The organism is Pseudoalteromonas sp. SG45-3 (genome assembly GCF_014164075.1).
GTDB classification, from domain to species: Bacteria; Pseudomonadota; Gammaproteobacteria; order Enterobacterales; family Alteromonadaceae; genus Pseudoalteromonas; species Pseudoalteromonas distincta.
In genome coordinates this window covers 1-115,343 of the sequence record NZ_JACJEN010000015.1, presented here as the reverse complement: position 1 = coordinate 115,343, position 115,343 = coordinate 1, and the positions used below count along the sequence as shown (strand labels likewise).

Genomic DNA, 115,343 nt, shown 5'->3' with positions numbered 1-115,343 from the left:
TATTTGTCTACGTGCCATATCGAATTTAGCCTGATTCTGGTATCTTTCTATAATCACTTTATTGTACATAAGATCAAGGTAAAACAGTGCAAAAAACCGTAGAGATTTACACCGACGGCTCATGTTTAGGTAATCCAGGCCCCGGCGGTTATGGTATTTTTATGATTTATAACGGCCACGAAAAAGAAATGAGCCAAGGTTATAAACTCACAACAAATAACCGAATGGAAATGCTCGCGGCTATTGTAGCCCTAGAATCACTCACTCGAGAATGCGATGTAAACCTAACAACCGATAGCCAATATGTTAAGCAAGGCATTGAATCGTGGATCACTAACTGGAAAAAACGTGGCTGGTTAACATCAGCTAAAAAGCCGGTTAAAAACGTCGATTTATGGAAACGCTTAGATAAAGCCTGTAGCGAGCACAATGTAACTTGGAAGTGGGTTAAAGGGCATAGCGGCAATAAATACAACGAAATAGTTGACGATTTAGCGCGCGATGCCGCTGGCAGTAAAGATTTACTAGAAGATGTAGGCTACCAGCCTTAAATTTATTCTAAGCTAGTTGTTATACCAATTTTATTAAAAACATGTTCATTCTATCGCATTAAATAACTCACTAACTGCGTTAAAAATTATTCATATAAAACAACTATATGTCACAATTTTCGCCTTGTTAATGTGCTATTTTCTTAGCGCTATGATAGATCACTTATTTAATGCAATTGGTATTATTTTTTTGCTCGCACGATTTAAAGTGTTGCTTTGACGTTTGTCTAAGCCCTGCCCCTTTTACTGGTGCAAACTGCGGCCTAGCATGCCACTTAGGTTTTATCGGCGTAAGTGGCGCAACTCTTTTTCGTGCCACCAGCATATAAACACTGCCCATTGGTTTTAAATACTGTTTTGCAAAAGTCCGCCAAAACTCAAATCTTGATAACCTGTTACCTCTTGCCAGTGATGAATAAATAAAACGTTCGTCACTTACAATTTCAAAACCCAATAAATTTAGCCAATCTTTAACCCTCGCAGGGGTAAAAAAGCGCCCCGTCCATGGTAACTTCTGACCACTAAAAGGCAGCATTTGTGCAAGCCCACACAAACTAAACGGATTAAAACCAGTCACTAGTATATAACCGCCCGGAATAAGCGTGCGATGTGCTTCTCGTAAAATGTGATGTGGGTCTGAATGATACTCTAAGCAGTGGCTTAGTATACAAGCATCAATACTGTGCTCGTAAAATGGCAATTCATCTATGTCAGCAACTACCCCAGTGTAAGGCCCAGGCTCTGCAACACACACTTGGTGTTTAATCGTACTTATACTTGTGTTTAATTCGCCACTTAAATTACCCAACTTAAGCATATGATAGCCAAACATACGCGGAAGCCATTGCTCCATTTTACGTTCAATATCTGTGCGTAAATAATCCCCATGAGGAAACTGCTGCCACGACAGTGGTTTGGGTCCTTCTTGAAAACTAAGGGCTGGTTTCATTTTTTGAGCTCGTTATACTATGCGATAAGTGTCACTTTATAGAGCAATTTACCATGGTGCAAGTCAAAGCAATTAAAGCCTTTTCTGATAATTACATTTGGTGTTTAACTACCGATAACAGTAACCAAGCATGGGTAGTCGATCCAGGCCAAGCACATCCCGTATTAACGTACTTAGCTGAGCACAAACTAACGCTTGGTGGCATTTTAATTACGCATCATCACTACGACCACACTGATGGCGTAGCTGAATTAGTTGACGCCTATCCAGATATATCGGTTTATGGCCCTGCAAATAGTCCATTTAAAGGCGTCACTCACGCACTCACTGATGGACAAAGCATCAGTGTGCTTAATATTAACTTTACTATTTTAGCAACTCCTGGGCACACGCTTGATCATATTTGTTACACAAATGATGAACTTGCTTTTACAGGCGATACATTATTTAGCGGCGGATGTGGGCGCTTATTTGAAGGCACGCCAGAGCAAATGTGGAAATCTTTTAATAAACTAAGAGAGCTGCCTGCAAGCTGTGTTGTTTATTGCACGCACGAATACACGCAAGCTAATCTTGCCTTTGCCGAAGCAGTTGAACCACGCAATCCAGAACTCCTTGAGTACAGTAAAAAAGTAGATGAATTACGCAGTAATAATCAAATTTCTCTACCGACCTCTATTGGACAGGAGCTAAAAATAAATCCATTTATGCGTAGCGATTTGCCAACCATTATAGAGTTAGTGCCAGAGAAATTTATCTCGGTTACAAAAAACAATGAACCTTGGGGAAACTTTGCGAGTCTGAGACAGTTCAAAGACAATTTTTAATGCAAAAACTAATACTTTAATATTTATTTCATTAGAATCATCAACTTAAGATATAGTGATGATTCTATTTCTGCGTTTTAAAAAGTCATTAAGTGGCAATGTTAACTCATAACAGGTAGTATTCGCCGAGTTTTTTACCCGATGTATTGGTATTTATGAATAAATCTCCCCTATTAGTAGCCTTGGCGTTAGCGCTAAGTGGTTGTCAAACTGTGACAACATTAGAGTCAGACTCTCAAGTTGCCACGCAAGCAAACCAACAACTCGAAGGCGCAAGTCCTAACGACATTAACAATGCATTGATGGTAAACGCGCAATATCAGCAAGTTGACTCTGATGAGCAAGAAGCGCCCGTGTTTGATGATGTGTGGGAGCGAATTCGCTACCAACTTTCTATCGAAATACCGCAAAACCGCCCTGTTGTTACTGAACGTAACTATTACGCTCGCCACCAAGCCTATTTAGATCGTATTTCTAAACGTGCAGAACCTTACTTACACTTTATCGTTGAAGAAGTAGAAAAGCGCGAAATGCCAATCGAAATTGCACTACTGCCTATTGTAGAAAGCGCATTTGACCCATTTGGTTATTCTAATCGCAGCGCATCGGGCATTTGGCAGTTTATGCCTGCAACCGGTGAGCGATTCGATTTAAAACAAAACTGGTGGTACGACGGTCGTCGCGACATAGTGCAATCGACTCGCGCAGCACTTGACTACTTGTCGTATTTACATAAAACACTTGAAGGCGATTGGCTAAATGCGATTGCTGCTTACAACTCAGGTGAAGGGCGTTTAATGCGCGCGATTAAAAAGAATCGTAAAAAGCATTTACCTACCGATTTTTGGTCTCTTGATTTACCTAGCGAAACAACAGCCTACGTACCAAAGTTATTAGCACTTGCCGATTTATTAAAACGCTCAGATGATTTTAATGTTACATGGCAACCAGTAATTAATGCACAAGTGGTTGAAGTGGTTGATGTTGGCTCGCAAATAGATTTAGCACTTGCTGCTGATATGGCTGATATGACGCTTACTGAGCTATACAGATTAAACCCTGGTTTTAACCGCTGGGCAACTGATCCTAATGGCCCACATTCTTTATTACTGCCAGTAGATAAAGCAGAGCAATTTAGCCAAAAACTAGCAAACACTGATGTTAAAAACAGATTACGCTGGCAACGTTATATTGTGGCTCGAGGCGACAGCTTATCAGTAATTGCCAAAAAGTTTACAACGAGCTCAAGTGCAATCCGATCGCTTAATAAACTCAAATCAAATACGATTAAAGTAGGCCAAGAATTATTAGTCCCGCTTACTGATGGCGCTATAAATAGCGAACATTTACCAAAGCAGATGCGCTTAGCTGCTAATAAAGCAACTCGCACAAAGCTTTCGCACACAGTTAAAAGTGGCGACACGTTATGGGACATTAGCCGCGAATATGACGTAACTATGGATGAGTTGGCTAAATGGAATAAGCTAAAGAAAAACTCTGTACTGCGCCTAAATCAAAAACTTACTGTGTATAAGTCAGCTAATAAACCACAAGCAACGGCAAGTACCAACCGTACTATTACATACAAAGTACGCCGTGGTGACTCACTTGCACGTATTGCGTCTAAGTTTAATCTAAGCGTTAACGAAATTATTAAGTGGAATAATTTAGCCGGTCAAAAATACTTACAACCTGGCCAAAAGCTAAAACTTAAAGTAGATGTCAGAAGTAGTTAATTTATAAAACTATATTAAAAGTAAAAAGGAGCGCATGCGCTCCTTTTTTAATACTTTAAAATTAAAGGATTAAGCAGGTAGTTTTTCTAGCCATACTTTTAACCAAGGCTCGGTTACCGGCCACGGTTCAAAATCTTCACATGCATCTATTTCTAGGCGGTTGCCCACAGGCTTTGCTTGTAAATCACGAAGTAGCTCGTCAAAGCTTCGCCCTGCGCCACAAAATGTATCGCCGTAACATCTGTCACCCATTGCAATTACACCAAACGGTTTATCGGTAAGCATTGGGAAAGTGCTATTCATTGCAAAATACAATCCGGCTAAATTACTCGGTACATCACCTTGGCCTGTTGTGGAGGTAACAATTAAAATATGCGATGCATTTTTTATATCATCAAGTGATGCTTCAGTAATTACTGTAGCAGTATGACCCGCTTGCTCTATTGTGGCTGCAACTTCATCGCTTAAACGCTCTGCACCGCCATTAACGCTGCCTACAAAAATACTAATATGTGCCATTAATAATCCTTTTCTTGCTCTGGCCAACCTAGCTGCTTACATATTTCAAGCATGTCTTCACCTAGTGGCGCTTTAATTGTTATTGATTCATTACTATAAGGGTGCACAAAACTAAGCTCTGTTGCAAATAACATTAAGCGTCTTAGCTCAAAATGCTCTCTAAAAAATTGATTATGCTGGTTATCACCATGATTTACATCACCAATGATAGGCAGTGATAAGTGCTTTAAGTGTCTGCGAATTTGATGCTTGCGCCCGGTTTTTGGAAAACACTCAACTAACGAGTAACGCACTGTTGGATACTTACCTATAGGAATAGGCAATGCAGCTTGGTGCAAGCAATTAAACTGGGTTTGCGCTTCTTGCGGTGCTTTATCTTGATCTGCAAACTTATCGGCTATTTTATCAAGTTCTTCTTTAAGCGGTTTATCTAAAAATACCGACTCTGGTGCAAAACCGCGCACTAAGGCTAAATAGCGCTTAGCAATGGTACCTTCAATAAATAGCTGGTTCATATCGCGAGCTGCTTCCGAGCTCAATGCAAACAGCAATACGCCCGACGTAGGTCTATCGAGCCTATGTACTGGAAATACATGTTGCCCTAGCTGGTCGCGCAACATTTGCATAGCGAACTGGGTTTCGTGTTTATCTAAAAACGAGCGATGCACTAATAAACCTGAAGGCTTATTTATAGCCACATAGTTTTCATCTTGATACAAAATAGTCAGCTCGCCATATTCAATAGGCGCTGGACGCTCACTCATTTGGTTCTCCAAAAAAGGTATCAAGGGCTGTTAGTAATTCAATTATTTCATCGCTTCCGGCTTTATTCACAAGTGTCATTTGCGCCATAGGGGCAATAGCAAAGTTACGCGGCAGTGGTTGCCTATGTGTTATTAATTGCCGTATTTTTTCAATAAATACAAACTGTAACCACTGCTCAAATGCCATTGTATCGTGACAAAAAGGAGTATTTGAAAGCAGTGCCTCAGCGTCTATTGGCTCACTTTGCCAAAGCGCGTGTTTTTGTAAAAGTGCCGTTAGCTGCACTAAATAAGTTTGGGTTTGCTGGTACATAACCACCCTCTTTTATATATGTAATGCAATTATACCCTGTTCCCTCATAGGCGGCTATGACGTATAATTAATGTAATTTTGCAGTAAAAACAGTTGAGAAAACAATGAGTGATCAAATAGCTACATTAGGTCAGCTTTTAGATAGTGCGGGTACTCAGTGGCGTGCTTTTGATATTGGCAGGCACATTACTAAGCTTGATAAAAAACAATTTTTAGCTATTGAACAAGCTCAAGTGCCTTACCCTTATCCACTTGCTGGTCATGCATGGCTCGCTATTCAATTTTGGGATACTAAAGCCAGTAAAGAACCGTATGTATGGTTTTTAAAATTCCCCCTTGATGAGCAAAGTATGCTGGTAAGTGCTAGTCGCGATCACTTTGCTGATATGGTTATTCAAGCGCTAGGCACTGAAATTACAGGCGAGCAAGCCGATGGAAAGCTTGATAATAACCCTTATGTTTTTACACCAAACGCAAATAAATTAGCGGCATTTAACGCCCAAGTAAAAGTACTATTAAAACAGCCTGCATCGCAGTATTACGAGCATGCACAATTGTACTTTAGCGGTAAAATTGGTTTTGATAATTGGCAAAGTGTTGCACTACAGGGTATTGCCGATTTTGCACTACGCTTAGACAGCGATACAAACTTAAGTAATCTGCAAAAAGCATGGGCGCATTTACCTATTGAAGTACTACAACCACTCAGTGCAATGCTTGAACACGTTGAAATACCAACATCAATGAGTGAGTTAATTGTTGATTACACCCAGGGTGCAATTAGTAACAACGACACAGTGGCTATAACCGCAGCACTAAGATCAGCTTCAAAAGGTCAAGCTCAAGGATTATGCGCTCAATTAGTTGATACTGTACTAAGCTCACCAGTGAAGCACGACTCTGACGTGTTACTAACAATAGCTGGGCGGTGTTTTAAACAATTAGAAAACCCTGAACGCTTACATGTATTTATGGATAATTGCGCGCATCATCAAAAAATTGAAGAATTGTTTCCAAGTATTTTTGCTGACTTAGTTGCAATACCAACTATTCGCCCGCATTTATTAGGCTTATTACGTAAAGAAGATCGTAGCGAAACCCTCGCGCGTGCAATTGGAAGGTTATTCTCTTAAATGGCAAGTTTATGGACGTTCATACTTATTGGTAGTGTAATTTACTTATTTTGGCTTAACCGAAAGGTTGCTGAAGCGGCGAACGTTCATGCTAAACGTCAAAGTGAGCAACTGCAGGTGCAGTTAATGAGTGTTGCATGCACAAAACGCCGCTTTGGTTTTTTAAAGAACGGCAAGCCAGGCATTAAAAGTGAATTTATATTTGAGTTTTCAAGCGACGGTGAAAATGCTTATCAAGGTGTGTTAATTATGGAAAATGAGTTTTTGAAAAGTGTGGTTGTTCCACCCCATAAAATATAAAACTTAATATACTTTAGGAGTATATGTCTTAAATTAATAAATTTAATTCAACACAAAAAACTAAGGCGTAACTAAAGTTACGCCCCAATTGGACTGCATCCTGCTAGATATCCATTATCTTAAATCCGTATTATCATCCCCTGAACGAGTAAACAACCTTGTTTACCCTCACATTGCATCCTGCAATATCCATGGCCACCTTGGCAAACCCACGAAATCTATCGTTTGGCTACATCCGTAGCATCATCCCTGGTAATCCTTTAAAGTAGCTCCTGCCACTTTTGCATCCTGCAATATCCATAGCCATCTTGGCAAACCCACGAAATCTATCGTTTAGCTACGTCCCGTAGCATCATCCCTGGTAATCCTTTAAAGTAGCTCCTGCCACTTTTTGCATCCTGCAATGTCCACTTGCCATCTTGGCTGTCCTGCGTAAACTAACGCTCCTGCTACTTCCTGTAGCGTCATCCGTGATTATCCTAAAGTAACTCCTAGCTACTAAGTGCTTCATGCACTTCCTTATTCTTCCTTGTATCCGTTTTAGCTTGTCCTTTATGCTTCCTGCTAGCGTCTGCTATGTTGCCTATTCCTTATCCTTGGCAGTAACTCAATCATTGAGCTATGTCGTCTTGACAAAGAGAAGTTTAAAGCAATCAGGGGAGAGAAATAGGACTTAACATTAAATAAATAAACGTCACAAAAATGAAAAAACAAAATAAATACTGCAGAACAATAGCTTAGAACAAAAAAGGCTACTTATTAGTAGCCTTTAAGTGACAATGCTTACGATGATGTGAGATATATCTCACGGTCTTATGTCCGTTTGGGCGCATTGGCTTACATTATAATTTTAAATAGTTGGCTCAATTATTGATTTAAACAGTAACTCGCCCTCTACTTGGTTAAAAGTAAGGTGTTTAAATGCTTCAAACTTTTCAGTTTTAAAAAATTCAATGTGCTCCTTACGTGTTACAAATACAGCCATCCCTGTTGACTCAGCGTTGCATTTAACTAAGTCGTCAAGCCCGCGTAGTAAGTAACGACCAAAGCCTTGTCCATGAAAATGCGGATCTACGGCAATAAAAGCTAAAAAATAGTAATTGCCTTTCTCTTTAAGGGCGTCTCTAATTGTTTGTTCTTTATCTATTAATTGATTTGTTTGTAAGTATCCCGCACTCAGCATTAATTTTAAACGCCAGTGCCAATAACGCTGCGCTTGTAATTGGCTATTAGATTCAAATACACACGCTACTGCTTTTAATTTATCGTTGCGGTATAAACCAATTAATGGCTGTTTTTCTTGCCAAAAACTACTGAGTTCTTCGCGAATTAATGATCGTAATTTTTTTTCGTAAACTGATTTATTTTCGTCATTGTAGCTAAGCATGTTTAGTAATACAGGATCGTCATGATAAGCCTGATAAATTAGGCTCGCTGCAGTACTAATATCTTCTGCAGCTAAATACTGTACGCTGAACGTATCAGCTGGTGTGGTTACACTCATTGTATTTCCTTTATTATTTTAGCTATAGGCTGTTTAACTTTAAACCTAACTATATACCTAAAATTATTAACCGTAAATTCAGCGAGAGTTTAACTAGCAGGAGGTACAGTTAGGTACTAGTATGAATTTTCATTCATTTAAAGGAGCAATATCATGGATACGACAAAACACGACATTAACACACTTTTTGCACAGCTTGGATTACCAAATAGTGATGAGCAAATAGATGCATTTATTGCCTCACATGAATTAGAAGACACAACACTACTCCAAGAAGCTTCTTTTTGGGATGAGGCACAACAACACTTTTTAGCTGAATCCCTCGCACAAGACGGAGATTGGAGTGAAGTAATTGACGAGTTAGATGTACGCATTCGTCAAAGTAAGTAATTTTATTTAATGTACCCTCCCTTATTTATTGCTAACATAGCATCTGCGCAGCATTTATATGCTGCGTATTTATTTTATTAAAGAGTTATATATCTAATGAATTCAGTTGTATTTGATGCAATCAAAGCCCTTCTCGATGAAGGCAAAACCCCTACTGTAGCACTAACTAAAAGCCGTTTGGCGCAACCGGTTCCAATGCCGATGATTATTGCAGCAGTAAGCCAATATAAAAACAATCCTGATTCAATTAATAACTTCATGAGAAACCCACAGCAGTCAGATAATACTGAGCTTAAAACAAGTCAATTAGATAGAATTGAGCAAAAACTCGATAAACTTCTTGCGCTGCTAGAACAAAAATAATTTGAGACTATAAATGTTCGTTGTTGATTTAACTTTTGATTGCTACCAAGACACCACCCTAGAACAAGCCGAACAAGCAATAAATCGCTTAGTAAATGCACTGCGTTTTAATGGTCAAATAATGGGAGAAGAATTTCCAACCGTTTTAAAAGATGGATTTTTTATTACACGCGTAATGTGCCCTACTGAAGATGCAATGCACCCGCTAAATAACAGCCCGTTTGTTAAGCACAGTATCGAAAAGTTACATAGTGCTGGGCTACTTGCGCCAAAAGTAAAAGTGATCGGACAAGATATTCACTCCAACGGCGCTGATTGCTGCAAAGAACCATCAAGTTATATTTTATATACAACCTATGTGCATACGTGCAGCCCGCTTTATTGTGGTGATGACTTTTTGCCTGTGCCGCTATTTCGTATTCCGGCAATTGCTAATGGTGACTATAAAACGCTTATAAAATGGCAAGAAGATTGGCAAGCCTGCGATCAAATTCAAATTAACGGCGCAACCCGTTGTGAATTTCCGGCGCTTGAAGAAATATCGAGTATTAAAAGCGACTTATATAGACGCGGAAAAGACATAACAAAGCGAATTAGTTTTTTAACTAAAAAGCCAACCTATTATTATTTATACCGTGTAGGCGGCGTACATAAAGCGTCTGAACTTGAACGAAAATGCCCTAGTTGTAATGGCGATTGGAAATTACCTGAATCGTGGTTTGGGTTATTCGACTTTAGGTGTGAGCCCTGTGGCTTAGTGTCTAATATATCGTGGGATTTTCAGTAGTTACACTAAATTAATGAGCAACAATAGCCTGGTGCTAACTGCACCAAGCTGATTGTTGAATAGACTCTAAACCTCTAATGCCTTTAAAAAAGCATTAATGTTGGGAGCAAGTACATGGTGTGTGTTTTTGCCAACATGCTCTAAACATACTTCACCAGTGTGCACCAAAACACTCACTAGTAAATCATCTTGATCTGTTAAACCAATAAATACTGTTTCTGGCTGCTTGAGCTTGCGTTTCATTAAAACGTGACCCGTTATATTTTGCTGTAACAAATTAAAGTCTTCTTCGTTCCATGCTTGTAGTAATTCAACCTGGTGCCCATCAATACTTGCTAAAATACTTCCACCGTACATATGTCCGTATAGCTCGCTAAGCGCTTTTGGAAACTCAAGCTCAAGTGCACTGGCTAAATCATTAAGCGAACCTGCAGGTTGCTGACGCGCCCCCTGCCATTGAATGTTTCCTTGCTCGTCAACCTCACCAACTTCACATGGGCTTGGCCATTGCTCGTCGTGCGCAATAAGTGGGTACTTTGCAGTGTTTTTAAGGGTATTTTCGCTAAATTTTTGATGAAGTTGTTCTATAAGCAATGCAACAGACATACTGTGAAACTCATTTAAATTAGATATAATGTCCCCATTGTAACTATTTAAGAGCAAACATGACAGATTACAGCAATTCTCCAGACCTTAAAGGTAGCGTATTAGGCCAATCTACTGAGTATGTAGATGTGTACACGCCAAGCTTGCTTTTCCCTATTGCGCGCAAATTAAATCGTGATGCTTTAAATATTGACGAAGCAGAGCTGCCATTTAAAGGCCAAGACATTTGGACAGGTTACGAGCTTTCATGGCTAAATACTAAAGGTAAACCGCAAGTTGCCGTGGCCTTATTTACCTTTGAATGCCAAAGCAGCCATATTATTGAGTCAAAGTCGTTTAAACTTTATTTAAATAGCTTTAACCAAACCCGATTTGAAAGCATTGATGTAGTAAAACAGCATTTAATTGATGATTTATCAAACGCGGTTAACAGCCCTGTCAAAGTGACTTTATATAATCCTGATGATTACAATTGCTTACCGTGTACAGCGCTGCCAGGTGAATGTATTGATGATTTAGATATTGAGATTAATAATTACGATATTGATGCTAATTCACTTAAAGCAAAGAATGATAACGTAGTAACAGAAACGCTCTACAGCCACTTACTTAAGTCGAACTGTTTAATTACCTCCCAGCCTGACTGGGCAAGTGTGATCATAAGATACACAGGCGAGCAAATATGCCGTGAGTCGTTATTGCGTTATTTAATTTCATTCAGAACACATAACGAATTTCATGAGCAGTGTGTTGAGCGTATTTATAGCGATTTAACAACACAACTTAATATTAAAGAGTTAGAAGTTTACGCGCGTTATACTCGTCGCGGCGGGCTTGATATAAACCCGTATCGCTCTACACATTATAACGATACGCCATTTGCAGTTAAAATTAATCGTCAGTAGGTTATTTTAAACTGGAATATGAGTATAAAAAAAAGGAGCCAAGGCTCCTTTTTTCATTCTTTAATTAATACCAATTCCATTAAGTATGTGATCTAAATTTTACGCAGAAAAAATAATTCAGTTCTAGGCGTAAATTGATGTAAATGGTTGTTCCCTTTGCGAAATTTACAACAAAGAAATGGGTTGTTTTAGCAAGTAAAATAGATCAGCTATTTATTGGAATTGGTATAACTTCGCGCTTAGTGGGTATAGGCATACCACACACATCAACGTAATTATGTGCTTTAACAAACCATGGCTCAACACGGTTTTTACGAGCATTTATTAAGTTTTTAAACACCGATGAGTTTGTTTTCATCACTTTAAATATACTTTTATCGCTTTGTACATCGCCAAGCACTTGTATATTTGTAATTGGGTTAAATGCTTTTCCTTCAGTTGGTATGCGCGCTAAACGGTTAAAATGCTCTATACCCTCTAACACTCGACCAAACACCGTAATGTTTTTATCAAGGTAGCGCGGGCCTTGCCCTATTGTTACAAAAAACTCCGTACTCGCACTATTTATATCGTTGTCGCGCGCCATGGCAAACACGCCACTACAATGCACTTGCCATGTTTGCGTATGTGCTGAGTTTTGAGCTACTGCAAAGCCGTTTAAAAAGCCAGTAACTGGTGCATATCCGTCGCCATTTAGCTCAGTAATTAAAAGTGGTTTGTTTGTTGTTAAATAAAACTCAGCAGGGACTGTTTTATCTGCCGTTTTAATTAACTTTTTACCCGAGCTGTCCCCGCCTTGCGCTACAAAACCTTCAACAAACCGATAAACGCTGGTATTTTTATAAAACCCTTCTCGCGCTAACTTTTTAATATTTTGAACGTGCTTTGGGGCAAGTTGTTCATTAAGCTCAATATACGCATCGCCCGTTGGCAGCGTTACCTTTAAAATATTTTGAGCATCCACTACTCGCCAGTCATTATCTGTTGCACTAGCAATTACCTCACTCGCGCTCAATAAAGGTAGCTCTTGTTTAGCAACATCATCACCTAGTTGTTGAGCACAACCGCTCAATAAAACACTAAGCAGAGCTGGCAATATAATTTTTTTCATCGCTTATATCCTTATAATTATTATAGCTTTGGTTATTCCCAATCAAACTTATATAGCACATCAACATTTTGATATAGGCCGCTCGTTATTTCTATGTATAACTGTGAAAGTAACTGATAACGCACAGCCACTTCACTGAGCGAATCAAATACACCCACGCTATATTTAACTTGTAAGCTGGGTGCTACGTAACCAGATATTTCTACTTTGGTGCTATCACCACTACCTGATGAGCTTAAACTTACATCTGACAACCCAAAGGTTTCACCTACCTTAGAAACAACCCCTTCGCTGCGGCTAACCCCTTGAGAGAGTAATAACTGTGTAAGCATAGCATCGCTTGACGAACTTTCTCCATCACCTAAAGGTTGGCCATTAAGTAAATATGCAAGTGCTTGTGCTTGATCCATCGCAGGCTCAGAAAATATTTTGAGCGTTGGTTGTTCAACATTACCCGTAAGCGTAACCCCTGCAATGACACCATTTGCAGTCGTATCGGGGTTACGTATTGCTTTAATATTTAAAAATGGTTGTTCAATTGAACCGCTAAAACCTACTTGCCCGGTGCTGATTATTAAATCTTGCCCAAAGGCTAAGTAAGTACCTTCAATTAAGTTAAGCTCACCTGTGGCTATAATTGGTGCTCCTTGACTCATTTTTATCGCTAAATCACCCGCAACTTTTGATTCCAAGCCAAACGATTCTACTTTTACATCGTTTTTGACAATCACTTTTAAATCTATGTCGTAATCAAACGGAACTGTTTCGGTGGCCTCGGTTTTTTGATCAACAATAATTTCATCATCGCTAACTTGCACTGCGCCCTCTGGGAGCTCTTCAATCATTATACGACCGTAAGGCACAACTACCTCACCAGCAAGCTTGAGTGCATTATTAGCCAAGCCTATTTTTAAATCCGGCGATACTTTAAAAGTAACCCCTTGCTGCGCACGTACATAAAACTGCTCGCCAACTACCGCCACATTTACAGCAGGTTGCGCACCTTGCCAATCAACGTCACCGGTGAGGTTTATTTTACCGCCCTGGTTGTCGTTTAAGTTGCCTTTTATTGTGGCTGTTGTTTTATCAAACAACACGTTTATATTTGATTTTTGCAGCGCTATAGGCAATTGCTCGCCCTCTAAACTAATATCGCTCACATTAAGCTCGCCATTTAATAATGGATCTTTTAACGTACCTGCTAACGCGACTTTTCCACTAATATCACCTTTTAACTGCTCAAGGGTTTCAAGAAATGGTTGTAAGTCTGAAAGGAGTATTTTATCAATATTAATAGTGCCGTTAAGCGCTTGCGTATTTTGTATGTCGTCAATATCAATTTGTGTGTTTATTTTACCAAGCACACTTGATTCTAAATTAGCTTCAAGCTTGCCAACTTGAGAGTCCGAAAATGCACTAACAGTTAGAGTTTCGATTGGTAATTTAAAACGATCTTCTTCCGAGGTAAGCACCGCTTCTAAGTCGCTAGAATCGATATTTGCACGTAATGTTTTAAGCGCACCACTTTGCCAATTAAGCGCTACATCGCCAGTTATATTACCGCGAGTACGAATGCTATTAGGTAAAAAGTGCTTAAGCTCCTCAAGAGCTAAATTGCTTAGTTTAGCATTTAGCTGACCGAGGTTTTTTGATTGGGCTAAGGTGTCTATGCACAATTTACTTTGCTCAGATGCCCAACAATGTGCACTTACATCAAAGTCGCCACTTTGCGTATTAACCATAATGGCAATATTTTTAGTATTACTAAAACTAAGCTTTTTATCGCTGAGCGTTACATTACTAAGCTCGCCATTCCAAGTGGTATTATTAATTTTGCCATTAACTTCAAACTCTACACTGCCTTGCTCAGCATCTACAGATGCCGTAAGTTGGTGATCTGTTTTGTCGCCGCTAATATCAATTTTAACGCTATTAATTTGCTGTTCGGCTACAAGCGCCGAACCAACACTTACCGAAACATCGGTTTGCCAATCGGCTGCGGTATCTAACTGTCCTTTTACTGATAATTTATTAATGTTTATTTCATCAAAAATAAAGCGATCGAGTATTAGCGCTAAATCAACAGAGGGCGTTAACCTTTCCCCTCTCACTTTTAAATTTGCGTTGCCATCAGCAGTAAATGGAATATTAGCTTTTTCATCACTTTTAAGCGTTACTTTGCCATCAACCTGCCAAGTGTCATCAACTTGCCCGCTTAGTGCTAATTTATTGGTGCCGCTACTTAAATAAAAACTATCAATATTAGCTTTTAACGTGTTGTCGAGCTTAAAGTTTGAGGCAAATTCTAGTGGCACGTCGTTAAGTAATCCGTTTAACTTTGTATTATTCATTTGTAGCTGCCACTTGTCGTCAGCTGCATTAAACGAGCCTTTAAACTGTCCTGAAATATCACTGGTAGCGGCATCAGTTAAGTACTGCGCTTTTAAGTTAGCAAGCGTGCCATTAAAGTAAGCCTGTATGCCTTTTTGCCAATCAACATTGGCTTTTATAGTTGCACTGCTTTCGTTCGCTTTAATGCTTAGCGCTTGTAAAGTTGCTTTGGTGAGACTGCCTTTTAATTGGGTATTTAAGTCAACAGCTGGGTACGCGCCTAATTGGCTATTCCCCTGCAGGCTAAGCTGGTAATCGTCGGCATTACCTTGTGCATTGAGGCTTACATTTCGCACTTTAAGCTCATTACTTTGTGCATCAATAAGCCACTGTTTAATTTTGCCATTTAACTCAAACGGATAGTTTTTTTGCTTTAAATTTGCCGTTGCCGTTAAACTAAGTGGATATTGCCCCTGCGTTTCTAAATTTAAGTTTAGATTTGATAAGTCACCATTCAACTGCAAATTGGCTTGGTGCTCATCACTTTGTAAAACAACATCCCCTTTTACGGGCAAGTTCCCTGCAAGCTCAGCGTTAAGATGCGTATTAAGCTGCCACTGTTCATACTTTGCTGAGAATGACTCTAAATTAATAACCGCATCTTCCACACTTAATTGCAGCGAGATGTTTTCAATAACATGTTGGGCTTCGTTTTGCTCAATCGTAATGTTAGCTATTTCAAAGTCTTCAACAACTAAGTCAAGTGGCGAAGTAAATTCTATATTAGGTAATGCGGGTAGGTGCGTTAAAGGCGCTTGAGTATTTTGCGCCGTTTGTGTTTTCGCATCTTGTTCTTGCTCTTTTAAAGCAACAAGTATGGTGGGAATATTCAGGCTTTTAACCGTCAGCTTTGAACCCTCTGCTTTTGCTGAGAGTTTAAAGTGATTAACGCTTACGTTTGCACTTGGGTGCTCTAGAGTAAATTTATTGATCGCAATGTTTTTTACAGCAATATTAAAAGGTAAGCTGATTTTTTCAAGCGGCTCTGCAGCGGCTTCTTCTTGTGACTCTGCAGTTTTTGGTAATGTTAAATTTATAGATTTAGCACTTAAGTTATCTATACAAATTCCATCGCACTGCCACCAAAACAAATCAATTTTCAATTGTTGTGCATTAAAATCCAAGCCATTGCTAGTAAAGCGCACATTAAAGGCATCATTATAAATAAAACGGCCATCTTTAATTACGATATGTAGTCCATCTACCGCTTTGTTTGCACTATAAGCAATAAATTGATTACCGGGTGCGGTAAATAACAAACAAAATAGTGCAACAACTAACGTGACAAAAATAGCACTTACGGCGGCTGTTATCTTTTTTAATACTGACATTAAATTTCTGGCCCTATGGTAATACTTAAACGTGTGCTTTTACTTTCTTTTGTTAATCCCCAAGCGTGGTCTATACGCACTGGGCCAACGGGTGTTAAATAGCGAAAACCAAAACCAGCGCCTACTTCAAAGTCATCAGAAAAATCATTCGTTGCTGTACCACCGTCAACAAATAAAGCTGCGCGCCAGTTTTGAGCAAACTGATAGTTGTACTCTATTGTACTGGTTAGTAAGTATTTACCACCGATGAGGTCGCCATCATCATTTTCTGGCGATATTGATTGGTACGCAAAACCACGAACACTTTGATCGCCACCTGCGTAAAAACGCAGTGAGTAAGGTACGTTTTCAATATCATCAACAAGCATTGCACCAACATTTGCTTTTAAAAACACTAAATGCTTATCTAAGTATGTACGTAACCACGCATGTTGCATTTGCACCCTAATCAGATTAGTACTCGAAAGCACATCATCTAAACCAAACTCAGCAGATATAAGCCACTGCTCTCCCCAGTATGGAGTCGTGCCGCCTTTTGATTTTTTGCGGGCGTAGCTAATGCCCGGCATTAACATTTCGGTGCTTTCTTCCTCTTCATCACCGATGCGGTAGGTTTCTTGGTCGCGGCGTAAAAATGCAGTACGCACCCACTTATTTTCGGTTAACCATTGGCGCTGAATTTGCCCCGTGAGTATTTCACTGTAGGTATCGTTTGTAAGTTCATCCTCTAATTTATATCCAGCAGAAAAACGCCATAAATCATCATTCGGATCATCAACTGGAATGGTATAAGCCATGGAAATATCTTGCTGCTTTTGCGCCACATTTAAATTAGTTTCGAGATAATGGCCGTCTTCTGTGATCCACGGTTTACTCCATTTAAAACGCACTTTGGGCCCTAAGTCAGTACTAAAACCGCCGCCAATTTCATAGCTATTTGCAGGCTTATGCAACACATCTACCTTAATAGGTACTTGGCTATTTTTACGCGCAGCAATATCGGCGTAAACGCGCACGCTTGCAAAATAAGGGGTGCTTGATAAATCCAAATTATAGTCAGCAATATGTGTTGATTTATAAGGTTGACCCTGAGTAAAAGGCGCAAGCGAGCGTATGTATTTTTCAGCAGGCGTATTACTAGCTATTTTTATATCACCAAACTGGTATCTAACCCCAGTATCAATTACAAAAGTAATAACAGCACTATTTTTATTAAGTGACACTTCTAATTTGCGCGCTGGCCACTTTGCATCAAAATAGCCAAGCTCCAATAGCATAGATTCTATTTTTTTATGAGCAGAGTCGTATCTACCATGATTTAAAACATCACCTTGTTTTAAGTTGGTATTTTTAATTAATGCCTGTAATTGTGGATCATTTTGGCCATCGCCGTTTAGCGTAATATTAATTGCTTCTATGCGAGTTGCAGGACCTCGCTCAACTTTAACAATTAACTCGCTGTCGTCTTTATCATAAATAACCTCGACGGTCGGGCTATAATAACCAAGTGCTTTAATGCTATTTTGTACTTGCTTTTGGGCATAACGACGAAGTGTACGGGTTGGTTTTTCACCAATTAATTGCTTGAGATAAAGGGCTACGTTATTTTCTAAATCACCACTTAACCCTTTAATTTCGTAATCTTCTATGACTTTTTCTGCCGCATAGCTATTTGTCGCAATTAAAGCGCTCACAACACATATGCAACGTAAAAACTTAATAAACAAGTAAATATCCTTACTTTTAATATCTTACATAAAACTGGCTGATTACGCGCATATTAGCATAGCCATAATGAGCAACACATTAACTTAATGACAATCTAATGCGTAAATTTAACTTTGAATAAGTATCAGCATAATTAAAATTAGTACGCGTTAAGACAATATTTTAGTTACAATAGTGCCTACGAATACAAAATTAATTTTAAATGAGTTTTTAATGCAATTCCCTGATGATGATAACGGCCAACTTTTAGCCGAAATAGCCGCTGCTGGCATTGATTTAAATAAAATGCACCAAGTCGATTTTTTTATTTTATTTGAACAAGAAGCCGATGCTGAAAAATTTGCTAAAGAAATAGTCTCTGATGCATTAGTTCAAAAGGCTGAACTTGAAAAATGTAAAGACACTGGCGTTTGGGAAGTAATCACTCAAGTACAAATGGTGCCAGAGCACACCCTTTTAGGCCAAGCTGAGCAATACATTGAAAGCATTGCTAATAGCTTTAATGGATATGGTGACGGCTGGGGATTAATGGACGGTGACGAGGCTTAGTTGCCTTTTAATTGTATTAGTTCAATGTACTCTATCAGTTAAGCTTAGCGGCTTAACTGATTTGCCTTCCTAAAATTGCCTTTATAGTCAAATAGCTTATCAGCCACTTTCCAACCATACTTTTTGCTTTTTCGTGCAATAACAAAATCTGGTGGTACTAATTCAAATTGTGCGCTTACTACTTGCGGTGCAGTTTTAAAATTAATAGGTGTTTGTCCAAGTCCTACTCGTAGACCAAATTGCTTATTAAATATAAATTGCCCGCCCTTATTTGCGAGGTTATATACCTCATCGCAACTTGCGCCATCTTCATCAAAATACGTTACTTTAATAAGTTCATCTTTAATTAGAGTTACCGATAACCCACTACATCGAAGCACAAGTGCGTCTTTTAAGTTTAATGCATTGCGTAACTTATCATCAGGGTCGGCCATTACCGCGCCGCAATCATGGCATTTACGTGCAGCAATATCATTTTGGGCACCGCACTGCTCACATTCTTTAAACCTAAAACGATAATCGCACTGCTCTTTATGCCCATCATCATCTTCTAACAGGCCTTGGCAACGCCTGCCAAAGTGCTCTATTACTTTGCCAGTGGAGTCTGTTTTACCCCAAAATATATTCGCAAACCCACAACCTGGGCAAAGTACCTGCACAGGTTCATTATCACTATCGCCTTTTTTATCACCTACTTCTGGGTGAAATAAATTAAAACCATTGCCAGCATAATCTATTACTAAGCAATCCGTTTTCGATTCAGATAACCTTAAACCTCGCCCCACAATTTGTTGATATAAACTAACTGATTCTGTAGGTCTTAAAATAGCTATAAAGTCGACATGTGGCGCATCAAACCCTGTAGTTAATACCGAAACATTAACTAAATACTTTAATTGCTTAGCTTTAAATTGCTTAATGATTTTATCGCGCTCAGTGTTTGGCGTATCACCTGTGATTAGTGCACTTTGATGAGCTGGCAAGTAGCTTAATATTTCCTGGGCATGCATTACCGTGGCGGCAAAAACCATAACACCTTCGCGCTCTTCACTGTATTGAATTACTTGCTGTAATATAGCCTGCGTTGCGCGCTCACTGTTTTTTAAAAGCGCATTCATGTCATCAGTCGTATATTGCCCAAATGCATTGCTATCTAAGGACGAAAAATCATAATGGCTAATTGCTGCATCAACTTCGTTAGGTGGCGTTAAGTAATTATGTTTGATCATATACCTGAGCGGCAATTCAAAAATACAACTTTTAAACGGACTTTCTTGAGTACCCTTAACAAAACCATGATAATGGTGGTGGTATATCCACCCCATTCCTAACCGATAAGGTGTTGCTGTTAAACCCAATACTTTTAACTGAGGGTTATACTCTTTTAAACTGTTTATTACTTTACCGTACTGACTTTTTTTATCCCCATTTACCCTGTGGCATTCATCAATAATAAGTAATGAATAATGCTCATTTAATTTGTTTAAATTACGAGAAAGTGATTGCACACTGGCAAAGGTTACTTGATGGTTTAATGATTTTTCTTTTAAGCCTGCTGAAAATATACTCGCCTCTAAACCAAAACTTTTATATTTTTGTGAATTTTGCTCTACCAGCTCTTTTACATGAGCAAGCACTAATATTTTTTGCTTAGCTATACGCGCAAGTTCAGCAATAACCAAACTCTTACCTGCGCCGGTTGGTAGTACAATAACGGCAGGATCATTACTCTTTCTAAAGTGTAAAACGGTGCGTTCTACAGCTTCTTGTTGGTAAGGTCTTAGTTTATAGCTCATGGGAAAACAAATAGATTTTAATAAGGGGATTTTAGCAAATTACTGCTATGATATTTAGACTTTGATTATATTTTATTGAGAGGTAAACAAAAAAGAGAAGCCGAAGCTTCTCTTATATTTAGCTTTAGGCTAAAAATTTCTCAAGCTCAACACCTTCAAACGCTTTAGGACGACGGCCACGGCCAGTCCATTCAATAGTCTCACCATTAAGTTCCATACGGTACTTAGGCTTAACTTTAGTGCGCTTGTCTGATGCTCCATCTTGTAAATCTTCTAGCGTAAGTCCTTTTTCTTTTAAAAGATCCAAAACTTCCTGTTTCGCTTTTTGCTGCTGGGTATATTTTGAAATTGCATCATTGATAAGCTGTTGGGCTTTTTCAAGCTCTGTTAATGATGCTGTTTTAATAAAAGATCGGACTTCTTTCATCTATATCTCGCTAAATTGTGTGATTGGAATTATTTAAATATTCTTTTTTAGTATAAGGCTATTTTTCAAAAATAACTACGGCACATAATTTATTAATGTATATAAAATTTATTCATAAAAAAACCGCGATTAAAATCGCGGTTTTTATCGTTCTTATATAAATAACAATTAGAATTTAGTAGTAAAACTCAATTGGAAGTAACGACCAGTTACGTCATAAGCTTCACCAACAGTGTTTATACCTGATGCTCCACTTACTGAACTTTGGTTTGCTACAGGAGGTTGCTTATCGAAAACATTCCGAACTGACAAAGTAACGTCTGTTCCAGCAGTGATGTTATAAGTACCTGATAGATCGTGATAAATAACAGTCGGGAAGCGATTAAACTTGTCTAAAGGGGCTCCCGTTGAAAAATTTTGATTCCCTTCAATATTACTATCATTTGAGCTTGCCCAATACTTCATGCGCCATGATACTGCAAAGTCATCAACTGTATAGCCTAAATTTAAATTTGCACGATTAGTAGGAGTTAATACCTCACCTCTGTAATCAATCTCTTCACCAGATTCAATTGATGTTTCAACATACTCATACAAATGATTCCATATCAAGTCCGCTGATAATTGCCCGAAAGCAAATTCTTGCTTATAACTTAATTCTATATCTAAACCTTTTGTGCTTAAATCATTTTCATTGCTAGTCCCTGAGCTAACTTCTGTCAAGGCACCTCTTGTATCACGTATTGCCCCACCACATGTAGCATCAAAGTCAGATGGATCAACACCATAGCATCGGTTCAATACAGTTGTTCTAGCAGTAGTAGCAATAGCGTCATCTACAGCAATATCGTAGTAGTCAAGCGTTAATGAAAATTCATCTGTTACTTGCCAAATAGCGCCAACGCTAAATGAATCAGATGTTTCTTCTTTTACATCTTCATTACCACCAATATAACCACCAGTGCTCTGACGTTCAATAGTTGTCAAATTGAATGCGCCTTCAGCAGCAACTCTATTAGCCACTTCAGCGATAGAAAGACAATTAGCAGCTACATTTCCTGTAGATGATGCAGTAATTGCATCACAAGGATCTGCAACACCTGAAAAAGTTTCGCCTCTACCACCGAATAAGTCAGCAATATTTGGAGTTCTAATAGCTCGTGCTGCTGATGCTCTTAATTTTACTGTATCTGTAGGAGAGTATTGTACACCTGCATTCCATGTTGTTTGTCCGCCAACAATTTCATGGTCCGAATAGCGAGCGGCTAAATCTAGTTCAACATTTTCTAGAACTGGTAAAACAGTTTCAACAAAAACGTCGTTAGTGTAGAAGCTACCATTTGTAGGCTCAGATTTATTTGTACTTGAAGCACCAGTTTGCGCTAAATCACCTGGAGAGTATGAACCTTTTTCAAGACGATGTTCTGCACCAACAGCTAGCCCAACCATACCACCTTCTAACTCAATTGGTAATTCACCAGAAAGGGTTGTTGAAAATATAAACTGCTCAACTTGACCTTGAGATTTTGCAGGTGATCTTACATATGCAACGGCTTCATCAGACAAAGTTCCTGCACCGAACAAATCTAAAGGCACACACCCTTGAAGTACTGCTAAATCATTAGAACATTGAACGTTACCTTCTGCATTAGTATATACATCTAATGCATTTGCAGCACGTTCAACATTTATTTGACCACCATTTTCTTGGCGCTGGTCAGTTTTACCCCATGAGATATAAGAGTTTAAAAGCCAGTTGTCATTAATTTCCCAATCTATACCTGTCGCAATACGAATAGTATCACGCTCTAAATCTGTTGAGCGAGCACCAAACTCAACCATACGGCGAACTAGCGTTGGGATATTATCATCCATTGTCAAATCAGGATTATCAGACATTAAATTTTGGCGTAAAAGATCTGGAACTAAAGGGCTTCCCAGCTTAATACCACCAACGCCACCACGTGAAGGTAGATATACATCATCCGTAGTGAAAGGAGTCGGTTCAATAGTCGAGTTGTATGTTTTAGATGAATTCCAGTTTACTTCCGTGAAAGAGTGAACACTATCTGAAATATCTTGTTTAAAGTTAACTGCTGCGTATTTACGCTCAAGCGGAGTCACTAACTGTCTGTAAGATGCACGATTGAATGAATTCTCATCACCTACATATGGTGTACCATCTGCATTATATCCGCCAACACGGCCTTGAGGTGGGTATGAAGAGTTTTGAACACCTACATATTCACCACCTTCATCATTCAAAAATATAGCTTCATCATACCTTGAGAAGTCTCGATCGGATGACTTCAAACCCTTATCATCATCATATCCAGCAGCAATTGTTACACTACCTGAATCCCAGCTATTACCAGCAGTAAGGTTTAAAGAATATTTTTCGCGATCAGATTCATCTGAAACACCTGTTTGAGCGTTAACTTCAACACCTTCAAAATCGCTTCGCGTAATTATGTTCACAACACCAGCAACAGCATCTGAACCATAAACTGCTGAAGAAGCACTTTTAAGAATATCAATACGTTCAATCATTGATGCTGGTATTGCATTTAAGTCAACCGCATAACCGCTTGAAGGAGAAACACCTGATACAAAGCGACGACCATTCACTAACACTAAAGTTCTTGAGGAACCTAAGTTGCGTAAAGACGTAGTGTTAAGACCAACACCTGTAGTACCGAATGCACTATTTGATTGATTTGAACCAGCGATAGTGACCGGAGATTGATTCAAAACATCGGCTACATTCAATGCGCCCATTTGAATAATATCGCTTCGGCCAATTGATGTAATTGGTACAGTTGTTTCAATATCAGTTCGCTTTATGCGTGAACCAGTAACTTGAATACGCTCTACTTTTTCTACACCTTCGTCAGCAGCTATCGAGTTTGCAGAAAATACAGCTGTAGATGCCGCGCCAAAAGCTATCGCTAAGCGAACAGCTTTTGAAACTTGATTATTTAACATTGGATTCTCCCTAGAATATTTTTTAATTATTTTGTTTTCAAAACGGTCTGCAATTCATCACAGTACCTATTTCGGTTTGAATAGTAGGCCCAACTCAAGCAAAAGGTCAACACTTTGACAACGAAAAAACACATTAATTTACAACAACTTAAAGAAACAAAAAACTAACACATTGCGATATCATCACCATTAACCAAAGAGCAATATTCCACTTTTTGGTGCTATGCTAATAAAATGAAATTAAATGTAAGCAAAACTTGAAAGTGAATTAACATTTGTAGATTATGGTGTTCCTAACAAACAAAGGAATTGCTATGAAAACTCGCCTCGTATGTATTTTAATACTCACTATCTCATTCTCGGCTTTCGCTGACTTAAAAGAGCTTCCGGAAGAATTTTCAGATTTTAGTTTAAATAGAGATATTACTGTCTCATATGATGACTTAGATACTCTTCTAAGTTTTACTGTAATTGATACTGGAGCATCAGATCGTTCCAAACTAAATTCTCAAGCCTCCATCGGTACAAGAATGAAGTCGCATAAAAATAACGACACAGCATTAGAAGCAAATCGTTTCTTCTTTGAAGAAGTAACAAAATCAGAGATTAAAGACGGTTTTTATAAGATCAGAGTTAGCCTAGAAAGTCTGCCAAATGAAATCTCACTTAACGAACTCAGCCTTGATGAGCAACTTGCTTATTGGTTAAACCTTTACAATACAGCCATGTTAGAAAAACTAATCACACACTATCCTATTCGCGATACAGAAGATTTACTCTTTGGCAGCAATTCAATTTTAGAGGATGAGTTTTTAAATGTTGCTGGCCATAAACTTTCTTTAAACGATATACAACAAAATATTGTTTTTAAAAAGTTTGGTATAAAAAAACCAATAGTTATGTATGGGTTTTATCAAGGAAATATAGGAAGTCCTAACATTCGTGCCGAAGCATATAAAGGAAACAAGGTTTATCATCAATTAGTTGAAAACGCTGAAGAATTCGTCAATTCAAATAGAGGAACTAGTATCAAGCGAAAAAATCGCCTTTATGCTTCTAAGTACTATGAGCAAGTTAAACCATTATTCGAAAACTTCGAGAAAGATTTACGAGAGCACCTAAAAGACTATGCAAACCCGCCAATGAGCTCTGATATAAAATATGCTAAGAGCTTTAAAATAGGTATTGAAGATTGGAGAATCACTGATATTTATGGCACAGAGCGAAAGTTTGGTGGCGCAGCGTCAACAAATCCTGCCGCCATGCTCAATGCTGTTGCAAATAACTCATCAAAACCAATAGGAGCTGATGGCGCAGGTTCAGGACTAGGTGCTGTTAACATAAGCTTTTTATCTAATTCTATTTCGGAGAAAACGATGGACTTTGGCCGCTTTTCTCCAGAAATGCTCGAAAAAATTAGAGCTCTCAAGCTAAAAGAAACTGATAATAGTGGCTCTGTAAAAATAAAAGACCTTTAATAAATTTTATTATTTAACTTTAAAAAACACCCTGTTAACATGGTACGAAAAATAGGGTGTTTTATGTCTAACTTTCTTAACTCTGCGCTCGCTGCTTATAATTCACGCCAATATAACCAAGCTATTCTTTTTTTAAACAAATGTGATATTAAAACTGTTGATTGGTATATTTTACTTGCCGCTACATATAGCGCACTTAACCAAAATGAAAATGCCGAACAAACATATTCTTACGCAGTAAATAAGTTTCCTTCATCCCTCCCTCTAATTGAAAACTATACAAACTTGCTGTGCAGAACTGCTAAACATTCGTTATGTTTAAACTTTTTAAAAAACACAAGATATTTGGCATTAAGCAAAAAGGTATCTCTGAATTTTATAGAAAGCTTGATCAAAACCAACCAGTTGTTACAAGCAAAAAAGGAACTTTCTAAAACCGTATCTGATGAAACCTTAAAAGAGAGATATCACTGGTTAAAGCTTGAATTACTAGAACGTTTGGGTGACTTAGAATTAGTTGAAAGCTATTATCTGTCTTTACCTGCCGATTTAAAAAATCAATTTTTATTTAAATATAAACGTGCTTGTAATTTTCGCAATATGGGTAAATTTGACAATGCTTTAGATATATTTTTAATGCTAAGCGATAAGCAGAACAAGTATAGCCCCGAGGTTAACTTTTTGATTGGCTGTACTTACTATGATTTACTAAAGTTTGAGCTCTGTGAGCAGTATTTAAAACGATGTCTTGAACAGGCTCCTAACTATATACCTGCGCATGAGTGTTTAAATAAATTATACTGGGATCGTGCAAACAAATCAGCCCTTATGAGCTCCTACAATAGTACATTCTTAAATCATGCTAAAAACCCACAACTAGTTCAATCACAACTAGCTCAGCTTTTACATTTTAAAGATTTTAATCAAGCCCTTGATGTATCTTCACAAGCAATTAGGCTCTTCCCTGATAACTTAGACATAAAACATGCTCATGGCATCATTTTAGGTAAGCATGGGCAAAGTGATAAAGCATTCATTATATTAGATGAGCTTGTATCACAGGCTCCCCAATCAGCAAGATATAGTGTAGATTTGGCAAACTACTGTATTGAAAATTTTGAATATAAAAAAGCAATATTGCACTTAAACACTGCAGTTAAACACAACCCTTTTAATCAAGAAATCTGGGCTTATTTATCCACAGCTTGGCGCTTAGCTAAAGACGATAAATATCATTGGTTAACTAATTACGATATGTTTGTTAAAACAATGGCTCTACCTACGCCTAAAGGCTACAAGTCGTTTGACTCTTTTGGGAAGGAACTCAAGGAACTATTACTTACTCTACACACTAAAGAACAAGACCCGCTTGACCAAAGTGTTAGAAGAGGAAGTCAAACTGAAGGACACTTACTCTATCGCTCAAATACGTTACTCTCATTATTTAAGCAGTCAATGGAGTCATGTATATCTACTTACTTAAATGATTTACCAGCAGATAGTATGCACCCATTAACGGCAAGAAATAGCCTAAACTTTACTGCCAAAGGCAGCTGGTCAGTAAAACTAGAAAATGGAGGATATCATGCCAATCATATTCATCCTCACGGTTGGTTGTCAGCACCCAGCTATATTTCTATACCTGATGAAATGAGTAAAAATGATCCACTTAAAAATGGCTGGTTAAAGTTAGGAGAAACATGTCTTGATCTAGGAAAAAGAGAATCAATAGATCGCGAGATATGCCCTGAAAGTGGACAAATTATCATTTTTCCTAGCTATATTTGGCATGGCACAAATGAGCTTAAAAGCGATAGACCTCGCTTAACAATACCTAGCGATATTATGCCAATTGGTTAATCTAGTTGATTGAAATTCAAACTAGTGCTATAAAAATAAACAAAAACAAAGGATTGATCATGATAAAATGCTTGCTACTTATAATCGCTATTGTTTTTATTCCAGTGAAAGCTGAAGAATTCTCTTTACCCGAAGAGTTTTCAGATTTTGGCTTAAATAGGGATATAAGCATATCTTATGAAGACCTAGACCAACTTCTAGAGTTAACCGTTATTGACATGGGCTTATCTGATAGGACTATTCTAAAACCAATAGTAGGTAATGGCACAAGGTTACGGTCTAATAGAGACAGAGATACGGCTTTAGAGGCTAACCGCTTTTATTTCGAAGAAGTTGTAAAATCGGATATTAAGCTAGGTTTTAAAGTAATTCGCCAAAGCCTAGAAAAAGTACCTGAAGAAGTCCCTTTAAACGCATTAACCTTAGATGAGCAATTAGCTTATTGGCTAAACTTATATAATACAGCCATTATTGAAAAGTTAATTGAACATTACCCAGTTCGAAATGCAAAAAAATTACTCGAAGGTGAAAGCTCAATACTAAACGATAAATTTATAAATGTTTCAGGCCATACCTTGTCACTTAATAATATTCAACATGATATCGTTTTTAAGAAATTTGGGAATAAGAAAATAGTAATGTATGGCTTCTATCAAGGGATAATCGGAAGTCCGAATTTACGTAACGAAGCTTACACAGCTGATAAGGTATATAAACAACTTTCAGGTAATGCTGAAGAGTTTGTAAACTCCAACCGAGGCGTTCAAGTTAAAAGAAATCGTCTAAACGTTTCTATTTTTTATGATCAAGCAAAAATTTTATTTCCTGACTTTGAGAACGATCTACTAAAGCATATTTTAAACTATTCTGATTCTTCTATTAACTCACAAGTAGAAGATTCGGAAGAATTAATTCTAGCTATTGAGGACTGGAATGTAACCGACATATACGGCACTGAGCGCTCATTTGGTGAGGGTAATGCCACCAACAAAGCGGCCTTACTAAATGCTGTAGTAGGCAATAGTAACGTGCCTGGTGCAGGCGCTATGAATCTTAGCTTCCTAAGCGATATGTTATCCTCTAAAGTTAGCTCTCAATCTCGCTTTTCACCTGCTGTATTAGACAAAATTAATCAGCTTCGTCTCAAGAAAAAAATCAATAGTAGTAGTGTTAAAATAAAAGACTTACCCACTAAATAATTAAATTGTATTCAGCGCTCTATTGAGTGCTGAATACTCTCAGTGATTAATCTAATACATTATTAAACTCTTCAAAATCAGAAATAGATAAGCTTTCTTTAATATATCTACTGAAATTTTTATATCTTCCCGATGAAGATGTATAAAGAGGCTTTCTCACCTGCCAAACACTAGCAGTACTTACAATATTTTTTTGTTGATGAAATAAACCGCTTTCACCTTGATATTTTACGCCTAAAAATTCGAACAGAGGCAATAATACCCCCTCGGGCTTTGAAACAAGTTCATCATAATTGACTGTAAAAATATCATTAGGATACTTTTTTAGCCAATGTGCTTTAACACGCTGCTGCGCTTTATGATAGTGCACTGTATCATTCAGTGCGGTCGCATAATTCAAACTTGGGCCTAAATGTTGAAAGTAAGCTGATAAACTGTTATCTCTAATATCGCGCTGTGTCCAAATAACTTTTGCTTCAGGGTACATCATTTTAATTATATCAATGTATAAGTAGTTCTCAGGCCGTTTATCAGTAACAAGACTACTTTTTCCCGCTCTTAACTTTAATTCTTTCTCATAACCTTGCTGAAATAATGTTGAGTTAACCGTGCTTGACAGCACTTTAGGCTTATCAATTAGATTGAATAGTTGCTTATGCAAGTAATCAATCTCTCCTCCATTGCTAATCACCTCAGAAGTGCAAATTATTTGTTCTATTAAGGTTGAACCAGACCTAAACATGCCACAAATAATAATTGGAAAAATATCGCCAGTCTTACTTTTTACGTTACTAAGCTCTCTTGCTAGTGTGTTACTTACTTGATGTTCGATATCAACCCTGTTGTATTGCGGGATATATTTTCGATTAAAACTATTGGCTTTAGTATAATAAGACCATGATTTTTCATAATCTTTGCTATCGTCAAAGGCTTTCCCAAGCGCATAATACATATCAGCTTTTAATACATCATCTTCTGTAGCTTCTAAAATAGATAGGCTTTTTAGTTCGTATTCTAACGCTTCTTTTTTATTAAATGTTTGTATATCAGCAATTCTCGCATGCGCCAGACCATATAAAGGATTTATCTTTAATACCTGATTAAAGCTCTTTAAACAGTTTTGCTTATCACCAAGCTGCTCATATATATTAGCAAGATTAAAATAGGCATTAATTTTATTTGGTTCAACTGTAATTGCCTGCTGTAAATAATTAGTCGCAGTCCCATAATCAATTAAAAGCTCAGAGTAGACGGATGCTAACTCCACATAAGCGGTATATATGTCGTGGTAACCAAGCTCGATAGCTGCTAAGAAAGATGTACTTGCAAGAATACCATTGCCATCTTTTTTTGCCATTTCACCCAATTGAAAATACGACATTGCGCTATCCGGTACTATTTCAGTGTATTTTTTAAGTAAGTCTATTGCTAAAGAGAATTCATTACTGGCGGCATATAACTGACAAAGAGTATTTACATAATCGAATTTTTTGGGGACTATTGAAATGAGTCTTCTACAAACTTCCTTACTTTTTAGTAAATCTCCTTCATTCATAGCTACTTTAAACAATACAGCTAAAGCTTGCTCATTAACTTCAGGGTTGTCGCATAAACCTTCTAGGGTTGCTTTTCCTGCCACAATCTTTCCACTATTCAATTGCTGTATTGCAAACAGTAAACTTTCTTTTACCGATTTCATTTTTTCCCCATAAAAAAAGCGAGCCTAAGCTCGCTTAATATACATTAATTAATTCAAATTAGAATTTTAATGAAAGGCTCGCATGGAAGTAACGACCTAACGAATCGTAGTAACCAGCAATAGCATTTGCGTTTGTTGATAATGAACCACCAACTAGAGGTGCCTCTTTATCCATAACGTTGTTAACACCTACTAATAAAGACGTGTAATCATTAATAGTAAATGTACCTTTAAGGTCAATATAGCTTTGTGAGCTAATACCGTCGTCTTGTACTAATGTATCAGCACCAGTGTAATCGTTTACACCGCTGAAGAAACGCCATTTAGCAGTAGCTCTCCACCAGCTGCCCGTGTCGTAGCTAGCAGATACAACATGACGCCATTCTGGTTGAGGGAAACAACCGTTATCTAATGAGTCAACACAGTCATATACTTCACTTACACCAGGAATATTATCAAATTCCTTAGTTAACATGTAGGTACCAATGATACTAGTTTTTAATGTACCTTCAGCAATTTCCATATCGTAGTTTGCGCTTAAATCGATACCTTCGTAATGGATATTACCTAAGTTAGTATTTGTAGCAACAACTTGGCCAGAACCTATCCAAAGGCTACCACTACCAGGTGTACGGTCTACGTTATCACAAAATACAGCCGCGCCGCTTTTACCACATTGTGTAACTAGAATTTCTGGGTCAATATTACCAATCGCGTCTTCAAGTTCAATATCCCAGTAATCGATTGAGAAGTTGAAGTTTTCAAATGGGTTACCAACAACACCTAAAGTAATAGTATCAGCAATTTCTGGAGATAAATCTGGATTACCACCAAACAGAGCATTATATTGATCCGCAGGGCTCTTACCTACATTGCCATACTGACTTGCAGAAACACCTGTATTTGCACACTCAGCAGCTGTTAGGCTTGGTGTACCAGCACATGGATCAGTACCGGCCCATAAACCAGTGCTTTGTTGAGCAAATAACTCACCATTGTTTGCTGCACGAACTGCACGATTGTAGCTTGAACGAATTTTCCAATCGCTAGTTACATCCCAGTTCATTGCCACTTTATAAGTCGGCTCAGCACCTGAAGTGCTATAGTCTGACCAACGGTAGCCTAATTCAACAAGTAAACTTTCAACTAATGGTAAATCTTCAACGATTGGTAGGCTAAGCTCACCAAACACTTCACGTACTTGATAACCACCATTTAAACTCTTAGTAGTACCACCTTGGCCTAGTAATAGACCTTGTGCATATACTTCATCAGCTGTTCTACTGAATGTTTCTTCACGATACTCTGCACCAAATACTGCAGCAACTGGGTACTCTGAAGATGGAAGTGAGAAATCGAATTCGCCAGTAACAAAACCACTTACAATCAATTGCTCAGTAACACCGTTCAAGATTGCCGTACCAGTAAGTGACTGTGCAGCTTCTTCTGTTACACCATCAAACTGAAAAACATCGTACGGAATACAACCAGAAGTCGCGCTACAATCTTCACCATTTGCTGATAAAGCGGTGATTATACGCGGACCAAAGAAATCATTTTCATATGCTGAAGAAGATGAAGTTGAACCGTATTGAGCAAATGCTTCGTAAGACCAAAGGTCGTTAATTTCGCCTTTACTACCTAATACTAAACGGAAAGAGTTATGTTCAAGGCTGTCTGCACGAGGGCCACCTTCAACGTTACGCTTACCAATATAAGTTGCAAACTGATCACCAGAAGTCAATCCAAAGCGCTCAGTTAGTTGTGCACGTTGTGTATCATTTAATAATGGGCTATCAAAATCAATTGAGTAATTATCATTAAAGAACGTACCAGACTCAGCAATCTGCGCTGTAGTGCGGTTACGCATAAACATTGCTTCCATGAACGGACGGAAGCTATCATTGATTTCGTAGTTAGCAAACATACCTAATGTATGACGTTCATCAGGACGCATAAAGTGGTTAATTGGCGCGTAGTTATATGTATTACCAACTGAAGGAATAAAGCTGCTATCTTGACCTAGAGTCCAGTATTCGTACTGGCCTTCACCAAAGTCTACAACACCGTCAGCGTTAGGAGCTGAGATATAAAAGTTAGGGTTAACAGCATTACCTGAACCACCACAAGCTGTACCAGCAGCATTTAGAGCACAAGATGAGTAGTCACGTGCACCTTGGCGTAATTCATTTTGTCTGTTGTAAGTAAAGTAAGCTACTGCATGACCCCTACCACTATCAAATGCACCACCTAGGGTCGCTGCAAAATCAAATGACGCGCCATCAAGACCCGTATTACCTTCTTCATATTCAAAGCCAGCATCATCCATTAGGCCTTGCATGTATTCATTATCGTTATTATGTTGGTAAGCAGTTGTACCTACATTAACTTCAAAACCTTCAAACTGATCGTTCATTACAAAGTTTACAACACCAGCAACAGCGTCTGCACCGTAAGTAGATGAACCACCACCAGTCATTACATCTACGCGTTTAATTAGCGCGGCAGGAATTTGGTTAATATCCGCTGATTGTGTGTAAATACCACCAGCTTGCATACGACGACCGTTTACAAGAACAAGAGTACGCTGAGGACCCATACCACGTAAATCAAGAGTTGCAGTTCCCGAAGCACCATTTGATTGGAAAGAAGTATTAGACGCTTCTAGTTGCGGTAAGCTATTCATCATGTCTTCAACACGAGTAAAACCTGCAACAGCAATTTCTTCAGCAGTTGTTACTTGCACTGGGCTAGCTGTTTCCATATCTGTACGTTTGATACGTGAACCAGTAACTTCAATTCGTTCAACCTTATCAACTTTTTCTTCATCAGCAGCAAACGAACTTGCTGAAAAAGCAGCTGTTGAAGCTGTACCGAAAGCTATCGCTAAGCGAACTGCTTTTGAAACTTTATTATTTAACATTCGATTCTCCCAGAATACTTTATATTTTTTATATTTTTTGCTTGATTACCATTTGTTAATAAATGGTAATCATACGTTATGATAATACCAGCAATACAATGCGGTCAACATAAAATTAACTTATTGTTAATTACCAACACTTTCAAAGCTAAAGCATTACAATTTTAAAATCAAAAAATTTACATTGGTATTATTAAATAGCGCCATTACTGCATTAAGGGAAATTATAAAAAAGGGGGGATTGAATTCACAAAGGTTAACTTTTAGCTTACGGTAACTTAAAAGAGAGAGGTTTGAGTGCTCTTTGATAGCGTCACTTCCATAGCACTAAAAATCATTTCGGCTATTGGGTCTAATTGTTTTTTTATATACAAAGGATAATTCAGTCTTTTATTTGTATCACTGAGCTCTGGTCCATCAAATGTGTAAACATACTCTATAATTTGCCCTCGTTTCACCTCAAAGTTTGGGTTCTGGGCTTTATATTTTTTAACTGCTTGGACATGTGGTGGAATATTCTTTTTATATTCAGTTAAATTTTGTCCTAACCTTTTTCTATAAATTAATTTATCGTCAAATTCTCCATTTTGTAAACGCCTAGAGTAAGAATTAACTAACTCCTCTAAAAGGCTTATTTTATAGTCACTACTGAACAAAGTTTCAAACAACTCTACTTGAAATTCTTGAGCGAACTCAGTCCAATCACTTCGAACTGCTTCAACACCTTTAAATACTAGCTCATTGTGATTTTTATTAATTTTTTGACCTACATATCGTTTTTTAGAGCCCATCGTTTTCCCCCTAATTGTAGGCATAAAAAAAGGACTGTATAAGGTTTCAAATTCAATCTCCAAAAAGCTCTCTAAGTCGTGTTTCTGACTAATTTCTTGTACCCACTGTTGATTGATATTAATAGCTAATTGTTTACCGATTTCATCGCATTGAAGCGTATTCAAACCGTCATCCAAAGTAATGAATATTGAATCTGTATCGCCATAAATTACATTGTACCCACACTCCTCTATCCATTTTTTTGTGGTTTGCATTATATCGTGCCCACGTAGTGTGATTGAACTTGAAAGACGTGGATCGTAAAAGCGACATCCCCGAGAACCAAGCACTCCATATAAGCTATTCATAATAATTTTTATAGCCTGCGATAACATAGGTTTTTGGCTATCTTTTGCTTCTTGTCTTGTTATTGATAGAGTTTTTATAAGGGCTGGTAAATGATTTTTATGTCTTGAAAAAAGTGCATTATTATATCCTGGAATTGCATCTTTTGGATTGAGCAACCCCTCAATTAAACCAAGAGGGTCTATACAAAAAGTACGCATAATTGATGGATATAAGCTTTTAAAGTCGAGTACAAGTACATTTTTATAAAACCCCGGTTTTGAAGACATTACATACCCTCCAGGACTATCAAAACTTAAGCCATGATCTCCTAAATTAGGTGCAACATAACCACTTCGGTGAAGTAAGGGCAGATAAAGGTTAACAAATGAAGCGACTGAACCGCCCATTCTATGAAGTTCAAGCCCCGTTAATTGACTCCTAACAACAGCAAAATCAAGTAAATTTAATTTGTTAAAAATACGTAGAACCAGTACGCAATCTTGTCTATTGTATTTCGCAAGGGATAACTTATTATCATTAAATTGGCGTTCAATTTCTGCTAGCTGGTCACTTGAACTGATGTACTTTTTCTCACCAAGCTCCTTAGCAGCTACATTTGACAGGCTAAAGCTATCATAGTGGTAGGTCGCATTTTTTAACGTGTCTATACCGTCTATAACAACTCTTCCTGGTATAGTTAATCGAGTATAATGGCCTACTCGTAATTTTATTTTTTCGTTATTACGTCCAAGACGCAATTCTATACCTAGAGTTTCAGCTCTGGAGTGAAGAACAGAAAAATCAAACTCAATGACGTTCCAACCAATAATAAGATCTGGATCTGTTTTTGCTATAAAGTGCTGTAATTTTTGTAAAAGATCGATTTCATCAACACACCATATTATTTCAATTGCATCACTATATTTAATAGGACTGCCAATCATTAATACACAATCAATGCCATGACCGACCAAACCAATGGAAAATAATACCCCTTCTCCATTGCACTCGATGTCTAAAGAAACTGTTTTAAACTTAGGATTTACATCTGGGTTATTTTTAAATTGGCAATTGGTTAACAGCCTATATCCGTCTTTATGTGTAATATCTCCTCTCACCCATGTGGAGCCTTTAATAAATCGCTCCATTAAAAAGCGATCTATAGGGCGTATGTCATCTTCGTATGTCACAATGCCCTCTGCGCTTAGAGCTTTTAACGCATTGTAGTAATGTTTAAGTGATTTAAAGTAGCAACCAGCCACAGTCCCCTGCTGAAAATCTTTTAATTCTACAGGGACAATTTCAAAAGAAACATCTGAGAGCCGCAGTACTTTTTCTACCGTCGCTTTATCCTTTAACTTGATAAAAAAAACAACTGACTCTGGTAAGCTAATTGCTTTTAATGGCCCTTTTTCTGTTAAAAGCCAAATAACAAAACTTACGCCCAAAGGTGAATCAACTGTTTCTGTAGAGAGAATAAACCCCGAGTCTAAGTGCATTAATGAAATAAGCCTTGTAATAAAAAACGACAAAAATAAAATTTGTAAAGCAGGTTATATTTTATTTCTTTCTAAGTTAGTCTTAAGAAAAAATAATATGAGCATTCAATGAGCCCTTCTGAAATTATCCAACACGCTAATAATCTCCTTCAACAAAACAAGCTTCAACAAGCCAAAAAAATAATATTATCTTTAATTCAAACTGCACCAGAGCACCATCAAGCTTGGCAAGTATTAGCCCAAGTACATCGACAGTTAAAAGAGCAAGAGCAATACCAACAAGCCATTAAACAATATGAGATGATTGCTTGGTTTAACCAACGTTTAGATAAAGCGAATCAGCATCTATTAAACAAAGAATTAAAACCAGCAGAAAACATTGCCCATGAGTTGCTCAAGCTTGTAGCGAATGAATACCGTGTTTTAGTGTTATTAAGTAAAATAGCTTTTCAGGCAAACGACTTAAAAACGTATTTGGCTATTACTTCTCATAATATAAATATAAATAGCACAAAATCAGCCGCTTATGATGCGCACATTGAAGCATTATTTAATACAAAGCAATATTTAGAACTAATCTCCTTTTATAATAGGTCGACCACATTAGTTACTTTACTACCAAAATCCCAAAGTTTACTCGCTGCTGCCTATGTAAAAATGATGGACTTCAAAAATGCATCTCTAAATTACCAATCTTTGTTAAATAAAAATTATTACCCCGCATATTGCAATTTAAGACTTGGAAACATAGAAAAGATAATTGGCAATAACCAAAGTGCTATTGCGTACTATTGCAAAACAATAAAACTAGCTCCCCATATCGGCGAAGCCTATTGGAACTTAGCAAACTTAAAAACATATACTTTCACTCAGCTCAATATAGCTAATTTAGAACAGCAGATAACAATAGACTCAAATAAATTAAATAGAGCACAACTTCACTTTGCTTTAGCTAAAGCATATGAACAACATAGCAGATACGAAGATGCCTTTTTGCAGCTAAGAATAAGTAACGATTTACAAAAGTCACTTACCCCTTACATTACTAATGACTTTAATGAGCGCTGTAAAAAATACCTAACCAAAAAAGTAGCCAATACAGTACATTCCTCAACCGAAAATGAAGTCCAGCTGATATTTATTGTAAGCTTGCCTAGAAGTGGCTCTACACTTATTGAGCAAATACTGGCATCGCATAGCCATGTTGACGCTAGCTATGAATTATCAGAAATCAATTCTATTGCAGTAGAGTTAGAAAACCTTCAGATAAAAAGCAACGTACCTTATAAGCTAAATAGTTTGACTCAAGAGCACTTGGCAACATTAGCCAAACGCTACTTAAAATTCATTGAACCTTTTCGCAATAACAAGCCTTACTTTATTGATAAACAACCAGTCAACTTTCAACATATTGCTCTTATCAAAACTTTATTCCCTAATGCAAAAATAATCGATGTACAACGAGATAAAAAAGCGACTGCATGGAGCCTTTATAAGCACTCATTTTCACAAGGCCATAGTTATAGCTACGATCAGGAAGATTTAGCTCACTACATGAATGAATATTATAAGCTGATGACACATTGGCATAGCGTATATCCTGACGAAATATATACAATTAATTATGAAAGCTTAATAAACAACTTCACTGAAACGGTTAATGATTTATTTGAACATTGCAATTTAGTAGTAGAGCAAGCGTGTTATGAGTTTTATAATAACCAACGCCCTGTTTTAACTCCCAGTTCAGAACAAGTACGTAAGCCAATTTACAAAGAAGCGCTGACTGACTGGAAAAAATATGCAAATCATCTAACGCCACTGCTTAATAGGCTAAATTAGTAAACAAGCTGCTTGTAGTTACACTCTTATAACTCTAAAATCCATAGCACTGTAATTATATACATACTTTAGGTAAATCATCCCATGCTTTCTGACTCACTAAAAAAAACAATTAGGCAAGTACACCAGCATGTGGCTAGTAACCTAAAAGATTATCGCCCTCGTAGCAGTCAAAATTATCTTGTAGCCGAAATAGCAAAAACACTTGCTGGCGAATACCATAAAAAGCAGCGCATTTGCGTAATTGAAGCAGGCACCGGTACCGGTAAGTCTCTTGCCTATTGTTTAGGCGCGTTGCCTCTTGCCTTAGCGCAAAAAAAGAAGCTAGTTATTTCTACCGCAACCGTTGCACTGCAAGAACAATTAATAGCAAAAGAGCTCCCATTTTTTAAAAAGCATTCAGGCCTCGACTTTAAATTTGATTTGGTAAAAGGTCGCCATCGTTATATTTGCGCTCACAAATTACATAATGCTGTAAACGGCGATAGTCAAACACAAATGGACTTTATGCCAACGCTTACTTCACCATTGAGCGCAATGGAAACCAAGTGTTTGAATGAGCTATATAACGCATATGTGAATAAAAAATGGCAAGGCGATAGAGACAGCTGGGCCGATACCGTACCCGATAGAGTGTGGAACTTAATAGCGTGCGATAAACATTCATGCCAACGCCAAATGAAGGCCCATCAAACGTGTCCGTTTCAGCTTGCTCGTAATCAATTAATGCAAATGGATGTGCTGGTAATTAATCACTCTTTATTACTTGCCGATTTAGACCTAGGCGGCGGTAAAATTTTACCCGAGCCCGACAACACCATTTATGTAATTGATGAAGCGCATCATTTAGCACATATAACACGCGACTTTTCATCGGCCGCAGCAACAATTAAAGGTACAATAGAATGGCTTGATAAGCTCACCAAGTTTAGCGGAAAAATGGCAAAGGTTTTAGTGGGGCAAAGAGCCATTGGCCAAAACTTTAAACTTTGCGACAGTATTAATGACGCGAATAAAGATTTAAAAGTAGTTCGCGATATTCTCGATAATGCTGACTTTGAATATTCGAAAGACGATACTTATCGCTTTGAGCACGGTGAAATTCCACAATCGCTGCACAGTAAAGCAAAAGACATAAGCGAAGCCACGCAAGATGCGCTGCGCTGTTTAAACAAAATGCACGACACCCTTACCCAAGATGTAAGCGACGGCGATATAAAACCTTACGTTGCCGACCCAATACTAGGCGAAAGCGGGCAATATATAAACCGGTTAGAGCAACTAAACAAACTATGGTTTAGTTACGCAAAAAAAGGCGAAGGTGCTCCCCATGCACGGTGGATAAAACGTCTTGAATATAAAAGCCATCACGACCACTTATTAAGCGACTGCCCTATCGAGGTCGGTTATTACCTAAAAGATAAATTGTGGCGAGAATGCGCGGGCGCTGTTTTGTGCTCTGCGACATTAAGTGCACTGGGCTCGTTTGATCACTTTGCTTACGAAACAGGGCTTGCTAAAGAAGAAGGCGTTAAATTTATTAAAGTACCTTCTCCTTTTGATTACCCAAAACAAGCCACTTTACGTATTCCGGTATCTAAAGTAGAACCTACCGATAAAGACTTTAGTGATCACCTAGCTAAAACTTTACCTGAGTACCTAAATGATAAAAAAGCGAACCTTGTACTATTCGCTTCTTACTGGCAAATGGACCACGTAACAAAGTTTCTTAGAACAAAAGGTTTTAACTTATTAGTACAAGGTGAGATGTCGCGAGAAGCATTGCTTAAATTACACACTAAAAATGTAGACGAAGGCAAAGGCAGTATTTTATTTGGAACCCAGAGCCTTTCGGAAGGTCTTGATTTACCAGGTAAATATTTAGAGAACCTAATAATTACTAAAATTCCGTTTGCTGTACCTACTTCGCCAATAGAAGAAGCGCAAGCAGAATTTGTACAAAGCAAAGGTGGTAACCCGTTTTTAACGATTACCGTGCCAGATGCCGCAAAGAAATTGGTACAAAGCTGTGGTAGACTGCTGCGAAAAGAGAGTGATGAAGGCTGTATTACTATTCTCGATAGACGCTTAGTTACTAAGCGATACGGTAAAGCCATGCTCGACACCCTACCACCTTTTAAAAGACAAATAGATTATTAATGTTTGAACTCGCACTCGATCCAACAACCTGGGCTGTTTTATGTGCTGTTGCACTTGCCGCAGGTTTTATAGACGCTATCGCCGGTGGCGGTGGCATGTTAACTGTACCCGCTTTATTAACTGCTGGCTTACCTCCACATTTAACATTAGGCACCAATAAATTAGCGGCTAGCTTTGGCTCGTTAACGGCAAGCTATACATACTATAAAAAGAACTTATTTAGTCCTAAGTTTTGGGCAGCCTCCATTATTGCTACCGCAATAGGTGCATTGATAGGTACTGTTATTGTTGATCATTTAAGTATCGATTTTTTAAACAAACTACTCCCCATTATTATTATTTTAGTTGCTGGCTATAGCTTATTTGGTAATTTAAGCACCACCGAAGGCGATGAACTTCCTAAACTAAACAAAGCGATGAAAATAAAACAATGGCTACAAGGTTTAGCATTAGGCTTTTTTGATGGTTTAGCAGGCCCAGGTACGGGTACATTTTGGACTGCTTCTAATGGCATGCTTTACAAAATGAACCTGCTACTCAACTGTGGTTTAGCGCGTTCAATGAACTTTGTGTCTAACTTTATATCTTTAATTACCTTTGTTGCACTCGGCCATGTAAACTTTTTACTTGGCATAACAATGGGCTTTTTTATTATGCTAGGCGCATGGTTTGGGGCGCATTCAGCAATACGTTTTGGTAGCAAATTTATTCGCCCAGTATTTAATACTATGGTTATACTTTTAGCATTAAAACTAATTTACGAGGCTTACTTTTAATATGCATTCAATGGCTTTAGATAAACTACGCCAACAAGTTGCAACGCTAAAACAACAAGCTGAGCAATTTGATAAAGCTAAACTTTTTTCTAAAAATCGTTACATGCAAGCACAACCTAGCTTGTTTGACCGCGCAGTTTTTAGTACCAAAAGCATGAACCTAGTCGATTACGTAATAGAAATAGAAGACGAAGTTTCAAGGTTACCGCCAAGCGAGCATCGCCATGCTTATACCTACGCGCTTGAACGTATTGCAGCTCAAATACAAGCTGTATTCAATGTTATTAAATCAACGCCTATTTGGGTTAAAGAAAACAAAAGCCATTATAAACCACGCCCTAAGCAAACCGTTTATAAGCAAGCTGTGCAAAAAATAATGCAATCATCCCATGAGCTTTACGACGAATTAAAACAAAACCATGAGTTTGAACGCCGTTTAGTGCTCATGATTGAAGAGCGAAAAATGCAAATGGATAAAGCCTCGCCTGCTAAAGCACAAAAGCTTAACCTTGAAATATTAAGCACACACGCTCGATTAGGCCGCTGCAGAAAAGCAATTTCTGCCACCGAAGATAAAATTCAACAAGTAGAAAAACAGCAGCTGCGTTAAGGCGCACTTTACTATGCAGCTTTATTATCATCCATTGTATTCAGACCTTATACTCCCAGAACGTCATCGATTCCCTATTCAAAAGTATAAGTTACTTAAAACAGAAATAGAAAACCTAGGTGTTTCGGCTATTCACTTTCAAGAGCCTAAAAAAGCAACCAAATCTCAACTTTCGCTATGTCATAGCCAACGTTATATAGATGACTTTTTAAATGGGACTCTTAGCAATAAAGCCATAAAAAAAATGGGCTTTCCTTATTCAAATGAATTGGTAGAGCGCACATTACTATCAGTTGGGGCAAGCATCCAAAGTAGTGAACACGCGCTAAAACATGGTTTTTCGGCTAATTTAAGTGGTGGCTATCATCATGCATACAGTGATTACGGCAGCGGTTTTTGTATTTTTAACGATCTAGCTATTGCAGCAGCACATTTAATAAATACAGAGCAAGCCGACACTGTTTTAATTTTTGATTGCGACGTACACCAAGGCGATGGCACAGCACAAATCACTCAAAACCATGACCAAATTATTACCTGCTCAATTCATTGTGAACAAAATTTTCCTCGTAATAAGCAAGAGTCCACCTACGATTTTGCATTGCCCGCTAAAACAACCGACGCTGAGTACCTTGCTACATTAGAGCAAGCACTCGATTTTTGCGTGCGTATTCATAACCCCGATATTATTTTGTATAATGCAGGTGCTGATATTTACACAAAAGACGAGTTAGGCTTGTTTGAAGTATCACTAGATGGCGTATATAAACGCGACTTTTTTACTCTCAACTTTTGTAAGCAACACCAAATCCCACTAATGTGCGGCCTAGGCGGAGGTTATCAGCGTAATTTGAGCTCACTAATTAATGTTCATAAACAACTATTTAAAGCCGCTATCGATTTATAGCAAGCCATAGTATAGACTCAATTAAACTGATTATTTTAAAGCGGTGGGAATATGCGATTACACGAAGACATACACAACTATTACGAAAAGATTGTAGTCGAGGAAGTTATCAAACTTAAACTTGATGAAAAATATGATGAAGATGTAATGGCTGACTTTTGTTGTACGGTACTAAATCAGCTCCCGCCACGATATATTCGCTACGATGTAGATATGGCGTTTTATTTACCGCAATCAGAACGCATACATATGGAACAACGTGTACAAACCGCAATAAACGTTGCCATTAGCCAAATATCAAAAAAGAAAGAGTTAAATGACAAGTCCACTTGATCAAGCCCCTACACATATGAAACTTGCAGTAGATTTAATTATGATACTAGAGCAACACGATGTTGCTCCAGAAGAAGTACTTAAAGCACTTGAAATAGTTAAAAGCGACTTTGAAAAGAAGCTAGAAAAGCCATAACTCTATTCTATTATTTGTATGTCGTGCTCGGTAACGCTACCTTCGTGCTTAGTGCAATCAATTTTAACTTCACCAAATGTACGCATAGGCGAAGTTGAACGCCGACAGGTCATATTTTGTGCTTTAACGCCAAATTGCGTTATATACAACTCAACTGTTTCGTCTATTTGTTGTTTTTGCTGCGTAGTCGCTGCACTGTAAAATGCATCGTATTGCGCAGACCAATTCTCAACCCCCGCTTCTTTTGCAACACCTAGCCAGCCCATTCCGAGTTTAGTAGATTGCTCCAAGTATTGGCCTTTTAAAAACATGAATGCCAACGTATATTGTGCACTTTTATAGCCAAGTGCTGCCGGCTCTTTTAAATCATAAAAAGCTTGCTCGTACAGCCCCTTTTTATACGCTTTATACCAATTCGCTTAATTAAGTAATCTATTTTGAGGAAGGAGAAACTTGTTGATAGCTAGGCAAAAAATTCGCTATTTAGTTGTTCTAAATGAAAATTTTTTAACGCAGGTAGCGACACGTTTAGCCCCGCAAAATGATTAATTATTATTGCGGATTGGTATTAATACCATTGTATTCTTTTTTCTTCATTGTATTGTCGCTGTAAAGCTAACAGGGGTGGACCCACACCCACCTAATAAACCTACAGCCAAAATTGCTGCAACCGATATACATTTAGCCATAACTAGTCCTTTATTATTTTTATATGCGAGTACCGAATCTGGCTTACACTCTTTGCAAAGCCTGCTATTGTGTAATCCAATTTGTATAATTAAAATACTATCATGAGCTTAGCAAGTTTACTTCGGTTATTTTTTCTGGCTGCAATTTGGGGCGCGTCATTTTTATTTTTGCGAATGGCAGCTACCAGCTTAGGCCCAGCGGTGTTAATAGAATTTAGAGTTGGCTTTGCCGCACTCACCCTCTTTATTGTGGCGCTTTACTTAAAGCGCCGCTTAGCGTTTACTGAGCACACAAAACACTTTTTTATAATTGGCGCGTTTAACTCTGCTTTGCCGTTTTTATTTTTTGCTTACGCAGCCCAAACTATCAGCGCATCTACACTCTCAATTTTAAATTCTACAACACCAATATGGGGTGTTGTTGTTGGAATTTTATGGACAAAAACAAAGCCCAATAAAAGTATGGTGATTGGTTTACTGCTGGGTTTAATTGGCGTAGCTATTTTGGTTGGGCAAAATCATTTTGTGTTAAATAACCAATCAATTCTGGCCATAGTAGCTGCATTAAGCGCATCACTTTGCTATGCCATTGCATCGCATTACACTAAAAACGCGCCTAAACTGGCCCCGTTCGATAACGCCCATGGCTCAATGTGGGCTTCAAGCTTTATGGTATTACCGCTTATCTTATTTATGCCAATACGAGAAATACCAAGCACCAACGTTATGCTAGGTGTACTTGTATTAGGAGTAATGTGTACCGCACTTGCTTATATTTTATTTTTTAAATTAATCGAAGATATAGGCCCTACCTCGGCGTTAACAGTCACGTTTTTAATTCCGCTATTTGGCATTTTTTGGGGGCATTTAATTTTAGATGAGCAAATTGGGCCAAATACATTATTAGGCGCATTATTTGTTATTGTGGGCACTATGCTGGTTACTGGTTTCTTACCACGAAAAAAGCACTTAGCTAAAACAAGCTAAGTGCTTATATCAAGCGCTTTTACCAAAAAAGCTTACTTTTGCGCCTTTTTGCTTAAGTTTTCAATTAAGTCATGGGCGCTAAAACTGTTGTCGCTTGGCTTTATACCTTTGCCCATTTTAATATCAATTAAGGTGTGCACTTCTTTGCGTTTATCATTGTTACTTACCTGTACGCCTACGCTGCTTGTTGGGCGTGCACGAGTTTCGCAGGTTAATAAACCACAGCTTCGCTCATATTGCTGGCTTTGTGATGCACTAATAGATGACGCGGGAGCTTGCGATTTAGACTCAACAAAGGTTTCTTTGTTGGTTACAACAAACCAATCGTAGCCTTGTGCTTGGGTAAGCTCAGCCGCGCGTAATAATGCATAGTCACCGGCATCGGCTACATTATTTGATACGCTTTTAAACTCTACTCGGTATTGATCGTCGCTAATTTTTTGCTCGCTGTAACCTTGTGAGCCATTATTTGCGGCGCGATAGTCAGGTTTAGATGCACAGCCCGCCATAAGTAAAATACTGATAATTAAAATAGATGTTTTCATAGTTCACCTCGTTTTATACACATTATTATTTGTTTAACTGCCACTTTGCGCTAATTGCTTGCTGCTCTTGCGCTCTATCGAGTGGTGCGCCGCTGATCATGCTATCTATAACAGCATCTAAGCCACTGTTATTAGACGCCGTTTGATATTGCGCGCCATTGTTACTTTGCTGCGTAGCTGTTTGCGCTTTAATTTGCCAACCGCTTTGCGTTTTACAAGCAATGCTTGTTTGCGTTGTATTATTTGAGCTTAGTGCATACTGCCTACAAAGCTCACCTTGCTGATTTTTAAAACTTAGCTGTGCGCTAAATACTGAGCCATCACTTTGCTCAAACACACCACTACTTAGCTGTGTATTAAGTGCTGAAGCTGTATTGCTGGCTACTAAGTTTTGCGCCTCACTGGGTTGTAAATAGCTCGTCATTGCAATACCAAATACCACAGCTACGCTTGCTGCTATTGCTATACTTTTATTAGCCGATTGCTTAACCTTTTGCCAAGGCGTTAACGTTACTACATTACTGTTTAATGTGTTTTTTGTCGTTGCTATATCAAGCTTTGCAACCGTTTTAGCTAATGAGTCACTAAGTGGTGCGTCGTCAATACTTGTTGCGTGCTCTTTTACTAACATGTCTACTTCGCTAAATTCTGCAAGTCGCATTACTAGCTCATCATCGGTTTCAAGGGCTTTGCGCACTTGCTCCATTTCGTGCTCGCTTAGTTCTGAGTCTAAAAAGGCGCTAAGTGTTTCGTCGTTAATGTTCATACTTGCTCCTTTTTAAAGTCGGGTTTTATTAAATTATAAAGTGTACTGCGTGCGCGCGATAATTTACTCATTACACTGCCTATAGGTATATCTAGCGTATGTGCTACCTCTTTATAAGCCATGCCCTGCACTGCCACCAGCGATACTATGGCGCGTTGCTCTTCGGGTAATTGCCCAAGTGCTGTATTTACATTTTTAAGCATTTGTTTGTTTTCGAGAGTTTGGTGCTCATTACTTGATATTGGCTCTGGTAAAATATCGGCATGAGCCGTATTTTGCCTTACCTTGCGTGAGCGGTATTCGTCTATCCACACATTACGGCAAATTTTAAATGCCCATTTAGCAGGCTCAACGTCATCCGGAATGCCTTTTACTAATAGTTTTTCAATTGTTATTTGCACTACATCATCTGCATCTGCTTTACTTCCCGTTAGCGAGTAGGCAAAACGCCTAAGCATGGGCAATAAGGTTTTTATAGTTTCGTTCATTGGTTTTTACCCCTTTTATAAAGAAGACGATTCAAAAAAGCATTTATTCCCAAATAATTTAAATAATGAAATATTTCTATGTGTTAAACGTTAACTAACCAGCATGATAAATTTAATAGAGTAACCCACTATGAATATTATAAACACACGCGTTAAACACATAATAGCCGCTTCGCTTTGTATATTTAGCGCAACGAGTTCAGCCAATATAGTAAGAGTCGATCAGGTGCTTGGGCAGCTAAACCCAATAGAGCAGCGTATTGAGCAAACTATAGAGCGAGCACAGCGCCTGCCGCTTCCGGTGCCTGTTCCACAAATATCGATTGATGAACTAAAAGCGCAAATTAGTGAGCCAATTAGCAGCTTACCCAATGTGCTTAACATTAATATAAATAGCCAAAACACCGCATTTGTTGAAGTAGAGCTTGAAAACGGCTTTAGAGCAATAGAGCGCCAATGGTTATTAATGGCAAATAGCCAACAACTTAATACCCTAAAGCAGCAAAATGTAACCATTGTATCGGTAAAAAATTACAACGCACTTAACATGAGCATAGTGCGCTTTAATGTACCCCAAGGTGTTAACTCTAAAAGTGAGTTATTAAAAGCACTTAACTTAGATGAGTCTGCAATACTTGACCGAAACCACATTTACCAAGCGCAAACAGGCGAGCCTAGCGTGAAAGTAACACCAAATAAGCCTGTTGCTCCTTACTGCACACAAAGCGTAAAAATTGGCATGATCGACAGCGCAATTAATACCAAACACAACGCTTTTAAAGGCGCAAATATCACCACGCAAAGCTTTTTACCTAAAGGGTTAAGCTCGTCAAATTTACACGGCACCGCCATAGCGGGGTTAATTACAGGTAAAGGAGTAATGCTCAGCCCGCTTTTAAGCAGTGCAGAGCTATACAGTGCCGAGGTGTTTTATAGGCAATCTGAATATGCACAAGGGGCTACATTATTTGCCATAGTAGAGGCACTTAACTGGCTAGTTAGTAATAAAATCCCCGTAATAAATATGAGCCTAACAGGGCCAAATAACGCAATTTTAGAAGCAAGTATTACTGCAGCATTAAAACAAAACGTATTAATTGTAGCTGCTGCGGGTAACCAAGGGCCGGCGTCGCAGCCGTTATACCCAGGCGCGTATAAAAGCGTGATAGCGGTAAGTGCTATTGATTCAAAAAACCACATTTATAGATGGTCAAATAAAGGCGATTACATAGACTTTGCAGCCCTTGGTGTAAATGTTGTTACAAGCCAAGGCAATGGAAAATTTGGGAGGGAGTCGGGTACGTCAATGGCGGCGCCGCATGTAAGCGCGGCATTAAGTTGTTTATTGTTAAAACATGGTAATAATAAAACCAAAGCACTTAACGAGCTTACATCGCTGGTCGTCGATTTAGGCGAGCAAGGCAAAGACACCACCTTTGGTTATGGCGCTATTTACCCACCTAAAAGTGCACTTTAACTGACGCCGATAAAACCGATTGCGTATAGGTATTGCTACTAAGCTTTGATTGATAATCGCCATATTCAGCCTCGGCTATTAGCGTTACGTGCTCAAACACATCTACGTTATAAAACGCATTAACTACATTTCGGTGCTCATCTCGCGACGGTATTTGCTCAAAAAAATCATCCGTTGTTTGCTCATCGTAATCTTTATTTTGATAACGCCAGCCAGCCCCTACTTTGTTAGCCACATTAAAGGCCGTAAATTTGTGCGTAACTTTAGTAGTAAAGCCGTAGCCGTTAAAGTCGTAGCCGTTAAAGTCGGCGTTTTCTTTATCAGCACTTAGCGTTGCCATTAGCATGGTTTGGCCATTATTTATAAAATGATAAAGCGCTACATCCCCACCTACACCATCGGCATTACGTGCTTTTGCAGTAGCAAAACGTTTAGCTTTGGTTTTTATGCTCATACGCAAATACGTATGTGGGTTTAAAAAGTGGCCATAGTAAGCACTTGCTTGATTAAAATGTAAAAATGTTTCGCCATCTACATTTGCTTTTGCGCCATCGTAACGAACCCCTAGCTCATGGCTATTAAAGCTGTAGCTGCCATCTAAACCATATTGATGAAGGTCTAAATCGTATTGATCAAATTCATCGTAGTCTTGTTGTTCAAACCGATAGCTTGAGGTTAATTTGGCGCCTTTGGTTAATTGCCATTTTGCATTAACACCGGCTGCAGTTTTTATGCCACTGTCGCTTTGTGACGAAATATCATCAAGCTCCTGAACAGAGAGCGCTGAATTGCTTAATACCCCAACTTCTGCATCTGCATTTAGCTCAAAGCTACTTTTAAAGGGTTTATTTTGCTCAGGTGTTTTAACGTGGTTGGTTTGTGCAAGCACCGCTTGGGCACTAAAAACACACAATGTGGCGGTTATAACTGCTTTCATATTTATTCTCCAACAGGCCGAATAGGTTTCCCTATTCGGCATTTGTGCAAACACGCGGCGTATTAAAGGCCTAGGTCTAAGTCGTTAGTAATGTTGGTTACTACTTCACTTGCGGTGCTAAGTGCTACATCGTTACTAATTTGATCAGTAACCGCTGCACTCACCTGCCCGCTAACACTTTGTTGTACCGTGCTTTGTAAACTGCTAACCGTACTATCTTGCACACTGGCAATTAAAGATTGCTGAACACTACTTACAATTTCATTACTGGTATTAATTGCATCACCTAACTGCAGTGCAGAACTCACTGAGTTTGCAGCCGTATTAGTAATTGCTAATTGGTTTGTAAGCTCACCCGCATTAAGCGCACTCGCTGCATCAGCTTGTGTTACTGAATCGGTTGCGCTACTCACATTTGAAAGTAAAGAGGCACTTGTTGGTGTATCAGTAGTGTCAGGCTGAGTGCCTTGTTCAGAGGTAACAGAAAGTAATGACGATTGGCTCACTGCAGTCGTTAAATTACCCGCCGATGAGGTTAACTGCGTTGTTGCATCGAGCGCTGTATTGGCTGAGGTATTGCCTGTGGCATTTAAAGACGATGCAGATGCAACTAATGAATTTGCAGGCTCTGCGGCCTCACTGCTTTCTTGCGCTGAAGTTTGCGTGTTATTCGCCGTTGAATCTGTGTTTTGCGAGTCATCTGCCGTTACTTGTGTATTGCTAGATGCGTTTGTGTCATTGCTACCACTGGCTGTTAAACCATTTTGTGAAAGCGCAATAGATGTAGATGTTTGTTGCTGCGCCGACGTTGACTGAGATAGTTCAATATCAGCGGCATGCACTGCACCTGTAAAAGTACACACACCGCTTAACATCATTACGCTTACAATTTTATTTAATTTAGTCATTGTTTTGTCCTCTAGTTTGTCGGATTGACATAAAGAAGACGATTTACAAAAACACTTTATTCCAAAATAAATTAAAAAATTACAATAAAATCACTTATTAACTAAATTTCAAATACTTAAAGGTAAGCCAATACCCTACGGCGTTTGCGTTTCACTATTTTGTATCAGCAATAACAGATCCGCAGTGGCGGTTGCGTCGGCCAATGCGCGGTGATGGCTGGTTAAATTTAAATCAAAATGCGCACTAAGGTTACCAAGCGAATACGACTTTAAGCCTTTAAACGCTTTGCGCGATTCAACCACGGTGCACATTTTTGGCATTTTAAAAAAGTGCCCTGCCATCTCGCACTCTTTTTTAATAAAGCCGTAGTCAAAATTAACGTTATGGGCTACAAAAATACTGCCTGCGAGTATATCTAATAGCGGCTTAACTATATTGGCAAATACAGGCGCGTTGTAAACCATACTGTCGCTAATACCGGTTAATGACGTAATAAAGCCAGGTATATGGCGCTCGGGGTTAACTAAGCTTGTCCAAGTATCAATTACTTTACCGTGCTGCACTTTAACAATGCCAATTTCGGTAATTCGGTTGCCGCCTTTTAAGCCGCCCGTGGTTTCTATATCAACTACGCTGTAAACACGGTTTGGGTCTACAAACCACTTAACTGCAGCAATGTGTACTGTAAAGCCCACATTTTTTAAATTATCAATAGTTGTAAGTTGGTTGCGCCTAAGCTTATCGCCTGGGGCTTTTACTTCTTCAAAATGTACTTGGCCATTATTAATAACCATTAAGTCGGGGTAGCCGTCTTTTAGCTGTAAATAATGTTTACTCATGGCTGCTAAGTGCGCAATTAGTGCCTCAAGTGGGCTGTTTAAAATAAGCGCTTCTAGTGGCTCTAATAAATTGCTGCGCCATCTAAATAAGCCATTGGGCTGATCAAAGTATTGCGCTGCATTTTTGCATACTAAATTAAGTAATGCTTGCGACGTTTGGCACTGAGCTAAGCGCTCGTTTATCTGTGTTTGCTGCGCTTCATAAAAATTACCAAGCCTTAATACTTGCGGATAAATATCAAACTCATTGCATGGCGGATAAGGCGACTCCACAAATAACTCGTGCCAAAATACTAAACCAAACAAACTTTGCCAAAGCGTGTTTTCGGTATTAAATACAGCCATACCTTCGCGAGTATAATAATCGTTTACGCCCTGCTCTACTTCACCTCGGTACAGTTCATCTATTTCTAGCACGCACTGAGTGTCGGCAAGCATGGCACTTAAACGCGAACGTGTTTTTTTATTAAACTTACGCATTAAAAAATCGTCAGCAAAATAAAGTAAATCATCAGTAAGTGGGTTTTCGATAATGGCTTCTAATCGAGCTTTTACCCACTCTTTATTGCCAAGCCTGTATTGCTCTCTTATTTGAATTTCTTGTGCTTCGCTATCATCCACGCACCCTTCAAGTAAACTAAAAGCAAGTTCGCTATCAACTGTTTTTAGCTGCCTATAAAGCCTAACTAATAGTTTGTTTTTTAATACAACGGCAATTGCACCATGTGCAGCTTGCACTAAAACCTGCGACGCTAAAGCAACATAGTCGCTCTCATCTGTAATATTTTTAAATGCTAACCGGTAACGGTTTAATAAATAGTTTGATTGCGCTTCGTCAAGTGTTTCAAAACGCGACAAGCTCTCGCTGTGTCCTTCGCGCGTAGCGGTTAAGCCTAAGTCTCGCATTACAAAACGGTTTTGATGATTCACATCTCCACTGCTTAGTTTACCTGCAAATAAAAACTCAAAATACTCGTAGTAATCACTGCGGTTATTAATTACATACTGGCTATAAAGTGGCGCAAGCTCTTGTGGGCGTGCTTTAAAAAACTCACGCGCAATATCCACCAGCGCGCCTTTAGCGGCACTCTTTTTAAAACTTATTTGCTCACTGTAATTACTTAGCAACTCAACCAAAGAAGGCTTAGTTAAGTGCGCTAAAAGCTGCGAATAATGCTGCTCGTTTGGCTCAAATAAAATACCGGCTTTTTTTAGCGTATAAATAGCCTGATGCGGCGAGGTTATTTCTTCATAATTAAGCGATTGCGCCTGCACTAAATAAGGCTTTCGCGAGTACACACGCGCCAACATGCATTGGCTTTGCTCATCTAGCTGGTTAATTTTACTAATAAATTCGCTGTGTTTGGGCTCAAGTAAATGCATACATTTACTAGTTACAAACTCAATAAGCTCTCTAAAATGCGCTAAATAGTATTTTGCTGGTAATTCTTTTTTCATAATATCGCCATAACTGTATATAAAAACAGTATCCAGCATTTATGCTTATTATTCAATCTTAAACTTGTAACTAAAACACGCTATAGTGAGCTTATTAAAGCAAATTCATTAAAAATAAAGGACTTACCATGAGCGCGCACCCATACGATGTTTTATCACTCAATAACGGCGCAAATATTATTTTTACGCCTTGCCCTGGCACAAAAACACAAAACTTAGCGGATTCAATCGCCACATTAAAAACTGCTGGCGCTAACGTGCTGCTGTCGCTTATGCCGCAAAAAGAACTTAAAAAAAACAACGTAGAAACAATTAATAGTGAGTGCAATAAGCACGATATAACCTGGTTTCATTTACCTATAAATGACGACGAAGCACCCAAACAGCCTTTTACATCAAGCTGGAACACCCACAAAACCGACATATTACAGGCCATACAACACAAACAAACCATTGCCATACATTGCAAAGGCGGTACAGGCCGCACAGGGTTGGTCGCTGCGCTTATTTTAAACTCGGCAGGTTACACAAAAGAAGAGGTATACAACCTAGTACAAGGCATTCGCCCTAAAGCACTCACTATAGAGCTGCAAAAAGAATACTTTGAGAGTTTTAGTCGGTAATAAAAAAGCTAGCGTAAAACAGCAAAGCTACTGATAGTTAAACGCCCATTAACTGGGTCACAGGCATAACCATTAGACGCGTTTATATTACCGGAATGCAATAAGTTACTTGGGTATATAACTGCGCGATTTAGCTTTGCCTCTACACTGTAAACTTGCTCAAACAAAGTTGTACTTCCATTTATATATTGTGGATTTTTATGAAGCTTTTGCGCCATGGCTTGTTGCTTAATAGCTTGCCTATAAAGCATAAGCCGCTCTTTTGTTATACGTTCGTACCCTAGGGCTCTATGCTTATAAAATGAAGTGCCACCATGAGTTTCATCACATAAAAAGTGCACTATAGCAAGTTGATTTATATTAGGTGTATCAAAATGAGGGAGCATTTGTATTGGCCTGAGCTTATCAGGCTCAGTGCATGCAATTGAAAAAGCAGAAAGAATTACATCGAACTCGCTTTTATCCGCCATATCAAAGTGTGAATTAATAATTGGCGCAAGCGCTTTTAACCGCTCGATATAACTAAGCGGTGCTGCTTTTCTTACTCCTGGGTAAAAATCACTTTCTTGTGCGCAAAACGCTTCTCTAGCACTTTGAGAAAACAAAGCAAAATTAATAAGCGCATCTACATTATTTACAAAATCATCAATAACAATAATAGGGGTTTTCTCTTCCCCTACAGTATGTATGTGTAACGCCATATTTTCGTTTAGTTTAAAATCAATCATCGGCTAAATTAAGCACTGCATTTTTACGCTCTATCAATGGGTATATTTGGCCAAGTGAGGTTATAACAGTATAAATAGCGGGTAATAAAGCGCTTTGATGTAAAAGTGTAATTTGATCACTATTAAGTTGTGCGAGTCTTTCTTGGTTAATAGTGTATAGGCCGTTTAACTTTGTTTTTTGACTGTTCTGAAACGTTACCTCAAGCGATAATGGCTGCAGTAGATCATGCTGTAACAAGGTATCAATTAACTTTTTATTGTCTATTTCGCCCTGTAGTAAATGCCCTAAACACTGCTTTATTTGTTTGAAATAGCTACTTTCTTCTGCGCTTTGGGTATAAATTGGTTCTAAATTATTCTGGCTTTGCGATCGATTATTAACGACTGCTGGGCTATTTAAATTAATACACACAGGGTATTGAGTTTGCTGCGCATGAGTATCACCAACAAAAAATGGCTGACGCTGTAATTGAAGCGGTAAATACACACCCTGCCACTGCGAGTTCTGATAAAACAAGTTCTCATGTTGCTCAAAGCCTAATAAAGCATTGAGTGTAAACTCCCCTGTTTCTGAGTTTTTTGCAAAAACTATAGGCTGCTGAACAGCAATTTGGTTTAGTTCCGCCATAACAACAGGAACCATATTAATGTTTTCTGCGTGTGATTGTGCCTTTTGTGTGTCTATTTTTATGTGCTGATGAGCACTTTGTTCTAATGCGACTAAATTTTCCATGTGTGTCTCTTTATTGTTTTTATGTGTAAATTTTTAAGCTAAATAGTGCTAAAACCATGATTCTTAACTTTATTTAATAATTCTCGGTTACTAGGTAAGTTAGTTACAGCTTGGTTTATCATGCTCTTATTTTTATCAAACTGACTTTTAGCAAAAACAGTGTCTTCAAGCATATAGGCAGTTGTGCTGTAGTCACTTCTAAAGCCCATACCATATAAAACATATTGATAACTCGCAGCTGGAAACACCTCATTGTTACTTGTAAAGTCGTGATCAGCAGGGGCGCGGTATTGCCATAGTTTCATTAGATCTTGTAAGCTTTGAGGAATCGTTTTAGGGTCTCTGTTATCGCTCCAAAATGCGTTATCGTCACGGGTTGATAAAATATAATGTAACTTTAAAAAGTCGATTATTTTTTCCCACCTATAGGTAAACGTCTCATTAAAGCGTTTGGCGGTAATATCCATAATATCCCGGGTATGGGGAAGTTGTTCGCTGATCATTTGTGCTGACATTTCTACTAATACCAATGCAGAAGCTTCTAGTGGCTCTAAAAAACCAGCCGAAAGCCCAACCGCAACACAGTTGTTTTGCCAAAAATGTGAGCGGTGGCCACTTTTAATAGGGATTTTTCTAATTGTTAACGACTCTATTTTATCGCCTACATACTCTCTAAGCTTTTCCCTTGCTTGCGACTCGGTACTGTACTTACTGGAGTACACATAGCCCACCCCACGGCGATGCTGTAATCCTATATCCCATATCCAGCCCGCTTCTTGCGCTGTTGAAATTGTGTGAGATGCAATACTGTCATTTTCATCTTCATAAGGGACTTGCACTGCTAAGGCGGTATCAATAAACAGCACATCATCGCAGGGCTGAAAAGGAACCTTATAATGCTCGCCTAATAACAATGATGAAAAACCAGTGCAATCGATAAATAAATCACCGCTAATTTCACCTTGTTGCTTTGTAGTAACGCTTGCAATATCGCCATTTTTAGCACTATTGACCTGCGTTACATCAGCTAAAATATGTTTAACGCCTAGCTGCTGCGTACAATGTTTTTGTAAAAAAACGGCAAATTTTGCAGAGTCTAAATGGTAGGCATAATTGGCTATAGCAGCATATTCTGGTGTACGAATTGTTTTAGGGGCAAGCCCTTGCTCACAAATAGCTTCTTGGTAACACACTGCGTTTGAAAAAGACGTTGGCTCTGCTGTGTTATTTAACCAATGCCCTGCCATATCGGTTTTTGAAAAGCCCTGCGGCAGAACTAATGGGTGATAGTAAAAATCATCATCGCTGCCATCCACCCATTTGGCGAATTTTGCTCCTTGCTTAAAGCTTGCTTCACACTCGCGTATAAAATCGGTTTCGCTAATACCAAGTGCTATTAATGTACTACGCATGGTAGGCCAAGTGCCTTCACCAACACCTATAATTGGTACATTTGGAGATTCAACTAGCACAACATTAAGACCATCGGGGGTATTACTTTTATGGTCCGCCGCTAATCGACCAGCTGTTAGCCAGCCTGCTATACCACCACCAACGACAACCACTGTTTTTATTTCTTTATTTTGCTGGTTCATGCTTGTTACCTATAAAGGCATATTTAAAAAGTGGCTATTACTAAATGTAAAAGCCACTTTTATTATTTAAGTTAGAAACTTCCACGAACACCTAACGCAAAACGTCGCCCGCTATCTTCAACCATTAGTAATTGATTAGAGAAGCGACCACGTTTGTGTACGTATTCTTCGGTTAAGTTTATACCCTCAAAGAACACCGATACATTTTCGGTAATATCATAGCTGCCACTGGCATCGAATTGTGCATAGTCTTCAACTATCGTCACACCATCACCATTTAACTGTGTTAATGACTGTACAAAGCTATCGCGCCAGTTATAGGCTAAACGCGCCTGAAATGGGCCATTCTCATAAAAGCCAACCACATTATAAGAGTCGCTTAAGCCTGTTAATGCAAATACTTGAGTTATATCTGCAGGGTCTAGTTCTGCATCACTATCAACAAATGTTGCATTAACCATAAAACCAAAGCCACTATCAAAACTATGCTGTAAGGCTATTTCCCAGCCATCAACAATCGCCGATTCGCTATTATTTGGTAATGTGTTTGTAAATACAGCCGTCGAGTCAGCAGCGTCAGGGTTATCTACATCGTTACCTGTTGAGGGGTCAGTCAACAATCCGCCGTTAGACAATTCAAAGGTTAAATCTTCAGTGGTATTTATAATGAAGTTAGCAACATTCTTTCTAAAGTAACCAGCGGATAAATAACTGGCATCAGCGTAATACCACTCTAATGATAAATCTAAGTTATCAGAGGTAAATGGCTCAAGCGCAGGGTTACCAGAGCTTGATGTTAAATTGCCCCCTTGGCGCGTTGTTTCAATTACTGTTACAGGCGACATACTATCGAGTGTTGGTCGCGTAATTGTTTGTGATACAGCAGCACGTGCTATTAGCTCATCGCTTATTTCAAGCTTTACGCTAAAGTTAGGTAAAATCGCTTCGTAATCTGAACTTGCTGAAATATTTTCTACGGCGCCGAAATTAGCAAGCATTTCTGTTTTATCTAAGATAGTTAACGCGCTAACCGGCTCATCTGTGCCCTTTACTTTTACATCGGTGCTTTCATATCTAAAGCCCGCTGTTGCGTATAAAGGCATGCCTGCAAGTTCAGCTTCAAAATCAAATTCTGTATAAAACGAGAAAGTATCTTCAGTTATCTCAAACGACTTATTACGTTTAACTGCATCAAAACTAATAGGCTGACCATTCGCCGCAGCTATTTGCTCAAGGTACGCAAAGTTTGCCTCTCCATCATGTGCAAGCCATGACGTTGGCATACGACCGCTGCCGCTCACATCACCTAAAAAGTCATCTCCTGCGTCAAATACAAATTGCGCTAAGCCATCCATACTTGGGTCATCTGGGTAACCACAAAAGGTACAGTGAATACCTACGCCTTCGTTGTCCCAACGATCAAGGCTTTTAGTTTCAGTTGAATACATAGCACCAAATTTAACCGAAACTAGGCCTGAGCTGCCATCGTTATGCCAAATGCTATCCCAACGAAACTGATCCACAGTATCTTCTACAGCCCAACCACGGCGAAGCATTACGTGTGCACGGCTGTTGGCTGTATCTAAATGATTTGATACGCCATCAGGTGCAACTGCAGGGTTATAAGCAACACCGTCCAGCTCTTGCTGGCCGCTATAAATGTTAGGGTTAGCAGAGGCAAACTCACTCGCGTAAGGTAAGATACCGCCATCCACTTCAAATCGAACTCGGTTAGCATAGCCAATCAACGATAGCTGATCGCCACCGCCATTATTAGCCTCACGCTTGGCTTTTGAGTGGCTCAAATCAAACTTCATATTTAAGTTATCGTTTACATGCCAATCAAAGTTTAAACCTAATGCGCTAGAGTTGGTTAAACGATCAAACTTTTTAGCGTGCATATCGGTGGCAAGACCTACCTCTTGATATAAATCAACCACAGTGCCATTTTCATCAACGGTTGGGCCTGCAGCATCACCAAAGCCTTCTAAGTTTGGCGCTGTAAACCAGTGCCCGTAAGACGTTGTGTCTGCTTCTACATCAAAATCTGAATAGAGCGCATCAGCAGTGATAACTAAATCATCTGAAGGTGCATACTGTATAACTAAATTTGCATTAGTGCGTGTACGTGTCTCTGTAGTAACTTTATGATCGTAATTACGTGGCGAGAAAATATTACCGGTGTATGCTTGCCCGCTTTGAGTTTGAGGATTTGGGACGCCCACGTTTTCTAACCAGCCGTCTACCTGTGCCTGATTTAAGCGTGTTTCGCGTTCTTGACGAGAAACGGCAAACAACAAACCCAGTGTGTCATCATTAAATGTATTACTAATTAAGCCAGAAATCTCAGGTGTGGTTTCTTCGCTATTTTCATCGTAAATACCCTTAACGCTGCCTGCCACTTTAAAACCGCTAATTGCAAATGGTCGCGCTGTATTTACATTTACTGTTGAGCCAATACCACCAGATTGCATAGTGGCCGTTGAGGTTTTAAATACATCTAAGCTTTTAACCAATTCTGATGCAATGGTATCAAAGCTAAATGCACGGCTTTGATTCTCTGATGCCATTTGGCGTCCGTTTACTAGTACAGTATTAAACTGAGGGCCAAAACCACGCACCGTAATAAGCTGCCCTTCGCCGCCTGAACGGTCTATTGAAACCCCAGTAATACGTTGCAAAGACTCGGCTAAATTTGTGTCAGGAAATTTACCAATATCTTCTGCTGAAATGGAGTCAACCACGCCACCGGCTTCTCTTTTTGCATCCATGGCTCGACCAAGCGAGCCTCTAATTCCGCGTACTTCAATTATTTCTGGTTCTTGTGCTGCTGTTTCTGCTAATGCAGGGAGCGTTGTCATTGTGCTTAGTACAGCAAGTACTGCACTGGACACGCCATTTTTTTTATAGTTAGCCATGTTGTCAGTTCTCTCGAAGCTAGGGTCTATTAAAATAGAAATTTGCCCATCTTCGCTAACTTGCATTTGCAAGCCGGTACTGTCGAGTAAAGTCTGTAATGCATTTATTATTGAATACTCGCCAGTAATAGTATTTGTTTGTAACTGTTGAATTTTATCCAACGGAAAAAGCAAAGTAATATCGGCTTGCTCGGCAAAGTTTATTAGCGATAAATCGGCCCTTTGTCGAGGAATGTTAAACATTGCTTTTTCGTCCACCGAGCTCGCTTTCACCTCTGTGGTGACTAAGCTAAAAACAAGCACATATAGCGGTAAACAAAGTGGCAAATGTATACATTCCATGCGTATAGTTTTTGGCCATACACAGGATGAAGACGAGTGACTTTTTATTTTCCTCCATAAATATTTTTTATTTTTTTCAAATAATTTATTTTTTTGACTAGCCATACTTATTATTACTAAACCTTTATTATTTTTTGGTGTGCAAAAAAATGTTGTGGGGTTTCAACTAAAAAAGTTAAATATATTTTTATATTAATTAATTGGTTATATGAACACGTATAATTATAGAGCTAGCCTATACGTGTTAATAATTTGAAAAACTGTAGTACACTTGGTATTCAAATTACAAGCTTTTAACAACAAGGATTGATAGTGCCTGCAATTTTACAAATAGAAAAACAATTTATTTTAAAATTGAGTAGCGGATTTTTTATTACCAATCGTCTTAAGCTGTAATGGCAAAACAATAACAACAATTGCCAAAACCACACACACACGAGACACACACTCAATGACAAAAGACACACTATTTTATAAGGCTTACCTGGCCTCGCGCAAAGGTCTCTCAAATGTAGTGGCACGCATAGTGCCTCCACATGAAATTGAAGACATTGTGCAAGAAACTTACGTGCGAATTTGTCAAATAAAAAACACTGAAAACATTTGCTCACCAAAATCTTTTATTTATAAAACGGCGCGTAACCTAGCGCTCGATTATCAAAAGCAAGCCAATATACGACTAGTCGATAGTATCGACAACATGGAAGCATTAGAGCAACTCTTAACGGAACATCAGAAAGACGAAATGTACGAAAATGCGCTTACCGATTGCGAATTTTCAAATTTTTGTGAAGCTGTCAGGCTTTTGCCTGTTCAATGCCGTAAAGTGTTTGTATTAAAAAAAGTGTATGGTTATTCGCAGCGAGAAATTGCTGCTCAATTAAACCTTAGTGAAAGTACCGTGGAAAAACATATAGCAACCGGCGTAAAACGTTGTACGCAGTTTATGCGACAATCTGAAAAAAGTGTGTATGGCAAACCTAACTCTTCTTCACAAAAAAGTGCAGGGGGTAGTCATGAGTAATGTCCACCATATAGACGAACGAAATAATAAGGCAGTCGAAGACGCACGCCTTGATTGTGCAAGTGAATGGCTTGCTAAGCTCGATAGAGGTTTAACTAAACCCGAAAAAGACGCATTGCAGCTATGGTTAGCTCAGTCATATAAAAACGTCGAAGTATTACTTGAAGTTGCACACCTATGGGACAAGATGGGTGAACTCAGCCGCTTATCTGATCTATTCCCGCAATCACAATCTAGACAAAAACGCCTCCCTGTGTGGTTAGGTGCAACGGCCGCTTCTGTTTTATTGGCTGTTGCACTTAGCTTTTTTCAAGAAGCATTTAATTTTTCATTTTTTTATCCCGTTAATCAGTCAGCTGTTGTCGCTAAGCAACTTAACTTTCAAACGGGTGTAGGTGAAAGCAAAGACATAATTTTGCCAGATAAAAGTGAAATTACATTAAACACTAATAGTTTTGTACAAATAAGATATACCCGAGACTCTCGAGTAATTAACTTACTGCGGGGGGAGATACATATAAATGTGGCGCATGATAAGGCACGGCCTTTAAGTGTTATTGCTGGTGATAAAGTTATTCAGGCAGTAGGCACTGCGTTTAATGTTGAAGTGGGTGAAAAACAAATAGAATTAATAGTCACTGATGGAAAAGTGCTTGTTGCCGAACAAAGTAGTTCGCAACCATCAAGCCTCCAAAAAAATGGAACAAATAAGCTTGGTAAATTTTTATCAAATAACTCTACAGCAGTTTCTAAAGGTGAAAAGCTCGATTTAAGTTTCAAAGGTAAAATAGCTAAGCACGTTGAAAAAGTAGACCCTATAGACGTAGCGGCTAGTCTTTCTTGGCGTAAAGGAAGCCTTATTTTTAGAGGCGAATCTCTTGCCGATGCCATGGCCGAGATTAGTCGATATACGAATATAGACTTTGAGCTTTCTGATGATGAGCGTTTAACAAGGGTACAAGTCGCTGGTATGTTTAAAACAGGCGATGTTAAGGGCTTATTAGAAGTATTAAATAATAATTTTAATATTAGTTATGAAAGAATTAGCCCAGATAAAATTCGTTTAAATTACGCAGATCCAAGCGCTTCAATATAGTACAGTACACAATAATAAAAATCAGGACACACAATCATGACATCATCTTTATCGCCGAGGAATAATAGCTCGGCGCACACATCAAACACGTGCTCACTTTTTTACGTAATTTTTATCTCTGCCGTGGCTGCTATTGGTGGCTTTTTGTTTGGTTTTGACTCGGGCGTTATTAACGGCACAGTGTCGGCACTCGGTAATGCATTTAATTCTAGCAGTGTAGCTACGGGGTTTAATGTTGCCTCGGTATTATTAGGATGCGCCTTGGGTGCACTTGCTGCGGGGCCGCTGGCTGATAAGTTTGGTCGCCGTGCAATTATGATCATCACTGCGATTATTTTTGCCATTAGTGCATTTGGTTCGGGCATTAGCGAAAGCTCTGCGGAGTTTATTTTTTACCGTTTATTTGGTGGTTTAGGTATTGGTGCTGCGTCAGTATTAGCGCCAGCTTATATTGCAGAGGTGGCACCACCAGCACTACGTGGTCGTTTAGCTACATTGCAACAACTCGCTATTGTATTGGGTTTATTTGCTGCTTTTTTAAGTAACTACTTAATTGCTGATGCAGCAGGCAGCGCGCAAAATATTTTAATGCTTGATATAGCCGCTTGGCGCTGGATGTTTTGGGCTGAGCTTGTGCCTGCTGTGTTGTTTTTAGTCGGTGTTTTGTTTATTCCGGAGTCGCCTCGTTATTTAGTGGCGCAAGGTAAAGTAGACGATGCTAAAGCAGTATTTAGTAAAATATCGAACGACAACGTTGATGCGCAAATAAGCGATGTTAAACGCTCATTGCATAGCGACACAAAGCCAAGTATTCGCGATTTATTTATTGATAACAGTAAAAAAGTACACCCAATTGTTTGGGTGGGTGTTGCGCTGAGTGTATTTCAGCAATTTGTGGGTATTAACGTGGTGTTTTATTACGGCTCTGAGCTTTGGCAAGCCGCTGGGTTTGACGAGTCGCAATCGCTATTTATAAATGTACTCGCAGGTACTACTAATATTGTATCAACCTTTATTGCCATTGCCCTAGTTGACAAAATTGGCCGTAAACCACTGCTCTTAGTAGGCAGTATTGGTATGTTTATTAGCTTAAGCGCGCTTACTTATATATTTGGTAGTGCAGGCCTTGATGAAGCAGGCAAACTTGCCCTTAGCGATAACATGGGTACGTTTGCACTGATTATGGCTAACTTATTTGTGGTATTTTTTGGCTTAAGTTGGGGCCCTGTTGTATGGGTATTATTAGGCGAAATGTTTAATAATCGTATTCGTGGTGCAGCCCTTGCTGTTGCAGCTAGCGCACAATGGATTGCTAACTTTGCCATTACCATGACCTTCCCTATTATGCTGGCTAACATTGGCCTTGCCGGTGCTTATGGCTTTTATGCGTTATCGGCACTTATAAGCATATTTTTTGTTGTTAAATACATAAAAGAAACACGCGGTAAAACGCTCGAATCTATGTAATTTTTAAAAGCGGTGATATTAATCACCGCTTTGCTTTTACATACAATGGCGTTATTTAAGAGTGATTGTTTGGATGAGCTCAACGTTAATTAATAAATATATTTTAAACTGCTGTTAATACGTAAACGCTCCTTTTACCAGCAAGCTTTTACTACCAAAGTTTATAGCTACCGATTGCATACTTAAATATCACTACAGCTCAATACGTTAGCGAAACTTTTAACTTAAGTTAAGGCTGAATAGCAATCTACGCTCATTTATTTTAACTTTATAACCATTGCCGTATTACCTTTTATTATAACTAATCTATTTAAATTCCTTTTTAGAATATCAAAAATTAGCTATTGTCCGCCCATTCCAACTTTATGTATTTACTAAAATGAAAAAACAGTTAATTTCAGGCTTAGCTTTAACGTGTGCGTTAGGTTCGTTCAGTGCATTTGCTACTAATGGTTATTTTACTCACGGCTATGGCATGACCCACAAAGGCATGGCTGGCGCAGGTGTAGCGCTGTCAGAAGAGTTAATGTCTGGCGCTAATAATCCAGCAACCTTTTTACCTAACGGAACAGAGCTATCTCTGGGCTTAGAGCTTTTTTCACCTGAACGAAAATATACTGCATCAAAAGTAGATACTTTTTACCCTGGCGCATTTTATCTTGAAGCAAAAACACAAAAAAGCGACAACACCGTATTTGCAATTCCAGAGTTTGCTATTGGCCATCAATTAAATGAAAAAGTAAATATTGGTTTATTAGTGTATGGCAACGGCGGTATGAATACCGAGTACGGCGCAGAATCCTCTCCTGAGGGGACTTTTTACGCTGGTACAACGGGCGTTGATTTAAAACAACTCTTTATTAGCCCAACAGTAAGCTATGAGTTGAATGAACAAACACGCCTTGGTGTATCCCCTATTTACGTGGTGCAACAGTTTGAAGCGCAAGGGCTTGGAAACTTTGCTCCTTTTTCGCAATCACCAGAAGCGCTTACAAATAATGGCACCGATACAAGCACAGGCTTAGGCATTCAACTAGGTATTAGCCAAGATATAAATTCGTCATTAAGCTGGGGGGCGAGTTACCGCTCATCAGTGTCTATGCAAGAGTTTGATAGCTATAAAGGTTTGTTTGCAGAGCAAGGCGGATTTGATCTACCAAGTTCGTTTCAACTTGGCGCAGCCTACAAGCTTACCCCAAGTAATCAGGTTGTATTTGATTGGCAAAAAATAAATTACAGCGAAGTAAAAAGTATTGCAAATCCAATCAGTAACTTGGTGTCAGCACCTTTAGGGGCTGATGCAGGCGCTGGGTTTGGCTGGAACGATATGACTATTTATAAGCTTGGCTATCAGTGGCAACGTACATCGCAACAAAAAATTCGTTTTGGGGTATCTTATACTGAGCAACCTATTCCTTCATCAAACGTTTTGCTTAATATTATAGCCCCGGGCGTTCAAGAGTGGCATTTTACTACTGGCTTTAGCCATTCTTTTACCAACAAGGTACAATTAAACGCTATGGCTTTTTATTCGCCAGCAAAAAAAGTAACGGGTGCTAACTACTTAGCGCCTAATCAACAATTATCAATCGAAATGAAACAAACCGGTTTAGGCGTTTCTATTGTTTGGGAAATTTAAAAATGATAACAGAATTCACCCCAGTATCGGCTGCAATAGGCGGGGCATTAATAGGTATAGCGTGTACGTTATTACTGGTTTTATACGGAAAAATTGCGGGCATATCAGGCATTGTTAAGTCTGTATTCGCTAAAGCAAATTCAGACTCTCGTTGGCAGTTATACTTTATTTTAGGGTTGTTGTTGGCAGGAGTGGCTGTAAGGGTATTTGCGCCTTCTTTATTAGAAGGCGAATTGCAATTACCGCCTTGGCTTATTGTTGTTGCAGGGCTTTTAGTTGGCGCTGGTACAACGTTAGCTAATGGGTGCACAAGTGGCCATGGTGTGTGCGGCATGTCGCGCTTTTCTACTCGCTCTTGGGTTGCAACATGCACATTTATGCTTGTCGCCTTCATTACAGCAAACCTTGTAGGATAAATAATGAAAGCAATTATGATGGTTGTTATAGGCTTTATATTTGGCTTAGGACTTATTATTAGCGGGATGACAAACCCTGCTAAAGTGATTAACTTTCTTACCTATGGAAACCAATGGGACGCAAGTTTAATTATAGTGATGGCTGTTGCCATGCTAATAATGATGCTGACATGGTTATGGGTTGCAAAAAAAGAGAAGCCACTTCTTTCAGGAACGTTTAATTTAAGTGATTTAAAAAAAATTGATGCACGCTTAATTATCGGCTCGGTACTTTTTGGTTTAGGCTGGGGTTTAAGTGGTATATGCCCAGGCCCGGGTTTGGTTCAATTGGTGTCTCTTAAAATGGAGTTTTTATTATTTTTTGCAGCCGTGCTAGGCGGTATGTGGTTAGCCAAAAAAGTATAATATTTGCTGCCGACTAAACTCGGCAGCTACTTTTACCCAAACAAAGGTACATAACTTGCTGCAATATATAAAACTATATTGAACAGGTTTAAGTTATGCTAAATAAAGCGCTGGAATTTTCTAACAACACACCTTGGTTAGGCGCAGCGTCCTCCCTTTTACTTATAGCTATACTACTGTTTTTAATTCGTTTTTTTGTAATGTACTGGCTAAAAAAATGGACTTCAAAAACCAAATTTATATTCGATACTTTACTAATAGAGTCAATATCTAAGCCGCTAACACTGTGCACAATTATTGTGCTACTCACCATTTTAGAGCACGACACTTTCATTATTGGTACTTCTATTTCTCAACAGATCCCTTTTAATAGCATTAATATTGTATTAGCTCTGCTTGCACTTATTATGTTTTTAGACCGCTTTATTATTGGCACTATTAATTACTATGGTAAACAATCTGCCGTGGTTTTTAATTCAAAAAGCATAATTAAAGGCGTGATACGCGTTACATTATCGTCAGTGGGATTACTGGTATTAATGGGCACGTTAGGTATTTCTATTACGCCCATTATTGCCTCGTTAGGTATTACATCACTGGCTGTTGCCCTTGCTTTGCAACCTACCCTCGAAAATTTTTTTTCTGGCGTGCAGCTAGTAATAGATAAACCTATAAGGGTGGGTGATTTTATTGAGCTTGAATCTAAGGAGCAAGGCTTTGTTGATCATATAGGCTGGCGATCTACATGGGTTAAAATGCTACCTAACAATATGATTATTATACCTAATAGCCAATTATCTAAATCGCGTATTATTAATTACTTTTACCCTGAAAAAGAGCTTAGCGTGCCTGTTGATATAAGCGTGCATTACGATTCAGATTTAGAATTTGTTGAACAAGTAACACTTGAAGTGGCTCGTGAAATACTTATTTCACACGAATGGGGTGTTGATGATTACAATACCTTTGTGGTTTTTCATACCTTTGATAGATCAAGCATTAACTTTACGGTAATGCTTAGAGCTAAAGAATACTTTAATCGCTTTTGGGTAAAATCTGCTTTTATAAAAGCCCTGCATAAACGCTATAAAAAAGAAGGTATTGTAATCCCCTTCCCTATTACGGCTATTAACACGACTCAAGAAGCCGCTAAATTTAATAGTGATAAAAAGGTGCAAGGCGATACTTAAAAAAAAGCGCGAGTAACTCTCGCGCTAATAAGTATTAAAACTTGTAGGTTATTTGCCCAATAATTTCACGAGGGCTGCCAGGAAAGTGGCCGTTTCGTTCACTAAATCCACTAACCGCGTATTCTTTATCAAACAGGTTATTAATATTTACACTCAGCAATACGTCGTCAAAGCGGCTCGTCCAGCTCATATCAAATACAGTAAATGGTTTTACTTTTTGACCACTGGTACTCAGTTGCTCACTTACGTAATTTGCACCAAATGCAATTGATGAGTCAATTGAATCAATAGCGTAGCGAGTCCATAAACCTGCCTGGTGGCGTGGTGCATTAGCAAAGCGCGAACCATCTCCAAATGTATTTGAAAGCGTATCACCCGTTACGCCGTCTACCACTTGCGTATCGTTGTATGCGTAGTTAGCCGTTACGGTCCAGTGCGCTGATAAATCGCCGACTAAAGTTGTTTCAAATCCTCGGCTTTCTACTTCACCTATATTTAAAAGTGCAGCAATGCCATCCCCCGCTCCCGTATCGTCAGGGTTGCTCATTACCACGTTTTCTTTATTAATTTGGTAAATTGCAAAGGTGCTCATTATTTTGCCGTCGAGCCATTGGTTTTTCATACCCAGCTCGGTTTGCTTACCGGTTTCTGGTTCTAAATTACCTTCGCCTTCTACATCTTCTTGGTCCGCTGATGATGTAGGGTTAAAGCTCTCTGAGTAGTTAATATATACCGATGTGTTTTCTACTGGCTGATAAGTAACAGCAACGCGCGGCGTTATGTCGTTATCTGAGTAACTAAAACCAGTTTCTTGATTAAACTCTTTAAAATGGTCATAGCGCAAACCTGCAATTATTGTCCACTGCTCGCCTATGCTAATTACGTCTTGCGCGTATACACCAAATCGGTCGGTATCTACGCCATCGCGGTTCATGTCGGTAAGGTTATAAGTACTTGGATCGGTTTCACCGTAGTTTAAATTAAAAATATTTAAATTAGCGACGCCATCGGCCTCATATCGAGCACGAAAGTAGTCATATTCGGTATCAACGGTGTGGTAATCACCACCAAATAAAAACTGATGTGTTAATTGTCCTTGTCCAAAGTTATAAACAAAGTCGGTGGTTACACTTGCCTCTTTATTGGCACGAAATTGCTTACGGTATTCACGCTTAATCGTCTCGTCATCGATATTGGCTACGCCATCACCATTTACATCTACCCAGCTTTGCGACTCATGGTAGGCTTGGTCTCGCTCGTTATCCATGTAACGAAACGTAGTACTTAACGAAAAATCATCATTAAAATAATGGCTAAGTTCTGCTTGAAGCACCAAAGCTTCCATATTTTGATAATCAAACGACTCATTGGCGTTATAACTTGGGTCAACTAAAAAGTTGCCGTTGTCATCTACCGGTACGCCACGTAAGCGGTTTCCGCCTAGGTCTTGTTTAATGTAGTCAACACTTGTGGTTAGGGTTGTTGAATCTGTTAAATCAAATAACAATCCACCTGTCAGCTCGGTGTTTTTTGAGTCTGCATTGTTACGAAAGCTGTCTTGCTCTTCATAGTAACCACCCAATCTATAAGCCATTGTATCACTTAAACCACCTGTCATATCGAGTGATGCACCACGGGTGTTGTAGTTACCTAAAGTAAGCTTTAGTTCGCGTTTTTGTGTGTAGCTTGGCTTTTTGGTTACGTAATTAATCATCCCACCAGGTTCGCCCCCGCCATACAAAGCAGAGGCAGGCCCTTTTAATACTTCAACACGTTCAACATTAAATAACTGCGGTACACCAAAGCCCGAATATGGGTCGCCACGTACGCCATCGTAAAATACATTGGCGTCATCTCTAAAACCACGAAAAGTTACGCCTGAGTAGCTGTATTCACTGACACCCGCAATAGAGCGGTATAAATCGGTAATGTCGCGCGCGGCTTGGTCAATAATAAGTTGCTCGGTTAACACCTGAGCCGATTGCGGAAGCTTAATAAGATCTAAATTAGTTTTGGTACCAATTTTACTTTCGGTTTCTAGGTAAAATTGCTGGGCACGGCCAGTTACTTCTATTTTTTCAATATCGTTATTTTGCTCGGCAAATGCCACATTAGAAAAAGCAGAAAAAGACGCAGCAATACTGAGCGCCAGATATTTTTGGTTAAACATATTGATCCAGAGAAGAGGTTTATAAAACGTTGCGAATGATAACGACTATCATTAACGTGTGCAATGTAAATAATTTCATATTCATCCTTATTTTTCGAATGAAGAGTTTTTGAGTAACACACTAAATTTGCAGCTCAGCATTAAAAAAATTAATTAGCATTACTGGAATACGGAATTGATATAATATAACATACCTTTAATTGTGATTTAGTAAGATTATTAAATGATAAATAAACTGCCCGTCACAGTGTTATCAGGTTTTTTGGGGGCTGGTAAAACCACTGTACTTAGCCATATTCTTAATAACAGGCAAGGTAAAAAAGTGGCTGTTATAGTTAACGATATGAGCGATATAAATATCGATGCAGCCACTATTAAAAACGATGTATCGCTCAATCACAGTAACGAAAAGCTCGTTGAAATGAGCAACGGTTGTATTTGCTGCACCCTACGAGAAGACTTACTTGTTGAAGTGGGCAAACTTGCCAAAGATGGGCGTTTTGATTACCTCGTTATTGAATCAACCGGTATTTCTGAGCCATTACCTGTAGCCGAAACCTTCACATTTGCCGATGAAAATGGCGTATCACTGGGTGATATTGCCACCCTTGATACTATGGTAACGGTGGTTGATGCCGTTAACTTTTTAAACGACTACGAACAAGCAAATGATTTACAAGATACTGGCGAATCGTTAGGAGAAGACGACGAGCGAAGCGTAGCCGACCTACTTGTTGACCAAGTTGAATTTGCCGATGTAATCTTAATTAGTAAAACTGATTTAATTACAAACGATGAATTAAATAAACTCACTGCCATTTTAAATACGCTTAATACTCAAGCTAACATTATTCCTATTTCAAACGGCCATATTAATATTAACGAAGTGCTAAACACGGGTTTATTTAATTTTGAACGTGCCCAACAAGCACCGGGGTGGCTTAAAGAAATGCGTGGTGAACATATTCCCGAGACTGAAGAGTATGGAATTAGCAGCTTTAATTACACTGCGCGCCGCCCATTTGACCCAGAAAAGTTTTATAACTTTCTTCATAGCACCGAACAATTTGGCAAACTTATTCGCTCAAAAGGTTATTTTTGGTTAGCAACACGCCCTTTATTTTGCGCGCAGTGGAGCCAAGCAGGCGGTATAGCTCATTACGGATTTGCTGGTATGTTTTTTAAAGCCATCCCCCAAAAAGACTGGCCTACAGAGCCTGAACTGCTTGCTGACATAAATAATAAATGGGTAGAACCCTTTGGTGACATGCGCCAAGAGCTTGTGTTTATTGGTCAATCATTAAATAAACAAGCGATGATTAAAGCGCTTGATGACTGCCTACTACCAGAAGATGCGGTACTTAAGGGTAAGGACTTTTGGAGAACCTATAACGACCCGTTTCCTATTTGGGAGGAAGAGTAATGAATGCCCTAGCCCCAATAACTGCGCAAATAAAGCCTGCGGAACCGCTGTACCGAAAAGCAGCTAAAGAGTGTGACGCCGATGTATTGCCACAAATTTATAACCAAGACACTAACATTGTTATTTGGCAAAGAGACCTTGAGCAAACATTAACAAATGCAGTTAATACTCTTATTAGCGCAAATGCTTTAAAGCCACTAGAACTTGTGGTATCGCCCGATGATGCGTTTGATCAATTAATAAAAGCGCTTAAGCCAGAAGATAATAACCGCGATGAAGTTAAAGCTCTGTGTGAAGATATCGCACTGTTGGTTGAAATGTTTTGCTGCCTGTTTGATTTAAAACGCGCCGGTTTAAGGCTAAAAATATTAGATAAACCTATGTGCCCGCGTTTTCATGTAGACAAAATTCCGTGCCGGCTAGTTACTACCTATCAAGGTGTTGCTACGCAGTGGTTAAATCACAGCGATGTAAACCGCTCAAAGCTAGGTACTGGTAATTTAGGTAAACCCGATGAAGAGTCTGGTTTATTTAAAAGCCTAAATAATATTAATCAACTCAAGCAAGGTGATGTTGCCCTGCTTAAAGGCGAGTACTGGGATGAAAACGAAGGTGCAGGGCTTGTACATCGCTCACCCCCGGTGGCTGAAAACGAGCAACGCTTATTACTTACGCTCGATTTTATCTAAAATTTGTTGTGGTGATAAACGCTAAGCTAATGCGCGTTTATCACCCTAGCGATTACTTCGTACAAACCTTGTGTGCTTACAGGTTTAGATACAAAGTCATCCATACCTACACTTAAACAGCGCTGTTTATCATCTTCGTAGGCATTAGCGGTAATTGCAATAATGGGCACATGTGCCTTAGTGTTTACTTCGTTAGCACGTATGGTTTGGGTACATTCGTAACCATCCATATTTGGCATTTGGCAATCCATTAAAATTAAGTCAAAGGTATTACCCTTAAGCACTTTTAACGCTTCAATTCCATCGTTAGCCATTGTAAGTTGTACATGAGTTGGCTCTAACATTTTTGCAATTACTTGGCGGTTTATGGGGTTGTCTTCTACCAATAGTAATTTTTTGCTACCAAGGTTAGGTACTGATTGCGACTGTACTGCGGCTGTGTGCTTTATAAACTCAGCTTTAGGCGCATTAATGTAAAACTTAAGCATGCTGCCTTTACCGGGTTCACTATTTAAAGATATTTCACCCTGCATTTTTTTAATTAACCCTTGGCTAATGGCCAAACCAAGCCCGGTACCACCGTATTTACGTGCAACACCTACATCAGCTTGTGTAAACTCGCTAAACAATAACGATTGCTGATCTTTTGCTATGCCTATGCCGCTATCAGACACACTTACAAATAACTGCTGGCCACTGTAATCAAACGATAAACGTACAAACCCGCGCTCAGTAAACTTATACGCGTTAGATAATAAATTAATAATAACTTGGTTTAAGCGTAAATCATCTACGTTAATACAATCTGGCAAGGTGTTACTGCACTGAACTATAAACTGCACATCGTCAGAGCTTACAATGGGTGAAAACAACGATTTAATATTTTCGATAAAAGGCGCTAAATTTGTAGGACGCGGGCTAATTTGCATTGCATTAGCCTCAATTTTAGAAAAATCTAAAATATCGTTTAAGATTTTCAATAAGTTTTGAGCACTTTTTTGTTGCGTATCTAAAAGATCTCTTTGCTCGTCGGTTAACGAACTATCACGCAGCAATACCTCACCCATGCCCAAAATACCGTTCATTGGGGTGCGTAGTTCATGACTCATATTTGCTAAAAACTGCGATTTAGCCACATTAGCTAAATTAGCACGCTCTACTGCTTGCTTAAGCTTATTGGTTTGCTCAGCAACTTGTTTTTCTAGCTGCTGGTTAAACTCACTGAGTTGTTTGTTTAGGTCTTGGTTTTTTATATTTGACGCTTGCAGGTTTTCTATTGAATGCTGCAGCGCAGTGGCTAGCATTTCAAACTGCTGTTGTAGTTGCAATACTTCTTGCCAACTTGAATCTGTATTAAAAGTATGTTTTTTTGATTTATTAAAGCTTTGCATTAAATTAGTTAAACCACTAATTGGCTGCACTAATAAGTTTGCAAGTTGGCGTACAAACAGCACCACCATAATAATTAGCATAGCGCCTAGCAAGATACTTGGCAGCCAGGCTTTGGCTACAGCCATACTCAAATGTTTACGATTATAAAAAGTGATCACTTGCCATTTGCTCTGCGGATTGACATATTTAGAGCTATGGTAAACCTCGTTATTATTGGAACGAAATAAATTTTTATCGCCCATATTACGTGCATTAAAACCATCTTCGTTAAAGTCGGTTAATATTTCAAACTGCTCAAGCGAGCTAAAAACCACTTTTTGTTTATCATCCAGTACAACTAATTCGCCAGTGTTTTCAAATAAATTAGGAATAAACTGCTCTAATCGTCCAAGCTTTAACGACCCCTCTACTACGCCGTAAAACTCACCATCACGATAAATAGGTGCAGACAGCGCAACAATGGCTTCATTGCCAAGCCCTCGCCCTTGAAACACACCACTGCTATAACCAAGAGGATATTGCTTAGCCTGATTAAAGTACTCGCGATCAGTAACATTACGCTGCGCCTTAGTTAACCCAGCAATAAGGTTATTAGGCGACGTTATTTCAACAAAGCCGCTAGGGTTGGCATACAAGCTTGTAGCAAACCCTGGAAATAGATTCATTAGCCTTTTTAACTGCTGCTCACTATCTGTGCCCGCGCTTATGGCGTCGCTACTCATTACAATGGCATTTTTATGAAACGTTAAATAATCACTTAATTGAGTGCTTATATATTTGGCTTTTTCTTCAAGCTGGGCGTCTACCTCATACTCTAACCGAGAGTGGTGATCGTTCACTAAAATTACACTGGTAAGCAGTATAACTAATATAATAATAACACTTACAACATAGCTAAGAATGCGAGCAAGAGGCCTGCCCTGATAGGCACGGCTGGCATGGGGTACAAATACACTAAATAAATCAACTAAAGCTAAGCTAATTAACGCATTTATGAGGTACTTTGATATTGCAACAACTAGCGTTAACCATGGCAGACCAATAAGAAACTGCCCTATTCCCCAAATTATAGGTAAACCAACTAACAGCCAAAAAACAGTACCAAGAGGGAGTATGGGTTTAGAGCGGCGTAAACAAAAAGTGTAAAGCCAAAAAAGCTCGAGTAAATAAACAATACTCGGCCAGCAATGCCCCCACCTATAAAGTAAAAAGCCAGATACGATCGCAAGGCTTAAGCACGCATAACGCAGCCCAATAAACACTAAGCTACATAATACAAATACTTGCCCAAATAAAAACTCAGAACTGTCGAAAAAATATAACGGCGAGAGGTTAACTAAACCCCCTAGCAACCCTAATAAAACAGCGAGTGTCCACTTACTTCTTTGAGGCATTACTTCAACCCTAGAGTACTTTGTTAACACGCAGTGTTAAATTAATATAATTGCTACATTATTGCGTACAAGTTAAAAGTTGTCTAGCGAGAAAAGGAGCTGGAAACTATTAGGTATTATGGATTAATTTAGTGAAAAAATATAAATATTAAGGAGTTAGCGATATACACCCAATGTTGCTTGAAGTATAAGTTGGCATAGAGTTGAATCATAAAATGGCATAAAGTGACTGGTTTTCTTAAATTAAAAGCTCCTGATACCAAAGCCAGTTTTTTAATGCTAAAAAATTCCGATTAATTTAGTAGAAATAGATATTTCTCATTAAGACTTAAACACCCTTAAGTTTCAATTTTTGATGGTGAAGAAAATGATTGGATAAATTTTATGGGATATCTATGTCGATGACATGACGTACCGATTCGCAACAAACGATTATATTAGCACATCAAGAATAGTGGAAATATCACCTCAGAACCAGCTAATCAAAACTGTCAGTGGTAGCCTTTATCAAGTTATTGGAAAAGGCAAAAAGCCGAAGTGAAAATGTGAGTGAGCCATTTAACAATTTGGTTAATACTAAACTATGTCATCTTATGCTTCTGGTTTATGCCATCTTTTAGTACAAATATGTCAACTTATACTTCAAACAACACCCAAATGAGGAATTTGGGTGGCAGTCTTACCAGCCACATCTCGGCACACACGTCACAAACTGTGGCTGCTCCCTTCCGGGCCTGACCAGGTTCGCCTGCTAGTGTTGCGAGAGGACCAATAAGACTACCATTGAGGGCCTTGGTTGGCGCGGGAAGGATTATCTCTACTTTTGCTCTGTTATTCAAGGGATAATCTAAAAAGAAAGTGCGATTGCATACTTCATATACAATCGCGACGTATTTAGCTGTTTTAGTGCGTATTAATTGTTCTCTAACTGCGCTTTTATATTACGAAGTGCTGCTTTTACTTTTTTCATGTTTTCTGGACCCATACGTAAAAGCTGTTTTTGCGCAGCAGGTAATTGCTCCCACTCCGAAAACGCATACTGATACGTCACTGAATCGCGAAGTAACGGCAAGTCACCTTCAGGCTCTGGCGTATCAAGTAATAAATCGATTGCATCGGTTAGCGTTTGATTAAACTCATCATCGCCATAACCAATTTCACTGTATGCATTATTAATAAGTGGCTTGTACTCTTCGTACATACGAACGGCTTGCGCTGCACTCATACTGGTAAATATTTTCACATACGGGGTATAACGCTCGTAGCTGTTAGGGTTAATTGTGAGGATATCCCCTTCATTAACGCTAAATTTCTCTTCTGGCTGTACAACAGGCGTGTGCTTTTTAGCTACCTTACCTTTAGCTAGGTTATCTACAAATACAACACCACGGCGAATTACATCATCGGTTACCATTAGGCTCATTACTGAGTCGCTTAGGTACTCATCCATTTTAGCAACTACAACTGCATCACTTTCGTTAAGTGTTGGTAGTGGCTCTACTTCAGGCTCCGGCTCACTCGGGCTTTGTGCTGGTACTTCAAGCTCGGCTGGTTTTTCTGGCATTACAGATGGCGCGTCTACCACTGGGTCGTTCTCGGGTTTAAGCTCCATCATAGGTTGCTCTTTAACTACGGGCTCTACCTCAGTGCGTGTTTCTTGCTCGTCACTTGGTGTGAGCAATACGAAGGCGGCCGCACATGCTACGACTATTAAAATAATAACGGCGAAAAGAATATTGTTATTAGGTGGACGTTTTTGAACATCTGATGCTTCTGGTTTATCTGACATACGAACTCCATAAAAATTAAAATGCGATATCACTTAGAGTACGCTAAGTGGATTAAATTCATTCTTACACAAATACTATGACATTTTATAATACGACAATTATAGCAAAGTAAGTTACCTACTAAATTGGGTGATTAAATAATGTAATAAGTATTAGGGCAGTTATCCTTTGATTCTTCTAGCTTAAAGACTTACAGTTAATAAATAAAGTAAAGACGTAGAACAGTTTAACCACCAATATGAAAATCAAGCAAGTTGATCCACAAAAACCTAAAACTGCCTTATTACTTACAGGTGGTGGCGCACGAGCTGCTTATCAAGTGGGTGTGTTAAAAGCGCTAGCTCATAGTATGCCTCGTACCGCTCCATTGCCATTTAGAGTAATAAATGGCACCTCCGCTGGCGCTATTAACTCAGCTGCATTGGCATGTTACGCTTCTTGTGCGCATTTGGCTGTACGAAAGCTCGAATCAGTTTGGAAAAACTTTTCAACCTCTATGGTCTATAAAAGTGACTTTTTAAGCGTGTTTGGTCATATTGCTCGCAATATCTTAACGAGCTTTCAGTCAGAGCATATTAACCACCCACCAGCGAGCTTACTAAATAACCGCCCTCTGCGTAGTTTATTAAACGAGATTTTAGATTTACACCGCATTGAGCGCAATTTACACCGTAATTATTTAGATGCGCTGTCTATTACAGCCTCAAGTTATACAACGGGTGACTCGGTTGCATTTTTTCAATCTAATACGCAAACATCGTGGCAACGTGCTAAACGCGAAGGCCGCGCAACTCGTATTAATGTTGAGCACTTAATGGCATCAAGTGCCATTCCTATGGTGTTTCCAAGTGTAAATATTTATAACCATTACTTTGGTGATGGCTCTATACATCAACTTTCTCCGCTGAGTCCGTCGATTCATTTAGGCGCTGAAAAAATATTTATTATTGGGGTCGATCAACCTAAAGAATTACACCCGCCGGGTTATTCGCCACATTATCCTGGACTCTCTGCTGTTGCGGGGCATTTACTAGACAGTGTATTTACCGACACTATGCAATCGGATTTAGAGCGTTTGGCTCGTGTTAACCGCACATTAGGGCTATTACCCGCGCGTGACAAACATCAAGAACTTAAACAAATAGATACCTTTGTAATTAACCCATCGCAAAACTTTAATGCTATTGCAGCGCAGTATTACGATGATATGCCTTGGGCTATAAAAGTATTGCTACGTACCATAGGTGTTAAAAAACATTCGCAATCGAGCTTAACCAGTTATCTATTGTTTGAAAAACGCTACACCCAGCATTTAATGCAAATTGGTTATGAAGACGGTATGAAAAAATTACCGGAGATACGCAAGTTTTTAGAACTAGATTAAGCTCAAACAGAAACGTTATTCTATTCCGTCGAGCAGGTAGTGCTCTACCCGCTCAACACGCCTTGGTTTACCTTGTAACACTAAAACGTCATTAGCCAATAAGGTTGTTTGTGCTGATGGCGTGTCTATTTCGGCCCCTTCTCTGCGCAGCGCTTTTACCAGTACCCGACGCTTTTCTAAATTTAGATTTTCGATTGTTTTATTAACTGCATAAGCTTTATCAGGCAGAGCAACCACATGTAAGTACTCTAACCGGTCACTTGATGTATCTTCGTTATCTTTAAAATAGCCTGCATAAAAGCTTTGCATTAACGGATAACGATTACGACGCTCTTTACTTACTCTTCGCACAATACGCGTCATCGGTACGCCCGACATAGACAACACATGCGACACGAGCATTAAGCTTGCCTCTAACGACTCAGGTACTACTTCGGTTACACCTAGCTCTTTTAAATAATCTAGCTGGCTATCGTCACGGGTACGAATGAGTATTTTAACATAGGGTGCTATTTGCTTTATGGCATCAATAACAACCTGTGCATGATCAAACTCTGTAAAAGTAATAATAACCAAGCGAGCTCGCTCTACTCCTGCGCACTTTAAAATATCTTTTTGTTTAACATAGCCAAATATGACAGGCTCACCCGCCGCTTTGCCTTCTTGTACTAAAATTGGGTTACTTTCAATCGCAACATAGTCAATTGCTTCGGGCTTTAAAAAACGCGCTATAGTTTGCCCAACTCGCGAAAAACCACAAATAACAACATGGTCACTATATAGCGTACTACTTTGTGGCTCACTCTCGAGCGCCAAACTTGGGCGATCGAGTATGCCTAAACGCTTTAAAATAAATGGCGTTTTATCAATCAAAAATGGGGTAAATGCCATTGAAAGCACACCAAGGGCAATTAAAAATGAAGCTTGCTCTGAATTTAATAATTGATGCTGGCCAGCAAGTGCAATAAGTACAAAGCCAAACTCCCCCATTTGCCACAGCATAATACCACAGGCGAGTGAATCTTGGTTTCGCTCATGCATTAGCCGCGCGCTAAAGGCTACCACTGCAATTTTTAATACCAGTAAACCCAGCAAGGCACCAATAATTATTACGATATGCCCCAGTACAAATAAAATATCCAGCTGCATACCTACAGTAACAAAAAATAGCCCCATTAAAATATCGCGAAATGGGCGTATATCGGCCTCTAACTGATGCCTGTAATGGCTCTCACCTAACATCATTCCGGCTAAAAAAGCACCTAGCGCCATAGACAAGCCAAACATATACGTTAAAAAACCTGCAAACAACGCGACTAATATGGTGGTAAGTACAAATAACTCATCGGTTCGTACTTGCGCTATTTCTTTAAACACAATGGGCAATACCCATTTACCAATTGCCCAAAGAAGCACACATACAAATGCGCCTTTACTTAGGGCAAACGCTAAAGCCCAGCCAATACTTTGAGAGTCACTTGATGCAAATAAAGGAAGTATTATTAATAGAGGAACAACAGCAATATCTTGAAAAAGTAGAACACCAACGGCTAATTGCCCACGGCGCTGATTAAGCTCACCCGTTTCTTTTAATAGCTTAACTACTACAGCGGTTGAAGAAAGCGCCATAATTGTGCCGATGGTAAAACTGGTGAGTAATGAAAAGTTTAAGCAATATAGAATAATAATGAAGAGTAAACTGGTTATACCTACTTGTAATGAGCCCAAACCAAATACTAGGTTGCGCATTGCCATTAGCCGAGAAATAGAAAATTCTAGCCCTAAACTAAATAACAAAAACACAATACCCAGTTCAGCTACAAACTCTATTTCGTGAGATTGTGCAAGCCAGCCAATACCATGACTACCGGCTAAAACCCCCGTTGCTAGGTACGCTAAAATAGGCGGCAAGCCAATGCGCTTAAAAAACCACACAAAAAGAACTGCCGCGACTAATAAGCCAAAAATTTGAGCATTAATACTTTGCAAATGCAGCCTCGCGTTTAAATTAAACTAGTAGCTTGTAAGTAAATATAACAACCATATGTTTTTCATGCAATTTTAAAATATGGCACAAAAATAGCTTAGTTATTGCAAAGTAACACCCTCGGGGGAGAATTTAATGGAAAACGTCCATATTTTGACGCAGCGTGTGTCTGGTCGCGGTGATTTTTTGCCGTTTTCGGCTGAACACTCACCTACAAATGAAATAACTGAAACGCATGAACTCGTCGCAGAGCTACAAACAAGCTTAGTGATCGAGGATGTTCTGGCTATTTACGCTAAATTTGCAAAACAATTGCTCAATTTTTCTGGATTGCAGTTTCAATCAACTTTAGGTACTGCTCAAACATCACAAAGTGATACAAATAGTACACCCTATATTTTTGATTTAGCGATTAATAAAGACCACTTAGGGCAGCTAATTTATTTTAGTAAATTCCCACTTGGTCACGCAATTGAGAAAAAATTACATACATTACATAGTGCGCTGGTTTATCCACTTCGTAATGCGATGATGTATAGCCGCGTACTAAAGCTTGCCACAAAGGATGCGTTAACCGGTTTAAATAATCGTAGTCAATTTAATGACTTTTTACTTCAAAAGCTTGAAAACTGTCGCCGTTATCAACGCCCATTTAGTTTAATGTTGCTTGATTTAGATAACTTTAAACAAGTTAACGACAACTTCGGCCATAAAATTGGTGACGATACACTTAAAGAATTTTCAAAAGTACTGTGTAGCAGTATACGCGGCACTGATTCGGTATTTAGATTTGGTGGTGATGAGTTTGCTTTACTTATTGAAGACCCTGAGTTTACAACTAATAAAGTGATTGCTGAGCGTATAATGTGCTTAGTAAGAAAATCGCCATTAATGTCTAAGTATAAAGTAACAACCAGTATTGGTTTTACTTTAGCTAACAGCCAAGATTGCGAAACTGAGATATTTGCTCGAGCCGATAAAGGTTTATACAAAGCAAAGGCATCAGGTAGAAACTGCGCAAAAGCATATTAGCCTTTACTTAACTGCATTAAATAAAAAAGCCTAGCTTCCCCCGCTAGGCTTTGCACTTACCAATTTATAAATAAACAACGCAGCACAAAAACCAAAAAAGAACCCGCTAATTAAATTAAGTAATGCAGTAATAGTCGCAAGCGGTGTAAATAATACTAAAAGCAGTGGCAGACTCACGCCTAAAATAAAAAACAATCCACCTTTACCTAACCAATAAGCTAATAAAAGTACTGCAGATGCAATCCCACCAGCGACTGCATAACCTAACGTAACTATATTTAACTCAAGTAAAACATTAGCGATAACAGCAATAAGCGCTGTTATTAGCATACCCATTGGCGCTTTTTTTACTAACGATAAGCCAACATGCGGCTGTTTACTCATTTATTTACACTCCCAAAAAATACCATTTTCATCAACATGCTTAGCGCTTATAAAACAACCAACCACTTGAACTAATTCATCATTATAAAAAATAAGTGGCACACTGGCGCGTAGCCACGGCGCTATTTTTGCATCCTTAAACCAATGCTTAACTGTATTACTACCAGGCTTTTTAAGTGGTTTAATACGTGCGCTATTGCAATTAAAGCGCACTATTACTTGCTCATTTGAGTGTGGAGGTCTTACTCCAAAACCAATGCTTTTAATTAATAAGCGCCCGTCTGCAAGTTTTAGCTGCGAATGATTCAGCTCAATATCTGTTAATACTTCACTTGGTGTTACAAAATACAAATAACCTTGATGACGACGTATTTGCCCATAGAGCAAATCAATACGCATTTGCGCGTCGTTTTTTGCGCACATTGCTTGATTAATAATTTGCTCAAGCTGCTTTTGCGATGGCATGACCTGTGTAAATAATGTAAGCCACGCACGTACTATATTTGCAATACGCGCTGAGCTGTATTCGCTTATTTGGCTAATGCACAGTGCTTGGTACTCGTTAATACACTTATTTAAATCAAGCTGAGTGTACTCATCAAGTAGTGTTTGCTGTTGTTGTAGTAGCTCAATACTTCGTGCTGTACATTGTTCAAACCCAGTAAAACGCTCGGCTAACACAGGTACTATTTTTGAGCGTAAAAAGTTACGGTCAAAACTTTCATCTGTATTTGAGTCATCAGTTATGTGGTTAATACTAAAGCGCGCCGCAAACGCTTCTATATCGCTTCGCTTTACGTTTAACAATGGCCTAAAACATACACGGCCACTTTGCAGCAAACGCGCTTGGTGCATGGCGCCAAGCCCTTTTAAACCCGAGCCACGCTTTAAGCGCAGTAAAAACGTTTCTACTTGGTCGTTTAAATGTTGGCCCAATAAAACAATGCTGCCTTGTGGGCTTAGCTCATCAAGTGCTTTGTAACGTGCATCGCGAGCTTGGGCTTCTAGGCTCGTACGCGACTGCTGCTCAATTACAACTTTTGCGACTTTAAAAGGCACATCAAGCTCAATACATACATTCTTGCAAAAGCGTTGCCAGTCATCAGCATACTGGCTCAAGCCATGGTGAACATAAATAGCCGATACATCAATTGCAGGATTATCGGCTCTTAAAGCACGCATTAAATGCAGCAACACCACAGAATCAACACCACCAGAAAGCGCCACAGTAAAAACAGTGTTACCTTGCTCAATATAGCTATTTAGTGATTTTTTTAATTGCTGATAAATTGCTGTTGTATGCATATGGCCGCACTTTTATATAAAAACTCTGAACATTTTAAAGCAAAAAAGCCGCATAAGCGGCTTTTTTTTAACAATTAATGTGTTTAGCAATAACCAAACGACATTAAACGTTTGTAACGTTGATCAAGCATTTCTTCAAGCGTAAGCGCTTGTAAGTCTGCTAGGTCACGCTTAAGGCGTACTTTTAAGTTACGTGCCATAGCATCGTAATTACGATGTGCACCACCTAGTGGCTCATCAACTAAGTTGTTGATTAAGTCTAGCTCTTTAACGCGCTCTGCAGTTACACCCATTGCTTCTGCTGCAAGCGGTGCTTTGTCAGCGCTTTTCCAAAGAATAGACGCACAACCTTCAGGCGAAATTACAGAATAAGTGCTGTACTGCAACATGTTAACTCTGTCGCCAACACCAATTGCTAATGCACCACCTGAACCGCCTTCACCAATAACCGTACATATTGTCGGCACTTTAAGTGACGCCATTACTTTTAAGTTACGTGCGATTGCTTCAGATTGACCACGTTCTTCAGCGCCAACACCTGGGTATGCACCTGGTGTGTCAATAAAGGTCATGATTGGCATTTTAAAACGCTCAGCCATTTCCATTAAGCGTAATGCTTTACGATAACCTTCTGGCTTTGGCATACCAAAGTTACGTTTAATTTTTTCAGCAGTATCACGACCTTTTTGTTGGCCAATAACCATTACCGGTTCGCCATCTAAACGCGCAATGCCACCTAAAATAGCTGGATCGTTAGCAAAAGTACGATCGCCAGCAAACTCGTCAAATTCCGTGAAAATGCGCTCGATATAATCTCGAGTGTAAGGACGCAACGGATGACGTGCTAACTGTGATACTTGCCAAGCGCCTAAATTAGAAAAAATCTCCTGTTTTTGTTTGGCACTTTTTTCTTTTAATTTGCTGACTTCCTCTTCTAACTCAAGGTCTAATTCGCCAGCGCGGCTGATACTTTGTAATTCTTCAATTTTTGCTTCTAATTCTGCAATTGGAAGCTCAAAATCAAGATAATTGAGGCTCATGCTCTAAACTACCTAATTAGTTAAATTCTAGTTCTACATCTTGCGCAGCCATTAGTGATAACTTATGGATTAAGTCGTCACTTGGCGTAACACACCATTCGATCCCAAGAGTTAATTGCGCCAACGCATCTGGACGTTGGTAATAAACCTTGATCGGACACGTTCCCATTTTATAGGGTTCGAGTACTTTTTGTAATTTATCGAAGAAACCTGCCTCGATTTGCACCATGTTCAGCGTCATTTTAATCGCTTTAATACGCTTTTCACGCGCTTGAGCAATGGTGTTTATTTCTCTGGCGGTCATTGTAATACCACCGGAGAAGTTATCAAAGCTGACCTGTCCAGATATTACCAAGATATTGTTAACTTGGAGCATATCTTGGTACTTTTCAAACTCGTCTGAATACAAGCGTACATCAATCCGTGCACTCTTGTCATCTAAAGTTACTAAGGCCCAACGATTTCCTTTTTTATTAATTAATACCCTAGAAGCAATAACTAAACCAGCGGCCGTTGCAAACACATCACGATTAGTTGGCTGTAAATCAACTATTTTTCCGCTAGTGTAATGCCTAAGCTCACGGCGGTACTGATTTATTGGATGCCCAGTTAAATAAAGGCCTAGCGTCTCTTTTTCGCCATCTAACCACTCGTTATCAGTAAGCCCTGTGGCTTTAATAAAAGCTTGTTCAACTTCATCAGGCTCAGTAGCTAATAAACCAAATAAGTCACTTTGTCCTAATTGCTCAGCTTTGTTGTGTTGATCGGCCGCTCTCATAGCATCTTTTAAACTGGCTAGTAATGTAGCACGCCCAGATTGGGTTTTCTCTGGTCCTAATTGATCCAAAGCACCCGCGTAAATTAATTTTTCGGTAACACGTTTATTTAAGCGTTTTAAATCAACACGGGCACAAAAATCAAATAAATCTTTAAATGGGCCGCCTTTTGCACGCGCTTCTAGGATTGCATCAACCGGTGCTTCACCCACGCCTTTTATCGCGCCAATGCCGTAAACAATTTCACCTTCAAGGTTTACTGTAAACTTAAACTCACCTGCATTTACGTCTGGTGGTAATAAGGTGAGCTTCATGTTTTCACATTCATCCACCAAAATAACTATTTTGTCGGTGTTATCCATATCGGCCGACATTACCGCAGCCATAAACTCTGCAGGATGATGCGTTTTCATCCACAATGTTTGATACGATACGAGTGCGTAAGCTGCTGAGTGAGATTTGTTAAAACCGTAACCTGCGAACTTTTCTACCAAGTCGAAGATTTTTATCGCAAGCTCGCCGTCAATGCCGTTATTTCTTGCACCATCTTCAAACGTTGAACGCTGCTTTGCCATTTCTTCGGGTTTTTTCTTACCCATTGCACGACGCAGCATGTCGGCGCCACCTAGCGTGTAACCTGCTAGTACTTGCGCAATTTGCATTACTTGTTCTTGATACAAAATAATGCCGTAAGTTGGATCAAGTATTGGTTTTAAGCTTTCGTGCTGATACTGCGCATCTGGGTATGAGATTTCTTCTCGGCCAAGCTTACGGTCGATGAAGTTATCTACCATGCCTGATTGCAGCGGACCTGGTCGGAACAAGGCCACAAGTGCAATCATATCTTCAAAGCAGTCGGGCTTAAGGCGGCGTACTAAGTCTTTCATACCACGCGACTCTAGCTGGAATACAGCGGTCGTTTCGGCGCGAAGTAACAACTCAATACTTTTTTTATCATCCAGTGGAATGGTGTTTATATCAACGGGGTCTTTACCTTGGCGCTTCATGCGCACATTGGTCATATCGACCGCCCACTGCAATATAGTCAGTGTACGTAAACCCAAGAAATCGAACTTAACTAAGCCGGCTGTTTCTACATCGTTTTTATCAAACTGTGTTACAGGAAACTTACCTTCGTCATCGCAATAAAGTGCAGCGAAATCGGTAATAGTGGTTGGCGATATTACTACGCCACCCGCATGTTTACCGGCATTACGTGTACACCCTTCAAGGATGCGACACATGTCGATTAAGTCTTTTACCTCATTGTCGCCATCGTAGGCTTCTTGCAAGCGCGGTTCTACATCAAACGCTTTGGCAAGTGTCATACCGGGGTCACCCGGAATCAATTTTGAAATTCGATCAACAAACCCGTAAGGATGGCCAAGCACTCGCCCTACATCGCGTATTACCGCTTTTGCAGCCATGGTACCAAAGGTAATAATTTGCGAAACCGCATCCCGACCATACAAAGCCGACACGTGATCAATTACTTCGTCTCGTCTATCCATACAAAAATCGACGTCGAAATCGGGCATTGATACACGTTCAGGGTTTAAGAATCGCTCAAAGAGTAAGTCAAACTCAAGTGGATCAAGGTCGGTAATTTTAAGTGCGTACGCAACTAACGAACCTGCACCTGAACCACGACCAGGTCCAACAGGAATATTATTATCTTTACTCCACTGAATAAACTCCATTACGATTAAGAAGTAACCTGGGAATCCCATTTGGTTGATTACACCGAGCTCAATTGCAAGACGCTCATCGTATTCAACACGTTTTACTTTTCTATCTTCTTCGTCGGGGAATAAAAACTGTAGTCGTTCTTCAAGGCCGTCTTGTGACACTTTAACTAAAAAGTCTTCAATTTTAAGCGAGCCGGTTGGGTAATCAGGTAAAAAGTAAGTACCTAATTGCACAGTTACATTACAACGCTTAGCGATTTCTACGGTATTTTGTAGGGCTTCTGGAATATCGCTAAACAACTCAGCCATTTGCTCAGGTGTTTTTAGATATTGTTCTTCAGAGAACCGTTTAGGGCGGCGCTTATCATCGAGCGTGTAACCGTCAAAAATAGCAACACGAATTTCGTGCGCTTCAAAGTTTTCTGGCTTTAAAAACACCACTTCGTTGGTGGCTACAACCGGTAGTTGCTCTTTAGCAGCAAGCTCTACCGCCATGTGCAAGTAATCTTCTTCAAGCGGTCGATTGGTGCGAACAAGCTCTAGGTAGTAGTTATCGCTAAAATGCTGCTTATAAAAACTAACAACCGATTCAATTACAGTCGGATTATTTTTTAATAATGCTTTACCTAAGTCACCGTCTTTAGCGCCTGAGAGAATAATTAAGCCTGCTTTTAGCTCAACTAACCATTCGCGGTCAATAACTGGGCGATGAAACACATGCCCACGCTGATACGCTTTAGATATTAATAAGGTAATATTTTTATAGCCGTCGTTGTCTTTGGCTAATATGGTTAAGCGGCTTGGCTCATCAGGAAACTCTGGGCTACGAACCCAAAAGTCAGCACCCACTATAGGTTTAATACCTGCATTATGCGTGGCGCCATAAAAACGCACTAAACCACAAAAGTTCATTTGATCGGTAATTGCAATGGCTGGCATTTGCAGCTCTTGCGCTTTTGCGACGATTGGCTTTGTTTTAGCAAGGCCATCAACCATCGAAAAGTCTGAATGAACTCTTAAATGAACAAAATCAGGAGCAGCCATGCTTAGCCCTCACCATTGACTTGCGCCAAAACCCGCTGCACAGGTTTAAAGCTTTTACGATGCTCGTCAATTGCACCGTATTGTTCAAGTGCTGCAAAGTGCGCTTTAGTGGGATACCCTTTGTGCCCTGCAAAACCATATTCTGGGTGGCGTTTATCAAGTTCAAGCATTTCGTCATCGCGTGCTACTTTAGCTAAAATAGACGCCGCTGAAATTTCGGCCACTAAGCTATCACCTTTAACAACAGCTTGTGCTGGCATAGTGAGTTTTGGCAATCGATTACCATCTATAAATACAAATTCAGGTTGTGTGCTTAATGCCTCTACTGCGCGAGTCATGGCAAGCATCGTTGCGTGTAGAATATTTAACTCGTCAATTTCTGTTGGACTGCAGCGTCCATACGCGTAGCACAATGCTTTTTCTTTTATTTCAACTGCAAGTGCTTGGCGTTTTTTATCCGTTAATTTTTTAGAATCTGCTAAACCTGCAATTGGTTTAGTGGGATCTAAAATGACGGCGGCAGTGACTACATCACCAACAAGCGGGCCGCGCCCTACTTCATCTACACCAGCAATTAAGGATACATTGGGTCTATCAATTTGCATTTATTAACTCCGCCACAGCATTGGCTGCTTGTTCACTGGCATTTAATCTAATTTTTTCGTGAATAGCTAAAAAGCGTGCTTTTAGCTCTTTGTTATCTGTGTTGAGCATAGGGGTAAGTGCGTTTGTTAAGTTAGTCACATTACACTCGGTTTGTAAAAACTCAGGCACAAGCTCTTCGTCGGCTAATAAATTAGGCAGCGAAAAGTACTTAATATTAAACGTAAATAAAGTTTTAAAAATCCAATAGCTCAAAGGCTTTATTTTATAGCCCACAACCATTGGTTTTTTATAAAGCATACCTTCAAGTGTTGCTGTGCCCGAGGCTAATAAAATAGCATCAGCAGCTTGCATCGCTAATTTTGATTGCCCATCAAGCAGGTTAACATTAAGGTTTGGTGCGGTAGCGTTTAATATATCACTAAACTGCGCTTTGCGTTTTTCGTTAACCAACGGCACCACAATTTTAAGATTGGGGTTTTTAGCTTGCAACTGCGCGGCTGTTTTAATGTAAGTCTCGCTTAGCAAACCAACTTCAGAGCCTCGACTACCAGGTAGCAGCGCCAGTACTTTGTCATCAAGGCTTAAGCCGAGTTCTTCTCGTGCTTTAGTATCGTCGTGCTCAAGTGCTATGTCGTCAGCCAAGGTATGGCCCACAAATGTACATGGCACTTGGTGCTTATCGTAAAATTCTTTTTCAAATGGTAATAATGCTAACACTAAGTTAGTGGCTGCACTTATTGTATGAATGCGCTTTTCGCGCCACGCCCAAACAGACGGACTTACATACTGCACGGTTTTAATACCCGCATCTTTAAGTGGCTTTTCTACACGTAAGTTAAAATCCGGTGCATCAATACCTATAAATACATCAGGTGGGTTATCTACAAAATGCTGCACGAGTTGTTTACGTATTTTAAGCAAACGTGGTAAACGCCCTAGCACCTCAACAAGCCCCATTACCGAAAGCTCATCCATGTCGTAAAGTGTTTTACAGCCCTGCGCTTGCATTTTAGGTCCTGCTATTCCTTCAAAAATAGCGTCCGGAAAGTGTTTTTTAAGGGCTTTAATTAAGCCTTCACCTAAAATATCGCCCGACAGTTCACCTGCCACAATACCAATACGTAGTTGTTTTTTATCTTTATTCATTTGATTTTATTTCACAAGTAAACCAGGCGTTCATGCTTGTTAGTTTACCGTGTTTTACTGTTTGGTTAAACGCTTTAAATAACTGGTTTTTTATCACCTAAGTTAAGGCTTTATGTTGTTTGTTTTTAATACTGATGTAGCATAGGAAATATATATTAAGTTTTACTAATATGTATGTTGACAAAAATTGCACAAAAGTAAATACTATTACAAACTTTCAGTAATTACTGAAAGTTCATTAAACCTTAACTTTGCCAATTAAATGTTGCCCTGTTAATCCGTCACTCTCAAGGAGCCAATAATGATAGATGAAACCTTTGTGGATCTATCGCGATTACAGTTTGCTGTTACCGCTCTCTTTCATTTCTTATTCGTACCGTTAACGATAGGTATGACCTGGATTTTAGTTATTATGGAATCGGTTTATGTTATGACCGGTCGCGAAATTTATCGTGATATGACTAAGTTTTGGGGAAAATTGTTTGGTATTAACTTTGCAATTGGTGTGGCAACAGGCCTTACCATGGAATTTGAGTTTGGTACTAACTGGTCTTATTACTCCCATTACGTAGGTGATGTTTTTGGGGCCCCCCTGGCAATTGAAGGTTTAATGGCATTCTTTTTAGAATCGACCTTTGTAGGTATGTTCTTTTTAGGCTGGGACAGGCTTTCTAAACGCCAACATTTAGGCGCGACCTTTTTAATGGCCATTGGTACTAACATGTCGGCGCTGTGGATTTTAATTGCCAACGGTTGGATGCAAAACCCAGTAGGCGCTGAATTTAACTATCAAACCATGCGCATGGAAATGACCAGTTTTGCAGAGCTTGTGTTTAACCCTGTAGCCCAAGTTAAGTTTATTCATACCGTATCGGCAGGTTATGTAGCAGCGTCTATGTTTGTGCTTGGTATTAGTAGCTGGTACATATTGAAGGGTCGTGATTTAGCATTTGCTAAACGCTCTTTTTCAGTCGCATCAGGCTTTGGTTTAGCGTCAATTTTATGTGTAATTTTACTCGGTGACGAATCAGGCTACGAAGTAGGCGAAGTCCAAAAAGTAAAACTTGCCACAATTGAAGCCGAATGGCACACAGAAGAAGCTCCGGCTGCGTTTACCGCATTTGGTTTTCCTGATTCAGAAGAGCAAGTAACACATGCGGCGGTTAAAATACCTTACGCACTTGGGTTAATTGCTACGCGCTCACTAGATGAGCAAGTAACGGGTATTAACGACCTAGAAAAACAACATGAAGTACGTATTCGCAACGGTATGATTGCTTATGAATACCTTACAAAACTCAGAAACGGTGAAGATACGCCAGATAATATTGCCAAATTTAATACTCTAAAAGATGATTTAGGTTATGGCTTGCTACTTAAGCGCTACACACCAGATGTTGTAGATGCTACTGAAGAACAAATTCAAAAAGCAGTTAAAGACTCTTTTCCTAAAGTAGGCCCTATGTTTTGGTCATTTAGGATTATGGTTGCCTGTGGTGTGGCCATGCTAGGTGTATTTATATTGGCATTTTACTACAACGCACACCGTGTTATTGAGCAAAAACGCTGGTTGTTATGGGCTGCCGTATTGAGTATTCCACTACCTTGGATAGCGATTGAATTTGGCTGGATTGTTGCCGAGTATGGTCGCCAACCTTGGGCTATATCTGAAATACTGCCGACCTTTTTAGCCACGTCGTCACTAACAGTAAACGATATTTTAATTAGCTTAACTGGGTTTATTATTTTCTATACTGGTTTAGCCATTGTTGAAGGCTGGTTGATGATCCGCTTTGTTAAGCAAGGACCAAGCTCGCTACATACTGGTAAGTATCATTTTGAATTACCAAACAAAGCTGATAAAACTGAAGGAGAGCAATCATGATTTTTGATTATGAAACATTAAAAATGCTTTGGTGGTTGATCATTGGTGTACTGCTTATTGGTTTTGCTATTACCGATGGCATGGATATGGGCGTTGCTATGTTGCTCCGCCTCGTTGGTAAAACAGATTCAGAGCGCCGCACAGTAATAAACACAATTGGCCCGCATTGGGATGGTAACCAAGTATGGTTTATAACTGCAGGCGGCGCGTTATTTGCGGCGTGGCCTATGGTTTATGCAGCTGCATTTTCGGGCTTTTACTTTGCCATGATGCTAGTACTCTTTGCTTTGTTTTTTAGACCACTTGGATTTGATTACCGCAGTAAAGTAGACTCAAAACGCTGGCGCAATAACTGGGATTGGGGCTTGCTTGCAGGCAGCGCGATTCCAGCATTAGTATTTGGTGTTGCGTTTGGTAATTTATTTTTAGGCGTACCGTTTAATATTGATAACCTTATGCGTGTAAGCTACCAAGGATCATTTTTTGGCTTGCTTAACCCATTTGGATTACTTGCAGGTTTAGTGAGTATTACCATGTTAGTTGCGCATGCGGGTATGTGGTTACAACTTAGAACAGCAAGTGTGGTCGCAGAGCGTTCGGGTCAATATGGTCGCTATTCTCTTATTGTGTTTATCGTGTTATTTGCTGCAGCTGGTTTTTGGGTGGCTAACTTAACGGGTTACCAAGTTGTATCTATGGCTGATACACAAAGCCATGCAGATCCATTAACTAAAGTAGTCACTACAGCGCAAGGTGCTTGGTTAAGTAATTACAGCACCCGTCCGTGGACAATGACCTTCCCTATTTTAGCCTTTGCAATGGCATTAAGTGCACTTGTGTTTTCAAAATTAAATAAACCTGCACTTGGACTTATTTCAACAAGCTTAATGTTAATTGGCGTGATTATGACAGCAGGTGTTTCACTGTTCCCATTTATTATGCCATCAAGCAATAATCCAAATATTAGCTTAACAATTTGGGATGCGGTATCGAGCCATAAAACGCTCAATGTAATGTTTGTTGCAGTGTGTATTTTTGTTCCACTTATTTTAGCTTATACCACTTGGTGTTACGTAAAAATGTGGCGCAGAGTAACGGTTGAAGAAATTGAAAACAACACTCATGGTAGCTACTAAGGAGACTAAACAATGTGGTATTTCGCTTGGATTTTAGGTGTACTTTTGGCCTGTACCTTAGGTGTAATAAATGTAATGTGGTACGAATTTCATCAAAATAAAAACAGCATTGCTGATGATGAACAAGCCATGCACGATTTATTAAATGATGCTAACAACACAAAAGATGACGACTAACCCCCGACCAGATCGCGCGCAGCAGCAATCACTGCGCGCTTTTTTAAAGCGTCAAAGTAAACCCGCTGCAGTGTGGTTAAAGTTAAGCATTGCACTGGGTACTTTTAACGCATTACTGATGATTGCAGGTGCTTATTTACTGGCTCAAGCTATTCATAATGTAATGTTTGAAGGTAATAATTTAGCCCAAGTCACTCATTTATTATGGCCCTTAGCAGGCATTATTTTATTGCGCGCGGTGTTTTTAGCGTTAAGTGAGCGCTTAAGTGCATTTGCTGCGCTTAAAATAAAATCGGCTATGCGCCAAACACTTCTTCATAAGCTCAGCTTACTTGGGCCTAGTTATATAGAACAACACGGCCAAGGCGCTACATTAAATACCCTGCATAATGGCGTTGAAGCACTTCACGACTATTATGCTAAATACTTGCCAGGTGTTGCTTACAGCGCGCTTATTCCGCTGGCAATATTGGTAGTTATTTTTCCGACAGATTATAAAGCTGGGCTGATATTTTTATTAACCGCCCCACTTATTCCTTTTTTCATGATTTTAGTAGGCTCTAAAGCCGAAGCTTTAAACCAAAAACGCTGGAAGCAACTTGCTGTACTGGGCAATTACTTTTTTGACCGCGTGCAAGGTTTAACTCAGCTAAAACTATTTAATGCAACATGTACCGAGCTTAAACAAATAGCTAAAATTTCAGATGATTTTAGACACGCGACACTCGATGTTTTAAAAATCGCGTTTTTATCATCATTTGCACTTGAGTTTTTAGCCACTATTAGCGTGGCACTCGTTGCCGTAATTATTGGTTTTAGACTATTTTTTGGCACTCTTGATTTTGCCACTGGCTTTGTGGTGCTACTTTTAGCGCCTGAATTTTATTTACCACTGCGCCAACTAGGTAGTCATTACCATGCACGTTTACAAGGTATTAGTGCGGCGGCCGATATGGTTGCGATTTTAAATGCCCCACTGCCAAGTGACGAAAATGCGTCAGTAACTACAAGCGCATCTGAAAACAATTTAACTTTAAATACAATTAATTCAATAAGTATTACCGACCTTAATTTTATATACCCTGGTAGTAACGAAGGGATTAAAAATATAAATTTAACATTGCCAAATAAAGGCTTAATTGCAGTTGTGGGCAGTAGTGGCTCAGGTAAAAGTACGTTGTTTGATTGTCTATTAGGGTTTCACCCTGAGGTGATTAACAACCTATCTATTAATGATCAGAGTTTAAGTACAACCGATATTACTTACTTGCAAAATAATATTGCATGGATACCACAACAAGCGACGCTATTTTACGACACCATTGCTGCCAACATTAAATTGGCCAAACCCACTGCCACACAGCAAGAGCTTGAACACGCGGCAAAACAAGCTGGTGTGCTTGAATTTATTAATACCCTACCCGATGGTTTTAACACCCAGATAGGTGAGCAAGGTGAAGGGCTTTCTGGCGGTCAAAAACAACGTATTGCACTGGCTCGCGCATTTATAAAACAAGCACCAGTCTTAGTGCTTGATGAGCCCACTGCGCACCTTGATAGTCAAACAGAGCTGCTTATTCAAGATGCTATTAATGAATATGCTAAAAACAACTTAGTATTAGTTATTGCCCATAGATTAAATACCGTTAAACATGCCAGCAATATCATTGTGATGCACGATGGAAAAATAGCTGAGCAAGGTCACTTTGAAACACTTGCAGCGCAAAATGGTGCATTTGCTGACTTACTAAAAACGGCTGAACAAGGGGTGGTGCATGCGTAATTTTATTCGTTTATTAAAACTTTGTGCTCCTCATTACAAAGCTATGCTATTGGGTACATTTTTAGCGACGATTACGGTATTAGCTAATGTGGGCCTGTTGGCTATATCTGGCTGGTTTTTAGCATCAATGGCCGCTGCTGGTATTGCGGGCGTACAAATGAATTATTTTACTCCTGCCGGCACGATTCGTTTTTTAGCTATTGTGCGAACAGCATCGCGCTATGGCGAACGCCTAGTTACTCATAACGCCACGTTTTTATTACTAAGTGAAATACGTACCAATGTATTTGCAACGTTAAGCAAGCTTAACAATGTTGATTTAGCAATGAGCCGCAGCGCTGATCTAGTTAACCGATTACAAAACGATGTAGACGCACTCGACAAATTTTATTTAAACGTTTTACTTCCTATGCTGGTCGCTCTTTTAAGTGTGCCAATCATCATGCTGTTTATGTCGGCCTATAATGGCAACGTCGCCCTTATTTGCTTTACTGGCATTATACTTATTGGTGTGGTTATACCTGCCCTACTCAGCATAAAGCTCACTAAAAACAGCCATAAAGAAACACAATTTAGTGCACAACTTCGCTCTGAGCTTTCAGATACACTTACAGGCCTTAGAGAGCTTAGTATTTATCAAGCCCGTTCGCAGCAACTTAATAAGTGCGACGAATTAAGCGAGCAGTACAATCAGCAATTATTTATTCGCCACAAAGCACTGGCAAACTCAGATGGATTAAGCTTGTTGGTTGTTCAATTAGCCATGCTTGCTAGCATAGTAACCATTGTGCCGCTGGTTTACGCAAGCAGTATGGTAAATGTAGAACTTGCTATGTTAAGTTTATTTGTACTGGCAAGCTTTGAAAGCGTATTACTACTACCCAACGCGTTTATAGAGCTTCCAAATGTTTTAAAAGCAGCAGAGCGATTGTTTACACTTGAAGATAAAGCAGCTAGTACGCAAATTGAAAGTAAACATGTAGACATTGATGAAAACTTTAGCGCGCAAAATCACACGTTAGTACTTAACAATATTAGCTACCAATATGGTGAACAAACAGCGCTAACTAATATCAGCTTTGAACTAATGCCTCAGCAAAAAGTAGCGATTGTAGGTAGAAGCGGCAGCGGTAAAACGACGCTTGTAAATTTACTTACTGGTTTATGGCCTTTGCAACAAGGCAGCATAACGCTAAACAATCAAAATAGCGTTGTTGACTTACATTCGTTAAATAATGATATACGAGCAAATGCTATAAATATACTCGCCCAGCAGCACCATATTTTTGATGGCACATTAAGTGAAAACTTACGTTATGCCGCGCCAAATGCAACTAAAGAGCAAATGATTGAAGCGCTCGCATTAGCTCAATTGAGCCCATGGTTTAATGAGCTAAAAGAAGGTTTAAAAACACGTTTAGGCACTGGCGGGCGTAACGTGTCGCAAGGCCAATCTAGGCGTATAGCCATTGCCCAAGCATTACTTAAAAACCCTGCTATTTTAGTACTTGATGAACCAACAGAAGGTCTTGATAATCAATCTAAGCAAGGGGTAATGCAAGCAATAATGCATGTTATGAATAACGCCAGCGTGCTGACAATTACGCACGATCCCGCTCTACTTGCTCAAATGGATAATGTTGTATGGTTAGAAGGCGGTAAAGTAGTCGCACAAGGCTCTCATAAAGAGCTCAGTAGCACTTATCCCGACTATATTGCGCTAACTACCCGGTTTTAAAACCGTTACTGATACATCAATAACGCCGACTTTAGGGTCGGCTATCTTTTCAAACATACTCTTTGATAAATCAATAATACGACCTCGCACATACGGGCCTCTATCGTTAATTCTTACCGTGACTGATTTATTATTAGCGAGGTTGGTAACAACGACCTTAGTGCCAAAGTCGAACTCTAAATGGGCTGCTGTGGCGGCTTGTTGGCTAAAGCGCTCTCCGTTGGCAGTTGTTCTCCCGTGATATTTGTCAGCATAAAAAGATGCTTTACCAACTTGAGTAACCTCTCCAGTAGATGATTTAACAATAGGTTGGCTACTACAAGCGGCTAACGCTGAAGTAATAAAAAGAGTGACAACTAACTTAGGTAAACGCATAGGATGACTTTTATTATACAAATTAGATGCATACTAACTTGAGCTCGCTGAGTATTAACTGAATTAGGTCTAAACCGTGGGCAATAAAAAACCACCTTCGATTTATCATCTAGGGTGGTTTTTTTATGCTTAGAGCAAAACGCGCGAATTATCTTACAATGCCGCGCTCTGAGCTTTTAACAAAGTCGACCATCAATTTCACAGCAGGGTACTTTTCAGCATCTTCACTAAGCGATTCAATCGCTTCGTCTGCACCTAAGCTTTTACGGTAAAACGCTTTGTATGCACGTCGTACAGCCATAATTTCATCACTTTCGAAACCACGACGTTTCATGCCTTCTTTATTGATAGCGGCAGGGCCTGCTGGCATACCAATGGTAGTAACAAAAGGTGGTACATCTTTGTTAACACCTGAATACATACCAATAAAGGCATGTGCACCAATTTTACAAAACTGATGAACTCCCGAATTACCACCTAAGATAACCCAGTCGCCTACATGTACATGGCCGGCCACACTTGCATTGTTAGCAAAAATTACGTTATCGCCAATTACCGCGTCATGCGCAACGTGTGTATAAGCCATAAATAAGTTATTACTACCAATTTTAGTAACGCCTTGGTCTTGAATTGTACCACGGTGAATAGTGGCACATTCACGGATAACATTGTTATCACCCATGATTAAAGTGGTTGGCTCGTTGTTGTATTTTTTGTCTTGGCAGGCTTCGCCCACAGACGCAAACTGAAAAATATGATTGCCAGAGCCAATAGTTGATGGCCCTTTAACAACAACATGAGACTCAATAATACAGTTATCACCGATAACAACATCATTGCCAATATAACTATACGGACCAACTGAGACATTGTTACCTAGTTTAGCGCCAGGTTCGATTATTGCTGTAGAATGGATCACTATTAAAACTCTCTTCTCGCACACATAATTTCGGCACTACACACTACTTTGCCGTCGACTCTAGCTTCTGCTGCAAACTTCCAAATGTTGCGACGTTCTTTTAAAAACTCAACATGAAGGTGCATTGTATCACCTGGGATCACTGGCTGTTTAAAACGTGCGTTATCAACAGCAGCAAATAAATATAATTCGTTTTCACTACGATTTTCTACTGTTTTAAAACCTAATAAACCCGTGGCTTGCGCCATTGATTCTAATATTAGCACACCAGGAAAAATTGGCTGATTTGGGAAATGGCCAGTAAATATAGGTTCGTTTATAGAAACATTTTTAATAGCATGTAAAGATTTGCCAGGTGTAAAATCAATAACACGATCAATTAATAGCATCGGGTAACGGTGCGGTAATAAACTTAAAATTTCTTGAATATCAAGGCTATTTAATTCGTTTGCCAAAATAGCATCCTTATTAGTGTTCAACGTTATGACTTAGCCAATGCTTCCAGCGCTTTAAGACGAGATTTCATGTCTGAAAGGTTACGCAAGTGAGCTATTGATTTACGCCATTCTTTGTTTGTTGTATGGGGCATACCAGATGAGTAAATACCTGGTTCGGTGATTGATTTTGTCACCATACTCATGCCGGTAATTATAACACCATCACATACAGACATGTGACCATTAATTGCAACCATGCCACCAATTTGACAGTTTTTGCCAATGGTAACGCTTCCTGCAAGTACGGTGCAGCCCGCGATTGCGGTGCCTGAATTAACTTCAACGTTGTGCGCTATTTGACACTGATTATCGATAATAACATTGCTATGGATAATGGTATTGTCCAGTGCGCCACGATCAATTGTCGTGCTTGCACCAATTTCAACTTTGTTACCTATGATCACTGAACCAAGCTGAGGTATTTTTACCCATTGCCCGCGTTCGTTCGCATAGCCAAACCCATCACTACCTACAACACTATTTGCTTGAAACAAACAATCTGAACCAATTTCAACATCGTGATAAATAGTCACACTAGACCAAAGCTTAGTGCCAGAGCCTATTTTAACACGTTCTCCGATAAAACTGTTCGGACCAATTTGCGCATTGTCACCTATCACCGCATCAGCTTCAATGACTGCATTAGCCCCTATAGCGGCGCTGTCACTAACAATCGCTGTTGAATGAACCGTAGCACTTGGATGAATACCCGTCGAGGCTGAGCGTGGTGTTGTATCCATAAATTGCGCTAATTTTGCGTAACTTACATACGGGTTCGCAACAATAATTTTGCTACCACTAAAGTACTGAGCATCGGCTTGGCTTACTATTACAGCGCTAGCTTGAGTAGTTTCAAGTTGCGAGCGATATTTTGAGTTCGCTAAAAATGCAATATGCCCAGAATGGGCATTTGCAAGTGTCGCTATTTTTTTTATTTCTAAAGCGCCATCACCCTGAAGTTCGGCGCCTAGAAGTTCCGCAATTTGCGAAAGCGTATAATTTTGCATAGAGTGATTATTTCTTACTAACTGCAGCTACAACTTTAGACGAAAGATCAGTTACTTCTTTAGGGTTAAAGTAAATTGTTGTGTCTTTTACTTTAACTTCGTCGAAGTCGCCGTCTTTAGCAATTTCTTCAATTGTTTTGATTATCACACCTTGAACTTTAGCAAGCTCTTGGTTTTGGCGCGCTTTGATTTCTTGCTCTAAAGGACGACCTTGTTCAGCAAGATTTTTTTGCATGCCTTGAATTTTATCACGTAGTGCATCTTTTTGAGCTTGGCTCATAGTTGTACTTTCACGTTTAAATTTTTCAGCTTCAAAACGAATATCGCCTTGTAACTTTTCAAGCTCTTGACGACGTTCAGCAAACTCAGTTTGTAAAGACTGTTCAATTTTAGCCATTTGAGGAATTTGCTTGTAGATTTCCTGCATATCAACAATACCTACTTTGTGTGCAAATGCATTCACAGAAGTACCCATCATTAAAGTTGCTAAAACTGCTACAGCTGTTGATTTAAATAATTTTTTCACAAAAAACTCCTTTAGAAAGTGTTACTAATGTTAAAGCTGATGGTTTTCGTATCGTCATCTTCTTCTTTTTGCAATGGATACGCAAAACTGATCAGCATTGGACCCATTGGAGAGATCCATTGTAATGAAAGACCGGTTGAAACCCTAAAGCGCATTGGGTCTGAATAGTCATCTAATTTAGCACGTTCATCAACGCCTAAGTTTTGATAGCGGTCTACGTTAAACTCAGTATCCCATACGTTTGCAGCATCAACAAAGAAGCTAGTACGTACAGAGCTGGTATTTTCTTCATCTAAGAATGGCGTAGGAACAATTAGCTCCATACCTGCCACTGCTTTAGCATTACCACCAATACGGCCTTGTGGCACTAGAATATCAAATTCTGATGCGCCACCAATGCTACCGGTTGTAGTACCGTCTGCACCTGGCGTACCCGGAATAGACTGCGGTATACGCGATACAGCACGTGGTAATATTGTATTACGGTCAAAGCCACGAAGTTCCATTTCCGTTATACGGAAGTATTCTTGGAATGGCAGTGTTTGCTCATACCCGTTTGTAGAACCATAACCATTACCATAACCAAGCGCTGCACGCGTTGAGAATACCCAACGGTGGTCATTTGATATAGGCCAGTAAAAACGCGAATCGTAATTCAGTTTAAAGTACTGAAGATCTGAGTTAGGCGTTGTTGCTGTTAAGTTTAGAGTTTGACGCGAACCCGCTGTTGGGAATAAACCACGGTTAACTGTAATACGCGACCAACCAACACTCAGCTCATACTTAGTAAAGTCAAAGCCTGCATCTGGGTTGTCTGGATCTAAGAATGTTTCACGAAGTACACGCGTTTGCTCGTACTCTGCAATATCCGAAAGCTCTTCTTTAATCCAACGGGCGCCAAAGTTAACACGATTTACAGCATCAATTGGAAAACCAATATTTGTGCCTAAACCATAACTTTTTGATTTGTACTCAACAAGGCTAAATTTACTTGCATCGTAGTTTCTGTAAAAGATGCTACTGCCTTGCGATACACCATCTGGCGTAAAGTATGGGTCTGTGTACGATAAGCTTAAGCTTTCAGAACCTGTAGACGTATTAAGGTTTAAACCAATTTGGTTACCTGTGCCTAAAAAGTTAGATTCTGTTACACCAATATTAAACTGCAGACCTAAGTAAGAACCATAAGCAAGACCAGCATTAAAGCTACCCGCTGATTGCTCTTTTACAGTAAAATCTACATCTACTTGGTCATCCACACCTGGTACAGGCACTACGTTAAAATCAACAGTTTCCATGTAAGGCAAACGTTGAATTTGTAGTTTTGAACGCTCAAGGTTTTGATTAGATAACCAGGCGCCTTCAAGTTGTGTCATTTCACGGCGAAGTACTTCATCAGCTGTATTTTGGTTACCACCAACAATAATACGACGAACGTATACACGCTTACCTGGATTAACCGATAGTGTTAGTTGTACTTCTTGCTTTTCGTCGTCAATTTCTGGAATTGTACGCACTTCAGCATTAGCGTAACCAAAACGTGCTAAGTAGCTTTTAATAAATTCTTCTGACGAAGTAACGACTGAGCCATTGTAAAGCTCACCCGCTCTAAGTGGGATAACACTTTTAATTAAGTCTTCACGGCCAAGCAAGTCACCAATAAAGTCAAAGCCTTTAACGGTATATTTTACGCCTTCGGTTAAGTTAGCTGTAACGTAAACTGATTCACGTTCAGGGCTCACTGATACTTGCGTTGAATCGATATTAAAACGTAGGTAACCACGGTCTAAATAATAACTACGAATTTTTTCTAAATCGCCTTCAATGGTTTGCTTTTGGTAGCGATCGCTACCCATAAACTGCCACCAAGGTAAATCTTGCTGCGATTCAGCAAGTTTAAGAAGCTCTTCATTAGAAAAAAGTTCATTACCCACTAAGTTAATTTGTCGGATAGAAGCTGCATCACCTTCATCAAACTCTAATTTAAGTTTAACGCGGTTACGAGGCAACTTAGTAATACTGATATCTACTTTAGCGTTGTATTTACCAATACTGTGGAAAAACTCAACTAAGCCCTTTTCGATACTATCGATAACGGTTTTATCAAGTGGTTCACCTTGGCGAATATCTTGCTGATCAAGAGACTCATTAAGCTGCTCGTCTTTAATGTCTTTATTGCCTTCAAACTCAATAAAGCTGATGGTAGGACGTTCCGTTACTTTAAAAATAACGTTGTTGCCATCACGAAGGGCTTTTATGTTATCAAAGTGCCCAGAACGATAAAGTGACTTTATTGTTTTTGAAATCGTATAGTCATCAACATTATCGCCTACGTTAATAGGAATATGTGTTAGCGCTGCACCAAGTGCTACACGCTGTAAACCTTCAACTTTCAGGTCTTCAACAATAAAGGAGTTTTGGCCTAGGGCTGCAAAACTTGCACCCAATAAACTTGTTACTGCCAAATGTTTTTTTATAGCCATTTTATTATCTTTATCCTTTACAACTGTATTACCGCATAACACCCTACTAAAGTGGTGCTTTACAATCGTGTTCTAATTAGTAATTTGCCACGCTGTAAAACTACAAACGCGATACATCATTGAACAAAGCGAAACATGTTAGAAAAATGAGCAACAAGGCGCCCACTTTAAAACCAAACTCTTGTGTCTTTTCAGAGACCGGCTTTTTACGAAAAAGTTCAATTATGTAATACATTAAGTGTCCACCATCAAGCACTGGTAAGGGTAATAAATTAAATACACCCAAGTTAACGCTTATTAAGGCTAAAAAGCTTAAAAAGGCCACTAACCCATAGCTTACGCTAGTTCCAGCGCCTACTGCAATGCCCACGGGGCCACTTAAATTCTTAACCGAAACCTGGCCTGTAATTAAATTACCAATCATGTCAAAACTGAGTGTAATTAAGCGCCACGTTTCTTTTGTGCCTCGCACGATACTATCGAGCGGGCCGTAATGTCTAGTCTCTACATAACCATCAGGCCATTGCTGTACAACAGGAGCAACGCCTAAAAAGCCTTGCTCAATACCGTTATTATCAATGCGCCCTTTAGGGGTTACTGTAATGGCTTTTATAGTATCTTGTCTTTTTACACTAAATTGTAAAGATTTGTTAGCTGATTGCGTAATAAGATTAACTAATTGCTGCCAATTGCTTATTGTTTCACCGTTTACAGCCAAAATTGTGTCATTAACTTGTAAATTAGCGTGTTCTGCAGCTGAGTCTTTAGTTACGGCGGCAATTGTTAAAGTTGCTTGAGGTCTAAACGGTACAATACCTAACGAGCTTAATGGTGGCACGTCTTGCTGATCTAGTTTCCACCCCTCTAAATTAAGCGTTTTAACACGTGGTTGAAGGTTTTTATCGCGCACAATCACTTCAACGCTTTCTTCACCTAAATTAGACATAAGTGCAAACGTGGCATCTTGCCAGGTCGTTATATCATCATCACCAATTTTTATAATATGTTGAGAAGGCATAATGCCCGCTTGCTCTGCCCGGCTACCCTCGGTAATACTACCTACCACAGGCTTTACCGACTGCACACCCACCATATACATTACAGCAAGAGCAAAAATGGCAAACAAAAAGTTGGCCATTGGACCCGCTGCAACTATGGCAATACGTGCTTGTACAGATTTAGCGTTAAACGATAAATGACGTTGGTTTGCCGGCACGTCATCAACACGCTCATCAAGCATTTTTACATAACCGCCTAATGGAATAGCCGCAATCACATATTCGGTATTATATTTATCGTGCCATTTTAATAGTGGCTTACCAAAGCCAATTGAAAAACGCAGCACTTTAACGCCCATTTTTCGTGCAACCCAAAAATGGCCATATTCATGTATGGCCACTAAAATACCAAGCGCTAAAATAAATGAGCCAAGATTCCAAAAAAAATCAAACATATTAATGCGTCACTTTTGTTATAAATTCTGAAGCGCTAATACGCGCTAATTTATCGCACTCTAAAATTTCATCTAAGCTTTGTACATTGGTATACGTTGCAGATTCAAGCGTTTGTGCATTTATTTTGTATATATCAGTAAAACCAATTTTACCGTTTAAGAATGCACTTACTGCTATCTCATTTGCAGCATTAACCGTTGTAGTCGCGCCCTGCCCTGCACTACACGCATCAATCGCTAATTGTAAATTTGGATAGCGAGAAAAGTCAGGCTTGGTGAATGAGAAATCACATATATCAGAGAAGTTTAACGGTTTAACGCCTGCATTAATTCGCTCAGGGTATGCAAGTGCATGGGCAATTGGCGTGCGCATATCAGGGTTACCCATTTGCGCTAAAATAGAACCGTCATGATATTGCACCATTGAGTGAATAATACTTTGTGGATGAATCACTACGTCTATATCACTGGTGTCGCAATTGAATAACCACTTAGCTTCAATAAACTCTAAGCCTTTATTCATCATAGTGGCCGAGTCTACTGATATTTTTTGACCCATCGACCAGTTAGGATGCGCCACGGCTTCACTTACAGTTACATCTTTTAGTGTGTTTATATCGCGCGTTAAAAACGGGCCACCAGAACCGGTAAGCAAAATTTTACTTACGCCATGTTGCTGTAAATTTTGATCGCCTTTGGCACTTTGTAACGAAAGAGGTAGACATTGAAAAATAGCATTATGTTCGCTATCAATTGGCAGCAAGGTCGCTTTATGTTGTTTAACTTTATCAATAAACAACTGACCTGACATAACTAACGATTCTTTATTAGCAAGGAGTACTTTTTTACCTGCTTCTACTGCACTTAATGTTGGCAGTAAACCAGCTGCACCTACAATTGCCGACATCACGACATCAACATCTGGGTGAGCACATAAGTCGCACATTGCTTGCTCGCCGTGCATAACAAGCGTTTGGCATGGTGTATTAGCTAAATAAGCAGATAACTGCTCAGCGGCTTGCTGGGTAGCCATAATCGCATAAAGTGGTTCGTGTTCAATACACAGCTCAGCCATTTTTTTTGCGTTTTGCCCTGCAGCTAAAACAAAAACATCAAATAACTCTTTATTGCGCGATACAACATCTAGTGTACTTAAACCAATTGAACCTGTTGCGCCTAAAATAACCAGCAATTGCTTTTGGCTCATAAACTAAGAGTCCACGCATAGCACATTACAAACATTGGAGCTGCAGCCGTTAAGCTGTCAATGCGATCTAAAATACCGCCGTGCCCAGGTAAACAACGGCCGCTATCTTTTAAACCAGCTTCACGTTTAAACATGCTTTCAAGTAAATCACCTACCGCAGAGAACAATGCAATAAATGCAGTCATTATCGCGTAGATAGGCCAAACACCTAAATCAACATCGGTAAAGTGACAAAATGCTAAAACAAAAATGATAGAAGCGACTACACCGCCTGCTAACCCTTCAATTGTTTTATTAGGGCTCACTTTTGGCATAAGTTTATGCTTACCAAAGCTCTTACCTGAAAAATAAGCACCAACGTCTGCACTCCACACAATACCCAATACGACTAAAATAAGTACAGAGCCAAAATGTGTTGATTCAGCATATTGCGCACTGCGCAGCGTATTTAGTGCAAGCCATAACGGCACAAGTGTTAATAAACCTGCAATGCCGCGCATTACTAGACCTTCATTCCACGCTTTAGCCATTTCTGGATAGCGCCAAATTAAATAACTAGCAACAATCCACCAAGCAAACGAAAGCGTAAATAAGTAATTCGCATCACCTACTAGCTTGCCACTTTCCCATAGTGATTCAATAGGCCAATGTAAATTAAGCAGGCCAAGTAAGGCTGCAATCAATACAACAAAAGCACCACGTTTGAGCTTATCGCATAAACCCATAAACGCAGACCATTCCCATGCGCCTAATAATACTATTGCACCGGCAAAGTAACTAAATAACGTAAGCGGTGTATAAAAAACCAAAGCTAATGCCGATGGTGCAAGCACAAGTGAGGTTAAAATTCGTTGTTTTAACAAAATGTGACCCTTATTCTATTTAGGTTTGAGCGAGTAATTGTTTTATTTGTTCGCCCGTACAACCAAAACGTCGCTCTCTGGCAACGTAACACGCTATAGCCTCAGCAAATGCTGCTTCATTAAAATCAGGCCAAAGTGTTTCGGTAAAGTAAAGTTCTGCATAAGCAACTTGCCATAGTAAAAAATTACTAATACGAACATCGCCACCAGTGCGAATAAGTAAATCAGGTTCTGCCTGATCTGCCATGCTCATATGCTGTGCTAAGCGCTCTTCTGTAATATCTTCTGCGTTGAGTGTGCCTTGCGCAACTTGCAAAGCAAGTTGTTTAGCCGCGTTAGCCATATCCCAACGACCACCGTAATTAGCTGCAACATTTAAGCGCAATCCGGTATTATTTTCAGTCAGCTTATGCGCAGCGTCTACCTTGCTACGTAATCCTTCAGAAAATCGTGATAAGTCTCCAATAATGGTCAGTTTTACATTGTTTTTATGAAGCTTTTTAACTTCCTTTGTTAAAACAAATAAGAAAAGCTCCATTAAAGTGTTTACTTCGTCTTCAGGGCGGCGCCAGTTTTCACTACTAAAAGCAAATAAGGTTAACGATTGTATCCCTAATTTAGTACAAAACTGAACAGATTGACGAACTGCGTCTACGCCTTTTTTATGCCCATACACACGAGGTCTATTTCTAGCTTGTGCCCAACGTCCGTTCCCATCCATGATGATAGCAACATGTTTGGGTAAACATTGCTGTGAAATTGTGTCAGCATCTAGAACCATAAATATCGAGTATTCCATAAAAAAACGCCGCCTAGTATACCCTAGACGGCGTTTCAAAACTAATAATTTTAATAGGTCCTGTCGACCTTTCAGGATTGTAATTTATTCAATCTAGGCAGAACCCTTTGGGCAGCGCGTTTTTAGATTTTATGCATTGCTATCGCCTAATAATGGGAAATAACCACACTACGTAGGCTCTGCCTTGCCTTAAAACCAAACACACTACTGCAAATTCAACCTCAAAAGATAAACAGGCCCTACTTAGATTTCCATTAACTCTGCTTCTTTAGCAGCTAATAGAGTATCCATTTCTTTGATAAACTTATCTGTAAGTTTTTGAATCGCATCATCTGATTGACGCGCTTCATCTTCAGATATTTCTTTATCTTTTAATAAACCTTTTACATCGCCATTAGCATCACGACGAATGTTACGAATAGCAACACGACCGCCTTCAACTTCGCCACGTACAATTTTGATTAGGTCTTTACGACGCTCTTCTGTAAGTGGAGGAAGAGGTACACGAATAACAGTACCTGCCGACATAGGGTTTAAACCTAAGTCAGACGCCATAATTGCTTTTTCAACAGCTTGCGCTAAAGACTTATCAAATACACCAATAGCAAGTGTACGAGAATCTTCAATTGTTACGTTAGCAACTTGGTTTAAAGGCGTTGGTGCACCGTAGTACGACACCATAATGCCATCTAGGATTGCAGGATGTGCACGGCCAGTACGAATTTTAGATAATTGGCTACCTAGTGCAGTTACACTTTTTTGCATGCGCGCTTGCGCGTCTTTTTGAATATCGTTAATCACGGTTTAATCCTAATTATTTGATTATTTCATCTGAGGCTTGTGAAGAAATAAGTGTTCCTTCTTCTTCACCCATAATTACGCGTTTTAGCGCGCCTGATTTATTCATATTAAATACGCTCAATGGCATATTGTGATCGCGGGCTAGAGTAAATGCCGCTAAATCCATAACTTTTAATTCTTTTTCAATGATTTCATTGTAGCTTAAGTGGCTGTAAAGCGTCGCTTCTGGGTTTTTAACAGGATCATCACTGTACACGCCATCCACTTTAGTCGCTTTAATTACTGTATCCGCTTCAATTTCGATACCGCGTAAACACGCTGCAGAATCGGTAGTAAAAAATGGGTTACCGGTGCCTGCTGCAAAAATAACAACGCGGCCAGTTTTCAATAAACTAATTGCTTCAGCCCAGTTATAAGCGTCACATACACCATTTAGCGGAATAGCCGACATTAAGCGACAGTTTACAAATGCACGGTGTAGCGCATCACGCATTGCAAGGCCATTCATAACCGTTGCAAGCATACCCATGTGGTCGCCTACTACGCGGTTCATACCTGCTTCTGCAAGTGAACCACCGCGTAAAAAGTTACCTCCACCAATAACTAAACCCACTTCTACGTCAAGCTCTACTAGCTCTTTAATTTCTTGTGCCATACGGTCTAAAACTTTAGGGTCGATGCCGAAGCCTTCGTCTCCCATTAAAGCTTCACCACTTAATTTGAGAAGAACACGTCTAAAAATAGGTTTGCGATTGATAGTCATAGTATAGGGGCCAACTTTTATTGAATTATGGATAAAAAATAACCGCGCTTATGTTAAACATAAAAGCGCGGTTATTTTAAAGAATTTCTAGCTGTGAAGCAAAACCAAATAGTACTTTAATTGCATCTAATTTCCTTTTGCATCACAAATAGTTAATCTTACTGACCTTTAGCAGCTGCAATTTGAGCAGCAACTTCAGCAGCAAAATCTTCTTCTTTCTTCTCGATACCTTCACCAACTTCTACACGTACAAAGCCAGTAACTGTTGCGTTTTTCTCTTTAAGAATATCGCCAACAGATTTTTTAGGTTCCATGATGAAAGCTTGACCAGTAAGAGAAACCTCACCAGTGAATTTTTTCATGCGACCAACAACCATCTTCTCAGCGATTTCAGCAGGCTTGCCTTCATTCATCGCGATTTCGATTTGTACTTGCTTTTCTTTTTCTACAACGTCAGCTGGTACGTCAGAAGGAGTTAAGTACTCTGGACGTGAAGCAGCAACGTGCATTGCAACGTGCTTAAGTGTTTCTTCATCAGCAACACCTGCAACAACAACACCGATACGGTCGCCATGACGGTACTCAACTAGGTTTTCACCAGCGATGTACTGCAGACGACGTACGTTGATGTTTTCGCCAATTTTAGTTACTAGCTCAACACGGTCTTCTTCAAACTTAGCTTGTAAGTCTTCGATAGTAAGAGTGTCAGCAATTGCAGCTTCAGCAACTTTATCAGCAAATGCTAAAAAGCTTACGTCTTTTGCAACGAAGTCTGTTTGACAGTTAACTTCTACTAGTACTGCAACACCAGCGTTTTGCTTGATGATGATAGTACCTTCAGCAGCAATGTTACCTGCTTTTTTAGCAGCTTTAGCAGCGCCACTTTTACGCATGTTTTCAATCGCTAACTCGATGTCGCCATCAGTCTCAGTTAACGCTTTTTTACAATCCATCATGCCAGCGCCTGTGCGCTCGCGTAATTCTTTAACTAGGGCAGTAGTTACAGCCATTAGTAAATCCTCAAATCTGAAATCTGGTTTAGATAAGCGGGTTACCCGCTCTACAAGAATAACAAGTCTTCACCTTAAAAAGATGAAGACTTGATGATAGCTAATTACTCAGCTTCAACGAAATCGTCTTTCTCAGCTTGAGCAACGATGTTATTCTCGCGACCTTCAGTGATAGCAGCTGCAACAGCGCTAGTGTAAAGGCTTACAGCACGGATAGCATCATCGTTACCAGGAACGATGTAATCAACGCCGTCTGGGTTAGAGTTAGTATCAACGATTGCAACAACAGGGATACCTAGGTTGTTTGCTTCACGGATAGCAATGTGCTCGTGGTCAGCATCGATAACGAAAAGCGCGTCTGGAAGACCGCCCATGTTTTTGATACCACCAAGGCTCTTTTCAAGCTTTTCCATTTCGCGGTTAAGCATTAACGTTTCTTTCTTAGTTAATTTCTCGAAAGTACCGTCTTGGCTTTGTACTTCAAGGTCTTTAAGACGCTTGATTGATTGACGTACAGTTTTCCAGTTAGTCAACATACCACCTAACCAACGGTGATTTACGAAGAACTGATCGCTTTCTAAAGCAGCTGCTTTAACTGCGTCGCTTGCTGCGCGCTTAGTACCAACGAAAAGAACTTTACCTTTGTTAGCTGCAGCACTTGATAAAAACTTAAGTGCGTCGTTGAACATTGGTACAGTTTGCTCAAGGTTGATGATATGTACACGGTTACGTGTGCCGAAGATGAAAGGCTTCATCTTAGGGTTCCAGTAACGTGCTTGGTGACCAAAGTGAACACCAGCTTGAAGCATATCGCGCATTGAAACGTTTGCCATTTTATAGATCCTCTATAGTTGTTTAGGGTTAGGCCTCCACATATCCCATAGCACCAACACCGAAGTAATTAAACTTCAAATGCACCCAAGTGTATGTGACGATACGTGTGTGTGTTAAAATAAAATTGTGTTTGCCTTAAATACAAAAAATCATTTAAGAATTTATTTGTAAAAAGACGGCGCGCTTTATACCATATTAAAATTAAATACTCAACGTCGCGTGCAAAATTTGTTCGGCGATAAATGTTAGAAACTCAACTTTGGAGCCTCAATGAGCGCTATTATCAAGACCCCTGAAGAAATAGAGAAAATGCGCGTAGCTGGGCGCTTAGCGGCCGATGTACTTGAAATGATCGGCCCTCATGTAGTGCCGGGTGTTACCACCGATGAGCTAAATACACTTTGTCATGATTATATTGTTAATGTGCAACAAGCAATCCCTGCTCCGTTAAATTATCATGGCTTTCCAAAATCAGTTTGTACGTCAGTTAATCATGTTATTTGTCACGGAATTCCAAATGACAAAGCATTAAAAGAAGGCGACAGCGTAAATATTGACGTAACTGTCATTAAAGATGGCTACCACGGCGATACTTCTAAAATGTTCCACGTTGGTACACCAAACATCCAAGCTAAGCGTCTTGCAGAAGTAACACAAGAAAGCTTATACCTTGCTATTAAAATGGTAAAACCAGGTGTGCGCTTAGGTGATATTGGCTCTGCTATTCAAAAATATGCAGAAAGTTTTAATTACTCTATTGTTCGTGAATATTGCGGCCACGGTATTGGCGCAGGATTTCATGAAGAACCACAAGTAATGCACTACGGTAAAGCGGGTACTGGCGAAACTTTAAAAGCGGGCATGTGCTTAACAATTGAACCAATGGTTAATGCGGGTAAACGCCAATGTAAGCTACTTAAAGATGATTGGACTGTAGTAACTCGCGACCGCAGCTTGTCTGCACAGTGGGAACATACTTTATTAGTGACTGAAAATGGTGTTGAAATTTTAACGCTACGATCAGATGATACTATCGACAGGATCATAGAACACTAATAATAAATAAGAAATTAGGAGCCAGCCCACGTGGCATTACCCAACAAAGTAAAAAAGTTGCTCAGCGATGCAGAGCAACTTAGTGATTATCGCGATTGTTCTAGCTATTTTTATAAATGGTTACATAACGAATTTTCTAAACAACCGGTTGGGAATTTAATTAATGCCCGGGCTGAGTTTATTGACCGCCTACTAATTAAGCTTTTTCATGTTTACGACTTAGCGCGCGAACCTGATTTAGCACTAATAGCAGTAGGCGGATACGGACGTGGCGAGCTACATCCCTACTCCGACATCGATTTTTTATTGCTTGTAACTAAACCACCAAGCGAAGAAATATGCGAAAAAATAGGCCAGTTTGTCACCATGCTATGGGATCTCAACTTAGAGATTGGCCACAGCGTGCGCACGATAGAACAAGCCATTGAGCAAAAACGTGAAGACGTTACTTTTGCCACCAGTTTACTCGAAAGCCGCCTTATTTTTGGTAATCATATTGAGTTTGAAAAACTCAAAACGCATATTCTAGAAACCCCCGTATGGCGCTCCGGTGAGTTTTTTACTGCCAAAGTTCAAGAACAAAACTTACGTCACAAAAAGTGCCACGGCACCGCGTATAATCTTGAGCCAAACATTAAAGAAAACCCCGGTGGCCTGCGCGACTTGCAAACCATTATTTGGGTCGCAAAAAAGCACTTTAGAACCGAAACTCTGCAAGAGTTAATAAGTCACGGCTACTTAACCCATGAAGAGTTTCAAGAGCTTTCAGAGTGCCTAGAAAACCTATGGAATATTCGCTTTGCACTTCATCTAGCCGCAGGTCGGGCTGAAAACCGCTTATTGTTTGATCATCAACCACAAGCCGCCGAAATTTTAGGTTTTGGTAGCGACGGTAAAGCCTCTGTTGAGCGTATGATGAAGCGCTTATTTAGAATAATGAGCCGCGTTCGCGAACTTAACCAAATGCTACTTTCATACTTTGAACAAAGTATCATGCCCGAAAGTAGTGAAAAAACGGTGATAGTACTCGACAGAAACTTTGAGCAAGTGGGCCATCAAATACGCGTAAAAGATCCATCCGTATTTTTTAGACGTGACCAACTTTTTGTATTGTTTGAGCACATAGCAGACAACCCTGCAATAACGCATATTTACCCAAGCACTATTCGTACAATCCGCCAAGTACGCCGCCGTTTATTGGGGGATTTACAAGATTATGCAGCCTGTCGTGAAGCCTTTTTACGCTTAGTTAAACACCCTAATGGTATGGGCCGCGCATTTACGCTTATGCACAAGCACGGCATGCTTGCCGCCTACTTACCGCAGTGGCGTAATATATTTGGGCAAATGCAGTTCGATTTATTTCACGCCTACACCGTAGATGAGCATACTCACAAATTAATCAAAAATATTTACGAATACTTTGATAAAACTGGCATTAGCGAGTTTCCTATTTGTAGTGAAATAGTCACTCGAATGGATAAACCAGAACTACTTTATTTAGCCGGTATATTTCACGACATTGCTAAAGGACGAGGGGGAGATCACTCTGAACTTGGCGCTGTTGATGCTATAGCCTTTGCTAAATTACATGGTTTTCCCTCCTCTGATGCAAAATTAGTAGCATGGCTTGTAAGTAACCATTTACTTATGTCGGTTACCGCGCAGCGTAAAGATATTAACGACCCTGCTGTAATAAAAGACTTTGCAACACGTATTAAAACAGAGCGCCAACTCGACTATTTATATTGTTTAACCGTTGCCGATATCCGTGCAACCAACGACAACTTATGGAACGATTGGAAAAACACCCTACTGCGTGAATTGTACTTGCACACGCAGCGCGCATTACGCTTAGGGCTTGAAAACCCAATGGATCAGCGCGACCAAATTCGTGATAAAAAGCACCAAGCTAAACAACGTCTACTCAACTTAGGTTACCCTGAGAATAAAATTGATTTAATTTGGAGTCGCTTTAAAGCCAATTACTTTACCGCCTTTAGCGAACAGCAAATATCGTGGCAAAGTGAGCATTTATTAAGTAGCACCGATTTAAGCCAACCCAGTGTAATTGTATCTAACAAAGCAATGCATGGTGGTACACAAGTATTTGTATACAGCCCCTACTCTGGTGCGCTATTTGCGAGATTAGTGAGTGTAATTGGCTCTAAAAAAGCACAAATACAGCACGCGCAAGTACTGACCACAAAAGACGGTTACGTCCTGTTTAGTTTTGTAATACTTGAAGTAAGTGGCGACCCTATTGCAAGTGGTCGAGCGCAATCAATTAAACGCGGGCTTGAGCAAGCACTTAGCGATCCACGTAAAAAAATTCGCTTTAAAAAGAGCCGCTCTCAACGCTTTAAAGATTTTAATATTAAACCTAAAATTGTGTTGCGCCCACATGCACGCAAAGACCGTAGCTTAATAGAAATTCAAGCCGTCGATATACAAGGTTTACTAACCAAAATAGCCGAAGTTTTCCAAGCGCATTTACTACACATTCACGCTGCCCGTATTACAACGGTAGGTGAACGTGCAGAGGATTTCTTTGTTGTATCTAATAACGAATACCAAGCGCTGACTGATGAAGAGCAAGCAAAAATTCATCAGGCATTACGTAAAAAATTCAACGCCGAAACAGAATAGAGGACACACATGTCAGATTTAAAAACGATGATCGAAAACGCATGGGACAACCGCGATAGCATTAGCCCAAGCACAGTATCAAGCGACGTAAAACAAGCCATTATTGATGCACTTGATTTGCTTGATAGCGGCGCAGCACGCGTTGCTGAAAAAATATCAGGTGAATGGGTTGTACACCAGTGGCTTAAAAAAGCCGTTTTACTGTCGTTTCGTATTCGCGACAACCAACCAATGAACGACGGCGTAAACCAGTTTTACGACAAAGTACCACTTAAATTTAGCGACTACACGCCAGAGCAATTTCAGCAAGGTGGTATGCGCGTAGTACCAAACGCAGTAGCACGTAAAGGCAGCTTTGTAGGTAAAAACGTCGTACTTATGCCATCGTACGTAAATATTGGCGCATACGTTGACGACGGCACCATGGTTGATACATGGGCGACTGTAGGCTCATGTGCACAAATTGGTAAGAACGTACATTTATCAGGTGGCGTAGGCATAGGCGGCGTTTTAGAGCCTCTACAAGCTAATCCAACTATCATTGAAGACAACTGCTTTATTGGCGCACGTTCTGAAATTGTTGAAGGCGTAATTGTTGAAGAAGGCGCAGTAATTTCAATGGGCGTTTACATCAGCCAAAGCACTCGTATTTATGACCGCGAAACCGGCGAAATTCACTACGGCCGCGTACCAGCAGGGGCAGTAGTTGTTCCAGGCGCACTACCGTCAAAAGATGGCACCCACAGCCTTTACGCTGCAATCATCGTTAAAAAAGTAGACAAACAAACACGTGAAAAAGTAGGTATAAACGCCCTACTACGCTCAATTGATGAGTAACAGTCGGTTGGGTTGAGGGAAACGAAACCCAACGATACTTTTAAGTTAAGTGTTTTAGCTAAACTTTAATTGTATATAGAAAAGCTCTAAGCCCTTTGGGTCTAGAGCTTTTTTAAATTCTTCTAAATGAAGTTTTAGTACTAGACACTTCTACATCAAAATTTAATGAACTCAAAAAAGACTTTAAGCCTTTAACAGCTAACTCATTATTTTCTGATGGTCCTATTATAATTTCATCAATTGAATTTTTAGGAAAAGGTATCGCTCTATATGGGGCTATAATGCCAGACTTTAGGGTTCTGTAGCATAAAGGAAAAAACTCTTTCACTCCATTTTCAAGCTCTATAAAATCAATATTAGAGGAGTCTATAAAATCAAAATAACCCTTTTCAGTATTTTCATTTAATGAGACTAAACCAGGGTAAAAAAGAGTAAAACGATACTCTTCTTCATATTCGAACGCTTGATCTTTTATGCTAGCAATCTTAAAAATCGCTTCATTAAAAATTTCAATTGCAGCAATAGCACATTTTTCATTTAGGTCATTTCCATTTAAATTTGGATCTAACACATAACTTAAAACCTCAGGCAGATAGTGTTCTTCAATTAAAGAATGAAGCATTTCCTCAGTTGGTTGGTAATCAACATCATCATAGCCACTCAAAAGTTTTCTTTGCCTAAAGTACTCATCATCAAATAGCTTTTCTTTATTAAACTTTATGCAATATGAAGTTTGCTCTGACCCGTAAGTTAGCCAGTGGTTTAGGCTATCACGCTTAGTTGTAAATGAAGTGGTATAAATTTCATCAATGGTATTATTATCAATTATATTCCATAGAAAATTTAAAAAATGATTTGCGAGATGCACGTCCTTACTTCGCATTTCTTTTTGGGTAACATCTAAAGGTATATTTTTGTGTTTGGCATAAATTTCTTCGAGTTTGATTTGTGAAAACTCAGACAAACTCCCTCTGAGTGATTTTATTCTATCAATACCTTGCTTTATTTCTCTAAAATCATTTAGATACTCTGCGTTAGTAGCCCATAAACTTTTGCTCTCTAAAATTCCCTTTAAACCATCTGCAGAAGTGTAATGATAAACATATTCCATATTTAAAATCCCAAGTAATGTTAATCTTTAGTTTAACCTTGATAAGTGGCAACAATAAAATTTGATAATCTTAAACAAGAGACTGAATTAGCCAACACACCCAAGATATAATAAGGTAGTAAAGTATAATTGAAAGTTAGCAATTAATATTAAGGATTAATATGACAAAAACTGCTTTACGCTCAACTATTTTGCTACCGGTATTTTTACCTGCAGTGGTTATTATTCTGCTCTTGGTAATTGGTACAATTAGCAACCCTGAACTCGCAGGGCAAGTATTCAGCGTTACCCTCAAGTGGATAACAGAAACCTTTGGTTGGTTTTATATGTTATCAGTCGCTATTTTCTTAGTTTTCATTGTTTGTGTAGCAGCCTCCAGCTGGGGAAATATCAAGCTGGGCCCTGATCATGCGCAGCCGCAATACAGTTTCGCTGAATGGTTTGCTATGCTATTTTCGGCCGGTTACGGAGTCGCATTACTTTATTTTGGTGTAGCAGAGCCCGTGCTCCATTATGCATCTCCGCCCGCAGGCGCAGCAGAAACCGTCGACGCTGCCAAGCAAGCTATGCAAATTGCATTTTTTCATTGGGGTTTTCACATATGGGCAATCTATGGGATTGTCGGTTTAGTCCTTGCGTATTTTGCATTTCGTCATGGCCTCCCACTGTCGATTCGCTCAGCGTTGTATCCACTTATTGGTGATAAAATATATGGTCCTATTGGTCACACTGTTGATGTGTTTGCCATATTAGGCACGTTATTTGGCATTGCCACAACGTTAGGACTTTCCGTTACCCAAATTAATGCTGGGCTGCATTATTTGTGGCCAAGTATCCCTATTAATACCACAGTACAAATTACTGCTATTGCCATTATTACCGCAGCAGCTACTCTCTCAGTAGTGGCTGGGATGGATAAAGGTGTAAAGCGCTTATCTATTGTAAACATGACTCTTGCAGTGTCGTTAATGGCCTTTGTATTTTTTATTGGCCCTACTATTCATATTCTTGAATCGTTTTTACAAAATACCGGCAGCTACCTTAGCGGTATTGTTGAGCGTACTTTTAATTTACAGGCGTACAGCCGTAGTGATTGGATTGGTAACTGGACCCTATTTATATTTGGCTGGACTATTGCTTGGGCACCCTTTGTTGGCATGTTTATCGCTAAAATTAGCCGCGGCAGAACCATCAGGCAATTTGTTGTTGGCGTGATGCTAGTCCCGACTATTTTTACCTTTTTATGGTTTTCTGTGTTTGGTGATACCGCGTTAAATCTAATAATGAATGAAGGGTTCAATACTTTAATTACTGATGTTCAAGCAAACCAAGCTGTTGCATTGTTTCAGTTATTTGAGGTGTTACCGTTATCATTTATTATTTCGCTACTTACCGTTATTCTAATCATTACCTTTTTTGTTACTTCGTCTGACTCAGGATCATTAGTTATTGATTCTCTCGCCTCTGGAGGTAATATTAATACACCCGCATGGCAACGCGTGTTTTGGGCTGTGCTAGAGGGCGCGGTGGCTGCTGTTTTATTAGTGGCAGGTGGGTTAAGTGCGCTACAAACTATGACTATAGCCAGTGCCTTACCCTTTGCGATTATTATGCTTATTGCAACCGCTGGGCTTTGGCGAGCACTCACCATTGAAGGCCATCGCGATACTAGTTTACAAGCACATGCGCTTAATGGCCGTAATATTAACTTATCTCATTGGAAGCGCCGTTTAGCCGCCATGGTTAATTACCCCAATAAAGAAAAAGTACACACCTTCATTAGTAGTGTGGTAGTACAAGCAATGCAAGCCGTTCAGGCTGAATTAAAAGCGCGACAATGGCATGCAGAGGTTGATTTTGATACCGACTTAGGCCGTGCTCATTTAACTGTGCTACGCCATGAGCATGTTGATTTTGTGTATGACATTCGTCTAACCGAACACCCTATGCCAAGCTTTGCCTATTCTGAGCTGAAACCTGAGATTGATAACATCGAAATGTATTACAAGGCTGATGTTTTCTTACGCCGTGGTGGGCAATCTTACGATGTGTATGGTTACAGTGAAGATGATATTGTGAAGGATATTCTTGATCAATTTGAGAATTACTTACACTTTTTAGGTAACAGCCCAGGTGAACTACCTTGGGATATGGCCGAACACGATGACATGTTAAATAGCGATAAACCTTAAATAAGCATCGTATTTAATACACAATTATTGCAATAAAAAAGGCACTGAAAAGCTGTCTCTTATACACAAATCCCTGCTAAGAAATTAGCAGGGATTTTTTTGAACTAAATCTCAATGTCATGATCAGATCTTCAAATCTTGTTTGAGGGCACATTATGATTAACGAACATACTCATTGGGCAAAACAACAATTCGGTAAATCGGACTTAGGTGAT

General features: G+C 39.4%; 94 protein-coding genes, 1 other RNA gene and 1 pseudogene (1 of these 96 running past the window's edge). 43 read left to right on the top strand and 53 right to left on the bottom strand.

The window, feature by feature from the left end:
- Positions 1-18, bottom strand: partial view of a DNA polymerase III subunit epsilon gene (gene dnaQ / locus H5126_RS15835; RefSeq protein ID WP_024606537.1) — the 5' portion only. The gene continues 696 nt to the left of window position 1, outside the view; the window shows 18 of its 714 coding nt (coding positions 1-18); its start codon is at positions 16-18; its stop codon lies off the left edge, out of view.
- Positions 19-86: 68 nt separating this feature from the next.
- On the opposite strand from dnaQ, the gene rnhA reads away from it, so the two are divergent.
- The gene (rnhA, locus tag H5126_RS15830) at positions 87-551 is read left to right on the top strand and encodes a ribonuclease HI (RefSeq protein ID WP_002963021.1); all 465 of its coding nucleotides are present in this window, start codon (positions 87-89) and stop codon (positions 549-551) included.
- Between the two features lie 163 nt (positions 552-714).
- Here rnhA and H5126_RS15825 read toward each other — a convergent pair whose 3' ends face one another.
- The gene (locus H5126_RS15825) at positions 715-1,500 is read right to left on the bottom strand and encodes a class I SAM-dependent methyltransferase (protein ID WP_002963022.1); all 786 of its coding nucleotides are present in this window, start codon (positions 1,498-1,500) and stop codon (positions 715-717) included.
- A 53-nt stretch (positions 1,501-1,553) separates the two neighbouring features.
- Between H5126_RS15825 and gloB the strand changes: the two genes are divergently transcribed.
- The gene (gene gloB / locus H5126_RS15820; protein ID WP_182721490.1) at positions 1,554-2,327 is read left to right on the top strand and encodes a hydroxyacylglutathione hydrolase; all 774 of its coding nucleotides are present in this window, start codon (positions 1,554-1,556) and stop codon (positions 2,325-2,327) included.
- Between the two features lie 155 nt (positions 2,328-2,482).
- Positions 2,483-4,063, top strand: a complete 1,581-nt coding sequence (locus tag H5126_RS15815; RefSeq protein WP_149602939.1) for a LysM peptidoglycan-binding domain-containing protein — start codon at positions 2,483-2,485, stop codon at positions 4,061-4,063.
- A gap of 69 nt (positions 4,064-4,132) precedes the next feature.
- Here the strand turns inward: H5126_RS15815 and H5126_RS15810 are convergent, their stop codons facing one another.
- From H5126_RS15810 to H5126_RS15800, 3 genes are read right to left on the bottom strand one after another with little or no spacing between them, the layout of a single operon-like run.
- Positions 4,133-4,582, bottom strand: coding sequence for a flavodoxin (locus tag H5126_RS15810; RefSeq protein ID WP_010553680.1), 450 nt, complete (start codon positions 4,580-4,582; stop codon positions 4,133-4,135).
- On the bottom strand, positions 4,582-5,346 hold the full coding sequence (gene truC, locus H5126_RS15805; RefSeq protein ID WP_002963028.1) for a tRNA pseudouridine(65) synthase TruC: 765 nt from the start codon (positions 5,344-5,346) through the stop codon (positions 4,582-4,584). The genes H5126_RS15810 and truC overlap by 1 nt, the downstream gene beginning before the upstream one ends.
- Positions 5,339-5,659, bottom strand: coding sequence for a YqcC family protein (locus tag H5126_RS15800; RefSeq protein WP_182721053.1), 321 nt, complete (start codon positions 5,657-5,659; stop codon positions 5,339-5,341). The genes truC and H5126_RS15800 overlap by 8 nt, the downstream gene beginning before the upstream one ends.
- A 104-nt stretch (positions 5,660-5,763) precedes the next feature.
- Here H5126_RS15800 and H5126_RS15795 point away from each other — a divergent pair, with 104 nt between their 5' ends.
- Both H5126_RS15795 and H5126_RS15790 read left to right on the top strand, forming a co-directional pair.
- Positions 5,764-6,792 carry a DUF3549 family protein gene (locus H5126_RS15795; protein ID WP_182721052.1) on the top strand — a complete coding sequence of 343 codons (1,029 nt, stop codon included), beginning with the start codon at positions 5,764-5,766 and terminating at the stop codon, positions 6,790-6,792.
- Positions 6,793-7,092 (top strand): DUF3301 domain-containing protein, encoded by a 300-nt coding sequence (locus H5126_RS15790; RefSeq protein WP_002963032.1) that lies wholly within the window; start codon positions 6,793-6,795, stop codon positions 7,090-7,092.
- A gap of 850 nt (positions 7,093-7,942) precedes the next feature.
- On the opposite strand, the gene H5126_RS15785 is transcribed toward H5126_RS15790, so the two are convergent.
- On the bottom strand, positions 7,943-8,596 hold the full coding sequence (locus H5126_RS15785) for a GNAT family N-acetyltransferase (protein ID WP_182721051.1): 654 nt from the start codon (positions 8,594-8,596) through the stop codon (positions 7,943-7,945).
- Positions 8,597-8,749: 153 nt separating this feature from the next.
- On the opposite strand from H5126_RS15785, the gene H5126_RS15780 reads away from it, so the two are divergent.
- From H5126_RS15780 to H5126_RS15770, 3 genes are all read left to right on the top strand, one after another.
- A complete protein-coding gene (locus H5126_RS15780) occupies positions 8,750-8,986 on the top strand; it encodes a DUF2789 domain-containing protein (RefSeq protein WP_002958240.1) in 237 nt (78 codons plus the stop codon).
- A gap of 96 nt (positions 8,987-9,082) precedes the next feature.
- Positions 9,083-9,349 carry a hypothetical protein gene (locus H5126_RS15775; RefSeq protein WP_007378199.1) on the top strand — a complete coding sequence of 89 codons (267 nt, stop codon included), beginning with the start codon at positions 9,083-9,085 and terminating at the stop codon, positions 9,347-9,349.
- A gap of 13 nt (positions 9,350-9,362) precedes the next feature.
- Positions 9,363-10,136: a Zn-ribbon-containing protein gene (locus H5126_RS15770; RefSeq protein ID WP_182721050.1), complete on the top strand. Its 774-nt coding sequence runs from the start codon at positions 9,363-9,365 to the stop codon at positions 10,134-10,136.
- Positions 10,137-10,202: 66 nt separating this feature from the next.
- Here H5126_RS15770 and syd read toward each other — a convergent pair whose 3' ends face one another.
- A complete protein-coding gene (gene syd / locus H5126_RS15765; protein ID WP_182721049.1) occupies positions 10,203-10,742 on the bottom strand; it encodes a SecY-interacting protein in 540 nt (179 codons plus the stop codon).
- A 59-nt stretch (positions 10,743-10,801) separates the two neighbouring features.
- On the opposite strand from syd, the gene queF reads away from it, so the two are divergent.
- Positions 10,802-11,647, top strand: coding sequence for an NADPH-dependent 7-cyano-7-deazaguanine reductase QueF (queF, locus tag H5126_RS15760; protein WP_008169292.1), 846 nt, complete (start codon positions 10,802-10,804; stop codon positions 11,645-11,647).
- 205 nt (positions 11,648-11,852) lie between these two features.
- Here the strand turns inward: queF and H5126_RS15755 are convergent, their stop codons facing one another.
- Genes H5126_RS15755 through H5126_RS15745 form a run of 3 tightly spaced genes read right to left on the bottom strand, consistent with a single transcriptional unit; the run spans position 11,853 to position 18,207 of the window.
- On the bottom strand, positions 11,853-12,758 hold the full coding sequence (locus H5126_RS15755; RefSeq protein ID WP_182721048.1) for a peptidylprolyl isomerase: 906 nt from the start codon (positions 12,756-12,758) through the stop codon (positions 11,853-11,855).
- Between the two features lie 32 nt (positions 12,759-12,790).
- On the bottom strand, positions 12,791-16,480 hold the full coding sequence (locus tag H5126_RS15750) for a translocation/assembly module TamB domain-containing protein (protein WP_182721047.1): 3,690 nt from the start codon (positions 16,478-16,480) through the stop codon (positions 12,791-12,793).
- Positions 16,480-18,207 (bottom strand): autotransporter assembly complex family protein, encoded by a 1,728-nt coding sequence (locus H5126_RS15745; RefSeq protein WP_024597664.1) that lies wholly within the window; start codon positions 18,205-18,207, stop codon positions 16,480-16,482. Before H5126_RS15745 ends, H5126_RS15750 begins: the two co-directional genes overlap by 1 nt.
- 214 nt (positions 18,208-18,421) lie before the next feature.
- Between H5126_RS15745 and H5126_RS15740 the strand changes: the two genes are divergently transcribed.
- A complete protein-coding gene (locus H5126_RS15740; RefSeq protein WP_002958248.1) occupies positions 18,422-18,757 on the top strand; it encodes a ribonuclease E inhibitor RraB in 336 nt (111 codons plus the stop codon).
- Positions 18,758-18,801: 44 nt separating this feature from the next.
- On the opposite strand, the gene H5126_RS15735 is transcribed toward H5126_RS15740, so the two are convergent.
- From H5126_RS15735 to H5126_RS15725, 3 genes are all read right to left on the bottom strand, one after another.
- Positions 18,802-20,553, bottom strand: a complete 1,752-nt coding sequence (locus tag H5126_RS15735) for a DEAD/DEAH box helicase (RefSeq protein ID WP_182721046.1) — start codon at positions 20,551-20,553, stop codon at positions 18,802-18,804.
- Positions 20,554-20,677: 124 nt separating this feature from the next.
- Entirely contained in the window at positions 20,678-20,980 is a 303-nt protein-coding gene (locus H5126_RS15730) for an H-NS family nucleoid-associated regulatory protein (protein ID WP_002958250.1), read from the bottom strand.
- Positions 20,981-21,148: 168 nt separating this feature from the next.
- The gene (locus H5126_RS15725) at positions 21,149-23,965 is read right to left on the bottom strand and encodes a TonB-dependent siderophore receptor (RefSeq protein WP_024597662.1); all 2,817 of its coding nucleotides are present in this window, start codon (positions 23,963-23,965) and stop codon (positions 21,149-21,151) included.
- A 314-nt stretch (positions 23,966-24,279) separates the two neighbouring features.
- On the opposite strand from H5126_RS15725, the gene H5126_RS15720 reads away from it, so the two are divergent.
- The 3 genes from H5126_RS15720 (at position 24,280) to H5126_RS15710 (ending at position 28,502) form a co-directional block, all read left to right on the top strand.
- Entirely contained in the window at positions 24,280-25,443 is a 1,164-nt protein-coding gene (locus H5126_RS15720; RefSeq protein ID WP_182721045.1) for a DUF547 domain-containing protein, read from the top strand.
- A gap of 63 nt (positions 25,444-25,506) precedes the next feature.
- On the top strand, positions 25,507-27,303 hold the full coding sequence (locus tag H5126_RS15715) for a putative 2OG-Fe(II) oxygenase (RefSeq protein WP_182712749.1): 1,797 nt from the start codon (positions 25,507-25,509) through the stop codon (positions 27,301-27,303).
- A gap of 5 nt (positions 27,304-27,308) precedes the next feature.
- Complete coding sequence (locus H5126_RS15710) at positions 27,309-28,502, top strand: DUF547 domain-containing protein (RefSeq protein WP_139015382.1); 1,194 nt, start codon at positions 27,309-27,311, stop codon at positions 28,500-28,502.
- Positions 28,503-28,548: 46 nt separating this feature from the next.
- Here H5126_RS15710 and H5126_RS15705 read toward each other — a convergent pair whose 3' ends face one another.
- The 3 genes from H5126_RS15705 to H5126_RS15695 form a co-directional block, all read right to left on the bottom strand.
- A complete protein-coding gene (locus H5126_RS15705) occupies positions 28,549-30,201 on the bottom strand; it encodes a tetratricopeptide repeat-containing sulfotransferase family protein (RefSeq protein ID WP_024597658.1) in 1,653 nt (550 codons plus the stop codon).
- A gap of 58 nt (positions 30,202-30,259) precedes the next feature.
- Positions 30,260-33,124, bottom strand: a complete 2,865-nt coding sequence (locus H5126_RS15700) for a TonB-dependent receptor domain-containing protein (RefSeq protein WP_182721044.1) — start codon at positions 33,122-33,124, stop codon at positions 30,260-30,262.
- Positions 33,125-33,402: 278 nt separating this feature from the next.
- Entirely contained in the window at positions 33,403-35,742 is a 2,340-nt protein-coding gene (locus H5126_RS15695; RefSeq protein WP_182721043.1) for a DNA polymerase II, read from the bottom strand.
- A 108-nt stretch (positions 35,743-35,850) separates the two neighbouring features.
- Between H5126_RS15695 and H5126_RS15690 the strand changes: the two genes are divergently transcribed.
- From H5126_RS15690 to H5126_RS15660, 7 genes are all read left to right on the top strand, one after another.
- Positions 35,851-37,584, top strand: coding sequence for a tetratricopeptide repeat-containing sulfotransferase family protein (locus H5126_RS15690; protein ID WP_182721042.1), 1,734 nt, complete (start codon positions 35,851-35,853; stop codon positions 37,582-37,584).
- An 84-nt stretch (positions 37,585-37,668) separates the two neighbouring features.
- Positions 37,669-39,744 carry an ATP-dependent DNA helicase DinG gene (gene dinG, locus H5126_RS15685; RefSeq protein WP_039484246.1) on the top strand — a complete coding sequence of 692 codons (2,076 nt, stop codon included), beginning with the start codon at positions 37,669-37,671 and terminating at the stop codon, positions 39,742-39,744.
- The gene (locus H5126_RS15680; protein WP_002958254.1) at positions 39,744-40,520 is read left to right on the top strand and encodes a TSUP family transporter; all 777 of its coding nucleotides are present in this window, start codon (positions 39,744-39,746) and stop codon (positions 40,518-40,520) included. The genes dinG and H5126_RS15680 overlap by 1 nt, the downstream gene beginning before the upstream one ends.
- 1 nt (position 40,521) lies before the next feature.
- A complete protein-coding gene (locus H5126_RS15675; protein WP_002958255.1) occupies positions 40,522-41,130 on the top strand; it encodes a primosomal replication protein in 609 nt (202 codons plus the stop codon).
- Positions 41,131-41,143: 13 nt separating this feature from the next.
- Entirely contained in the window at positions 41,144-42,037 is an 894-nt protein-coding gene (locus H5126_RS15670; protein ID WP_182693839.1) for a histone deacetylase, read from the top strand.
- A 51-nt stretch (positions 42,038-42,088) separates the two neighbouring features.
- Entirely contained in the window at positions 42,089-42,370 is a 282-nt protein-coding gene (locus H5126_RS15665) for a late competence development ComFB family protein (RefSeq protein ID WP_002958257.1), read from the top strand.
- Positions 42,354-42,506, top strand: coding sequence for a DUF2496 domain-containing protein (locus tag H5126_RS15660; RefSeq protein ID WP_182721368.1), 153 nt, complete (start codon positions 42,354-42,356; stop codon positions 42,504-42,506). The genes H5126_RS15665 and H5126_RS15660 overlap by 17 nt, the downstream gene beginning before the upstream one ends.
- Positions 42,507-42,508: 2 nt before the next feature.
- Here the strand turns inward: H5126_RS15660 and H5126_RS15655 are convergent.
- A pseudogene (locus H5126_RS15655) lies at positions 42,509-42,922 on the bottom strand (sel1 repeat family protein); the annotation flags it as partial.
- A 375-nt stretch (positions 42,923-43,297) separates the two neighbouring features.
- On the opposite strand from H5126_RS15655, the gene H5126_RS15650 reads away from it, so the two are divergent.
- Positions 43,298-44,182, top strand: coding sequence for a DMT family transporter (locus H5126_RS15650; RefSeq protein ID WP_182721367.1), 885 nt, complete (start codon positions 43,298-43,300; stop codon positions 44,180-44,182).
- A gap of 32 nt (positions 44,183-44,214) precedes the next feature.
- Here the strand turns inward: H5126_RS15650 and H5126_RS15645 are convergent, their stop codons facing one another.
- Genes H5126_RS15645 through H5126_RS15635 form a run of 3 tightly spaced genes read right to left on the bottom strand, consistent with a single transcriptional unit; the run spans position 44,215 to position 45,981 of the window.
- Complete coding sequence (locus H5126_RS15645; RefSeq protein WP_182721366.1) at positions 44,215-44,727, bottom strand: CC0125/CC1285 family lipoprotein; 513 nt, start codon at positions 44,725-44,727, stop codon at positions 44,215-44,217.
- Positions 44,728-44,752: 25 nt separating this feature from the next.
- The gene (locus H5126_RS15640; RefSeq protein WP_182721365.1) at positions 44,753-45,493 is read right to left on the bottom strand and encodes an anti-sigma factor; all 741 of its coding nucleotides are present in this window, start codon (positions 45,491-45,493) and stop codon (positions 44,753-44,755) included.
- Positions 45,490-45,981, bottom strand: a complete 492-nt coding sequence (locus H5126_RS15635) for an RNA polymerase sigma factor (protein ID WP_182716185.1) — start codon at positions 45,979-45,981, stop codon at positions 45,490-45,492. The genes H5126_RS15640 and H5126_RS15635 overlap by 4 nt, the downstream gene beginning before the upstream one ends.
- A 130-nt stretch (positions 45,982-46,111) precedes the next feature.
- Here H5126_RS15635 and H5126_RS15630 point away from each other — a divergent pair, with 130 nt between their 5' ends.
- Entirely contained in the window at positions 46,112-47,458 is a 1,347-nt protein-coding gene (locus H5126_RS15630) for a S8 family serine peptidase (RefSeq protein ID WP_182721364.1), read from the top strand.
- On the opposite strand, the gene H5126_RS15625 is transcribed toward H5126_RS15630, so the two are convergent.
- From H5126_RS15625 to H5126_RS15615, 3 genes are all read right to left on the bottom strand, one after another.
- Positions 47,442-48,395, bottom strand: coding sequence for a hypothetical protein (locus tag H5126_RS15625; RefSeq protein ID WP_182721363.1), 954 nt, complete (start codon positions 48,393-48,395; stop codon positions 47,442-47,444). The two genes, H5126_RS15630 and H5126_RS15625, sit on opposite strands and share 17 nt — an antisense overlap.
- Before the next feature lie 62 nt (positions 48,396-48,457).
- Positions 48,458-49,303 (bottom strand): hypothetical protein, encoded by an 846-nt coding sequence (locus H5126_RS15620; protein ID WP_182721362.1) that lies wholly within the window; start codon positions 49,301-49,303, stop codon positions 48,458-48,460.
- Positions 49,304-49,438: 135 nt separating this feature from the next.
- Positions 49,439-51,640, bottom strand: a complete 2,202-nt coding sequence (locus H5126_RS15615) for an exonuclease domain-containing protein (RefSeq protein WP_182721361.1) — start codon at positions 51,638-51,640, stop codon at positions 49,439-49,441.
- 89 nt (positions 51,641-51,729) lie between these two features.
- Here H5126_RS15615 and H5126_RS15610 point away from each other — a divergent pair, with 89 nt between their 5' ends.
- Positions 51,730-52,224: a dual specificity protein phosphatase family protein gene (locus tag H5126_RS15610; protein ID WP_182721360.1), complete on the top strand. Its 495-nt coding sequence runs from the start codon at positions 51,730-51,732 to the stop codon at positions 52,222-52,224.
- An 8-nt stretch (positions 52,225-52,232) separates the two neighbouring features.
- Here the strand turns inward: H5126_RS15610 and H5126_RS15605 are convergent, their stop codons facing one another.
- From H5126_RS15605 to H5126_RS15590, 4 genes are all read right to left on the bottom strand, one after another.
- Positions 52,233-52,952: a DUF6445 family protein gene (locus H5126_RS15605; RefSeq protein WP_182721359.1), complete on the bottom strand. Its 720-nt coding sequence runs from the start codon at positions 52,950-52,952 to the stop codon at positions 52,233-52,235.
- A complete protein-coding gene (locus H5126_RS15600; protein ID WP_182674402.1) occupies positions 52,945-53,685 on the bottom strand; it encodes a SapC family protein in 741 nt (246 codons plus the stop codon). The genes H5126_RS15605 and H5126_RS15600 overlap by 8 nt, the downstream gene beginning before the upstream one ends.
- A 38-nt stretch (positions 53,686-53,723) precedes the next feature.
- Positions 53,724-55,280, bottom strand: coding sequence for a tryptophan halogenase family protein (locus H5126_RS15595; RefSeq protein ID WP_182721358.1), 1,557 nt, complete (start codon positions 55,278-55,280; stop codon positions 53,724-53,726).
- Between the two features lie 71 nt (positions 55,281-55,351).
- Complete coding sequence (locus H5126_RS15590) at positions 55,352-58,645, bottom strand: TonB-dependent receptor (RefSeq protein WP_182721370.1); 3,294 nt, start codon at positions 58,643-58,645, stop codon at positions 55,352-55,354.
- Positions 58,646-58,991: 346 nt separating this feature from the next.
- Between H5126_RS15590 and H5126_RS15585 the strand changes: the two genes are divergently transcribed.
- The 7 genes from H5126_RS15585 to H5126_RS15555 all read left to right on the top strand — a co-directional run bounded on the left by H5126_RS15585 (position 58,992) and on the right by H5126_RS15555 (position 65,777).
- The gene (locus H5126_RS15585) at positions 58,992-59,564 is read left to right on the top strand and encodes an RNA polymerase sigma factor (protein ID WP_002958279.1); all 573 of its coding nucleotides are present in this window, start codon (positions 58,992-58,994) and stop codon (positions 59,562-59,564) included.
- Positions 59,557-60,660 (top strand): FecR family protein, encoded by a 1,104-nt coding sequence (locus H5126_RS15580; RefSeq protein WP_182720641.1) that lies wholly within the window; start codon positions 59,557-59,559, stop codon positions 60,658-60,660. Before H5126_RS15585 ends, H5126_RS15580 begins: the two co-directional genes overlap by 8 nt.
- A gap of 36 nt (positions 60,661-60,696) precedes the next feature.
- On the top strand, positions 60,697-62,127 hold the full coding sequence (locus tag H5126_RS15575; RefSeq protein ID WP_182720640.1) for a sugar porter family MFS transporter: 1,431 nt from the start codon (positions 60,697-60,699) through the stop codon (positions 62,125-62,127).
- Positions 62,128-62,506: 379 nt separating this feature from the next.
- Positions 62,507-63,766 (top strand): OmpP1/FadL family transporter, encoded by a 1,260-nt coding sequence (locus H5126_RS15570; RefSeq protein ID WP_182720639.1) that lies wholly within the window; start codon positions 62,507-62,509, stop codon positions 63,764-63,766.
- 2 nt (positions 63,767-63,768) lie between these two features.
- On the top strand, positions 63,769-64,182 hold the full coding sequence (locus H5126_RS15565; RefSeq protein ID WP_021032090.1) for a YeeE/YedE family protein: 414 nt from the start codon (positions 63,769-63,771) through the stop codon (positions 64,180-64,182).
- A gap of 3 nt (positions 64,183-64,185) precedes the next feature.
- Positions 64,186-64,587: a DUF6691 family protein gene (locus H5126_RS15560; protein WP_002958285.1), complete on the top strand. Its 402-nt coding sequence runs from the start codon at positions 64,186-64,188 to the stop codon at positions 64,585-64,587.
- Positions 64,588-64,682: 95 nt separating this feature from the next.
- Entirely contained in the window at positions 64,683-65,777 is a 1,095-nt protein-coding gene (locus tag H5126_RS15555; protein ID WP_182696034.1) for a mechanosensitive ion channel family protein, read from the top strand.
- 34 nt (positions 65,778-65,811) lie between these two features.
- Here H5126_RS15555 and H5126_RS15550 read toward each other — a convergent pair whose 3' ends face one another.
- On the bottom strand, positions 65,812-67,947 hold the full coding sequence (locus tag H5126_RS15550) for a TonB-dependent siderophore receptor (protein WP_024595619.1): 2,136 nt from the start codon (positions 67,945-67,947) through the stop codon (positions 65,812-65,814).
- 223 nt (positions 67,948-68,170) lie between these two features.
- Here H5126_RS15550 and zigA point away from each other — a divergent pair, with 223 nt between their 5' ends.
- Together zigA and H5126_RS15540 are read left to right on the top strand one after the other, a co-directional pair.
- The gene (gene zigA, locus H5126_RS15545; RefSeq protein ID WP_182682318.1) at positions 68,171-69,370 is read left to right on the top strand and encodes a zinc metallochaperone GTPase ZigA; all 1,200 of its coding nucleotides are present in this window, start codon (positions 68,171-68,173) and stop codon (positions 69,368-69,370) included.
- The gene (locus tag H5126_RS15540; protein ID WP_182720638.1) at positions 69,370-70,059 is read left to right on the top strand and encodes a DUF1826 domain-containing protein; all 690 of its coding nucleotides are present in this window, start codon (positions 69,370-69,372) and stop codon (positions 70,057-70,059) included. Before zigA ends, H5126_RS15540 begins: the two co-directional genes overlap by 1 nt.
- Before the next feature lie 26 nt (positions 70,060-70,085).
- On the opposite strand, the gene H5126_RS15535 is transcribed toward H5126_RS15540, so the two are convergent.
- The 3 genes from H5126_RS15535 to H5126_RS15525 form a co-directional block, all read right to left on the bottom strand.
- Positions 70,086-72,845, bottom strand: coding sequence for a response regulator (locus tag H5126_RS15535; protein WP_182720637.1), 2,760 nt, complete (start codon positions 72,843-72,845; stop codon positions 70,086-70,088).
- 677 nt (positions 72,846-73,522) lie between these two features.
- An RNA gene (gene ffs / locus H5126_RS15530) (signal recognition particle sRNA small type) lies at positions 73,523-73,619 on the bottom strand.
- A gap of 139 nt (positions 73,620-73,758) precedes the next feature.
- Positions 73,759-74,634: a DUF3014 domain-containing protein gene (locus H5126_RS15525; protein ID WP_182674390.1), complete on the bottom strand. Its 876-nt coding sequence runs from the start codon at positions 74,632-74,634 to the stop codon at positions 73,759-73,761.
- Between the two features lie 239 nt (positions 74,635-74,873).
- Between H5126_RS15525 and H5126_RS15520 the strand changes: the two genes are divergently transcribed.
- Entirely contained in the window at positions 74,874-76,019 is a 1,146-nt protein-coding gene (locus tag H5126_RS15520; RefSeq protein ID WP_002958292.1) for a patatin-like phospholipase family protein, read from the top strand.
- Positions 76,020-76,034: 15 nt separating this feature from the next.
- On the opposite strand, the gene H5126_RS15515 is transcribed toward H5126_RS15520, so the two are convergent.
- The gene (locus H5126_RS15515; RefSeq protein WP_182720636.1) at positions 76,035-78,008 is read right to left on the bottom strand and encodes a monovalent cation:proton antiporter-2 (CPA2) family protein; all 1,974 of its coding nucleotides are present in this window, start codon (positions 78,006-78,008) and stop codon (positions 76,035-76,037) included.
- Positions 78,009-78,141: 133 nt separating this feature from the next.
- On the opposite strand from H5126_RS15515, the gene H5126_RS15510 reads away from it, so the two are divergent.
- On the top strand, positions 78,142-79,038 hold the full coding sequence (locus H5126_RS15510) for a GGDEF domain-containing protein (RefSeq protein WP_182696038.1): 897 nt from the start codon (positions 78,142-78,144) through the stop codon (positions 79,036-79,038).
- Positions 79,039-79,068: 30 nt separating this feature from the next.
- On the opposite strand, the gene H5126_RS15505 is transcribed toward H5126_RS15510, so the two are convergent.
- From H5126_RS15505 to lpxB, 6 genes are all read right to left on the bottom strand, one after another.
- Positions 79,069-79,422 carry a hypothetical protein gene (locus tag H5126_RS15505; RefSeq protein WP_002958295.1) on the bottom strand — a complete coding sequence of 118 codons (354 nt, stop codon included), beginning with the start codon at positions 79,420-79,422 and terminating at the stop codon, positions 79,069-79,071.
- The gene (gene tilS, locus H5126_RS15500; protein ID WP_182720635.1) at positions 79,423-80,727 is read right to left on the bottom strand and encodes a tRNA lysidine(34) synthetase TilS; all 1,305 of its coding nucleotides are present in this window, start codon (positions 80,725-80,727) and stop codon (positions 79,423-79,425) included.
- Positions 80,728-80,810: 83 nt separating this feature from the next.
- Complete coding sequence (gene accA, locus H5126_RS15495; RefSeq protein ID WP_002958297.1) at positions 80,811-81,767, bottom strand: acetyl-CoA carboxylase carboxyl transferase subunit alpha; 957 nt, start codon at positions 81,765-81,767, stop codon at positions 80,811-80,813.
- 16 nt (positions 81,768-81,783) lie between these two features.
- Positions 81,784-85,275, bottom strand: a complete 3,492-nt coding sequence (gene dnaE / locus H5126_RS15490) for a DNA polymerase III subunit alpha (RefSeq protein ID WP_002958298.1) — start codon at positions 85,273-85,275, stop codon at positions 81,784-81,786.
- Between the two features lie 2 nt (positions 85,276-85,277).
- Positions 85,278-85,880 (bottom strand): ribonuclease HII, encoded by a 603-nt coding sequence (gene rnhB, locus H5126_RS15485; protein ID WP_182712628.1) that lies wholly within the window; start codon positions 85,878-85,880, stop codon positions 85,278-85,280.
- On the bottom strand, positions 85,870-87,027 hold the full coding sequence (lpxB, locus tag H5126_RS15480) for a lipid-A-disaccharide synthase (protein WP_182716205.1): 1,158 nt from the start codon (positions 87,025-87,027) through the stop codon (positions 85,870-85,872). The genes rnhB and lpxB overlap by 11 nt, the downstream gene beginning before the upstream one ends.
- 301 nt (positions 87,028-87,328) lie before the next feature.
- Here lpxB and H5126_RS15475 point away from each other — a divergent pair, with 301 nt between their 5' ends.
- The 5 genes from H5126_RS15475 to cydC are packed head-to-tail and all read left to right on the top strand — an operon-like array spanning position 87,329 to position 93,746.
- Positions 87,329-88,912 (top strand): cytochrome ubiquinol oxidase subunit I, encoded by a 1,584-nt coding sequence (locus tag H5126_RS15475; RefSeq protein WP_149602339.1) that lies wholly within the window; start codon positions 87,329-87,331, stop codon positions 88,910-88,912.
- Complete coding sequence (gene cydB / locus H5126_RS15470; RefSeq protein ID WP_220491477.1) at positions 88,909-90,048, top strand: cytochrome d ubiquinol oxidase subunit II; 1,140 nt, start codon at positions 88,909-88,911, stop codon at positions 90,046-90,048. Before H5126_RS15475 ends, cydB begins: the two co-directional genes overlap by 4 nt.
- Before the next feature lie 12 nt (positions 90,049-90,060).
- Complete coding sequence (cydX, locus tag H5126_RS15465) at positions 90,061-90,225, top strand: cytochrome bd-I oxidase subunit CydX (protein WP_002958303.1); 165 nt, start codon at positions 90,061-90,063, stop codon at positions 90,223-90,225.
- Positions 90,215-92,008, top strand: coding sequence for a thiol reductant ABC exporter subunit CydD (gene cydD / locus H5126_RS15460; protein WP_182720642.1), 1,794 nt, complete (start codon positions 90,215-90,217; stop codon positions 92,006-92,008). Before cydX ends, cydD begins: the two co-directional genes overlap by 11 nt.
- Positions 92,001-93,746, top strand: coding sequence for a thiol reductant ABC exporter subunit CydC (gene cydC / locus H5126_RS15455; RefSeq protein WP_182720634.1), 1,746 nt, complete (start codon positions 92,001-92,003; stop codon positions 93,744-93,746). The genes cydD and cydC overlap by 8 nt, the downstream gene beginning before the upstream one ends.
- Here the strand turns inward: cydC and H5126_RS15450 are convergent.
- The 14 genes from H5126_RS15450 to rpsB all read right to left on the bottom strand — a co-directional run bounded on the left by H5126_RS15450 (position 93,729) and on the right by rpsB (position 107,282).
- Entirely contained in the window at positions 93,729-94,121 is a 393-nt protein-coding gene (locus H5126_RS15450) for a septal ring lytic transglycosylase RlpA family protein (protein ID WP_024596251.1), read from the bottom strand. The genes cydC and H5126_RS15450 overlap by 18 nt on opposite strands.
- A gap of 148 nt (positions 94,122-94,269) precedes the next feature.
- On the bottom strand, positions 94,270-95,040 hold the full coding sequence (gene lpxA / locus H5126_RS15445) for an acyl-ACP--UDP-N-acetylglucosamine O-acyltransferase (RefSeq protein ID WP_165742989.1): 771 nt from the start codon (positions 95,038-95,040) through the stop codon (positions 94,270-94,272).
- Between the two features lie 2 nt (positions 95,041-95,042).
- Positions 95,043-95,495 carry a 3-hydroxyacyl-ACP dehydratase FabZ gene (fabZ, locus tag H5126_RS15440; protein ID WP_002958310.1) on the bottom strand — a complete coding sequence of 151 codons (453 nt, stop codon included), beginning with the start codon at positions 95,493-95,495 and terminating at the stop codon, positions 95,043-95,045.
- 26 nt (positions 95,496-95,521) lie between these two features.
- On the bottom strand, positions 95,522-96,544 hold the full coding sequence (gene lpxD / locus H5126_RS15435; protein WP_182712633.1) for a UDP-3-O-(3-hydroxymyristoyl)glucosamine N-acyltransferase: 1,023 nt from the start codon (positions 96,542-96,544) through the stop codon (positions 95,522-95,524).
- A gap of 7 nt (positions 96,545-96,551) precedes the next feature.
- Entirely contained in the window at positions 96,552-97,070 is a 519-nt protein-coding gene (locus H5126_RS15430; RefSeq protein ID WP_002958312.1) for an OmpH family outer membrane protein, read from the bottom strand.
- 11 nt (positions 97,071-97,081) lie between these two features.
- Positions 97,082-99,553, bottom strand: coding sequence for an outer membrane protein assembly factor BamA (gene bamA / locus H5126_RS15425; protein ID WP_024596248.1), 2,472 nt, complete (start codon positions 99,551-99,553; stop codon positions 97,082-97,084).
- A 100-nt stretch (positions 99,554-99,653) separates the two neighbouring features.
- Positions 99,654-101,006 (bottom strand): sigma E protease regulator RseP, encoded by a 1,353-nt coding sequence (gene rseP / locus H5126_RS15420; protein ID WP_002958314.1) that lies wholly within the window; start codon positions 101,004-101,006, stop codon positions 99,654-99,656.
- A 1-nt stretch (position 101,007) separates the two neighbouring features.
- On the bottom strand, positions 101,008-102,213 hold the full coding sequence (gene ispC, locus H5126_RS15415; RefSeq protein WP_182720633.1) for a 1-deoxy-D-xylulose-5-phosphate reductoisomerase: 1,206 nt from the start codon (positions 102,211-102,213) through the stop codon (positions 101,008-101,010).
- Positions 102,210-103,076, bottom strand: a complete 867-nt coding sequence (locus H5126_RS15410) for a phosphatidate cytidylyltransferase (RefSeq protein WP_024596496.1) — start codon at positions 103,074-103,076, stop codon at positions 102,210-102,212. The genes ispC and H5126_RS15410 overlap by 4 nt, the downstream gene beginning before the upstream one ends.
- Before the next feature lie 19 nt (positions 103,077-103,095).
- The gene (locus H5126_RS15405; RefSeq protein WP_024596497.1) at positions 103,096-103,875 is read right to left on the bottom strand and encodes an isoprenyl transferase; all 780 of its coding nucleotides are present in this window, start codon (positions 103,873-103,875) and stop codon (positions 103,096-103,098) included.
- A 243-nt stretch (positions 103,876-104,118) separates the two neighbouring features.
- Positions 104,119-104,640 (bottom strand): ribosome recycling factor, encoded by a 522-nt coding sequence (frr, locus tag H5126_RS15400; protein WP_206013162.1) that lies wholly within the window; start codon positions 104,638-104,640, stop codon positions 104,119-104,121.
- A 49-nt stretch (positions 104,641-104,689) separates the two neighbouring features.
- Complete coding sequence (gene pyrH / locus H5126_RS15395; RefSeq protein ID WP_024596498.1) at positions 104,690-105,439, bottom strand: UMP kinase; 750 nt, start codon at positions 105,437-105,439, stop codon at positions 104,690-104,692.
- Positions 105,440-105,597: 158 nt separating this feature from the next.
- Positions 105,598-106,449: a translation elongation factor Ts gene (gene tsf, locus H5126_RS15390; protein WP_002958320.1), complete on the bottom strand. Its 852-nt coding sequence runs from the start codon at positions 106,447-106,449 to the stop codon at positions 105,598-105,600.
- A gap of 104 nt (positions 106,450-106,553) precedes the next feature.
- A complete protein-coding gene (gene rpsB / locus H5126_RS15385) occupies positions 106,554-107,282 on the bottom strand; it encodes a 30S ribosomal protein S2 (protein WP_024596499.1) in 729 nt (242 codons plus the stop codon).
- Positions 107,283-107,553: 271 nt separating this feature from the next.
- Here rpsB and map point away from each other — a divergent pair, with 271 nt between their 5' ends.
- The 3 genes from map to dapD are packed head-to-tail and all read left to right on the top strand — an operon-like array spanning position 107,554 to position 111,825.
- The gene (map, locus tag H5126_RS15380; RefSeq protein WP_002958322.1) at positions 107,554-108,339 is read left to right on the top strand and encodes a type I methionyl aminopeptidase; all 786 of its coding nucleotides are present in this window, start codon (positions 107,554-107,556) and stop codon (positions 108,337-108,339) included.
- A gap of 30 nt (positions 108,340-108,369) precedes the next feature.
- The gene (glnD, locus tag H5126_RS15375) at positions 108,370-110,988 is read left to right on the top strand and encodes a [protein-PII] uridylyltransferase (RefSeq protein ID WP_182720632.1); all 2,619 of its coding nucleotides are present in this window, start codon (positions 108,370-108,372) and stop codon (positions 110,986-110,988) included.
- A gap of 9 nt (positions 110,989-110,997) precedes the next feature.
- A complete protein-coding gene (dapD, locus tag H5126_RS15370; protein ID WP_002958324.1) occupies positions 110,998-111,825 on the top strand; it encodes a 2,3,4,5-tetrahydropyridine-2,6-dicarboxylate N-succinyltransferase in 828 nt (275 codons plus the stop codon).
- A gap of 112 nt (positions 111,826-111,937) precedes the next feature.
- Here the strand turns inward: dapD and H5126_RS15365 are convergent, their stop codons facing one another.
- Positions 111,938-112,936: a DUF2971 domain-containing protein gene (locus H5126_RS15365; protein WP_024596500.1), complete on the bottom strand. Its 999-nt coding sequence runs from the start codon at positions 112,934-112,936 to the stop codon at positions 111,938-111,940.
- A 161-nt stretch (positions 112,937-113,097) separates the two neighbouring features.
- Here H5126_RS15365 and H5126_RS15360 point away from each other — a divergent pair, with 161 nt between their 5' ends.
- Complete coding sequence (locus H5126_RS15360) at positions 113,098-115,128, top strand: BCCT family transporter (RefSeq protein ID WP_024606267.1); 2,031 nt, start codon at positions 113,098-113,100, stop codon at positions 115,126-115,128.
- Positions 115,129-115,343 lie beyond the last annotated feature (215 nt).

Bases quoted from the DNA above. Each gene is read 5' to 3' on its own strand.
- H5126_RS15635 (WP_182716185.1), bottom strand. From the start codon at position 45,981: ATGAACGAAACTATAAAAACCTTATTGCCCATGCTTAGGCGTTTTGCC.
- H5126_RS15620 (WP_182721362.1), bottom strand. From the start codon at position 49,303: ATGACTAAATTAAATAAAATTGTAAGCGTAATGATGTTAAGCGGTGTG.
- H5126_RS15520 (WP_002958292.1), top strand. From the start codon at position 74,874: ATGAAAATCAAGCAAGTTGATCCACAAAAACCTAAAACTGCCTTATTA.
- H5126_RS15580 (WP_182720641.1), top strand. From the start codon at position 59,557: ATGAGTAATGTCCACCATATAGACGAACGAAATAATAAGGCAGTCGAA.
- H5126_RS15680 (WP_002958254.1), top strand. From the start codon at position 39,744: ATGTTTGAACTCGCACTCGATCCAACAACCTGGGCTGTTTTATGTGCT.
- H5126_RS15365 (WP_024596500.1), bottom strand. From the start codon at position 112,936: ATGGAATATGTTTATCATTACACTTCTGCAGATGGTTTAAAGGGAATT.
- H5126_RS15700 (WP_182721044.1), bottom strand. From the start codon at position 33,124: ATGTTAAATAATAAAGTTTCAAAAGCAGTTCGCTTAGCGATAGCTTTC.
- H5126_RS15625 (WP_182721363.1), bottom strand. From the start codon at position 48,395: ATGAAAGCAGTTATAACCGCCACATTGTGTGTTTTTAGTGCCCAAGCG.
- cydX (WP_002958303.1), top strand. From the start codon at position 90,061: ATGTGGTATTTCGCTTGGATTTTAGGTGTACTTTTGGCCTGTACCTTA.
- H5126_RS15800 (WP_182721053.1), bottom strand. From the start codon at position 5,659: ATGTACCAGCAAACCCAAACTTATTTAGTGCAGCTAACGGCACTTTTA.
- H5126_RS15695 (WP_182721043.1), bottom strand. From the start codon at position 35,742: ATGCACTTAGACTCGGGGTTTATTCTCTCTACAGAAACAGTTGATTCA.
- zigA (WP_182682318.1), top strand. From the start codon at position 68,171: ATGATAAATAAACTGCCCGTCACAGTGTTATCAGGTTTTTTGGGGGCT.
- H5126_RS15575 (WP_182720640.1), top strand. From the start codon at position 60,697: ATGACATCATCTTTATCGCCGAGGAATAATAGCTCGGCGCACACATCA.
- H5126_RS15510 (WP_182696038.1), top strand. From the start codon at position 78,142: ATGGAAAACGTCCATATTTTGACGCAGCGTGTGTCTGGTCGCGGTGAT.
- H5126_RS15810 (WP_010553680.1), bottom strand. From the start codon at position 4,582: ATGGCACATATTAGTATTTTTGTAGGCAGCGTTAATGGCGGTGCAGAG.
- H5126_RS15735 (WP_182721046.1), bottom strand. From the start codon at position 20,553: ATGAGCTATAAACTAAGACCTTACCAACAAGAAGCTGTAGAACGCACC.
- H5126_RS15630 (WP_182721364.1), top strand. From the start codon at position 46,112: ATGAATATTATAAACACACGCGTTAAACACATAATAGCCGCTTCGCTT.
- rpsB (WP_024596499.1), bottom strand. From the start codon at position 107,282: ATGGCAAACGTTTCAATGCGCGATATGCTTCAAGCTGGTGTTCACTTT.
- H5126_RS15670 (WP_182693839.1), top strand. From the start codon at position 41,144: ATGCAGCTTTATTATCATCCATTGTATTCAGACCTTATACTCCCAGAA.
- H5126_RS15605 (WP_182721359.1), bottom strand. From the start codon at position 52,952: ATGATTGATTTTAAACTAAACGAAAATATGGCGTTACACATACATACT.
- H5126_RS15560 (WP_002958285.1), top strand. From the start codon at position 64,186: ATGAAAGCAATTATGATGGTTGTTATAGGCTTTATATTTGGCTTAGGA.
- H5126_RS15555 (WP_182696034.1), top strand. From the start codon at position 64,683: ATGCTAAATAAAGCGCTGGAATTTTCTAACAACACACCTTGGTTAGGC.
- H5126_RS15740 (WP_002958248.1), top strand. From the start codon at position 18,422: ATGCAATTCCCTGATGATGATAACGGCCAACTTTTAGCCGAAATAGCC.
- rseP (WP_002958314.1), bottom strand. From the start codon at position 101,006: ATGTTTGATTTTTTTTGGAATCTTGGCTCATTTATTTTAGCGCTTGGT.
- cydC (WP_182720634.1), top strand. From the start codon at position 92,001: ATGCGTAATTTTATTCGTTTATTAAAACTTTGTGCTCCTCATTACAAA.
- H5126_RS15705 (WP_024597658.1), bottom strand. From the start codon at position 30,201: ATGAAATCGGTAAAAGAAAGTTTACTGTTTGCAATACAGCAATTGAAT.
- H5126_RS15585 (WP_002958279.1), top strand. From the start codon at position 58,992: ATGACAAAAGACACACTATTTTATAAGGCTTACCTGGCCTCGCGCAAA.
- H5126_RS15690 (WP_182721042.1), top strand. From the start codon at position 35,851: ATGAGCCCTTCTGAAATTATCCAACACGCTAATAATCTCCTTCAACAA.
- H5126_RS15565 (WP_021032090.1), top strand. From the start codon at position 63,769: ATGATAACAGAATTCACCCCAGTATCGGCTGCAATAGGCGGGGCATTA.
- H5126_RS15525 (WP_182674390.1), bottom strand. From the start codon at position 74,634: ATGTCAGATAAACCAGAAGCATCAGATGTTCAAAAACGTCCACCTAAT.
- H5126_RS15600 (WP_182674402.1), bottom strand. From the start codon at position 53,685: ATGGAAAATTTAGTCGCATTAGAACAAAGTGCTCATCAGCACATAAAA.
- dinG (WP_039484246.1), top strand. From the start codon at position 37,669: ATGCTTTCTGACTCACTAAAAAAAACAATTAGGCAAGTACACCAGCAT.
- H5126_RS15535 (WP_182720637.1), bottom strand. From the start codon at position 72,845: ATGCCTCAAAGAAGTAAGTGGACACTCGCTGTTTTATTAGGGTTGCTA.
- H5126_RS15645 (WP_182721366.1), bottom strand. From the start codon at position 44,727: ATGAAAACATCTATTTTAATTATCAGTATTTTACTTATGGCGGGCTGT.
- frr (WP_206013162.1), bottom strand. From the start codon at position 104,640: ATGCAAAAAAGTGTAACTGCACTAGGTAGCCAATTATCTAAAATTCGT.
- gloB (WP_182721490.1), top strand. From the start codon at position 1,554: ATGGTGCAAGTCAAAGCAATTAAAGCCTTTTCTGATAATTACATTTGG.
- H5126_RS15720 (WP_182721045.1), top strand. From the start codon at position 24,280: ATGAAAACTCGCCTCGTATGTATTTTAATACTCACTATCTCATTCTCG.
- lpxB (WP_182716205.1), bottom strand. From the start codon at position 87,027: ATGAATAAAGATAAAAAACAACTACGTATTGGTATTGTGGCAGGTGAA.
- cydB (WP_220491477.1), top strand. From the start codon at position 88,909: ATGATTTTTGATTATGAAACATTAAAAATGCTTTGGTGGTTGATCATT.
- pyrH (WP_024596498.1), bottom strand. From the start codon at position 105,439: ATGACTATCAATCGCAAACCTATTTTTAGACGTGTTCTTCTCAAATTA.
- accA (WP_002958297.1), bottom strand. From the start codon at position 81,767: ATGAGCCTCAATTATCTTGATTTTGAGCTTCCAATTGCAGAATTAGAA.
- tilS (WP_182720635.1), bottom strand. From the start codon at position 80,727: ATGCATACAACAGCAATTTATCAGCAATTAAAAAAATCACTAAATAGC.
- H5126_RS15785 (WP_182721051.1), bottom strand. From the start codon at position 8,596: ATGAGTGTAACCACACCAGCTGATACGTTCAGCGTACAGTATTTAGCT.
- H5126_RS15650 (WP_182721367.1), top strand. From the start codon at position 43,298: ATGAGCTTAGCAAGTTTACTTCGGTTATTTTTTCTGGCTGCAATTTGG.
- H5126_RS15505 (WP_002958295.1), bottom strand. From the start codon at position 79,422: ATGAGTAAACAGCCGCATGTTGGCTTATCGTTAGTAAAAAAAGCGCCA.
- dnaE (WP_002958298.1), bottom strand. From the start codon at position 85,275: ATGGCTGCTCCTGATTTTGTTCATTTAAGAGTTCATTCAGACTTTTCG.
- H5126_RS15595 (WP_182721358.1), bottom strand. From the start codon at position 55,280: ATGAACCAGCAAAATAAAGAAATAAAAACAGTGGTTGTCGTTGGTGGT.
- H5126_RS15675 (WP_002958255.1), top strand. From the start codon at position 40,522: ATGCATTCAATGGCTTTAGATAAACTACGCCAACAAGTTGCAACGCTA.
- H5126_RS15790 (WP_002963032.1), top strand. From the start codon at position 6,793: ATGGCAAGTTTATGGACGTTCATACTTATTGGTAGTGTAATTTACTTA.
- H5126_RS15570 (WP_182720639.1), top strand. From the start codon at position 62,507: ATGAAAAAACAGTTAATTTCAGGCTTAGCTTTAACGTGTGCGTTAGGT.
- tsf (WP_002958320.1), bottom strand. From the start codon at position 106,449: ATGGCTGTAACTACTGCCCTAGTTAAAGAATTACGCGAGCGCACAGGC.
- syd (WP_182721049.1), bottom strand. From the start codon at position 10,742: ATGTCTGTTGCATTGCTTATAGAACAACTTCATCAAAAATTTAGCGAA.
- H5126_RS15755 (WP_182721048.1), bottom strand. From the start codon at position 12,758: ATGAAAAAAATTATATTGCCAGCTCTGCTTAGTGTTTTATTGAGCGGT.
- H5126_RS15665 (WP_002958257.1), top strand. From the start codon at position 42,089: ATGCGATTACACGAAGACATACACAACTATTACGAAAAGATTGTAGTC.
- rnhB (WP_182712628.1), bottom strand. From the start codon at position 85,880: ATGCAAATTGATAGACCCAATGTATCCTTAATTGCTGGTGTAGATGAA.
- H5126_RS15475 (WP_149602339.1), top strand. From the start codon at position 87,329: ATGATAGATGAAACCTTTGTGGATCTATCGCGATTACAGTTTGCTGTT.
- H5126_RS15615 (WP_182721361.1), bottom strand. From the start codon at position 51,640: ATGCTGGATACTGTTTTTATATACAGTTATGGCGATATTATGAAAAAA.
- bamA (WP_024596248.1), bottom strand. From the start codon at position 99,553: ATGGCTATAAAAAAACATTTGGCAGTAACAAGTTTATTGGGTGCAAGT.
- H5126_RS15825 (WP_002963022.1), bottom strand. From the start codon at position 1,500: ATGAAACCAGCCCTTAGTTTTCAAGAAGGACCCAAACCACTGTCGTGG.
- H5126_RS15780 (WP_002958240.1), top strand. From the start codon at position 8,750: ATGGATACGACAAAACACGACATTAACACACTTTTTGCACAGCTTGGA.
- H5126_RS15660 (WP_182721368.1), top strand. From the start codon at position 42,354: ATGACAAGTCCACTTGATCAAGCCCCTACACATATGAAACTTGCAGTA.
- H5126_RS15360 (WP_024606267.1), top strand. From the start codon at position 113,098: ATGACAAAAACTGCTTTACGCTCAACTATTTTGCTACCGGTATTTTTA.
- H5126_RS15550 (WP_024595619.1), bottom strand. From the start codon at position 67,947: ATGTTTAACCAAAAATATCTGGCGCTCAGTATTGCTGCGTCTTTTTCT.
- H5126_RS15770 (WP_182721050.1), top strand. From the start codon at position 9,363: ATGTTCGTTGTTGATTTAACTTTTGATTGCTACCAAGACACCACCCTA.
- H5126_RS15725 (WP_024597662.1), bottom strand. From the start codon at position 23,965: ATGTTAAATAATCAAGTTTCAAAAGCTGTTCGCTTAGCGATAGCTTTT.
- dapD (WP_002958324.1), top strand. From the start codon at position 110,998: ATGTCAGATTTAAAAACGATGATCGAAAACGCATGGGACAACCGCGAT.
- truC (WP_002963028.1), bottom strand. From the start codon at position 5,346: ATGAGTGAGCGTCCAGCGCCTATTGAATATGGCGAGCTGACTATTTTG.
- cydD (WP_182720642.1), top strand. From the start codon at position 90,215: ATGACGACTAACCCCCGACCAGATCGCGCGCAGCAGCAATCACTGCGC.
- H5126_RS15610 (WP_182721360.1), top strand. From the start codon at position 51,730: ATGAGCGCGCACCCATACGATGTTTTATCACTCAATAACGGCGCAAAT.
- ispC (WP_182720633.1), bottom strand. From the start codon at position 102,213: ATGAGCCAAAAGCAATTGCTGGTTATTTTAGGCGCAACAGGTTCAATT.
- H5126_RS15775 (WP_007378199.1), top strand. From the start codon at position 9,083: ATGAATTCAGTTGTATTTGATGCAATCAAAGCCCTTCTCGATGAAGGC.
- H5126_RS15540 (WP_182720638.1), top strand. From the start codon at position 69,370: ATGAATGCCCTAGCCCCAATAACTGCGCAAATAAAGCCTGCGGAACCG.
- H5126_RS15450 (WP_024596251.1), bottom strand. From the start codon at position 94,121: ATGCGTTTACCTAAGTTAGTTGTCACTCTTTTTATTACTTCAGCGTTA.
- queF (WP_008169292.1), top strand. From the start codon at position 10,802: ATGACAGATTACAGCAATTCTCCAGACCTTAAAGGTAGCGTATTAGGC.
- lpxD (WP_182712633.1), bottom strand. From the start codon at position 96,544: ATGCAAAATTATACGCTTTCGCAAATTGCGGAACTTCTAGGCGCCGAA.
- H5126_RS15750 (WP_182721047.1), bottom strand. From the start codon at position 16,480: ATGTCAGTATTAAAAAAGATAACAGCCGCCGTAAGTGCTATTTTTGTC.
- H5126_RS15815 (WP_149602939.1), top strand. From the start codon at position 2,483: ATGAATAAATCTCCCCTATTAGTAGCCTTGGCGTTAGCGCTAAGTGGT.
- H5126_RS15590 (WP_182721370.1), bottom strand. From the start codon at position 58,645: ATGGCTAGTCAAAAAAATAAATTATTTGAAAAAAATAAAAAATATTTA.
- H5126_RS15730 (WP_002958250.1), bottom strand. From the start codon at position 20,980: ATGAAAGAAGTCCGATCTTTTATTAAAACAGCATCATTAACAGAGCTT.
- H5126_RS15640 (WP_182721365.1), bottom strand. From the start codon at position 45,493: ATGAACATTAACGACGAAACACTTAGCGCCTTTTTAGACTCAGAACTA.
- H5126_RS15715 (WP_182712749.1), top strand. From the start codon at position 25,507: ATGTCTAACTTTCTTAACTCTGCGCTCGCTGCTTATAATTCACGCCAA.
- H5126_RS15795 (WP_182721052.1), top strand. From the start codon at position 5,764: ATGAGTGATCAAATAGCTACATTAGGTCAGCTTTTAGATAGTGCGGGT.
- map (WP_002958322.1), top strand. From the start codon at position 107,554: ATGAGCGCTATTATCAAGACCCCTGAAGAAATAGAGAAAATGCGCGTA.
- H5126_RS15405 (WP_024596497.1), bottom strand. From the start codon at position 103,875: ATGGAATACTCGATATTTATGGTTCTAGATGCTGACACAATTTCACAG.